Genomic DNA, 113,286 nt, shown 5'->3' with positions numbered 1-113,286 from the left:
GCGCCCCATCATTCCGATCCTCCTCGGCATCGCTGCCGTCGTTGGGCTCGTGTTCCTCGCGCTCTTCCTGCGCGGACGAGCGCGCCGTCAGAAAAAGATGGTGACCCTCCCCGTCGTGGGCAAGGTCGAGGTACCAAGCTTGAGCGATGTCAAGCTCCCGCAGATGCCAAACCTTGCCGACCTGCGCGAACAGGTGCAGGACCTTCGTCTCCCGCCCGTCTCAGAACTGCGCGAGCGGCTGCCCGACCTGCCAGAGGTTCGCCTCCCCGCTGCGCCAGCCCGCCGCGGGTGGTTCCGCCGCTAAGTGTCCCCTTCAGCCTCGGCAGCACCGGTCAGCCAGCGAGGCGGGTCGGGGAACGCCCACGAGGCGATCAAGCGCCGCCCGGCTGGATGGCAGAAGATCCCGTGGTCGCTCGCGGAGATCCGCCGCCTCGGCGATTGGGGCCACGCGAGTAACCACCTTGGCAGCGCGTGGGAACGCTACGCTGCGGCGCGGCTGCTCGACGATCGGCGCCCGTGGCTCCTGCCGGGCGGGGAGCGGTATCGCCCGCTCGCCGTGGTGCCGCTGGGCATTGACGCTGAGTTCGGCCTTCGACTGAGCGTGGCCGGTCAGCGGGCGCCGGATGCCCTCGTCGTCGGACGATCCCACCGCGCTGTCATCATCCAGCCGGTCGATTTCAAATTTTCGCTCGACCACGCCGAGGCAGGACAGATCGGGGTCGAGGTCGCCGTCGCGGCGGGGCAGCTTCTCGGCGAGCGGTTTGCCGCCCGTCTCGAGATGGCCCTTCAGCATCGTCTGCGGGGGGACTGGACCGAGCGCCTGGTGCCCGGCGCGCTCGTCTCTCCCCCCAGCCAGTCAAACCGACGCGCGCGGGTCCCGGGCCGTCCCCTCATCCGCTGGGTGGATGCCGCCATCGAAGAGTTCTTCCCGCCGCTGCCTGCCGCACCGATTGCCGCTTGGCTGACCGAGCTCGATGAAATCGGGCCGATTCACGACGACTTTGACCTCGCCGAAGCCTACTACCGTCTTGGCGCCGCCGTTGCGGGGGCGGTCGGCCGCCTCACGCGGCCGCTCTTCGCCGAACACGCCGCGACGCTGCCGGCCTCGCTCGATGCGGTTGAAGCGTGGTGCCGCCGCCACGCTATTCGCTCCACTGCCGCAGCGATCGAGCGCGCGCGGCCCCTGCTGGATGAGCGACGTGCGCAAGAGGCGCGGCTGCGGCGCCTTCTCCGTCGTCCCGCAAGCCGGGAAGAACTGAATGCCGCGGTCGGACAGCCGCCGGAAACCCCGCTCAGCGCTTGGTCGGCCGCAGCCCTCCAAGCGCTGCGCGAGGCGCAGGAAGAAGATCGTGCGGCAGTGCTGCGCCGAGGCGCGGAACTGCTCGCCAGCGGTAGCAGTGAGGAGGACGCCCTCGCGCTTCTCGAGGCCGACTACCAAGCGCGCGCGCGGCAGTTTCTCGCTCGGCTGCGCGAACTGAGCCGCTAGCGCGGGCTACGGCGCCAGGATCGTCGGGCGGGCTGCTTCGACGCCTTCAGGAACCGGCGCTTTGCTGGGGGCAGCGGGGCGAATCCGCTCGAGGTGGGGAAGCACTTCTTCGCCGAACCGCTGGATTGTCTCGGCAGCCAGTTCCGGCGGCATCGCCCCGAAGTACGCCCAGATCATGACATGACCGAGACCGCGCTCTGCCCAGGGCGCAAGCTTCTCCAGCACCTTCTGCGGCGAGCCGGCGAGCATTGTCCCCCGTCGGTAGTTTGCCTTGCGTCGCTCCCACTCCTCGGGCGGTGCCCAGTCGTAGCCCATGTTCGCCCGCACGCCTTTGTGCAGGTAGTATTTAGAGTATTCCCAGATCTCAGCGACAGGGTCAGCTGCGTCGCTGATATGGGTCTGCTGGGTGAAGCAGCTCCACTCCAGAGCGCGGCGTTTCTGCTCCTCCGGCGCGTCGCTCTCCGCAAGGCCATCGAGATAGGAGTTCCAAAGCAGCTCGCCGGTGCCGGCCGTCAGCGAGAGAAGCAGCGGCTGCGCCATCTTCCCCCACCTGCGGCAGAAGGCGGGCGTGAGCGTCGCGCGCGCAAAAAGGGGATAGGGCTTCTGGACCGGAGCGGGAATGATCCGGCCGTCGACCTTGCCTCTCCACCATGGCGTTTCGTAGACGAACGGCTCCGGCCCACGATGCTGCCACGCCCCGAGGACAATCTCGGCCCAGGCGTCAAAAAGCTGATGCCGGTCCTTAGCGTCAAGCCCGTAGCCGGCATATTCATCCGGGCCGATCCCGCTCCCCACCCCCGCGATCGTCTTGCCATTTGTCAGGTTATCGAGGAGCGCGACTTGAGTCGCGAACCGGATCGGGTGATGCAGCGGGCCGACCGCCACCGAAAAGCCGATATGCAGCCGCGGTGCCACCGCGGCCAAATGGCTTCCGAGCACGATGGGGTCGCTGTAGGCGTTGTACCCCGTGAAGGCGTGCTCCGTCGCCCAGACGGCGCGAAAGCCAACACGCTCAGCCAGCCGAGTGTGATCGATCACTGCTTGAATGATGCCGTGGTCGTCTTCGGGGCCGCGAGTCTGGGGGTTGAGATACAGTCCTGCGTGCATGCGAGAACCCTACTCGCAGTGATCGGCACTGTCAAGTACGCAGCGGAAGCAGCCCCGCTGCGCGGCGGTGCCCGCCGAGGAAGGGGGTGTCCTCGCCTGCGGGACGCTCAGGCGAGGGAGGGGGACTGGGCGATTTCTTCGAGTTTGGCGATATTGGCGCGGTCCTCTGGCTGGTCGCTCGGCGGCGTGCTGAACCATGCGTCAAGGATCTCCTTAGCGACCGGCTCAGCAGTAGCGCGCAGGCTCATCACAAGCACATTGGCGTCATTCCACCGGCGGGCGCCGCGCGCTGTCTCGGGGTCGCCGCAGAGCGCGGCACGCACGCCGGGCACTTTGTTCGCCGCCATGCTGACGCCGGTGCCTGTCCAGCAGAACAGCACGCCTTGCTCCGCCTCGCCGCGCGCTACCTTCCAGCCAACCCACGCCCCCACCTCGGCCCACGGGAGGGTCGCCCCCGGGTCGGGGAGCAGCATTTCGACCTCATGCCCGCGCTCGCGCAATTCGCGCACGACCGCGTCAGTAAGGGGTGTCCGCTCATCGCTTCCGACGACGATCTTCATCGCTCCTCCAGTGCAGCGGGAAAAGTGTAGCGCGAGAGGGGAGAAATGAGCGACGAGCGCCTTGGACCCGCCGATCCCCCTTTGGTACACTCAGGAAGGAGCCGCTCGGACGACCTGTCCGAGCGGTCTTCGCACGAGAGGGGTATCCTTTTAGCTGGAAATTGCCCTCATGGCAAAAGACCTCGTCATTGTCGAGTCGCCCACGAAAGCCAAAACCCTGAGCCGGTTTCTCGGGGCTCGCTACTCGGTTCGAGCGTCACTCGGACACGTCCGCGACCTGCCGAAGAGCCAGCTCGGCGTGGATGTCGAGCACGATTTCGCTCCGAAATATCTCGTTCCGCGCGAGAAAAAGGAGCTGATCAAAGAACTGCGCGAGGCGGTCAAAGAGGCGCCGTCGGTCTGGCTCGCCACCGACCCCGATCGAGAAGGAGAGGCAATCTCGTGGCACCTCGCGGAGGCGACCGGCGTCGACCCGGCCAAGGTACGGCGCGTGGTCTTCCATGAGATCACAAAGGAGGCGGTGACTGAAGCCTTCCGTCACCCGCGCACGATCGACATGGAACTGGTGAACGCCCAGCAGGCGCGCCGGATCCTCGATCGCTTAGTCGGCTATGAGCTCAGCCCGCTCCTGTGGCGGAAAGTGAAAGGGCGGCTCTCCGCCGGCCGTGTCCAATCCGTGGCAGTGCGGCTGATTGTCGACCGAGAGCGGGAGATCGCCGCGTTTGTGCCGACCGAGTATTGGACGATCGACGCCGACCTGACAAAGCAGCAGTCTCGGAGCAAGCGCGATCAATTTCGGGCGAGCCTGATCGGGCAGTGGGGGCAGCGCGAAAAGCTCACGATCCCGAACGAGGAACGGGCCTCGGCGCTTGTTGCTGACCTCCGGCCGGCGACATTCACTGTCGCCGAGGTGCGCCGACGGGAGGTGCAGCGGCAGCCCGCGCCTCCCTTTACGACAAGCACCCTCCAGCAGGAAGCAGCGCGCAAGCTGCGCTTCACCGCCAAACGGACGATGCTCGTCGCCCAGCAGCTGTACGAGGGCATTTACCTGCCTGACGAGGGAGAAAGCGTCGGGCTCATCACCTATATGCGCACGGACTCGACACACGTCGCCGAGTCGGCTCAGCAGGAGGCGCGCCGGTACATCGCGCAGAAGTTCGGCGGCGACTTTGTGCCTGCCGCCCCGCGAGTTTTCACAAAGAAAGCCCGCAACGCGCAAGAGGCGCACGAAGCGATCCGCCCGACGAGTACGTTCCGCGAGCCGGAGCGCATCAAAGCGGCGCTCACCCCGGAGCAGTATCGCCTCTACGAACTCATTTGGAAGCGCTTCGTCGCCAGCCAGATGGAAGCCGCCACCCTCGACACGACGACGGTGGAGATCCGCGCCAGCGACACGCCGAGCGGAACAGACTATCTGCTCCGCGCAAGCGGGTCGGTCATCAAGTTCCCCGGCTTCCTCGAACTGTATCGCGAGAGCACAGATGAGGAGGGGGAAGTCGACGACGAGGGAAAACGCCCGCTGCCGGCGCTCCAAGTCGGCGATCAGCTCGACCTCGTCGCGCTCGTTCCGGAGCAGCACTTCACGCAGCCGCCCCCGCGCTATACCGAAGCCTCGCTCGTCAAGGCGCTAGAGGAGCAGGGGATCGGACGGCCCAGCACCTATGCCCCCATCATCTCGACGATTATCGAACGGGGATATGTCAAGCGCGTTGACCGCCGGCTGGTGCCCACAGAGCTCGGGGTCACCGTCAACGACCTGCTCGTGACCTACTTCCCCAATATCGTCGACGTCGGCTTCACGGCGCAGCTCGAGGAGCAGTTGGACGACATCGCCAATGGAGAGCGCGAATGGGTTCCGGTGCTGCGCGACTTCTACCTCCCCTTCCACCGGGAGGTTGAGCGCGCCGCCGAGGCGATGCCGACGGTGAAGGTGGAAGATGAGCCGTACGGCGAAGACTGTGACAAATGCGGGCGTCCCCTCGTGATCAAACGGGGGCGCTTCGGGCGCTTCATCGCCTGCAGCGGCTTTCCGACCTGCCGGAACGCAAAGCCGCTTCTGGAGAAGGTCGGCGTCCGCTGTCCGGCGTGCGCCGAGGGAGAGCTTGTCGTCCGGTCGAGCAAGAAAGGTCGTACCTTCTACGGCTGCGACCGCTATCCCGCCTGCACTTTCACAGTGTGGGACCGCCCTCTTCCTGAGCCTTGCCCCAACTGCGGCGGCTTCCAGGTGCAGACGGCGAGCGGCGCGCGATGTTTGACGGAAAACCCCGTCATCCGCGAGCCAGCGCCTGCTGCCGCCGCGCAGACGAGCCCAACCGGCTCGGCCGCGAAGCAGGGCGCCGGCAGCACGACCTCGCGCCGAACGTCCCGCACGGCCCGCTCTTCCCGTGGCGACCGGACGCCGGCCGGCGCGCGCCGGTAGACTCTACGCACAACGAGGAAGCGATGAGCGATCGAGTAGAGCGTGTCCGCGCGATCTTGGCAGCGCGCTCCCTGCCAGCCATCCTCATCAGCAGTGCTGAGAACCGGCGCTATCTGAGCGGGTTCACCGGCTCTGCCGGCCATCTCCTGATCACGCCGACCGAGGCCGTGCTCCTCACCGACTTTCGCTATGTCGAACAAGCGGCCGAGGAAGCGCCTCATTTCGTCGTCCGCAAGCTGGAGAACGGCCTCCTCAAAGAACTGCCGGCGCTCAAAAGCGATTTTGGGCTGACGCAGCTGGGGTTTGAGGCCGGCGCACTGACCTACCTCCAATGGGAGCAGTTGCAGGCCGCTGCCGCGGAGGCGGGGATCGAGCTTGTGCCGACCAAAGAGATAGTGGAGCCGGTGCGGATGATCAAGGACCGCGAGGAATTGAATGCGATCGAGCGCGCCGTCGCCATCGCTGACGCCGCTGTCGAGGCGGTTGCCGCTTGGCTTCGTCCGGGGGTCACCGAACTCGAGGTAGCGTGGGAGCTCGAGAAGCGGATGCGCGAGGCGGGCGCAGAAGGCCTCGCCTTCTCCGTGATCGTGGGAAGCGGCGCGCGGGGCGCGCTTCCCCATGCCCAGCCGACAAGGAAGCGGATCGAGGCGGGCGAGCCGATTGTCCTCGATCTCGGCTGCATCGTCGATGGCTATCGCAGCGACCTGACCCGAACGTTCTGCCTCGGAGAGCCGGACCCCTACTACCTTGAGATCTATGACATCGTCCTGCGAGCGCAGCAGGCGGCCGAGGCTGGGATTCGGCCGGGGATGAAAGGGGGCGAGGCAGACAAGATCGCGCGCGATCTGATCGCCGAAGCGGGCTACGGCGACCAGTTCGGGCACAGCCTCGGCCATGGGATCGGACTGCAGACCCATGAGGGACCCCTCGTCCGCCGCGAGAGTGAAGACGTGCTGCAGCCTGGGATGGTCTTTTCGGTCGAGCCCGGCATTTACCTCCCCGGCAAGTTCGGGGTGCGGATCGAAGATCTTGTTGTGCTGGAAGAGGAGGGCGTGCGTGTGCTGAGCAAAGCGCCCAAAGAGCCAGCGATCAGGAGGAGAGGATGATCGGCGTCGGGGATCTCCGCCGCGGCATTGTCATCGAGCTCGACGGCAAGCTCTACAGCGTCGTGGAGTACCAGCACATCAAAATGGGGCGGGGGAGCGCCCAGATCCGGCTCAAGCTGAAGGATGTGAAAGCCGGCCACACCATCGAACGGACTTTCCAAGCGGGAGAAAAGTTCAATCGCGTTCGCCTCGACCGCCGGCCGGTCGAATTCCTCTACCGCGACGGCGACACTTTCCACTTCATGGACCGCGAGACGTTCGAGCAGTTTGAGATGAACGCCGAGCAGGTGGCCGATGCCGCGCCGTTCATGAAAGAGGGGATGACGCTCGACCTGCTCCTCCAGGACGAGATCCCGATCAGCTTGGAGCTGCCGTTCACGGTTGACCTCGCGGTGGTCGACACGCCGCCCGGCTTCAAAGGCGACACTGCCAGCGGGAGCACCAAACCGGCGACGCTGGAGACGGGCGTCGTCGTCAATGTGCCGTTTTTCATCAACGTCGGCGATATTCTCCGCATCGATACGCGGGATGGAAGCTATATCGAGCGGGTGACGAGCTAAGCGCCGTGGCCGACCAGGACCCACCCGACCCCATCGCCTACCTCACCGGAGAGGCAACCGACATTCTCCGGCTTCTTGCCCACTCCGATGTCGAAGAGCTGGAGTTCGAACGCCGAGGGGTGCGGCTGCGCATCCGGCGGAGCATGGCGGCGCCTGCGCCGGCACCGAGTGGAGATGAGGCTGCCCCGCTTGCGCTGCAGGCAGAGGAGGACAGCACCATCGTCACGGCTCCGGTCGTCGGCTGGTTCCGACGCAGCGCGACAGTTGACGGTCCGCCCCTCGTCGACGTCGGCCAAACGGTGGAGGCCGGCCAGCGCCTTGCCGTTATCGAAGCAGTGCAGGTTGTGCATGACGTGATCGCGGAATGCGCCGGGACGATCCTTGAGGTGCTCGTCGCCGATGGCGAAGGGGTCGGCTACGGCCAGCCGCTCTTCCGGATTGGGACGCCGCAGCCATGACGGTTCTCTCGGTGACCGAGCTGGTCGGCTATCTCCGGGAGGTTGTTGAGCGAGAGAGCGCTCTCGCCGACGTTTTCGTGGAGGGAGAGGTCTCGAACTCGTACCGTTCGACGGCTGGCCACCTGTACTTCACGCTGAAGGACACGAACGCGGCGATTAAGTGTGTCTTCTTCCGCCGAGGGAAGTCCGCGCACTCGATCGCCGATGGAGACCACGTCGTCGTCCATGGCCGCCTGTCGGTTTATGAGGCGCGCGGCGAGCTGCAGATTGTCGCCGACCTCATCGAGCCTGCCGGTCTCGGCGCCCTGCAGCTTCAGTTCGAGCTTCTCAAAGCGAGGCTGGAAGCAGAAGGGCTGTTCGACCCCTCCCGCAAGCGTCCGCTCCCTGCTTTCCCCCGCCGAATTGCGCTCGTCACCTCGCCGAGCGGGGCAGTCCTGCACGATATCTACACCATCATCGCCCAGCGCTACCCTTTGGTCGAGCTGGTGCTTGCACCCTGTCAGGTCCAAGGAGATGCGGCGCCCGCCCAGATCGCCGAGGCGATCGCGCGGGTCAACGCGCGCGACGATATCGACCTGATCATCGTCGCGCGCGGCGGCGGGTCAGCGGAAGACCTCTGGTGCTTCAACGATGAACGTGTCGCCCGGGCGATCTTTTCCAGCCGTATCCCTGTCGTCTCGGCGGTCGGCCACGAGACCGACTTCACGATCGCTGACTACGTCGCCGACCTCCGCGCACCGACCCCCTCTGCTGCGGCGATGCTGTGCGTTCCGGACATCACCGAGCTGCAGGCGCAGCTCGAGTCTTGTCGCGCCACGCTGGTCGGCGAGATGACAAACCGGCTCGCCGAGGCTGCAGCCGAGCTCCGCTTCCTCCGCCACCGCCTTGACCGGGCAGCGCCAGACCTTAACCGGCTGCGCCAGCAGGTCGACGATCTCGGCCGCCGTCTCGGCGACAGCGCGCGGGCGATGCTGCAGCTGCACGCCGCCCATCTCGCCGGCATCCGCCAACGCCTCGAAACGCTCAGCCCGGCGCAAACGCTGGCGCGAGGCTACGCCGTTGTTGAAAATGCGACCCGGCACGCCGTCGTTCGGCGCGCAACAGCGATAGAGGCGGGCGATACGCTGCGCATTCTGTTCGTGGATGGGACAGTCCGCGCGACCGCGAACGCCATCGAGTTGAAGAGCGAGGGGTACCATGACGAATGACGTTGCCCCCCTAACCTTCGAGGCTGCCTTTGCCCAGCTGCAGGCGATCGTCCAACGGCTCGAAGAAGGGGGGCTCGAGCTGGAAGAGGCGATGGGGCTTTACGAACAGGGGATGCGCCTCGTCAAGACCTGTGCCACCATTATCGAAACGGCGGAGCTTCGCCTCGTCCAACTCCAAGACGAGACCGACCTTCCGCCGCGCTGAGCCGATCGACGAGAGGCGCGCCAGGTCGCGCAGACCGGCGAGCTCCCGTCCGCCAGCCGCTCTCGGCGTAGACACGATGGAAGCGCTGCTTGCCAATAAATATCTGACCATTCCTTTCTTCGCGTGGCTACTCAGTCAAAGCATTAAGGTGCTCTGGATCCTCATCCGCGAGCATCGCCTCAGCCCCCGGACGTTCACCCGGCCCGGCGGCATGCCGAGCGCTCATTCCGCAGTCGTCATGTCCCTCGCCACGGTTATCGGCAAGCTGGACGGCGTGCATACGCCGCTGTTCGCGCTCAGTCTCGTCTTCGCGGCGATCGTGATGTATGACGCCGCGGGCGTCCGGCGTGCTGTGGGCATTCAGGCCGGCATTTTGAACCGGATGCTCGACGAGTACTTTGTGGAGCATCGATTCTCTGAGAAGCGGCTCTTCGAGCTCATCGGCCACACCCCCATCCAGGTCGTCGCCGGCGCGCTTCTCGGCTTTACGCTCGCCTGGGTATGGGCCTGAGGGCCCGCCTACCGGCGCGGCGCTGGACTGCCGTAGCGGAGCGGGCGGCGCTCCGGCTCGTCGGGGGTCGGCGGACAGAGGAGAAAGAGCGGCGCCTCCGGGTCCACGGCGTCGAGCCGACTGTACCAGACACGGTGCTGGCGGTTATAGCCGCCGAGGTGAAACTCAACGACGGTGTCATCTGCCGTTCGCCAGAAGACCGGGACCGTCTCGGCCTCTTCGACCGCAGTCTGAAGCCGCCGGAGCAGTGCCCGCGCGCTTGGCGCAAGGGTGCGCCAATATTCGCGAAAGCCGCGCTCGGTTTGGCGGAGGATCCCAATCGCCGGCGCGTGCCCCGTGAGGCGAATGACAAGACAGAAGCCAAAGTTGCTGTCTGCCTCAGCGAGCAGATGCTCACGGTCGAAGCGCAGCGGTTCCGCAGTGACGAGAACGTACGGGCGGCCGCGTTCATCTTCGCAGGCTGCAATTGTGCTGCGGCGGAGGTCAGCCGTCAGCCGGACGATCGGCGAGGCGGCGTCGACCGTCGGCTTCGCTTCGACCACAGGCATCCAACACTCCCGATGAGACGACGCTTGGCGTGGTTGTGAAATACCTGACCCGCAAGGGTCGAAACAAGGAGTTGTGTCCCGGTTGCGCCGACTTTCCCGTGCCGAGCCCATGATCGGACTCGGGGAGCCGCGCTAGGCCTGCGGGCCCAGCTGCCGCGGCTGCCTCGCACCCGTCCTAGCGGCGGAGCGTCAGATAGAGCGGGCTCTCTCCCACCACAATGCGCGCCTGATCTTGGACGACTTCATAGGGAAGAGGGTCGCCGGTGCGATTGCGCAGCGCGATCACCCGGGAAGCAGGCACCTCGACAACCCGCGTTGCGGTGGTGGTGAACCGGTCGGGCTGGCGATGGGGACCGGCGTCAACCCAGAGCACCCATTTCTCCCGGTCTCCGGCGGCGAAGACATATTTCTGAAGCGCGTCGCATCGATAGGGGCCGCTGTCGCAGGGCGTCGCCGGGCCGCTGCCGTAGGTCGGCTCGCTCTCATTCCGGGCGAAGCGCAGCCCCGTCATCTCCTTGACCCATGCCTGGAAGACCAAGAACGACTCTTTCGGGTTTCCCGAGGCATCAACCAGCCCCCACCGGTCGTTGGGGTCATCGCTATCCCGAAGCGAGAACCAGATGACCGCCTGCGTCCCGAGGCCGTCAGGGCGGCCCGCGTCGGCCAAGCCGAGCGTAAGCGCCTGAGCGACGTAATTCGCTTGCGCCCTTGCCGCCTCGCTGCCGTCGAGCAGAATGCCTGTTTTGGCGACCAGCACCGGTTTCGAGACCCCGAACTCGGCCATCGTGCGCCGGATGCCTTCCGCTTTCCCAAGCAATGAGGCACCAAACCGCTCCCAGCCGCGGCGGTACACGGGAAAGTAATTGAACGCCGCCACATCGAAGCTTGCGCCCGCGTTTCCCTTCGCCGGGTCGAGGACCTCACGCAAGAACTCGCAGTTGTAGGTCGGCTCGCAGCCATCAGCAGCGAGCGGTCCGAGCACAACGAGCGCCGCAGGGTCCGCGGCCTTGATGACAGGGTAGGTTGCCCGCAGCATCGCGCCGTAGTCGGCTGGATGGCTGCCCCAGCAGCCGCCGCCCGCGCCTCCCCCGAACTTGTCGTTCGGGTTCTGGATGCGGAAATCCGGCTCGTCGTAGAGCGCCCAATAGCGAACGGCGTAGGGAAGCCGCGAGTAGCGTTCGACCGCCGCGCGGACGAACCGCAGCCAGCGGTCCCGCGCCGCCTCAGTCCGGAAGGGACCACAGGTCGGAAATGCTGCCCATGACGGCGGATCAACGATGGTGACGAGAGGCTGAAGCCCGCGCTCGCGCACGAATCGAAGCGCCTGGTCGCTCGCTGCCCAGTCGTACGACGGCGGCGTCGTTTCAACCGGCTCGATACGCTCCCACCTCAGAAAGATGCGCACCCATCCTGCGCCGCTCTCCTCCAGTCGTCCGAGAAAGACATCATCTTCGACCGGCGCGTGCCACAGCCCGGCGAGGGTGGAGCGGCTGGCTGGCGCGCCCGGCGGCAGCCGAGGCTGCTGGTCGGCTGGAACGACAGTGACCGTTGGGGCAGGGAGCGGGGTTGGGGTCGGCGTCGGCTCTGCGCGAGGGGTCGGCGTGGCCGTTGCGGTCGGCTCTGGGGTCGCTTCTGGGGTTGGGGTGGGAGACGGCTGCGCAGCTTCCCGGGGAGCATTCGGCAACGCGGGAGCGAAAGAGGTGAAGGTCGTCGGGGTCGGCGTGGGAGTGCTGGGAGCGCCGGTCTCAGCGGGAGGAGTAGCCAGCAGCGGCGGGATCAAGGCAGGCACCGGGCTCTCGGCGGAAAATGGCACATCGGACACTTGGGCAATTCCGCCGCGTCCTTCACAGGCGCCGACCCGGCTTGTGCCGATGAGCAGCGTGCCGTCGTTACAGCGGAAATAGAGCTGGGAAGCCGGGGGAGGCGGCGCTGTTGCCGTCGGCGAGGGCCGGACTTGCGTCGCCGTCGCGGTTGGGGAGGCAGTCGGCAGAAGCGGGAGTTCGAAGAACCGCTCTTCGAGCGGCGCGCCTCGCCCTTCCGCGATCACGACCGCGGCGACGACCCCAAGCAAAAAAAGGGCGCTTCCCGCCAGCATGAGCATGCTTGCTGCGAGCGCCGTCTTGACCTGCACGTTCCCCTCACTCGCCTCGCTCCGGCCCGCCGTCGCGCACCGCGAGACGGGCAAATTCTGCGCTTGGTTAGGTGCAGAACGCAACCAGGTGCGTGAACCCTGCCTCGGCAGCACCGTGTATGCTGGACCGAGCAACGTTCGGAGGGCGGACGGATGAGCGGCGATGAGCAGGCCTCGTTTCAGGTCATCCACGGCGTGACAGATGCGCTTGCGGCGGAAGGCGTCGAGGTGGTCTTCGGCGTCGTCGGAGCTGTCATCGACCGGATGATGCTCGACTGGGTGACACGCCACCGCCGGCGATACATTGCGGCGCGGCATGAGCAAGGGGCGGTTCACATGGCCGACGGCTACGCGCGCGCGACGGGGCGAGTGGGGGTCGCCGTGGTCGCCCAAGGCCCCGGGCTGACAAATGCGGCCACCGCCCTTACCGCGGCGCGGCTGTCGCGGACGCCTCTCGTCGTCATCGCCGCGGATAAGCCCGCCGGCAGCCGACTCGGGAACATGGACATCGACCAGCCCCCGATCATCCTCGCAACCGCCGGGGCGCTCCAGCCGATCTCAACCCCCGCCACCGCCGCCGAAGAGATTCAGCTCGCCTTCCGCCACGCCCGTCTCGGGCAGGGGCCGATTGTGCTCCAGCTCAGCTATGACGTCGCTGAGCAGCCGCTGCCTGCGGGCTGGCGCTATGAGCCGGCGGAGCGAGTGCTGCCGGAGCGGCAAGCTCCGCTCCCCGACCCTCGGCTCGTTGCCGAGGTGGCCCAGCTGGCGGAACGCAGCGAGCGTCCCGTCATCCTTGCCGGCCGCGGCGCCATCCGCGCCGGCGCTCGCGACGCCTTGATCGCCCTCGCCGACCGGATCGGAGCGGTGCTTTCGACGACGTTATTCGCCCGCGGCTGGTTCGACGGGCATCCCTTTAACGTGGGGCTGGCCGGCGGGTTTGCTCCCGAAGACGCTCGCGCCATTCTCAACGAGTCCGACCTCGTGCTCGCGTTTGGGGCAGCGCTCACGCACTACACGCTCGACGCTGGACGTCTCTTTCCGGAGGCAACGCTTGTCCAGATCGACACCGACCCGGCTGCTATCGGCGCGATAACGCGGGTCGACCGCGCCATCATCGCCGACGCCCGCGCAACGGCGCACGCTCTGGCCGAGGCGCTCGGGCCGGGCGCGCGCCGAGGCTGGCGCAGCGAAGAATTGGCGCTGCGGATCGCGGCAATCGACCCCTGGCGCGAAGGCTCCTTCGCGGGATCGCCCGGCTACCTCGACCGGCGGCTCGTGGTGCAGATCGCCGACGAGCTGCTACCGGCTAATCGGTTGCTCGTCGTCGACATCGGTCACTTCATGGGCCTGCCCGCCGCGCACCTGCGGACGCCCCATCCCGATGACCTGCTCTTCCCGTGGCGACTGGGCGCCATCGGCACAGCGCTTCCGGAGGCGATCGGCGCGGCAGTCGGCCGGCCCGACCGGCTGACTGTCCTCTTCATCGGCGACGGCGGCCTGATGATGACAGTGGCAGAACTCGAAAGCGCCGCCCGACAGCGCATTCCGCTTCTGGTGATCTGCGAAGACGACGGCGGCTACGGCGCGGAGCGCGTTCTCTTCCAGACGCGCGGCGAGCCGACCTTCCTGAGCGACTTCGACAACCCCGACTTTGCGGCAATTGCCGCGGCGATGGGATGCCGTGCCTTCAATGTTGCCAGCGCAGAGGAGTATCGCCGGGTTTTAGCAGGGCTCGGCACGATCGACGGCCCCGTTTTCATCGCCGTCAAAATCGACCCGAACCAACGCGACCCGCGAATGGAGCGCGGGCATCAGGGCGCGGGGGCGAGCATTCGCCGGCGATGACGCTACGATCGTGCGCTCCCGTGCCGCCGAAGAAGAGCGCGCGACGACGTGCGGCTCAGTTGTCCCATCGCGGAAGCGGCCCTTGCCACAGGCGAGACGCAAATGCCATCCGGTCACGGATAGCGGTGAGCAGGAGAGACGGCTCGGCAATTCCAAGCCGGTGGGCAAGATAGGCGAGCTCGCGCGACCGCTCCTCGGGGATGGTCAGGTCCTTGGCATTGCCGCGGACGACACGGAGCGCATCGATCAGGCGCCGCAGGAAGCTGTAGGTCGACTGGAGCTCCTCGACAAGGAGCTCAGGAAGATGGCCGCCGGCGCGCAGCCGCTCTGTGGCGAGCAGGGTGTTCGTGACGCGAACGGAGTGGTCGGTTCGGCCGGCGCCGATCTGCCATGCCTGAACGTAGTACTCAATATCGACCAGCCCGCCGTGACTGTACTTCGCGTTGAGCCGCCCTCGGGGAACCAGCTCGGTGGCTTGACGGTGGCGAAGGTGAAGAATGTTGTCAAAATCAAGCGGGCGGTCGGCATAGACGAAGGCATCCCGAATAGCGAGCATGCGCTCGCCGACCGACCGGTCGCCTGCTACCGGCCGCAAGCGAACGAGCGCGAGCCGCTCGAACTGCTCTGCGCCTCCGCCCGGAGTGTAGTAGGCCGCGTATCCCTCAAGGGAGGAGGCAAGTGCGCCAGCCTCGCCGTGGGGACGGAGGCGGAGGTCGAGCTGAAAGATCCCTTGCTCTCGAGCGCGCACGTGCTCTTTCAACGAGAGAACGAGCTGGGCAAAGAACTGCGAGTTGCGCACCACCTCTGGCCCTGCGGTCTCGCCCTCCTCCTCAAAGACCAGCACAAGCTCAAGGTCGGAGCCAAACCCGAGCTCTTGGCCGCCAAACTTGCCCAGCCCGCCGACCGCCCAGCCGCACCGGCCGCTCCCGCTGCGCGGCTCGCCGTGGCGGAGAACAAGTTCGTCGTAGCTGAGGCGAACAGCGGTGTCGATCACGAGCTCGGCGAGGTCAGTCAACTCGCGGGAAAAGGTCTGAAAGGTGCTGCGGCCGGTGATGTGCCGGAGATCGATCCGGAACATCTCGCGGTCCTTAAAGGCATTCAGAGCGTCGACCCGCTCGGCGCGGCTGGCAAGCGGGGCGAGCACGCTGTTCAGCCGCTGCTCAAGCTGGTCGCGGGTGATGGACCGGCTCAGTCCGCCGAGGTCGAGCAGCACCGGAAAGAGGTTCTCATGCTGGAGCCGGAGAAAGTCCTCCCAGAGAAAGCGGCTGACTCCCATCAGCTCGGCGAGGGTCTCGAGGACAGCCGGCGACTCGAGGTCGGCGAGCTCGTTCGTCCACTGCGGACGCGAGAGCATCTGCTGGATGAGGGCGCTGAACTGGTGAAGCGCCTGCGCCGGGTCCGGCGAGTGCGGAAGCAGGTCGGTGAACTGCTTAATGAGGGCGGTGGCCACCCGCAGTTCACGGAGCTGCTCCGGCGAGGTGATCTGCCGACCGGCAACATCGGTCACCCAGAAGGTGTCGACCGCCTCGCCGGCATCGGTCCGGACCGTCGCGCGTTCGATATTCACGGTGATCCCGGCGAGCGCGTTGGTGAAGGCAAAGAGAAAGCCGAGGTTGTCGGCAGAACGGACCGTCACCCGGGTGAGGGGGACCCCCGGGTCGTTGGCCACGTCGATCTGTACGGGCCGCACCCGCACCGACCCTGGCTCTGCCTCGCGGAAGACCGCGCTCACCCGGTCGATAAGATCGGCCCGCGCATTCTCCCACGCTCCCGCAACCCGGGCAGCGACGAGGCGGCGCAGTTCGGCGGCAAACTCCTCCCACAGCGCGTTGGAGCGAGCCGCGAGGTCGCGCACCTCAAAGATATCGAGCAGTCGGCGCGAGGGCTCAGGAAGTTCACTCGTTCCCCGGCGAAAGAGGGGCCGCTTTCCCGTCTGGCGCACAGGAACCCGAACGGTGTAAATATCCGCGCGAACGATATCTAAGCGGAGCGCGGTAAACAGTCCGGCCAGCACCGAGAGCGCGCCGAGCGCATCTGCCATACAGACTGTCACCCGCCAGCGGTTCTCGCCGAGCGGCGTTACGTCGAGTGCAACGGCATCAGGGCGACGCACCTCGCGCAGCAGTTCAAGGTGACGTCGGCGGTCGGCCTCCGGCAACGTGCAGTACTCTTCTCCAAGCTGGGCGGCGAGATCGTCGAGCGTGAACGCTGCTAGCACTGCGCCCTCGCTGCGCTAGGATTATGTCGCACCTGAGATCTGACCGAGGGGGGAACGCCAAACTGACCGACCAGACTGATGTCCACCGGCTGCTGCGACGATTTGAGGAAGGGTCTCTGCTGCGCCCCAGCGCCGCGTCCCCGAACATCGTTGACCTTTCGCGGGCGCTGGCTCACGTCGCCGGAGCCGACACCGTTGACCTGACCCCGACCGCGCGTAAGCTCGCCGCCCTCATTGGCGACCCGGATCATTTGATTTTCATTCTAGCGGATGGGCTCGGGATGAACCTGGTGGAGCGGCTGCCGCGGGACAACATTCTCGCCGCAGCAGTCGTCGACGAACTGCGGACTGTCTTCCCCTCCACCTCCTCGGTGGCGCTCACCTCGCTTGCGACCGGCACCTGGCCCAACCTCCACGGCGTGACCGGGCAATGGACCCACCTGCCCGAGGCGGAGGCGGCAGCGGGGCTCCTTCAGTTCGCGACCCGCGCGGGCGGCCGCTCCCTCGCCAGTCTCGGGATTACCGTCTCTCAAGCGTTTCCAATTCCATCGGTCTATGCGGCGCTGCGGCGGGACACCATCGCGCTTTTCCCCGACAACTTGGTCAACAGTGTCTCATCTGCCTACTTCACGGGAGAGCGAGTTCGCGGCGGCTATCGGGCGCTGACCGATGCAGTCGATTTTCTGGTCGACCGCATCGCCCGAGCGTGCGAACCAACCTACAGCTATCTCTACGCGCCCCAGATCGATCTCGAAGCGCATTACCACGGGGTCTTTCATCCGATGGTCGGAACCGCCATCGCCGAACTGAGCCGTCAGGTCGAACGGCTCGCACGCAGCCTCAACGGTCGGAGCCGGATCGTGATCACGGCCGACCACGGTCTCCTCGACACGCCGGTGACGGCCCGCCACTATCTGCGGCCGTCCGCCGGCCTTTTCGAAGCTCTGCGCTTTCCTCCCTCAGGCGATAGCCGGGTGCTCTACCTCCATGTCCGCGATGGAGCGGCTGACCGGGTGCGGGCTTGGTTCCATCACCATTACGGCTCGCGATTCTTGGTGATTTCAACTGACGAAGCAGAGCGCCTCGAACTGTTTGGGCCCGGCCCGCTGAGCAGCCACACCCGCGCCCGCCTCGGCGACCTGATCGTCATCTCGACCGGCACCGACGTCATCGAATATGCCCCCGGAAAAGTGGACCGGTTCGCCGCTCTTGTCTCCCATCACTCTGGGCTGACGCCGTCGGAAATGCGGGTACCGTTCATTGTGATCTAAGCGCCCTTGGCCCTCTGCTGACGGCACAACCAGCGGCAGCAAGCATCGGCAGGGCGAGCCAATCCCTGCTGCGGAAGAGGGGGAGGGAGGCACTGCGAGAGGATACCGTCACGGCATGTCGCCGAGCGGCGCGGACCGCCCTGCCGATGATGAGCGCCGACGCTGCAGGAGCTGGCCGGTTGCGCGCCGTTCGGCAGGATCTGCCCCGACTGCGCTGCCCGCAAATAGCGCCAGCGGCAGAGGAGAGGCTCTACACCTTGCCGTGCGCCCCTAGGAACTGGCGGGGAGGGGCTCGATCATGCGGGGGTCGTCGTAGCCGCTGCGGTTAACCATTCGTGAGACAGGATACCAGACGAGCAGCTCCTCGTCGTACGGCCGCAGGAGCGGCAGCACATCAGCCGGCTCGCGGTTGTGCCGGTCGAGCCAAGGATCCTCATCCTCGCGGTGGAGGACCGCCGGCATCCGATCGTGGACCTGGCGGAGGTGCGGAGGCGCTTCCGTAGTGATGATGACGAAGCCCCGCTCCTCAGGCTCCTCAAGCGCTAGGCCCGCAAACCCTACCAACTCGCCGTCCTTGCGGCGGAAGTAGTAGGGCTGCTTCCCCGCGGGGGTCTCTTTCCACTCATACCAGCCGGTGGCAGGGACGATGACACGACGGGCGCGGAGGGCGGGGGCGAACAGCCGAGAGTCGGCGACCGACTCGGCGCGCGCATTGATGAGCAGCCGTCCTCCCGCTCGCTCCTTCGCCCAGCGCGGCTGGATTCCCCACTGCAGTATCTCGAGCTGATTGCGGCCTGCCCGGCTGATGATCGGCGCCGGCTCCGAAGGGGCGATATTGAACCGCTGCGGCAGGTGCGCGGGCATGTCGTCAAGGGAAAAACGGCCCCGCAGTTGCGACACGGCTGTGAGTGTATAGCGACCACACATCGCGCCCTCCCGCTGGCCAGACGCTGCGCACCGCCTCGCCCTCGCGCACCGTCAATCATACCGGAGAGCGGGGCGACACCGGACGGCGGATGTCGCTACACTCTCCGTATGAGCGCGGACCTCTCTCCCGATCGTCAGCCGCCACCCGGCTGGCTGTTCCTCCTGCGCCTCCTCGCCTGGGAGCATGTCATTCTCGGCACACTCTCACTGATTGGCGGAGCGCTCGCTCTCGTCGCTCCGCCAGACGATGCGCCGCCCCCCGCGCTCGCCCCTCTCTACCTTGCTGCCGGCGGCGCGCTTGTCGTTGCCGGCGCCGGCGTGCTTTCCTACCGGCCGTGGGGGAGGACCCTGTCGATCGCGTTGGCGCTGCTCATCGGCGGCCTTTCGACAGTGCCGACCCTTGTCAGCTTCCTGACAGCTGGCGTGCTTGTCCCCCCGGCGCCCATCCCGATGGCGCACGCGCTGCTCTCGATCGGCCTCCTGACGCGCCCGTCTATCCGTCGCGTCTTCGGTCTCGGATTTTGAGACGAAAAGGATGTTCCGATAGAATAGCGCATACCTAATCCGGCGCGCCTCGACGGCACGACCTCCTTCCCCCGCTCATCCTGCCGTCTGGCAATTTTGGCGCGCCGGCAATGCACCTCGCATGGAGGATCGACGGATGAAGAGCTACCGCACTGAGCAGTTGCGGAATGTGGCTCTAGTCGGCCATGGCGGCGCCGGCAAGACGAGCCTCGGTGAGGCGCTGCTGTTCGCGTCCGGCGCAATCACGCGGCTTGGCAAAGTCGAAGAAGGGACGACCGTCTCCGACTTCGAGCCGGATGAACAGCGACGCCGGATCTCGATCAGCCTCTCCGTTCTTCCTTGTGAGTGGCGCGACCACAAGATCAATGTCCTGGATACTCCCGGGTATGCCGACTTCGTCGGCGAGGTCCGAGAAGCCCTCCGCGTCGCGGATACCGCCGTTTTTGTCGTCGACGCTGTCAGCGGCGTTGAGGTGGGCACCGAATTGAATTGGAAAGTCGCGCAGGAGGCACGCCTGCCGCGATTTCTCTTCATCAACAAGATCGATCGCGAGAATGCCGATTTCGCGAAGACGCTCGCCCAGATCCGCGAGCTGTTTGGGGCATCCTGCGTCCCTATCCAAGCGCCGATCGGGGCGCAGGACCGATTCGTCGGCGTCGTCGACCTGATCCGACGGGAAGCGAGAAGCGGGCCCAAGCTGGAGGCCGGCCCGATCCCCAGCGAACTCGCCGATGAGGTCGCCTCCTACCGGGAGATGCTCGTTGAGGCAGTCGCGGAGCAGGACGACGACTTGATGACCAAGTATCTCGAAGGAGAAGAGCTCTCGGTCGAAGAGATCGTCAAGGGACTGCGAGACGGGATTCGCGCCGCCAAGCTGACGCCGGTGCTGGTCGGGTCGGCGCTCGCCAACAAGGCGTGCTCGCTCCTCCTTGACGCGCTCATCGACCTCGCTCCCTCCCCGGCCGACCGCGGTCCCGTTCCCGCGACCGTCAACGGTCAGCCGGTCGACCTTGCTCCGGACCCCGCCGGTCCGCTCGCTGCCCTCGTCTTCAAAACCTCGGCCGACCAGTTTGTGGGCAAGCTGACCTACTTCCGCGTCTACTCGGGGACACTCAAAGCAGACAGCCACGTCTTCAACGCCAATAAAGGCAAAGAAGAGCGGATTGGGACAGTCTACGTCGTCCGCGGAAAGCACCAAGAAGCCGTGCAAGCCCTTGCCGCGGGAGATATCGGCGCAGTAACAAAGCTCACGGAGACCGGCACCGGCGACACGCTGACAACCCGCGAGCGGCCCATCCTGCTGCCGGCGATCGAGTTCCCGAAGCCGGTCTTCTCGGCGGCAGTGCATCCCAAGTCGAAAGCCGATGTCGACAAGATGGGCACCGCCCTCGCGCGGCTCGTCGAAGAAGACCCGACGCTGACTGTGCGCCGCGACCCTGACACCAACGAGACAATCTTGTCCGGTCTCGGCGAGTCGCACATCGATGTCTCGCTCGAGAAGCTGAAGCGCAAGTTCGGGGTCGACCTGACCACGACCCTGCCGCGCGTCCCGTACAAAGAGACGATCACGACCAAAGCGACCGCCGAATACAAGCACAAGAAACAGACCGGCGGGCATGGTCAGTACGGTCATGTGATGATCGAGCTCGAGCCAAAGCCGCGCGGCGAGGGATTTGAGTTTGCCGAGCGTGTCGTCGGGGGCACAGTCCCGAAGAACTTCTTCCCCGCGGTGCAGAAGGGGATCGAAGAGGGGCTTCAGGAAGGGGTGCTCGCGCACTATCCCATCGTCGACCTGCGCGTTGTCCTCTATGACGGGAGCTATCACCCGGTTGACTCTTCGGAAATCGCCTTCAAAATCGCCGCTGCCCAAGCGCTGAAAAAGGGCGTCATGCAGGCAAACCCCGTCCTCATTGAGCCGATCATGAATGTCGAGATCACGGTGCCGGAGCAGTTCCTCGGCGATATCCTCAGCGACCTGAACACCAAGCGCGGCCGTGTCCAAGGGATGACAACGAGCGGCGGCGTGAGCGTCATCACGGCGCAGGCGCCGCTCGCCGAGATGCGCCGCTACGCCACCGACCTCCGGTCGATTACCCAAGGGCGCGGCTCCTTCACCATGTCGTTCAGTCACTATGAGGAAGTGCCTCCCCACCTCGCCCAAGGGATCATTGCGGAGGCGAAGAAAGCGGCCGAGAACGTCTCATGAGCGACCAATCGCGAGGGCAGCGGGTGCAGCCGGGAGCGGATCAGCCGCGGGCCGTTGCCGAAGCGCTCGTCCGGGCGATAGAACGGGAGGTCGAGGCGCGCCAGCTGCGCGGCCGCTGGGAGATGATCTTCCCTGCCGGCAGCAGCGACTTCGAGCTGCGGGGAGAGGGGCTGCGGGTTATCGTTGAGGTCAACCGAGGGTTCGAGCGGACAGGGCTCGCCCGTCGTCTCGCCCGTCTGTTCCGGCGGGGACCAATTCAAGCCCGGCTGCGCGCCTGGTTCCTCAACGAGTTTGTTGAGCGGCTCTTCCCGCAGCCTGCCGACGCCATCCCGGTCATCTTCTCGCTCCTCGAGGCACACCGTCCCGCCGGGCTCGGCCTCCCTTCCGCGGTGAGCGGCGCCCCCGAGCGCGACTCTCCCGACCGCCCCAGCATCGGAGCCGATGATTGAGCGAACAGCGAACGGGCCTCGCCCGGCGTCATCCTCGTCCGGCGTCGGGAGGGGAGCGCCCGCTGCCCAGCCATTCGTGAAATGGGCAGGCGGCAAAACCAGCCTGCTCCCTGAGCTGATGCGGCGGGTTCCCCCCCGCTTCGGCGTTTACTTCGAGCCGTTTCTCGGCGGCGGCGCGCTCTTTTTCGCGCTCCGGCCCCCGCGGGCAGTGCTCGGCGATATCAACGAAGATCTGATCAGCGCCTACCTCGAGGTGCGCGACGACCCCGTCGGGCTGATGCGGGCACTCGACCGCTACGAGTATGACCGCGACGTCTACTACCGTGTCCGCGCGCTTCCGGCAGCAGCACTAGACCGCCAGACGCGCGCAGCGCGCTTCCTCTACCTCAACCGGACGTGCTACAACGGCTTGTATCGGGTCAACCGACGAGGCGAGTTCAACGTTCCGATGGGGCGCTACCGGCGCCCGCTTCGCCTCTACGATCCCAACGTGCTGCTTGCCGCAAGCGCAGCCCTAGCGCATGCCGAGATCATGCTGGCAAGTTTCGACCGCAGCGTCCAGACTGCCCAAGCCGGCGATTTCGTCTACCTTGACCCGCCCTACTGGCCGACAGCGCACACCGCCTCCTTTACTCGCTATAACGCCCACGGCTTCAGCGAGAACGACCAGAAATGGCTGAAAGCCCTTGTCGACCGCCTGACCGAACGCGGCGTCTACGTGCTGCTCTCCAACAGCGACACGCCCTTCACGCGCTGGCTCTACGCCGACTATCGCATCGAGACGGTGAGCGCTCCCCGGGCGATCAACTCCGACCCCGAGCGCCGCGGCCTCGTGAGCGAACTGCTCGTTACCAACTGGCGCTAACAGAGCGTCACCCGCGCTTCCTCTGCCGCTGCGCCCGTTCTCAGCGGTGCGCCGAGCGGAACTGCTCGCGCTGAGCAGAGGAGCAGCGCCGCCCGAAAGGCGCTACAGCAGCAAGCGACCGATCGCGCTCCCGAGCACGACGGCGGCCAATCCCAGCGCGAGCTGACCGCCCAGATTGACCACCGCCGCGACAAACCGGCCCGCTTGGAAGAGCGCGAGCGTTTCGTAGGACCACGTCGAGAACGTGGTGTATGCGCCGAAGAACCCAACAACGAGGAACGCTCGCAGTTCGCTCGCCTCCGAGACGCGGGGCACGATGACTGCAAGGAGCATGCCGACAGCAAAGCTCCCCGAGACGTTGACTGCAAACGTCCCGAAGGGAAAGTGCGGCCCCAGCCAGAGCGCGAGCACATTTGCAATGAAGAAGCGGGCGAGCGCACCGAGAGCGCCGCCAAGCCCAATCAGCAGGAGGTGAGCAAGCGACAGAAGCCCCCCACGGTCGCGGCGTCGTTTCCAGTCTAGCCGACTGGGCCGTTCATCTTCGCGGGAGACGCGGGGAGGGGAAGACTGAGCAGTCGACCGGAGGACCGGCAAGGAGCCGCCATCCACTGCGGCCGCGCCCGGCGATGACGCAGGCGTCGAGCGGGCGCACCGCAGTCAGCCCGATGATCGTGGCGAAGCGCGCGCTCCGCTTTGCGGCGCGGTAGGGCGGGTCAGCAAGGATGCCGGGATAGCGCTCGAACAGCTCGGTCACGCGGTCCGGCGTCAAGTTCGCGACCTCCTCTACCCACGCCGCGGTCGCGACCCCGACGAGCGGTCCTCCGCTCTGCTTCAGCCAGAGGAGATCGCCCGGGGCGACCCGCCCGTATGGAGGGCGGCGGTCGCGCGCGAAGCGGCTCTCAATCGTTTTGCGCCCGGCGAGAATGTCGGCAAGCGGCTGCGGGGCGAAGACCGCAAGATGGTGACGCATCGGTTTTATCGTACCCTGGGCGGAGGAAGGAGGGAGAGCGTGGTGGAGATACGCGATTTCACGCCATTTTTGACCGAGACCGAGCTCGGAGAAAGCCGCGGGCTGCGCGTCAACGCGATCCAAATCCGGCGCTCGTTTGCCGAACGGTTCTCGCCCGAGGAGCTGGCAGCTCGCTTCAACGGCAGACCGATCATTCTCGATGAGCCGGTCAGCGTGATGGCAATGGAGTTTGACCCCTACGGGGAGACGGGCGAGCGGCGATCGCGCTTCCCGATCATTTTCGTGGTGACCCACGGCTCCGGTTTCGTGCGGATTGGGGGCGAGAGCGGCGACCGGAGAGCGATCGCGGCAGGACAGGCAGTGCTCTGGCCATCCGGCGAGCTGTTTAAGGCGTGGGCCGGCGCCGCCGGCATGAAGGCGATTGGGGTCGAGTGTTTGAGCACCGTTCCCTGACAGCTGCGCGCACGCGCCCCTCCCCGGCAATCGGGCGTCGGCGCCCGCGAAGTCGGCCGCGAGCGGGGAGGCGAGCGCCTGCTCTTCACGCCGCATCCCAACGGCAGCATCCGCTTTCGCGATTAGCCGGGCGCCGATGCAGAAGCGCAATGAGGATCTGGACGATGGCAGTACGACGATGTCGTCGGTGCCCGCTTCAGCGGAGCGCGCCCGCCGGACCGCTGAGGGTCACGGAGAACGCCCCGGTTAGTCGAGGCGAGCACTGCGCCCAGCGGCAGACCCTTGAGTTGGGCGGTCCTCATGATCTCAGTCGCGGCGATCGCTGCCCCCGGCGATGACGAGCAGCGTGCCATGCCCTCGCCTAAGCAGAGGAACGCACTACTCTTGGCACAGCTCATCCAGCGGGAGCTTGACCGAGTCAAGGAAGAGGACGAGAGCGAGGCCGAACGCTGCCACGACCTCGAGCAGCTGGTCGTGGGGACCCGCCTCAAGCCGGCTCAGGCTGAGCAGAAATCCGTGACCGAGAAGAAGCAGCAGAAAGGAGAGCAGCGCTCGGTCGACACCCCCGACGCGAGAGCAACACCAGTCAAGATGAGGGCAGCGACGCCCGACGACACTCTCGGACGCGAGCTGCCCTCGCTGAGACCGGCGATTGTCGGGAAAAGCGGCGGAGGCGTCAACAGCGCCTCTATAAATCTTGACTCGAGATTTATACTAGTGACGATCCTGTTCCGTGGGAGGTTCAAATGCGATTTTCGTTCTCGCGTCGCGGCGTGGTCAGCGCTGCGCTTGCGGCGCTCATCGGAAGCCTAGCGCTGATGCCAGCAAGCGCAGGCGCTCAGGCGGCAACCGCGAATGTCCGCGCCTGGCATGCGTCGCCGGATGCACCGCCGGTCGATATCTATATCGATGGTCAGCGCGCCATTGCAAACCTCGCCTTCGGCGAAGTTTCGGCCTATGCCGCGGTGCCAGCGGGCGAGCGCCGAATTCAGGTGTTCGCGGCCGGCGCGAACCCGGCGGCCGCAACCCCGGTGATCGACGCCCGCGTCTCTCCGGTGGCGGGACGGAACTTCACCGTGATTGCGACAGGTCCCCTCGCCCAGATCGCGCCGGTCGTCGTTGAGGACGCCATCATCGCGCCAGCGCAGGGGAAAACGAGGATCCGAGTTCTTCACCTCTCTCCCGATGCGCCAGCGGTTGACATCGCCGTCGCCGGCGGACCGGTGCTCGTGCGCAACCTCGCCTTCCGTGAGGTAACCCCCTATCTCGAGGTGGACGCCGGGACCTACAATCTCGAAGTCCGCGTTGCCGGGACGACCACCGTCGCTCTCGCGCTGCCGAATACGCAGCTGCAGGCGGGTGATGTTCTGAGCGTTGCCGCCATCGGCTTCCTGACGCGCACCCCCATTCGCGCGCAAGTCGCGGCAGATGCCCGCTTCCCGCAAACGGCAACCGACATCCAGAGCGTGATCGCCCGCATCATCGCCTTCGCCGCGCGACCGCGCTAAGGCATCCCCCAGCTTCGGCGGCTTCTGCCCGCGAGGCAGAGGCCGCTCTTTTCTTTATCGGAGGAACAGCCGCAGCTGTTTTCTCAAGCGGTCAGTTCCCCTCCTCAGGAGCGGCTGTTCGGCCCCGGATCACGAGCGACGCTGCCGCAGCAGCGCGCCACTCGCGCAGCGGCATGCCGCTCATCCCCTCGAACGCGGCGCTCGCTTGCGCATTAGCGAGGGCCGCTCGGCGCTTACCCCCGAGAAGATGCCAGAGCGCCTGCCGAGGAGAGCGCGTGCCGGGAAGCGTTGCCGCCAAGCAGCGCTGCCCCGCTGGTGAGCGCGCCGCGGCAGCGGAGTGCCGCGCCCGCCTTCAGGACAGCAAATGACCGGCGATAGATAGCCTGAACGGGGGAGCCCAAAAAGGCATACATGCAATACTTGACATGGAAAACAGTAGATTGCCTAATGAAGACGACAATGAGGCAGAGCCGTCACCCACCCCGCAAAGGGAGCGGAGATCGCCGGGAAAGGAGCCTTATGCGATCGTGGAACCGTTCGCGCGCCTTCGCCGGTCTTGCCGGCATCGCGATCATCCTCTCCGCCTGCGCCCCCGCGGTTGAGCCGGGCGGCGTCATGGGGCCAGAGGGACAAAGACCGCCGAGCGGGCCGCAGCGGCTCGTCATCGGCCAAGCGTCAATCACGCCCCAGATGCATCCCTACATCTCGATCTGCTGCACGCAGCGGCGCTATGACGTCTTCGACCCGGTTCTTCATCAGAAGGATGACGGCAGCGTCGAGCCCGGCGCCGCGATCGCCTGGCGGTCGGTCGACCCCACGACATGGGAGTTCACGATCCGTCAGGACATGAAGTTCCACGACGGGACGCCGATGCGCGCCGAAGATGTCGTCTTCAGCATCAAGCGCGCGTCCGACATCTCGTTCAAGTACGCAATCACGAGCCGCCTCGAAACGATCGCCGACGCCGTTAAGGTGAACGACACCACGGTCCGCGTCATCACCAAGCAGCCCGACGGGCTCCTGCTGAAACGGATGGCGATGGTCTCGGTGCTGCCGCAAGAGTATCTCGAGCGCGTGGGCGACGCCGAGTTCGGCAACAAGGCGATCGGCACGGGGCCCTTCCGGCTCGTCGAGTTTATCCCCGACAGCAAGGTGGTCGTCCGGGCTGTGCCGGAGCATCCGTTCCGCAAGGCGACCGGCGTCACTGAAGTCGAGATCCGCAACATCCCGGAGGCCGCAGCGCGCGTCGCCGGCTTGAAGTCGGGCGAGCTTGATATGGCCGACAACATCCCGATCGATCAAGCCGATAGCCTCAAGGCCGCCGGATTCAACGTCATCGTTGTCGACTCCGGCAGCTCGACCGGCTACTGGATTGACACGGTCGTCGGCCGCGAGCCGAAGACTGGTCCCGTTGCTGACCGCCGCGTTCGCCTTGCGCTGAACTACGCGATCGACAAGGAGCTTGTCGCCCGGAACATCTACAAGGGCTACACCAAGCCGGAGCAGGGCCAGTTCGTCCAGCCGGAGACCTTCGGGTTCAATCCGAACCTGAAGATGTACCCCTACGACCCGAACCGGGCGCGGCAGCTGCTCGCCGAAGCAGGCTACGCCAACGGCTTCCGGCTGACGCTCGCCATGCTGACCATCAACGCGGAGGCGAACGCGCAGGCCCTGCTGGTGCAGGATCAGCTGCGCCAGATCGGGGTCCAGCTTGAGATCCAGCCGATCGGCGAATACGCCGTCTTCCGCGACTACTTCTACGGCGTTCGCCAGCGCACGGACCTGTTTGCGCCCGGTCTGATCAACACGCCCGCGCTTGATGCAGACTTCGCCCTCGTCTGGTTCTGCACCTGCCAAGCTGACCCGGGGCGATGGCACTATAACAATCCCGAGTTCGACCGGGTCTACATGGCATCCGTCGTTGAGGTGAACGAGAACCGCCGTCGGGAGCTCCTCCAGCGCGCGCTCGAGATCATCCACAACGACCCGCCGTATCTGTTCATGGTTCAGGGCACGCGCCTAATCTTCGCCAACAAGAAGGTGCAGGGGCTCGCCCGCCGCGCCGCCGACATCGAGCAGCGCTACGAGCGGCTGTCGATCCGTTAAGCCCCCTCGCCGTTTCTCCCGGAACCGGCCTGACTGCGCAGGCCGGTTCGTTGTTCTTTCAGCAAGCCAGAGCGGGCGGTCGAGGCGGCGAGGCGGATCCCCGGTCGGGCAGCGCCGACCCCCCTGCCAGCGGATACAAGCGCAGTTCTCCTCCCTCGCCAAACCCCTTCCGCTCGGGAGTGCCCTGCCGCTCGCCGTCAGCGCTGCCGCGCCCACCGGAACCACTCAGCATGAGCGCCCCCCGCAGGCCGCGGGCAGTGGGCAGCCGCTCCGCTCACCACCCCTGCCCCCCAACCGATGGTGTCGGAGGACACGGCGGCCTCGGTCGGGCGCAGCCCGGTCGCACGCCTCGTCGCCGCATCCCCGCGAGAGCGGCGGCGCGGCAGGACAGCGCTGGGACAGGCAAGCCCTCGAATGCCGGAGAGCGCTCACGCCCGCAGCATCCCAGCGAGCGCCTTTCCTCGCATTGCCAGATCGGGGAGGACGCCTGATCCCTGCCCAGTCCTGCGGCTCCCCGCGGCTGGTTCGCGGGCTCACGCCGGGCGGCGAGCGCCCCCTCCGCGAGACGGTATACGATCATCTTGTGTATCATGCGGCCAGCGCGCCTGCGCTCCGCTCGCCCGTTGCGAGCGCGCCGACAGCGGGAGCGCAGGCGTGGGGCGGCGTGACCGCGATGAGATCGCCGCCGTGCTGCCGCCCCCTCGGCGCGCCGAGGGGAACGCTCGCGCTCATGCACGTCATTTCCTGCGTGGCAGCGCCACGTCTCGTGCTCAGAGGAGGAGCCGCATGATCCCAACCCCCGCGATGCGCCAGCAGCCGAGCGCAAGTTACAGCCTCACGATCCGGATCGAGTCGCCCAATCTGCCGGGCATGCTCGGCCGCATCACGACCGCGATCGGCGAGGAGCATGGCGACATTGGCGCGATCGACATTGTCAGCGTCCACGGCGGGATCATGACCCGCGATATCACCGTTGCCTGCCGCGACGAAGCGCACGGCCAGGCGATCGTCAAGCGGCTTCAAGAACTGGACGGGGTGCACGTGCGGAATGTCTCCGACCGCACCTTCCTCGTTCACCTGGGCGGCAAGATCGAGATCGTCGGCAAAGTGCAGGTGAAGACGCGCGACGACCTGAGCATGGTCTACACCCCTGGCGTTGCGCGGGTCTGCAACGCCATCAAGGACGACCCGTCGAAGGTGTGGTCGCTCACCATCAAGCGCAACACCGTCGCTGTCGTCACTGACGGCTCGGCGGTGCTTGGCCTCGGCAATATCGGCCCGGCAGCGGCGACGCCGGTGATGGAAGGCAAAGCGATGATCTTCAAGGCGTTTGCCGGCGTCGATGCGTTTCCGATCTGCCTCGACACCCAAGACCCGGAGGAGATCATCGAGACCGTCGTCCGAATTGCTCCGGTCTTCGGCGGGATCAATCTCGAGGATATCGCCGCGCCGAAATGTTTCTACATCGAAGAGGAGCTTCGGAAACGGCTCGATATCCCCGTGATGCATGACGACCAACACGGCACGGCAGTGGTTGCGCTCGCCGCCCTGAAGAACGCGCTCAAGCTGGTCGGCAAGGAGCTCGCCTCGGTCAAGATTGTCATCAACGGCAGCGGCGCGTCCGGGGTTGCGGTGGCGAAGATGTTCGCTCTTGCCGGCGCCACCAACCTCATCCTCTGCGACACAGCCGGCGCGATCTACCGCGGGCGGGAAGTGAACATGAATGCGGTTAAGGAAGAGATCGCCCGCACCATGAACCCCGAGAACGAGCGGGGGAGCGTGCGCGAGGTGCTTCGAGGGGCAGATGTCTTCGTCGGCCTCTCGGGGCCGGGCGTTGTCGGACCGGACGATATCCGCGCCATGGCAAACGACCCGATCGTCTTCGCGATGGCGAACCCAATTCCTGAAGTGATGCCGGAGATGATCCAAGGCATCGCCCGCGTCATTGCCACTGGCCGAAGCGACTATCCCAACCAGATCAACAACTCCCTCGGTTTTCCGGGGATCTTCCGCGGCGCGCTCGATGTCCAAGCGCGGGATATCAACGACGAGATGAAATTGGCGGCGGCCAACGCCATTGCGCGCCTCGTGGGGGATGACGAACTGACCGAGGACTACATCATCCCCACGATGTTTGACAAACGGGTGGTCGAGGCCGTCGCCGAAGCGACGCGCGCGGCCGCGATGCGGACGGGCGTCGCGCGTCGGATGGTCAACTAAAGGACACGATGACCCGTGCCTGCTCGGAGAGGCTGAGACTGCTGCGCCGCACGGCGCGACGTTCTTGAGCAGGCGAGCCCTGCCAGCCTCCTAGGGCGATGATGCGCGGCGAGCGCGGGTATGTCCTGCCGCTCTGGAACGGGATGATTGCGCAGGACGGGACTGGACTCCTCATCCCCGACCCCTATGGCGGAAGCAACGGCACACTCCTCGATGCCTGCATCCTCTTCGAGGAGGTCAGGTGTGCTCTCGGCCTGCGCCGCTCTTCACCTGACCGTTCTGAGCGCCCTGCTCCTCCGCTTTGCGGCGAGCGAGGCGTTTCTTCCCGCCATCGCCGCAGGCCGGTCCATCGTTGTCCCCGTCACACCGAGTATCCCGACGAAATCGCGGCCGCGCTTCCTCACGCTGCGGTCGGGCGCGTCGCAGCGGGAACGGTGCTGCACGCCTTCGACGCCGACCAGCTGATCGAGCGGCTTGTCGCTTTTTTGACACGAGAAGCGCCGCCCTAACGGCGGCTGTGCGCAGGGAGCGGCAACACCTGCCCGAGGAGAGTCGCTTGGCGAGGGAAAGGAGAGAGACGAACCGTTTCGCCGCAACCGCTCGCGCCGCCGGCGCTCCCCCTTACGACAAGGAGATGCGCCCGCCTGCGGCCGGCTGCCGAGTGTCACCCCGCGAGGTGCTGGCGGAAGAAACGCAGGGTCCATTTCCAGGCGTCCTGCGCCGCTTCCGCGTTATAGACAGCGGGCCGCGTGTCGTTGAAGAAGGCGTGCTTCGTCCCGGGATAGATGTGATACGTGAATTGCTTGCCCGCCGCTGCCATTGCGGCTGAGACCGCCGGGACATTGGGGGTGATGTTGGGGTCATCCTCGGCGTACAGCCCCAGCACGGGACAGCCTACCTTCGCCAGGTCCTGCTCTGCAGGAGCGCGGCCGTAGAACACCACCGCCGCACTCAGATCGGGGATCCGTGCGGCGGCAAGAAACGAGAGCCAGCCGCCCATGCAGAACCCCACAATGCCGACCCCGCGGACGTCGCTGCGCCCCTTGAGGTACGCGACCGCGGCGCGCATTTCGGCGACCGCTGTCTCCTCGTTCAGCTGCATTCGCAGCTTCATCGCCTCGTTCGGCTCGTCGGCAATCTGGCCGTGATAGTGATCCGGCGCGACAGCGACAAATCCTTCCGCTGCGAAACGCCGCGCCACGTCCTTGATGTGTTCTTCGAGCCCCCACCACTCCTGAACCACTACCACCCCGCGATGCGGTCCCGTCGTTGCCGGCTCGGCGACAAACGCATCGACCGTCCCGCCGTTCGCTGGAAGCGTCACCATTCTGCCCGTTTCAGCCATGCAGCCCCATCCTGATTAGTGTACTGCCGCATCATACGCTCCGCCTCCTCCCAACGGCGAGGGGGCGCTCCTGGCGCGCGGAACGGCTTGCCAGGTTTGGCGCGGCCGCAAGCGCAGGCCGCTGCGGAGCGCAGAAGAGCACGCAGGCAAGGCAAATGCGCTGCCGCTCCTCGGCGCGCTGGCCGCGGCGCGACTATAATGCCCGCCGGCAGGGGGGAGCAGGAAATGGCAGACGACCCGGTACGCGCGCTGTACGAGCAGATCCGCTGGCCGTTCGGCGAGGAATTCCTCGGAGGGCGGCACTTTCTTGCGCGGATGGAGAAGCGCCCGTTCGCCATCCTCGACACCCCTGCAGGGTCGTACCAGTTTTTCGGGCACACCGACCGCTGGGATCCTCGCGAAATCTGGACGCTCGTGCTGTTCCAGCCCAAAGGCGCGCGATCGCTCGACCTGCCCGTGATCTTCCACCGGCGAGAAAGCAGCATCGGCCACGGCCTTGAGACGCTCGACATCGCGCTCGAAGCGATCGCCGCCCACCTTGCGGCAGGACAGCCGCTTGAGTGGGAGAGCGCCGATATCGAAGAAGAGGATGAGAGCGCCGACGAGGATTGACGAGGATTAAGGGTGCGCGAACGAGAAGAAGGAATGAGGTACCGCGACGCCGGCGTCGACGTCGCGACGGAGGAGCAGGCGCTCATCGGCGTCCGGCGGTGGGTTGAAGCGACGTTCGCCTTTCGCCCCGACCGCGGCCGCGTGCTGCTGCCGATTGGCTATTTCGCCAATGTCCTCGACCTCGGCAATGGGATCGGGCTCGCCATCTCAACCGACTCCGCCGGCACGAAAGTGCTGGTCGCCGAATTGCTGGACCGCTACGACACGATCGCCATCGACTGCATAGCGATGAATGTCAACGACCTTCTCTGCGTCGGTGCCGAGCCGATCGCCCTCGTCGACTGTCTCTCGGTGCAACGGGCGGACCCCGCATTCCTCGAAGAACTCGCGCGGGGACTGCACCGCGGCGCGGCGCTGGCGAACATCACGATCCCGGGCGGCGAGATTGCGCAAGTGCGCGAGCTGATCCATGGGGTGCGGCCGGACCGCGGCTTCGACATCGTCGGCACGGCGGTCGGCCTTGTTCCCACCGACCGGATCATCATCGGTCAGCGGGTTGCCCCGGGTGACTGCGTCATCGGGGTCGCCTCCTCGGGCATTCACAGCAGCGGGCTGACCCTCGCAAGGCGCGTCCTGCTCGACCAAGCCGGGCTAGGCGTTCACGATCCCTTGCCGGGGGGGACAGGAACAGTCGGCGATGCCCTTCTCGAGCCGACAGCAATTTACGTCAAGCCAGTGGTCGAACTGTTCCGGAGCGGGGTGGAGATCCACGCCCTCGCCCACATCACTGGCGAAGGGCTGCTGAACCTCGCCCGGATCGAGGCCCCCTGCGGCTTTGCGATCGACTGGCTTCCGGAGCCGCCCCCGATTTTCCGCGCTATCGCCGCCATCGGCAAGGTTCCGCCAGCCGAGATGTACACCGTCTTCAACATGGGGATCGGCTTTTGTCTCGTCGTCCCCCCGGATGCGGTCAGCCCCGTGATCGCGACATTCCAGCGCCACGGCTTCACCGCTTGGCAGATCGGGCACGCCGTCGCCGACCCGGAGCGTCAGGTGACGCTGCGCCCCCTCGGGCTCCGGGGCAAAGGGAGCGCCTTCGCCCCGGTCGCCTAGCGGGTGCTGGGCGCGCCGCCCCCTGAACCTGAAAGGGAGACCGCTCCCGAGCGATAGGGGCGGCCGGAGAAGCGGCGCGCCTAGCTCGGCTTCTCGTAGGAGACGCTCCGCTTCTCGGCGAAAGCGCGCATCCCCTCGAGAAGGTCCTTATCCTGCTCGAGCGCAGCGCGGAGCGCTTCGATCCGGCCGCGCCGCCGTTCGCCGCCGTCGGGGGGCGCGATGTTGCCGCTCGCGATCTGGCGCTCGATCGATCCCTTCTTCAAGTGGCGCAGCGAGTCCGGTCCGCTGGTTTTCACCATCTCTGCCAGTTCGAACGCCATATCCATCAGCTTCTCTTTGGGGCCAATCCGGTTGACAAACCCGAAGTGGAGGCACTCCTGCGCCGTCAGCCGTCCGTTGGCCATTGTCAGGTAGTTTGCAATCGGCCAGGGGAGCTCATAGGCGAGCGAGTTCATTCCGCCGACGTTCACCTTCGCGTGCAGATCGGCGATGTAGGTATCCTCCGCCATCACCCGGAGGTCGCACATCAGGACGATCTCAAGCCCGCCGCCGACGCAGATGCCGTTGATCGCGGCGATGAGCGGCTTGGTGACGATGTAGTGATTGCACAGCTTTCCGAACATCGGGTGATTGGGGTCATCGATCGGCCGGAGCTTCTTCTCGCCTTCCTTGCCGTAGTATTCGAGATACTCTTTGACATCGCGCCCCGCGCAGAAAAACCTCCCGCGGCCGGTGACAATCGCGACGCGGATATCGGGGTTGTTGTTGATCTCATCCCACGCCCAGACAACATCCATGTGCATCTGGGTGTTGAGCGAGTTCGCGTTCTGCGGCCGATTGAGCGTGACAATGGCGATATCGCCGGCGCGCTCAAAGATGGCCGCCTCCATCTCCTTCCGGAAGTCGACATTGTCTGGGTAACCCATATGCTCCTCCCTTCTCGTCCGACGCGACTGTATACCGTGCGGCGCGGCACGTCAAGCGACCGTTCACGGAACGTCGCGGCATGAGGATAGCCGAGCGACGAAGAAAAGCGGGGAATGCCGTCTCCTCTTGGCGAGACGGCAGGATGAGAACAGTTCCCAAGCCGGCGGCCGGATGGGGTCAGGGCTGTGGGGTCTCGCCCTCTCCGGCAAGGACAACGCGGTTGCGCCCGAGCGCTTTGGCACGATAGAGCGCGCGGTCGGCAGCCGACAGACACTCTTCGATCGTCGCCGCGTGGTCCGGAAAGACAGCGACGCCGATCGAGCAGGTCAGGGCGCCGAGCGGCTGCCCGCGAAACGTCAAGCGCATTGCGGCGACGGCCGCCCGGAGATGCTCGGCGCGCGTTCGGGCATCGCGCGCGCTGATCTCCGGGAGAATGAGGGTGAACTCTTCTCCGCCGAAACGACAGGCGATGTCTCCCCCGCGGATCTGCGAACGCAGCAGCTTCCCAAACTCCCGGAGTACGAGGTCGCCGGCATCATGACCAAATTGGTCATTGAACGATTTGAAATGGTCAATATCGAGCATCATGAGGGCAAGCCCGCGCGCTGAGCGGGCGGCGCGCCGCTCTTCGAGGCGAAGCGCTTCTTCGAGGTAGCGCCGATTGAACAGGTCCGTCAGCGGGTCGCGCACGGACTGATGGCGGAGACGCTCGCGAAGCCGAAGGTTGGCGAGGGCGAGCGCGATATGCTCGGCAACGGTGACGGCGAGCTGCTGCTGTCCTTCGCCGAGCGTGCCTGTCTCCTGAGCGAGATGAAAGATCCCCAACACTTCGTCTTGCGCGATCAGCGGGATGCAGAGATACGACGCGGGCAGACGGTCGCGAAGATGCGGGCAAATCAGCCCCACGCGGCTGTCGCGAACGATGTGCGGACGCCCCCGCCGAAGCGCCCAGCAGTCGCCGCGCGCAAACGGCTGCCCGACCGTCTGATCACCCCACGCGCTGAGCAGCTCCGCCTGGGCGCTGTCCTCGAGCAGCGCGACCTTCCCCCGCGAACCCGGAAAGAGCGTTCCGGCCAGCTCGGCAATGATGACGTAGGCATCCTCGGTCGTTTGGCACGACGCAAGCAGTTCGCCCATCTCTGCCAAGAGCGAGATCTCGCGGGTACGCTGCTCAAGCGCCGCAACCTGCCGGGTCAGTTCCTCGTTCGTCGCGCGCAGTTCCGCAGCCGCCCGCCGGCTTTCGGTGATGTCGCGCAGCGAGACGACAACGAGGTGCGGACGACGCTCGCCCGGCCGAAAGAGCGGCTGGGCATTGACCTCGCACCACGTCGTCTCGCCGCTCGGACGGACAAAGCCCGCCACCACATTGCATTGCGGGAGGCCCGTTTCGAGCGCGCGCGGACCGGGCTGCTCCTCAAGCGGGAAGAGCGTCCCGTCCTCGCGGATGACGCGCCAGCCCGGGGGAACAGGCGAGCGGCGCGCAAGCTGAGCCGCCGTCAGACCGGTAATCCGTTCCGCGCTGGCGTTGCAGACGCGGAACGCGCCGGTGGCATCGCCGACGATAATCCCTTCGTCTAAGTTCTCGACGATGGAGCGCTGCAACGCCTCGCTCTCCCGCAGCGCTTGCTCCGCCAGCCGCATCTCCGTGACATCCATCATCGTTCCGCGCACGCGGACAGGCCGTCCTTCGCCGTCCACCACCGGGCGCAAGACAATCCGAAGGTAGCGCACGTAGCGGCGGGGGATTGCAATCCGCTGGTCGAAGGTCACCGCCTCGCCGCTCGCGAGGGCGCGCTCGACAGCGTCGCGAAACGCAGCGTGGTCGAGCCGTCTCGATGCTTCGCGCGAGCGGTCCGCCTCGGGGAGATCATCAACGCCGAGCAGCCGCCAGACCTCGGCCGTGCCGTTCAGGATGTGCGTCCGGAGGTCGTACTCCCAGCTTCCGATATGCGCGATCGCCTGCGCCTCCGCGAGCAGCGCTTCGCTCTCCCGCAGCTGCCGCTCCACTTCGACCCGGTCAGTGATGTCATGGAGGATGGCGACGACATGGCGGACCTGGCCGCGCTCGTCGCGGATCGGCGAGAGCGTCAGGTCGTTCCAGGCGATGGCCCCGTCCCGCCGCTGGTGGCGGAGGAGAAGTCGCGCGTCCCGGCCTTCGCGGACCGCTTCCCAGACCGACTGGGGGATGTCTGCGTCTGGCGTCTCGCCGTGGAGCAGCGCGACAGAGCGTCCGACCAGCTCCTCTGGGGAAAAGCCGGTGATCCGGCAAGCAGCGGGGTTCGCTGACAGCACCGGCAGCTCTGGGCGCGTCGCGTCGAGAATGAGCACGCCGTCAGCGGTCGAATCGATGGCGCGGGCGAAGAGCTGAAGCGTCTGCTCGGCGCGCCGCCGCTCCAGCACTTGGCGCAGAAGATGGCCGAAATCAAGGACCATCGTCCGGAAGGCGGGATCGGGCGCCTCGCCGGCCCCATGGGCCACAAGCACAGCGAAGGGGCGCTCTCCCTCGAAAAGGGGAAGCACGACCCAGCCGGAGCGCTCCTCCTCCGCCAAAGCGACGCCAGCTTCCTCGGAGGAGTGGAAAGCGGCGGCGACGACCTCGGTCGGCGTGGGAGCGGTCTCCGTTTCTGGGGAAGCAGCCCAGACGACGCGGCATGCCGGTCCCCGCTCTCCTTGTTCCCAGAGCTCGCAGCGGCGCCATCCCGCCACGCCGGCGATCTGCCCGAACGCGACATGAAGCGCCGTGTCGAGGTCGTTCATGGTCTCGAGCGCGCGCGTTGCTGCTTGGAAGGCAGCGACGCGCAACGCCGCTTCTTTTCGCGCCGTGATATCGATCACTTGGGCGATGCAATAGCCCGGCTCTCCCTGCTCTGGTCGGACCAGCGCGATTTCAAGCTGGACCCAGATGGTGCGGCCGTCCTTGCGGCGATAGCGCTTCTCGATGCTGAAGGACTGCAGTTCGCCCGCTTCGAGTTGCTGGATCCCGGCGCTCTCCGCCCGCCGATCGTCGGGATGCGACAGGTCTTGGACGCTCATCCCGCGGAGCTCATCCTCGCGGTAGCCGGTGATCTCGCAGAAGGTCGGGTTCGCCTCGAGAATGCGGCCGTCGCGGCTGACGAAAACAACCCCAGACGCCGCAGCGCGGAAGGCGCGCTGATATTCTGAGGGAGCTTCTGGCGCGAGCGGCTCGACGAGGATCATCTGCAAGCACTCATGCTCAACCGGACGTGCCCAGACCCGCACCGGCAGGATTGCGCCCGTCGCCGAGACCGCGACATAGCGGCCGCTGATCACCTCGTCGCCAAGCCGCAGCCCGGACGGGAAAAGGTGGCGGAGCGGTTGGCCAAGCAGCGCACCTTCTTCGTACTCGAACAGCGCCGCTGCCGCCCGGTTGGCGAGCAGAATGTCGCCAACGTCGTTAACAACGAGCGCCGCCACTGGCAACGACGCTAAAAGCTGGTCGGAGGCGAGAGAGAGTGACCGCGCCGACAACTAGCTCCTCCGAAGCCGCGGCCCGCCCGAGCGCAGGCGGCAGGGCGTGCTCAGGATCGGGTGCGATCTGCTCCAATTTTCGACGGCGAGCGGGAGATTGGGGAGCCGCAAAGAAGTCCTATCCATTCCGCCTCCATCTCCGCCCCCATGCGGAACTACGATTTTCATCGGAGGAACAACGGGCTATCCGACACTGCGCTCGCCCCCGCGCTCCGACTGATCGGTCCGCATCCGCCACAGGCGCCAATTCGGCGCGGCGAGCAGGAAGACGGCGGCGATCACGCCGCTAACGATGACCGCGGCCCAGTAGATCCAGGCTGCGATGCGGACCCCGGCAGGGTCGGCAAGAAGGCGAGGAAGGAACTGGGGAAAGACGATCAGGCGCGCCACATCGTAGGCAAGGAAGGCTACGAGCACCACGCGCGCGTTCGACCACGTCGGCCGCGCAAGCGCCCAGAGGAATAGGGCGCCTGCTCCAACGTAGATCGCGCCGTAGAGGCGAAGCGTTTCGACGGGCAGCGGGGTCGGCAGAAAGTCGACGCCGAGCAGCGCCGCGACGCCGGGAATGATTAGGAGGATGGCCGAGACCACGAACATCCAGAGCACGACCGCGGGAGGAGTGCGCTTGTCGTGATCGTCGAAGCGCTGCGCCCAGCGAAACATGCCGACATTGCCGACGACCGCGATCGCCGAAACGAGCAGAAACGGCAGAAACGCGCCTGCCCCCGCCAGCAGCGGCGGGATCGAGGCAAGCACGAAGCCGCCGTAGATCGCGCCGAGCGATACGGCCCCCGCGCGCACGCCGCTGAGGTCTCCCGTCCAGGCGATGAACAGCACGGGCACGGCGATGCTCGCGACAACCGCAGCCAGAAACGAGCCGTTACTCAATGGAGTTGGCCAAATACTGCTACTTAGTGGTAAACGAAACCAAAAGACCAGCGCAAGTCCGCTGAGAAGCACGCCGAGGACGACGAGCACTGCCCGCGCGGCACCATGCTGCTGCGGCGCGAGGACAGCCCGCTTTCCCCAGCTGTTCCAAGAACGCGGCTGATGCAGTACTCTCTCCATCATCGCCTCCTCCTGAAGATCGAATCGGCGGGATACCGCAAATCCCGCAGGTCAGGGAAGAACCGATGACGGACGACCCAATCAGCCGCGTTGACACCTTTCTTCGGCTCCTCGCTGAGCGCAACCTTGCCGAGGCTGAGCGCTACCTTGCGCCCACCATCCGAATGACATTTCCGCCCGGCATCACTTTCCGCACCCTCGATGAACTTGTCGCCAACGCGCGCAAGCGCTATGCCTGGTGCGATAAGGTGCGCGAGCGCTACGAGGCGTTCCAGCGGGACGACGGCACGACGGTTGTCTACAGTGCCGGCACCCTGTTCGGCGAAAACCTGCACGGCGTGCCGTTTTCGGGCGTGCGCTATCTCGATCGGTTCGTCCTCCGCAACGGCCTGATCGAGGAGCAAGAGGTGTGGAACGATCTCGCAGAAAGCGGGGTGCTCGACCGCACTGCCCCTCAGGAGAATTGATGAGTGCAGTTGGCGTGCAGCATATCGTCGTCGGCGCGCGTGACTTTGAGAGCGCGCTTCGCCTCTACCGCGACCATCTCGGCTTGGGCGTTCGCCACGGCCCCGCGCCGGTCTCGGCTGCCGAGCTTACCCTCTGGGGGCTTCAGCCAGAGCACTTTGCCGCCACGGCGGTGACGCTCGGCGCCCCCGACCAGCAGTATGGCCTGCTGCGCCTCGTCTCATTCGGCGAGCGGACGGGCGAGCCGGTGCGCAAGGACGCTCGGCCCTACGACTATTCGCCGAAGAACCTCGATATCCAAACCGTCGATATCGACCGCGCCTACACGACCCTCTCGGCGCTGGGCTACCCCTTCCGCTCTGAGCCCGTCACCTACCCGCATGACGGCCACCTCATCAAAGAGGTGCAGATGCGCGGGCCTGACGAAGTGAACATCGTCCTTCTTGAGACCGAGGCCGGCCGCGCCTTCTCCTTTTCGCCTCAAGGTTTTGCCGGCGTCACCCAGTGGGTGCTGACCGTCGGCGACCTTTCGCGCGCGGTCGCGCTGTTCTCCGAAGGACTGGGGATCCCGGTCGCGATGCACAATCGGCTTGCGGGACCAGAGATTGAGCGGATGATCGGGCTTCCGCCAGGCGCCAGCTTGAATATTGCCATTCTCGCCGGCGATACCCTGTTCGGCCGCATCGAACTCGTTCACTATGAGGGGGTCGATTCCCGCGACCTCACGCCGCGCGCGCGTCCGCCCGCGGCCGGAATGCTGCAGGTCGGCTTCGCGGTGGATGACCTTGAGGCGAGCGCCGCCAAGCTTGCAGCGTTCGGCGTCCGCCCGCTGAGCGCGCCTCGTGATGTTCCCGACCCTTTCGGTCACCCTCGGCGCGCCGTCTCCCTGATCGACACAACCGGCCTCATGCTGGAGCTCTGGCAGCGCTAGCGGCGCGCCACGAGGGGGCCATGCAGTTCGGCACGGCGATTGAAGATGGCGTCGGTCTTCGGCACCATCAGTTTGTTGCGGCTGGCCACGGGGTCGACGGTCTGCCGAACGAACGTCTCGATCCCCGGAGACGACTCGGTCAGGTCGACGGGGTTGAGCCGGCCGCGCCAAGGGGTCGGAAACCGTGGAACGGTGGCGATGATGGCGCCGCGCGCGACAGGCGAGTCAGCGCGGTTCGCCGCCACGATCGTCAGGTGGTTCTCCGCCGCGCGCTCACGCAGCGCCAACCGCGGCTCCCACTCGATGCGCCAGCAGGTTGAGTAGGCGATCATGTCCGCCCCCATGCAGGCAAGGACCCGCGCCGACTCGACGAACAGCCCGTCATAGCCGGCGAGGAGCCCAATCCGGCCGAGGGCGGTGTCGGCAGTGACGAAGCGGTCGCCCGGCGTCGCCCAGACCCGGTCCGGCTCGCGGACATGAACTTGGCGATAGCGGGTCACCTCGCCGGCCGGTGACCAGAGGAAGGTCGTGTGATAGAAGCGGCCATCCGCTTCCTCGACGAGCGAGGCGACGAGATGGAGATCGCGCTTCGCCGCGAGCGCCGCCAGCCGGGCTGCAGCTTCCCGGCTGGCGAGGGCAGCCGCTCGAGGGTTGGCCGCGACCGTCCCCTCTTGGAACGGATACAGCTCCGGCAGGACAATCAGCCGCGCGCCGCGGTCGGCGGCCTCCTCAGCCACGTCGAGCCCGCGGAGAATGGCGTACTCGACTGTCGGGTCGCTCTCCGTCTGGATGGCGGCGGCAGTGAACGGCTCAACCTCGACGACGCTCGGGCTGAGGACGAGCGGCAGCTGCTCGTTCGGCAGCGCCAGCACCCCATACAGCTCTGGGCGACGGTCTGCGAGCAGGTCCCCAAGGCCGGGCAGCCGTTTCTCGTCCGCCTCCGTAGGGTCAATGGCGGCATAGACGATCTCGTCGGTGCGCCAGCCGCCCTTCGCGAGGACACGGCCGCGCGGGTCGACAATCTGGCTCTCGCCAGGAGCGTGGATCAGATGCTCCTCCATCGGGACGCGGTTGCGAAAGCCGTCGAACAGTTCCAGCGGGATAAGCGGCCCCGATTTGCAGCTTGACACCATAAAAACGCCGTTCTCCGCCGCGCGCACCGGCACATGCAGCGCTCCTTCATCGCGCGCGTTCGAGTTGAGCGAGTCGAGGATGATCTGGGCGCCTTTGAGGGCGACAGTGCGCGCCGTCTCGGGCAGCACGCCGTCCATGCAGGTGGTGAAGCCGATCCTGCCGAGTTCGGTATCGAACACCTCCGGCTCGATCTGGTCTTTGGTCATGAAGTCGTTTTCGCCCCCGATCAGCACCTTTTTGCGCACGGTGGCGACAATCCGGCCGTCGCGGTCGATCAGGTAGTTCTGGTCGTATACCGTCGGCCGCGGCCCGCGGGTCGAGGCATTAAACGCAACCCAGATGCGACGCGCCCTCGCGCGCTCGCGGATCGCGCCGACCCATGGCCCTTCCTCGTCAACCGCGACTTCCCAGCAGTGCTCCTGATCGCGGTAGAGCGAGACGTGGTTGCAAAACTCGGGAAAGAGAACGAGGTCCGCGCCGTGATCGGCTGCCTCGTCAATCCGCTGCAGGATCGCCAGCAAATTCGCTTCGCGGTCGGTCCCCACCGTGTATTGGGTGGTGGCGATAGTGATGCGGCGGCTCATCGCTCCTCCTTCGCAAGACATCGTAGCAGTCTCTGGGCAAAGCGGAAGCGGACAGCGCGGGGACCCACTGCCTTCGTCGGCGGGGGGCGCCTCGTCCGCGGCCGACATTCCGAAAGAGTGAAAGGCGCGCCGCCCAGCAGTATGATGCATTCGGTGTTCAAGAAGGAGGAGGAGTGATGGGCCGGCTCGTTGCGCAAGGGATGATCGCTGTCGCGCTGCTGCTTGCTGGGTGCGCGCCAAGCGCTCCCGCCTCGCCAGCCGGAAGAGCGCCGGATGCCGCTTCTGCCGTTGATCAGACGCTCGTCGTCGCCACCAGCACGCTCAGCGGCCCGCTCGACCCGAATGCCAATCTTCCCGTCAACCGGATGTACGACATGTTCGACAACGTCGTCATGCTCGACGTGAGGACGGGTGATCCCCTTCCTGCCATCGCGACGAGCTGGCGGGTCCTCAATCCGACGACGTGGCAGCTCGTCATTCGTCCTGACCTGACCTTCCACGACGGGACAAGACTGACGGCCCGAGACGTGAAGTTCACCTTCGACCGCAGCATGGACCCGTCGCTCCGGCTCGCCCTCGGCACGCGCCTGACCACCGTCGACCGCGTTGAGCTGGTGGACGACCTGACGCTCAACGTCATCACCAAAGCGCCGGACCCGATCCTGCTTCGTCGGCTGACCACGATGTCGGTGGTGCCGGAGCATTACATCAGCCGGGTCGGCAACGAGCAGTTCGCGCTCAGCCCGGTCGGCAGCGGTCCCTTCCGGTTCAAGGAGTTCGTCCCGAACGACCGGTTAGTGCTGACAGGCTACCCCGACCACCCGTTCCGCAAGCCGAAGCTCCGTGAACTGACGATCCGCGCTATCCCCGAGGCATCGGCGCGGGTGAACGGGCTCCTGACGGGAGAGGTGCACCTCGCCTACTTCATCCCGATCGACCAGTACGACCGGATCCGCGAACGAGGGATGGCCGCTCAAGTCACCAACTTCGGCACCTCGCTCGGATTTTGGATGGACACTGTCAGCGGCGACCGGCCCGTTGATTCTCCGCTTGCGGACAAGCGGGTGCGCCAAGCGATCAACTACGCGGTGGACAAGGAGAGCATCGCGAAGCAGATTTTCCGCGGGCTGACCCAACCGGAAGCGCAGCTCGCCCAACCGGTGACCTTCGGGTATGACCCCACGCTCAAGCCATATCCGTACGACCCCGCGAAAGCGCGCGCCCTCCTTGCCGAGGCAGGCTACGCCAACGGGTTCAAACTCAGGGCAGAGACAACCGTTGCCATCGCCGAGTTTGTGCCGATTGGGCTGCTGATCCAGCAGAACCTTCGTGATATCGGCATCGACCTTGAGTTCATCCCGATGACGGACCAAGCAGCGTGGACCGACAAAGTGTATGGCCGCCAGCCTCGCGCCGATCTCTTCGGGATCCCGCTCCAAAACAGCCCGGCGATGGACCTCGATTTCTCCATCAGCTGGTTCTGGAGCAAGCAGCCGCCGGCGACGCGCCACTACAACAACCCGGAATTCGACCGCTACTACGAGCCGTCCCGCACGGAGATGGACCCCGAGAAGCGGCGTCAGCTCCTTCAGAGAGCCTCCGCCGTCCTGCTCGAAGACCCGGCGTGGCTCTTCCTTGTGCCCAGCGCGACCGTCCGCGGCTACGACCCAAAGAAGGTCGACCTCGGGACGCTCGGCGGCGATGGCGGGATCCGTTTTGACCAGGTTTCGCGCATCGGGTGACGAAAGCGGCGAGGCCATCCTGCTGGAGAGCCCTGTGCTACTCTTGCGTGCAAACGCGCTCGCAGGAGCTGTCGATGATCCGCAAGGTCCTAATTGCCAATCGCGGTGAGATCGCTGTTCGCGTCATCCGCGCCTGCCGCGAACTGGGCATCGCCACTGTGGCAGTCTACTCCGACCCTGACCGCGAGGCGCTCCACGTTCGAATGGCCGACGAGGCGTACCATATCGGTCCCGCTCCCGCTCGTGAAAGCTATCTTCGCGTCGACAAACTGATCGATGTCGCTAAACGGTCGGGCGCGGATGCGATTCACCCCGGCTACGGCTTTCTCTCGGAAAAAGAAGTGCTGCCTCGGGCCTGCGCCGAGGCAGGGATTACCTTCATCGGCCCCTCTGCGGAGGCGATGGCGGCGATGGGCGAGAAGACAGCAGCGCGCCGCCGCATGCACGCTGCCGGCGTGCCGATCGTGCCGGGGGCGCTGGAAGGGGTGACTGCAGAGGAGGCGGCGCGGATTGCGAAGGAGATCGGCTTTCCGGTCATCTTGAAAGCGGCGGCCGGCGGCGGCGGCAAAGGCGTCCGCGTCGTCGAACGGGCGGAGGACCTCCCCAGCGCCTTGCGCGCTGCCGCTTCGGAAGCAGAGTCGTCGTTCGGCGACCCGACCGTGTATGTCGAGCGGTATGTTTCCCCTGCTCGGCATATCGAGATTCAGATCATCGCCGATACCCACGGCAACTGTGTCTACCTCGGCGAGCGCGAATGCTCGATCCAGCGCCGGCTGCAGAAGCTGGTCGAGGAATCGCCGTCCGTGATCATGGACCCGGACCTGCGCCGGCGCATGGGCGAGGCCGCCGTGGCCGCAGCGCGGGCAGTCGGCTATGTCAACGCGGGCACCATCGAATTTCTCGTCGATGCGGACCGCAACTTCTATTTCATGGAGATGAACACCCGCCTTCAGGTTGAACATCCCGTGACGGAACTGGTCACCGGGATCGACCTTGTCCACGAGCAGATCCGCGTCGCCTCTGGGCTTCCTCTCTCCTTTTCCCAAGAGGACATTCGGCCGCGCGGGCATGCCATCGAATGCCGCATCTCGGCCGAGGACCCGTTCAACAACTTCCTCCCTGCAATCGGAACGATCGAGGCGCTGCGGGAGCCGCTTGGGCCCGGCGTCCGGGTCGACAGCGCGCTCTACGAAGGGCTGCATGTCACTGTCGACTACGACCCCCTCCTTTCCAAGCTGATCGTTTGGGCGCCCACCCGCGAGGAGGCAATCCGGCGGATGCGGCGCGCGCTCGAGGAGTACCACATTGTCGGAGTGCGGACCACCATCCCCTTCCATCAGATCCTGATGGAGAGCGCCGACTTCGCCGAGGGACGCTTTGACACCGCGTTCATCAGCCGGCGGTGGCCTGCCCTTGCGAGCGAAATTCCCGCTCGGGCCGAGGAGGCCGCTCTCCTCGCTATGGCCGTCGCTCACGCGCACGGACATCAAGCCAAGAAGCCGGCGCCACCATCAAACGGCAGGATCAGCCCGTGGAAACTGCTGGCGCGGCGGGACGGGCTGCGCCGGCTGTAGCGCGGCGGCGCGCGAAAACGGGGAGACCCGCCTCTTAAACGCTCTCGGGAAGCGGCGATGCGCTTGCCTCTCGCAGCGCGCCGTTCGGCGCCTCGGGCAACGGCGGCGCGCCGGCAAGAGCGCGGAGGACCTGCAGATTGGCGCGGTCCGGACCGCGGTTATCCAGCCCCGGCACCTCGAGGATGAGCGGCAAGGCAGCGAACGCCGGATGGCGCAGCACGCGCCGAAAGCCCTCCTCGCCGATGTGGCCGCGGCCGATATTTTCGTGACGATCGCGGTTGCAGCCGAGCGGCCCTTTCGAGTCGTTGACGTGGAGCGCGCGAACGCGCTCGCGTCCCACATACCGGTCGAGGTCGGCCATCATCTCGGCGAACCCGTTCTCGCTCGCAATGTCATAGCCGGCAGCAAAGACGTGGCAGGTATCGAGGCAGACGCCTGCCCGCTCATCATTCAGGCGCTCAAGGAGATAGCCGAGTTCCTCAAACCGCCGCCCGACCGTATTGCCCTGCCCAGCACATGTTTCAAGCAAAAGCGACGCAGAACCAGCATACTGCCTCAGCACCCGGCCGAGTGCATCGGCGCAGCGGGCTACTCCCACTTCGAGCGGATCCGCTCCGCTCGAACCGAGATGAATGACGACCGCGCACGCTCCAAGCCGGTCGGCCCATTCGAGGTCATCGACAATCGAGAGGATCGACTTCTCCACGAGCGCCGGGTCCGCAGAGGCCGGATTGAGCAGGTAGATCCCGTGGATGATGACGGGGTGAATACTCCGGGCCGCGATCGCCTCGCGAAAGGCGGCAACGGCGCGCGCATCGTGGCGGGGGGGACGCCAGTTCTGCGGCGCCGACGTGAAGATCTGAACACATTCCGCGCCAAGCGCCGCTGCTGCGTCCGGTATCCGGGCGAGCCCGCCGCCGACATGCGCGCCAAAGCGTTGCACTGTTCCTCCTCCAGCGCAGGGATAGTACAAAGAGTACGGCACAGCACCCCTTCTCGGGCGACCGACCGGCAACGAGCCGCGCCTGACACCCTGCCGCCACACCGGTCGGCCCCCGCAGGGCAGCGAAGCGCCTTACGCCAGCGAGAGCGTCGTCGCGCGAGGAGGAGGGCGATACGGCGGCACGTCGGAGGGAGCGATGCGGTACATCATCTTTGGAGCGGGAGCAGTCGGCGGCGCAATCGGCGCCCGGCTCGCCGACGCCGGTCACACGGTGATCCTTGTCTGCCGCGGCGATCACCTCGCCGCTATCCGACGGGATGGATTGCTGCTGCGAACGCCAGATCGCGCCATTCGAGTTCGGGTGCCGGCAGTGAGCGCGCCTGCCGAGATCGATTTCGATGACGATGACGTCGTCTTTCTGACGATGAAATCGCACGACACCACCCCGGCGCTCGAAGCGCTGGAACGGGCTGCGGGCGATGTGCCGGTGATCTGCGCTCAGAACGGCGTTGCCAACGAGCGCATGGCAGCGCGCCGGTTCAGCCGCGTCTACGCGATGAACGTCCATCTGCCCGCAACCTTTTTCGACCCCGGGGTTGTCGACGCCTATGGGGTTCCGGTCACGGGCGTTCTCGATTGCGGGCGCTTCCCGCGCGGCGTCGACCCGCTCATCCAGCGGGTCGCGGCTGATCTCGCTTCGAGCGGGTTTCTCTCGCGGGCCGTTGAAGACATCATGCGGCTGAAATACGCGAAGCTGCTCATTAACCTCACAAACGGGCTTGAGGCGATCGTCGGCGAGATCCCACCGGGCGGCGGCAGCGTCGGCGCCGCACTGCGCGACGAAGCGGCGGCAGTGTTCCGCGCTGCGGGGATCGACTGGGCGAGCGAAGAAGAGATGCGGGAGCGTATCCTGAGGCACTATCGGTACGGGGAAATTCCTGGCGCTCCGCGCCGTCACGGCAGCTCAACCTGGCAGAGCCTCGCCAAAGGGCGCTCTCGCCTCGAAGTCGACTATCTCAACGGCGAGATCTGCCTGCTTGGCATGCTCCACGGCATCCCGACGCCGCGCAACGCCGCCATCCGCCAGCTCGCTCAGCAGATGGCAAGCCAAGGCAAACCGCCCGGCGCCTCCACGCTCCCCGAGCTTGAGGCGATGCTGGCGAACTGGCCCCACCTCCACGGGCCGGAGCCGACGGACGAGGGAGCGATGCGAGTTCGGTAGGATTCAGCGATGCCGGCGATTGTTTCCCCACCGCAAGGTCCTATTCTCGTGGTTGCTGCCCACCCCGACGACATTGAGCGGTGGTGCGCGGGGACGATTGCCTTGGCGGCTGCGGCAGGCGCGACAGTGACAATCGCCCTCGTGACGTCGGGCGAACATGGAACGTCGGACCCGACGGAATCCCCGCAGCGCGTTGCCGCCCGCCGAGAACAGGAGGCCCGGATAGCAGCGGCGATCCTCGGCGCTGCCGAGATTGTCTTCCTCCGCCATCCCGATGGTCATGTCGAAAACAGCGCCGCCCTTGCAGAAACGCTGGTCGCCTTGATCCGGCGCGTGCGGCCCTTTGCGGTCTTCACCCATGACCCCGAGCATCCGCTGCCGCCCTACCTCGCTCACCGCGATCATCGCCGCACCGGCCGCGCAGTACTCGACGCCATCTACCCCCTCGCTCGAGACCCGCTCAGCTATCCCGACCAGGTGAGCGCTGGGCTTGCGCCCCACGCTGTCCGCGAGGTGTGGCTGTTTGCCTCCGCAGCCGCCGACTGTTTCGTTGATATCGCGCCAGCGCTCGAGCGCAAGATCGCCGCCCGGCTCGCCCACGCGAGCCAAACCCCTCGTCCTGAAGACCTGCCCGAGCGGTGGCGTCTTTTCGCAGCGCGGGATGGCGCGCCGGCAGCTCTCCTCGCTGGAGAAGCGTTTACCCGCCTTGTCATCGACTAAGCCGGCGGGGCTTTGGACGGTTGCTCCGCGCCGCGGCGATCTGGCACCCTATCGGGGAACGGCGTGGCGCCGAGGGCGGTCACGCTGAATGCGCCGATGAGCAGCACAACGTGATCGGTCGTCGCTACTTCCTCTTCGCGGCTGCCGCTGCAGCACTCGCTGCCTGCCAGCGGGGACCCCAATTCTCTGGGGAAGCGATCGTCTTCGTTGTTGGGCCGCTCTCGGGGGAACAGGCGGAGGGGGGGCAGTCGATGCTCGGGGGCGCCCGCCTGAAAGCAGAGGAGGTCAACCAAGCGGGAGGGGTGCTCGGCGGGCGGCGCGTCGCTGTCCGGCCGCTCAACGACGAGGCGGACGAGGCGGCGGCAGTCGAGGCGGCAAAGCAGGTCGCGGCCGCCGTGCAGGCAGGGCAGACGGTGCTCGGGGTGATCGGCCACTACAACAGCGGTCCAACCGCCGCTGCGCTGCCGATCTACCGCGACCTCGGGCTCGTCGTCGTCACGCCGAGCGCGAGCAACCCCGCCTTGTCGCGCGCCGGAGTAGAAACCTTCTTCCGTGTCTGCGCCACGGATGCCACCCAAGGGCCGCGCGCCGCGCGCTATCTTGTGGAGCGGGGCTGGCGGCGAGTGGCGCTCGTCTATACTACGAACACCTACGGCCAAGGGCTCGCCGCCGAATTTGCCTCGGGGCTGCAGCAAGCAGGTGGGCAGCTTGCTGCGGCGATTGCGCTCCGTCCCGACGCGCCGAGCTTTGCCGAGCAGCTGCCCGCGCTCCGCGGCGCTGCTGCGCAAGCGATCTTTTTCGCTGGGGACTTTCCCGACGGGATCACCTTTGTCCGGGAGGCGCGCCGCGCCGGGATCACGACCCCGATCCTCGCCTCGGACGCGAACTTCGTCGACCAATTTATCGATGAGCTTGGGGCTCTGGCAGAAGGCATCCTGATCTCGACGATCACGCCTGACCCGCGCGTTGTCGCTTCTCCTGCTTGGTTTGCCGCATTTCGGCAGCTTGAGCAGCGGAATCCCGGCATCGACGCCACGACCGGATATAGCGCGATGGAGGTGCTGCTGACGGGGGTGCAGCGCGCCAATCGGGCGGACGGCCGCGCGATCGCGAGCGCCATCCGGTCGCTCGACATCCAGTCGCTCGTCGGCCGGATCCAGTACGACGCCAACGGCGACCTTCTGGAACAGCGCGTCTTTTTCTACATCGTCGAGGGAGGCCGCTTCCGCCAGCTCACCTCCTGACTCGCAGCGCTGGCTGGCGGAGCACCCCATTGTTCGAGCTGGGCGGGCAGTTCTGCGAGGGTCGCGATCCGGGCGTCGGGCGCAACGGCGGCGGGCAGCGTCCCGAGGAGGATCGCGCGCATGCCGGCAGCTTTCGCCCCCGCCACATCGGCGACGGGGTTGTCGCCGACGTGAACGACCGCCTCATTCGGAACCCCCAAACGGCTGGCCGCGCGGTCGAACAGTTCGCGCCGCGGCTTCAGCAGTCCCTCTTCATTCGAGAAGATGGTCACATCGAACCGGTCGAGGAGGCCGTAGTCGGCGAGGACCTGCCGCATCGCCGTGCCCGGCGTTCGACCGGTGTTGCTGATGAGGCCGAGCCGATAGCCGCGCTCGCGCAGCCAGTCGAGAACAGGCAGCGCATGGGGACTGAGCGTGGGCGGCCGCTCATGGATCGGGTCGACATAGGCGCGTTCTACTGCTTCCCAGCCAGCCTCATCGAGCGCAGCGGCGATCTGCTCGCCGATCAGGCCGGCGAGGATTTCCAGCTGCTGCCGGGTCGACAAATCGCGATAATCGCGCCAGACGGCGTCGTACTCGGCCATCGAAGCGTCGTAGGCGCGTTGGACGTCCGCGACGTCGATCGCCTGCTCAAGAGCGCGCAGGGCCTCGGTGAGGCGGACTACTCGCAGCTGAGAACGCTCATTACCCAGCGCTGGCGAATCGTGGATGAGGGTTTCCCACAGGTCGAAGGTCACCGCGCGGATGGCGCTCATAGCATCAGACAATACCAAATTGGGCAGCACCGCCAAAATGCGGCACAATAAATCAGAACCCGACCGATAGCTGGCGCGCTGGAGTGCGAGGAGGGGCGATCGCTGATGCGCCCAGACGAGCGGCTCGGCTATGTTGTTGACAGTTCGGGAGTGCGTCCGCGGCCTGAGGTCGTGCGGGGCTACACGCGCCAGATCGTCGCGCCTGAAGGAAAGGTCAACGTTACCCTCAACAGCGACGAGTACGGACTGTACGAAGTCTTCATCAACGTGGGGAAGGCGGGCAGCGATATCGCTGCCCTTGCCGAAGCGCTTGGCCGCCTCGTCAGCTTAAACCTGCGGATGGCGAGCCCGCTGCCGCCGAACGAGCGGGCGCGCGAAATGGCGCGCCAGTTACGGGGCATTGGAGGCAGCCGCTCGGTGGGCGTCGGCCCTGCCCAAGTGCGCTCCCTCCCTGACGCCGTTGCGCTCGCGCTCGAGGAATATCTCGACCAGTACGCAGGCGGCGCCCATGACTAGTGAGCCCGACCCGTCACTGCGTCCTGACCGCTATGTTGAGCCGGTCTCGGCTGAGCAGCGACGGTGGTACGCTCATACCCTCATTGAGCGCCGCCTGATCGACGCCGGGGTGCCGCATGAGGAGGCGCACCGGCAGACGCTGCTCCGGCAAGGGGTTCCTCTCGATGACTACGCGCCTGTCCGCCTCCGGGAGCGCGCTTGGATTGCCCGCGAGTGGTTTCGCTTCACCGAGCGCCAACGACTGTTTGCTGGCGTGCGCCCGCCGCTCCCCTCCCCGCCGTTCCCGACCCCGCCAGCCGCCACTTCGCCGGTCTTCTGCCTGCGCTGCGGGCAGCCGCTTCGAGGAGCAGAGAGCGCAGGACGGCCGATTTGGGTCTGCGACGCGGGGAGAATGGAATACTCGATCTTCGCAACTGCCGAACTGAACCGTCTCCTCGCCCGGACACGCCCGCTCGCCGCTCCGCTCGTTCGCCCGCGGGGAACAGCCGCGTGGTACTGCCCGCGCTGCGGGATCCCGCTCCTGCCGCCGCCCCTCGCGCGCGAGCCGTGCTGGTGCGAGCGCTGCGGCTTTGAACTGACGACCATTCTCAAGGAAGACCTGATCGAACTGAACTGGCACGAGCCCTAAGAGCAGGGCGGCGCCGGAACGGGAGCGCCCAGCGTCACCCTCGCGCGGCACTTCCCGGCTGCCGGGCGGCGCCGCTCGTTTCCATGCCCGCCGGCCACTCCTCCGCGCGGCGAGCGCGCAAGCTCGCGGCACCGCTCCCATTGCTTCGGGATGGCACGCAATAAACGTTGACACCGAGCGACGGGGACGTACAATGCAGAGGACTGTCTACGATATCCCTATTTCGGAGGGCATATGCGCGCAACGGCCGCTCGGCTTTTCGCGTTCATCATGCTTCTGAGCGTCGCGTGCGCGCCCGCGGCGCCGACAACGCCCACGGGCGGCGTAGCGCCGGCAGAGCAGCGGGACGAGCAGCAGATCCTGCGGGTGGCGGTCGGCGTGATGATCGGCAACCCGACGCCGCAAGCGTCGCGGGCCAACCTGTTCCAATACTGGCCGCTGTACGACAATCTGACGACGTTCGGCCCGAAGTACGAGGTGCGTCCTTGGGTCGCCGAGCGGTGGAGTGTCTCGCCCGACGGGCTGACGTGGACGTTCACGATCCGCTCCGACATGAAGTTCGCCAACGGCGACCCCCTCACTTCCGAAGACGTCGTCTTCAGCATCCAAGAGATCCTCGACCGCCGATGGCCCCAAACGTCTTACCTGCTGAATGTCACCTCGGTCACCAATCCGACCCCGACCACCGTTGAACTGAAGCTGTCTGCGCCGAACGCGGCGATCCCGAACGGAGGGCCCTTCATCTGGATATTGCCGAAGAAGTATTACCAGTCGATCGGGTTTGAGGCTTTTGTTCAGAAGCCGATGGGCAGCGGGCCGTATGAGCTTGTCTCTTTCCAGCAAGCGAACCAGATCATTTACCGCAAGCGCGCGGAGCCGCACGCGTTCCGCAAGCCGATCGCCAATGAGATCCATTTCCGGCTGATCCCCGAAGCCGTTCAGGTGATCAACGGGCTCACCCAAGGCGAGCTCGACATGGCGATGTTCAGTTTCTCCGGCGATCAGGCGAACCAGCTGAAGCAGCGCGGCATCGTCGTCACCGCCCAGCTCAACTCCTCGGCGCAGATTGCGATGCCGCAGGGCTCATGGGAACTGCGGGACACGCCGCTGAAAGAGAAGCGCGTGCGTCTTGCGCTTAACTACGCGGTGAACAAAGAGGCGATCGCGAGCGGGCTGTACGGCGGCTACGCTCAGCCGACGGGTCAAGTCGCCGTGCCTGACACCGACTATTTCGACCCCACGGTGCAGCCGATCCCCTACGACGTGGCGATGGCGCGGCGCCTGCTCGCGGAGGCCGGCTATCCGAATGGCTTCCGGCTGCCCGGCGGGCTTGACTACTCGACGGGCCGGGGCGAGCAGAACATGCTCGTCGCCATTCAGGCCGACTTGCGGGCGGTCGGCGTCGAGGTGGAGTTGATCCCGAACGAGGAGAGTGTCTTTGTTGACAAGGCGTACGGCCGGCGGGACCTCCCGAAGGGCGATTTGTGGAGCGGCAGCAACGGCGAAGACAACGGCTTCTTCACCGGGCTTCGCACCTTCTACGGCTGCGACAAGCCGGTCGGCGCGCCCCGCCGTGCGATGCTCTACTGCAACCCCGAATGGGACCGGCTGATGGACCTCGCCTATGCCGAAGCGGATGTCGCCAAACGGCGCCAGCTGTTCCTCCAAGCGAACCGCGTCTTCCGGGAGGACGTGCCGGTCATCTACACCGTCAGCCGCTCGCAATTCGTCGTCTTCACCCCGAAAGTGAAAGGGGTCGAACTGCCCACGCCGAACGTCTACAACCTCGATACCGTCTACAAGATTAAGTAAAGCAGGAGGCTGTTGCGCTGGGCAGTCCTCGCGCGGCACCCTCTCGACCCCCGGCTCTAGCGCCAGCGAGCGCGGTAGTACTCGATCGGCGGCCGGCCCGACGCCGCGATCGCTCGGGCATCGGCCGGACCAACGTAGCGGTAGTGCCAAGGTTCGTAGGCATAGCCGGTGATTGCCTCTGCCCCAGCCGGATAGCTGAGCACAAATCCGTACCGATCGGCGTGGGCAAGGAGCCATCTGCCCTCGCGGGTGGCAGCAAAGCGCTCATCTAGCTCGTAGCCATTCTCCGCGCTCGCAAAGTCGATCGCCGTTCCAAGCTGATGCTCGCTATGGCCCGGCTTCGCGCTCACTCGGTCTGCTTGGACTTGGCCGAGCGTCCGCACCCAGTAGGCGTAGGTCGCCTCCTGCATCGCGTAGGAGCGATAGGCAGAGGCGACGACGGGGTTCAGCCCCGCGGCCTGCATGTCGCGAACGAGGCGGCGGAGATCCTCGACGACTACCCGACGGATCAGATGGGGGCCGCGCACCGTCGGGACGATCCCCTCGATCGGCACGAGGTCAGGCGGCACATAGCTCGGCGGCAAGGCGAGGTCTCGCGAGATGGGGAAGAGCAGGTCATTCGGCGCGGGAGTGGCGACGATCGGCTGTTGAGCAGCGCTTGGGAGCGGCGGCGGCGTGCCGGGAGCACTCGTCACGGTCGGCGGGGTCCTCGTCGCCGTCATCGAGCCAGGGGTCCCCATCGGCGATGGCGAAGGCGTCGCGGCAACGCTCGGCACCGTCGGGGTCGGCATGCTCGCGCTGGCCGGCACTGTCGCCGAGAAGGTCGCCACCGGCACTGGGGTTGTCTGCTCCTTCCCTGCCGGGGCACTGCCCGACGGAGCAGGAGCAGCGAGCGGCGGCACCGGGTTCGGTACGCAGGCAGGCAGCGCGAGGAGGACAACAACAAGCGGCCAGAGGACGCCGCGACGAACCCGAGGCAGAGATTCATTCACGCAGCCAGGAAGTATAGCGTCACGGGTCAGCGGGCAGAGGCGGGCGGCACTGCAGCAGGCATGCTCTCCGCGACTGGACCGCCCCCACGGGCGCATCCCCGCTACGGGGCCGGCTCCTGCCTCTCGTCGCTCTGGTCGAGCCGGCGCACAATCCGCGCCGGGTTCCCCGCCACAACAACATTCGCCGGCACGTCCGACGCGACGACCGCTCGGAACGCTACTACCGAGTTCTCGCCAATGGTCACGCCTTTGAGGACGGCGCTTTGGCCTCCAAGCCAGACATTATCCCCGATCGTGATCGGCGCTGAGGCGACGGGCGCCGTTGGGTCATGTCGGCGGGCGGGGTCAAGCGGGTGATGATCGGTGTCGAGGAGCAGGGTCGAGCCGAGAATGCAGCGCTCGCCGATCGTGATCTGGGTCCGCGCTTGGATGCCGGCGCCATTGAGGCGGGTGCCCGAGCCGATACGGATGCGCGACTCCGGAGCGAAGGTGATGAGCACGTTCTTTTCCGCGTGCGCCCAAGCATTGACATCGTCACCAATCTCCACCCGGCCCGGCCCTCGGATCACCAGCCGCCCGTTCGTGCGAAAATTCCGCCCTATCCGGACGCGTCGGCCGTAGCGCACGCGGATGACAAGCCGCCAATAGGCGCTTACCAGCCGAACCGCCAGCTCTCTCAAGCGTCTCCGTCCTCGCAGCGCGCTCACTACCGCTCTTCCTCCAGTAGCCACTAAGTATGACGGGGAGCGCAGCCGTCCGCGATCGGTGCGTGACGCTCCTGCTATAACCCCACTGGGAGGACGAGATGCAGTTCGGCCGTCTCATCGGGCGCGCAGTGGCAGCGATCGCTGTCGGCATGCTCGTCTTCAGCGCGCGGGAAGGCGGAAGTGGCGCAGCGCAAAGCCTCGGCCCCCACCTCCGACTGGAGCGCGAACGTTTCGACCCGCTCGCTGCTCGACCTTCCCCGAGCGAAGAAGGGACGACAACCTGGCTTGTCCAATTCACGGGGCCGGTGCGGGAGGAGTGGAAGGAGGCGGCGCGCGCTGCCGGCGCCCACCTCGCCTTCTATCTCCCTGATCACGCCTTTCTCACGCAGATGGACGCCGCAACTGCCGAGCGGGTGCGCGCGCTCCCGCATGTCCGCTGGGTCGGCCCTTGGCACCCGCGTTTCCGGCTTGCAAAGAGCGTGAGCGAGACGGCAGCCACGCTTTATGACGTCCAGACCTTCTCCGGGATCGACCTCAGTGCCCTCAGCGCAGCGGTCGCCCAGCTCGGCGGACTCGTCCTCGCTGCCGTCGACAACGGCTTCGCCGGCTACCTTCGCGTTCAGATCGCGCCGGGGACGGTCGCGGCGCTTGCTGCTCTCGACGGCGTTGTCTGGGTCGAGCCGCACGAGGTTCCCCACGTCCTGAACGATCGGGCAGCAGCCGTCCTGCGCGCTCCGGAGGTCTGGCATGAGCTCGGGCTGACTGGGGAGGGGCAGCTGATCGCGATCGCGGATACCGGGCTCGATACCGGTGACCTCGCCTCGATCCATCCGGACTTTGCGGGCCGGGTCGTCAAGACTTACTGCCTGTCGCGCCCCGACCCGTGCAATTGGGGCGATGAGCATGGTCATGGCACCCATGTCGCCGGCTCAGCGCTGGGCAGTGGCGTCGCCTCGGGGGCTCGTCCCGCGGAGGGGCGCTACGCCGGCTCCGCGGCCGGGATCGCGCCGCGCGCCGGCATCGTCGTTCAGGCGATTGGAGGTGTCGGCAATACCCTCTCCGCGCCGGCAGACGTGGGCGACCTCGTCCGGCTTGCCGCCCGAGATGGCGCCTTCATCCACTCGAATTCGTGGGGCGGCGGGTCGGATAGTGCCTACCGCGTGAATGCGCAACAGATCGACTACGCGCTGTGGCAAGAGCGCGCCGCTCTCGCGCTCTTCGCTGCCGGCAACAGCGGTCGCGACCGTGACCGCTCCGGCCGCATCGATCTGCGCTCGCTCGCCTCGCCCGGCACAGCGAAGAACGTTCTCACTGTCGGCGCGTCCGAGAACAACCGGCCAGAGACCCGGCTCACCTACGGCCTGCTGAACCCCCTTCTCTGGCCGGTCCCGCCGATCGCCACTGACCCGATTGCCAATCGGATCGACGGGATCGCCGCCTTCTCCAGCCGCGGGCCAACCGCCGACGGGCGGCTGAAGCCTGATGTTGTCGCCCCCGGCACTCAGGTCTTCTCCACCTTCTCGCGTCTCTCTCCGCTCCGCGGCGCAACCTCCGCTACCTCCTATGCGTTCTCTAGCGGCACGAGCATGGCCACGCCACTCGTTGCGGGCGCGGCCGCTCTCGTGCGCGAATGGCTGCACGTCCAGCGGCGCATCGATCTGCCTTCGGGAGCGCTGCTGAAAGCCCTCGTGATCAACGGCGCCGAGGATATCGCCCCCGGACAGTACGGGACCGACCCGGCAGTGCAGGAAATCCCTTTCCTCCGCCCCAACCCGGTGGCAGGGTTCGGCCGCGTCAATGTGCGCTCTAGCCTCGCGCCGACTGGGCTCGACCTCTGGCTTGCTGATGAGACGCACGGGCTCGCCACGGGCGAGACATGGGAAGCGACGATCTTCACGACCGGCCCCGGACCCCTCCGGGTCACCTTAGCGTGGAGCGACTTTCCCGGCCAGCCGGGCGCCGCAACCGTTCTCGTCAATGATCTGGACCTCGAGGTGCGCGGTCCGGACGCGCTCCTCCATCTCGGAAATGCCGGCGCCTACCCTCCAGGCGACCCCTGCCTCCGCGGCCGCGCGGACGCCTGCAATACCGTCGAGAGCGTCTTCCTTCCCCAAGCGCCGCCAGGGCGCTACCACCTGAGTGTTCGGGCCTACACCGTTCCCCAAGGAGCGCGTCAGCCGTTTGCGCTCGTTGTCGCGGGCGTGGGGGTGGGCGCAGGGCCAGGGCAGCGGACACCGCTTCAGCCTCCTCCGCCTCCAGCGAGAGGGCAGGACTGCGGCGGCCAGCAGGGAAGCGGGGTCTACCTGTACGACCAGCCGGCGTTTGCGGGGAAGTGCGCCTTCTTCACCGCCGACGCTCCTGATGCCGACCACTGGCACATCGGCAACGATGCCGCGCAATCCCTCCGGATCGTGGGGAACCTGAGCGTGATCCTGTGGAGCGACAGAGCGTTTCAAGGGCGAGCGATGCCCCTGACAGGACCGATCGCTGTCCCCGACCTTGCGACGCTCCCCTGCGCGGTCCACTGCATCGGGCCGAAAGAGGTGTCCTCTCTCCAAGTGCGGTCGAACGGGGTGCCGCTTGAACCGCCCGTTTCCGGGAGCGGAGACCCCCGCCTGCCATCAGGACTACTCGTCCCCGGGAATTGCGATGGCAATGCCGGTCTCTATCTCTACAGCGAGCCCAATTTCGGCGGGAAATGCACGCGGATTATGCTGGGCGACCCGCCCTGGTATAGCGGCAATGCCAACGCTTGGCACATCGGCAACGACGCCGCACAATCGCTCCGTCTGGTGCCGCGGGGCCGAACACTCGACGACGGGCGTTTCGAGCCTGCGAGCGGGCTGCGGGCAACCCTCTATCGGGACCTGTTCTTCGGCGGGGCATGGACCCAGATCACCAGCACCTTGCTCGAGCTGCCCGACCTCGCTGTGCCTCCGCCGGGCTATTCCGGGCCGTGGATCGGAGCAAAAACCGTCTCTTCAGCGCGGCTCGAGATCGTTCAACTGCCCGCTGCGGGCAGCCTCTCCACGAGTGTCGTTGGCGGGGAAAGCGTGACGACGTGGCTGCCGCTCGTTGCCAGCCGCAGCTTCGGCCCCTAGCGCCCCTCCTCCTGACGCGGGGGGTCAGCCGGCATCGGAGGCGCAGCCGAGGCAGCTCCCGCCGGCCACGGCACAATCACTTCGCGGAGCGGCCGACGATGAGTGCGCCGGCGCTCCAATCGCCCGTACCCGAGACGGAACGGCAGGAGGGGAATTTTCCCGTTCGAGCGCGACCGGATGATGTCGCGCGCCTCGTCGATCAGCAGCAGTTCGCTTAGGGGATGGAGATGAAGCCCAAAGGCGGTCGCCGTCAGCCAGAGCCGCTCGAAGGCCCGCCCGCCCCGAAGCCAGGTGAGGCGCTCGTCAGCGCTCGCCACAAGCGCGCCGAAGAGCGGTGCGCTGAGGGCAAGGTCAGCAGGAAAGGCGGCGGGGTGCCCCGGCGAGGGACGCAGCAGGGCGGCGAGCCGGGCGAGGATCGCGTCGAGCGAGGGGACAGCAGCAAGGATCTCCTCGAGAAGCCGCCGGACTTCGCTGGCATCGACGAGCACAAGCGCCACGTCGGGCTCAGCAACCGCCGCCTGCAGGAGCTGACGAAGACGGTGCGGCACTGGGGTCGGCAGAAACGGCCCCGTATCCGTATGGCGCGCCGGGATCGCCTCGAACAGGGCCACCACCTCCGGGGAGGGTCGGCGCCCGTTTGCGGCTAGCAAGACCTCGGCAACCCAGCGCGGCTCATCCGGGTCAGGGAGCAGGAAGACCGACTCCAGCATGCCGAACGCCTCGGCGGCAATCGTGAGGTTCTCGATTGCGCAGCCGAGGCTCAGGTCACGCTCGCGCGGCGGGATCGCAGCGGCAAACCGCGGGTCGCCCGTGTCGGCGTAGACGCGGATCGCGTGGTCGCCAACCGCAAACCGCCACGGCTGGCTGTTGCGAAAGGAGGGCGCGAGCACAGTATACCGGAGCAAGGTGAGCAAGCGTTCGGTGGGCGATGGCGGAGGCTGCATAGGCGCGAGCATACCTCACCTCACTGGTCCAGCGCGACTATACGCGCAGACCGAGAAGCATAGCGGCGGAGAGAATGGCGCCGCATCGGCCGTTCGGCAGGAAAATCGCGGCCATTGGTTGCGCCTGCGGGGCATCCCCGCGCGCTCGTTCCGTCCCGCGCCGCGAGCGGAAGACGTCCCCAGCCAGCACCCCACGCCGCAGGCAGGACGGGAAGCGGATACTGACACCGACGGGGGGCTCGGGCTCCGTTCCGCCCGTCCGCCGCCGCTTCGAGGCGCTCCGCCTGACGGGGACAGGAGTGACGAGGGCGGGGCAGCAGGTGCGTCCCGAGCGGCGGCCGCGCCCTAGAAGGGGAGCCCTTTCAATCCTTGGAGGCCACGAAGGACGGCGACTTCACCAAGATGCGAAATCGCGTGAAAGGGCATCATCCGCCCGATCACCTCCGCAACGGTGATCGGACCGCGATAGCCTTGCACTTCGCGCGCCAACTCTGCCGCATCAACCCGTTCGAGATACGTCATTGTTTCAGCGAAGACGCGCTCCGCATAGGCACGGAAGGAACTCGGATCGAGGCGCATCTGAGCGGCGGCCTCGCGGCTCATCCGCATGGTCTCCGGCAGACCGAGCCGCTCGCCCCATCCCTCACGCTCCCAGATGGTCGGCTGGCCCAGAATGAACGTATTCAGATAGCGGTCTTGAATGTTGACGATATGGGCGTAGGTGTGGCCGATCGTGTTCGCCGTGCCCGGAGGAAGCCAGTTGACTTGGTCGACGGTGAGGTCGCTCGTTGCGTCGATCAGCATGCGGCTCGTCGTTTGGAGCAGTTCCCGAACGACAGGCACCAAGTCACTCATCGGCTTCCTCCCGCACATCTCCGCCATCGCTGCCGCCCGCTTCACTCAGCTGCGCAGCTGCTCGACTTGCGCTTCGAGGCGTTCGACGCGCGCTTGAAGCGAGCGGACAAGCGAGGCAAGTTCTTCTATATCATAGACAGGCCGCGGCGCGATAACGGCGCTCCGCGAACCGGTGACGGGGCGAAGGCGAAGGACCTCAACGAGCCGCTCCAGTTCGCGCGCGGTGAACGGCTTGCCCTTCTTCGGCCGCCAGATTTCAAGATGGCGCCGCCAGTCGTCCACGTTGCTCCACCACGCGCCGAAGCGTGAGGGCGGGCGAAGCGGCAGGTGGTGCACAGTGCCGGGCGGGCCGAGGAGCAGGAGATCGGGCCAGACCGCGAATTCCTGCTCGCTGGCGATCGTTGCCGTCTCTGCATAGAGCGGCTGGTTGTTCCAAAGCCAGTGCTTGATCGCGTTCGCGGTGTTGACGACCTGCCAGTAGGGATTGATATCCCGTTCATTGGCGGGACGAAACTCTTGCCACGTTCCATCCTCGCCGAGGATCTCCCACGGCTCATCCGTGGAACGTCCGCGCAGAGGACGGGGAAGGCGCTTCAGCTCGGTGACGATCAGCGTTGAGGGCGCGGCGCCGACCGCCTCCGGCGCTTCCCGGATGATCAGCCAATCCACATTTCGGCCAACCGTGTTGAATTCTGCGAAGACCCAAAAGTCGTCGGGCAGCAGGTGAACGGTGTGAAGGACCTCCGGGTCAAGGCGAGAAGCTTCGCCGGCAAAGACATTGGCCATAAATTACTCCAAAAGATCCACCCCCCGGCACAGCGCCGGCTTGAAAAAGAGTGGGCGCAAATTGTGAGAAGACCATGTTTTTGAGAGGATTATCTCGCCGGTCGGCAGGGGACGCAAGACGAACAGCCGGCCGTCCGGGAGATACACCAGCGGCGGGCGCTGCGCCCGCCGCTCGCCGTCTCTGGTGCGCGCAGAATGCGGATGCCGAGCGCGCCGCGGGACGGCACCGCGCCGTCATCGCCGCGGCGCGCTCACCGCTTAGCGTCGACCAAACTGAGCGCGGAGGAAGTCGAACAAGCTGGCGCGCGCCTGCTGCGGCGGCTCGGTGTGTCCCTGCCAGCCGCTCGAGCTGGCCCCGGTTTCGGCTTTCTGATCACCCCGAGGAGCGTATTTTGTCCAGTCATACTGGCGAAACTCTTCCGGCTCCTCCTCGCCGGGGTCAGGCGCGCCGAGACGGAGTTCGTGTTCGCGGAAGGCGTTCCAGTCGTAGGCGTCCTCGTTGTTCTGGGTGCGGGCAATCTGCCAGTCGCGGAGATGCTCGCCAATATTCGGGTTCATCTCCGCAAGCCGGTCCATCGTCGCGCTCATGCTCTCCTCCTGAGGCCGCATCAGTTCGGCCTAGGAGCATCGTACGCCAGCACGCCGTCGAGATGCGACACCGCAGGGCGGGGCTTCGGGGGTATACTGGCAACGATGACCAGCGAGCCGTTCGTCCGCTGGCTGCGGGAGCAGGTCGCGAGTGCCGGCCTCTCTCAGCGCGAGGCGTCGCGCCGCGCAGGGCTGAGCGCATCGGCGGTCAGCGACTACCTGAACGGACGGCGAACGCCGCTTCCGCACGCCTGCCGCAAGTTGGCGCGTGCGTTCGGCGTCGCCGAGGACGTCGTTCTCGCGCTTGCTGGTCACCGCACTCTTCCGCCCGCAGAGCACGCCGAGTTCTTGCTCTTTCTCCGCGAGCAACCACCCGAGCTGCTTGCCGAGATCGAACGGTGGGTCCGGCCGTATGTTCGCGCCTACTGGGAGCAGCGTCGCGAAGAACGACCGCGCTCTTCAGCGCGCCCGGACCTCGCCATTCAGTTGCGTTGGGAGACACTCGACGAGGAGATGAGGTGACCGCCCTCTGCTCCTGGGCCGCCGAGGTTCAGCGCGGCACCGATTGGGTTACCAGTCCTGACCATCGCTCCGGGAAGGCTGCTCTCCGCGGAGCTGGGAGGAGCCTGCCGCTGCGCTTGGCGAAGGAGCGCTTCATGCCGTCGCCGAGGCCCCGCTCGGCCGCCGTGGCGGCATCGTCGGGTCAGCGCGGGGCTATCCCGAACTGACTCGCGACTTGCTCGGAACGGGCGGAGACGAACGTCTCTCTGAGTCGCGAGCCCGGCCCGACGAACCCCTACGCCGCGCTCAAGCAGGCGTGCGACAACCGCCCGTACCTCGTTTCGCGGCCTGGGGCATTCGAGCGCTGGAAAGAGGAGACGGGAATGCGGATCTGGCAGGGCTATGGAGCCTCAGCTCTTGTCTCGCCCGACGACACCGTTCCGGCGCGCTGCGACGCCGGGGAGACCGTCGCCACCTTGACGACCGACCGGAACGCGTTCGAGGCGCGGCGCGCCGACCTGCGCCGCGAGACCACGCCAGCGCGGGCGGCCGACGTGCCCCGCTCCCGCTCTTCGCTTCCAGACGACGCGGCCGCTACACTGATGAGGACCGCTCCCCGCAGCGGAGCGGGGGAGAGCATCCATGCCCAGCGACGTGCGTTCTCCAGCTCACAGCACCGCTCGCGCTGCTGCAGCGGGCAGCGGGGTCTTCGTCGTCCTAGGCCATCTCGGCAGCGCGTCCGCGGCCCGCTCCTCCCCCTCAGCGCGGTGAGACAACATTGGGCGAGGTCGGCAGGGGCCTCGCCAGAAAGGACCGGTCGGGCGGGGTGCTCGCTGTCTCGATCGTCGGCATGCCCCCGCGCGGGGGCGCACTCCATCTCGCTGCCGGCGGCGATGGAATAGTGCCGCTCGTCGCCACAGCACGGGACGGGACGACCGCGCTGCGTCGGCTCCTCGGGGCAAGCGCAGGGAACGGCGGGTACCGCAGGCGGGGCATCCTTGAGAACGCTGCGGGAGCGGCGTCGCTCCAGAGCTGTCCCTGGACGCTCTGCCCGACCGGCGTCCTGCAGCACGGCGCCGCCGTCGCGCACCTTCGGGGGGGCGCTGGGCTCGTCCCGTTGACCGTTTGCGGCAGCGGCTGCGCAGCAAACTCTTCCCTTCAGACGACGGAGGAGAGGCTCCGCGGCCGACGCGCCCCGCGGTTCCCTGCAGCGGGTGATGGCGCTGCCCTGCAGCCGCTCACTCCGCAGACGGCGGGGACGAATGCCGTCGCGCTCGTGGGGCCGCCGCACCGCCGAGGAGAGGAGAGCGCAGAGGATAACGGCGCTCTCTCCTCGGGCCGGACGCTCTCTCTGCGCTGCGCTTGCGCCCGCCGTGTCCGAGGAGGCGGCTGCATCCGCTCGGATCAGGCACGCTGCTTTCTCGGTCTCGCCGCGGCCTCTCCTCCCCTGGCCCGTGCTGACGGCGAGTTCGCCGGGATGCCGCCGGCCGCGCTCCGACCCGGCCCGCGCGGGGTGGCGCTGCCTGCCGCCGCACCGCCGACGAGGTGGAAGGAATGCATGTCGGCGTGATCGGAGCAGGCGCGCTCGGCCTGATGGCAGCGTGGCAGCTTGCCCGGGCGGGAGTGCGGGTCACGGTCATCGAACGCGAGCAAGCGGTCGGAGGGCTGGCCGTCAACTTCATGCTGGGAGGCGCGCCCCTCGAGCGCTTTTACCATCACCTCTTTCGCACTGACACGCGAATGGTTCGGCTGATCGAGGAATTGGGCCTGAGAGGGAAGCTGCGGTGGGGGAAGCCGCCCACCGCGCTCCGGCTGCATGAGCAGACCCACCGCTTCGACGGCCCGGTTGCGGTGCTTCGCTTTCCCTTCCTCCCCCTCGTCGACCGACTGCGGCTCGGGCTTGTTGTCGCCTATCTCAAGATGGTGCGCGACCCCGCTCGCTTCGAGGGAACGACCGCGGCCGAATGGCTCCGCCGAACCATGGGAACGCGGGCGTACGAGACGGTCTGGGCGCCCCAGCTCCGCGGCAAGATGGGGGAGTACGCCGACCAGGTGAGCATGGCCTGGTTCTGGGCGCGGGTGCATGACCGGACGCCTTCGCTCGGCTACCTTCGCGGCGGGTTCGGACAAGTGTACGAGCGGCTCGCGGCCGAGGTGCGGCGCCTGGGAGGAGCGGTCCGAACAGGCGAAGCGGTGGAGTGGATTGGACAACGCGAGGGCGCGGTGGCGGTCCGGACCGAGCACGGCAATGAGCAGTTCGATGCGCTCATCGTCACCTTGCCGACCGCTCTCTTCCTCCGCCTTGCTCCCGACCTCCCGGCGGATTACCGCGCCCGCTACCAGCAGGCAGCGCCGCATCTCGGAGCGCACAACGTCGTGCTCGGGCTCACCCGCAGCGTTCAGAGGGCGTATTGGCTCTCCATCCTCGACCCAAGCTATCCCTTCCTCGTTCTTGTCGAGCACACGAACTTCCTGCCGCCCTCCGACTATGGCGGGCTGCACGTCCTCTATCTCGGCAATTACCTTCCGCACGACCATCGCCTCTTCCGCCTGAGCGACGATGAGACCCTCGGCGAACTGGTGCCGGCGCTCCGTCGCCTCAATCCGCAGTTCGAGGAGCGCTGGCTGCGCGAGGCAGTGGTCAACCGAGCGCTTTTCGCTCAGCCGATCGTGACGCCCGGCTATCGCGAGCGGCAGCCTCCGTTTGAAACGCCCTGGCCGAATGTGTGGCTCGCGAACATGGGCCAGGTCTATCCGCACGACCGCGGCCAGAACTACAGCCTTCTGCTCGGCGAAGCGGTGGCGGCACGAGTGCTCGCCTCGCTGCCCGCGCTCGCCGAAGCACGCGCCGCCGCGCAGTGATATGCCTGTCGTAGAGGAGAAGCGGTTCTTAGGCGAGGCGCGTGTCCCACCATGCTTGCAGGCCGTCCGCAAGTAAGTTCGCACCAAGGACGGTCAGCAGCAGCGCAATGCCGGGGAAGACAGACATCCACCAGGCGAGCCGGAGGAAGTTTTGGGCGTTATTGAGCATGTAGCCCCAGGTCACCACGCTCCGGTCGCCGAGGCCGAGGAACGACAACCCCGCTTCGACCAAGATTGCCGCGCCAATCTGGAGCGCTGCTGCGACGACAATCACCGTGATCGAATTCGGCAAGACATGGCGGACAATGACCCGCCAGTTTGAGGCGCCAATCGCTCGCGCGGCGTGGACGTACTCTCGCTCGCGCACGGTGAGCACTTGAGAGCGCATCAGCCGCGCCGTTCCCGGCCAGAATGTCAGCCCGAGCAGCAGTGTCAGGAAGAGCAGGCTGGGCCCGAAGAGCGCAGCCGCAAGCACGGCGAGGAAATAGCGCGGCAAGACATCGACTAGTTCGGTAAAGCGCATCAGAGCGTCATCGGCCCAGCCGCCGAAGAACCCGCCGACGAGCCCCACCGTCGCGCCGACAAGCGAGGAGAGCAGCGCTACTGCCAGCCCAACGACGAGCGAGACGCGGGCGCCGTGGACAACGCCGGAGAGAACGTCACGGCCGAGGTCGTCGGCGCCGAAGGGGGTTGCCGCAGAGGGAGGGTGAAAGGGCGGCGCGACCGGCTCGAACGGACTGACCGGCACCATGATCGGGCCGACCAGCGCCACCGCCCCAACGAAGCCGACCAACGCCAGCCCGACCAGCCCCGACTTCTGCCGCCAGAAGCCGCTGCGCCGACGCCGGCGAGTAGGCGGGAGGGAGATCGGGGCGACCTGCTCAATCGCCGGAGCAGACGCCGTCATCGCAGCCGCACCCGCGGGTCGAGCACCGCATAGGTCAGGTCGGTGACCAAGTTGGCGAGGATGACCCCAAGCGCGGCGACAAAGAACAGCCCGGTCAGCAAGGGATAGTCTCGGGCCGTAGTCGCGTCATAAATCAGGCGGCCGATCCCCGGCCACGCAAAAATGATTTCGATCAGCACTGCTCCGGTGAGAATGTTCCCGAACTGCCCCCCGATCACCGTGACGACAGGGAGGAGAGCATTGGGCAGGGCGTGACGCAGCACCACATCATTCTCAGTCAGCCCTTTCGCTCGCGCGGTCCGCACATACTCGTCGGCGAGCGCCTCCCGCAGGCTGGCGCGAGTCAGCCGAGTGATAAGCGCAAGCTGCAGCAGCCCGAGGCAGGCGGCTGGCAGGGCCAGATGCCATGCGACATCGAGCACATAGGCGAGCCCGGTGTAGTTCGCCCGCGCCGTCGTCATCCCCTGCACGGGAAACCAGCCGAGCCGCGCGGCAAAGACAAGAACCACGATCTGCGCCAGCCAAAAGGAGGGCAACGCCTGACCGAGGAGGCTACCGGTTGTCAGGACAAGGTCGCGATAGCTGTTGGCCCGCCGCGCTGCCTCGATGCCGAGGAGCAGTCCCAGCACGGTCGAGACCGCTAGGGCTGTGCCCATCAGCAGCAAGGTCGCCGGCAGGCGCGAGACGATGACCTCGGCAACGGGACGGTTGTAGCGAAAAGAATCCCCAAAATCGCCCCGGAGCGCATTGCTGAGATAGGCGAGGAGCTGCTCGCCGATCGGCCGGTCGAGGCCGTACTTCGCCCGCATCGCTGCAAGGTAAGCGGCGTCCCCATCCGCCTCGGCGAGGTACGTGATGGGGTCGCCGGGCGCGAGGCGGATGAGAACGAAGACCAGACAAACGATCACCACCGCGAATGGGACGACTTGGATGAGGCGGCGGATCGCGTAGCGCGTCATCCGGGAACGGCAGCCAGGGGCCGGCTAGCGCTTCTCAAGGTAGGCGGTCTCCGCGAACAAGCCGCTCCAATATTGGAACCCCTTGAAGCTGCTTCGCCAGGCGCGGTAGCCCTCACTCTCGACCAAGCCGAGATAGGGAAGGTCGCGGCCAAGGATAACCTGCATCTCCTGATAGAGCCGGCCGCGCTCGGCACGGTCAGTGAGGGCCGCGGCACGGTTGAGCAGGTCATCGACCTGGGGATTGCGGTAGGCCGCCCCATTCGAGAACAGCACCGGCCCGATGTTCGTCGAGTCGATCATCCGCCGCACTCCGATCTCCGGGTCGGGGCCATTGCAGTAGGAGGCCCAGCCGATATCGAAGTCACGCCGGATGAAGACCTGCTCGTTCGCGGCATTCACCTCGAGCGCCTTCAGAACCAAGTTGATGCCGATCGGCTGGAGCTGCTGCCGCAGCAGCTCGCCGAGCCGCGATTGGGCGCTGGGATGGACGAAATCAAGGCTGAGGCGGACACCATCGGCGCCGCGCGGATATCCGGCGCGGTCGAGCAGCTGGCCGGCAAGCTCGCGGTTGAGCGGATATTTCGGCGCGTTGGGGTTCGTCGCCCACGTCAGCCCGCTGTTGATAAACGCCTCGCTGACCTTGCCCTGCCCGAAGTTGACCTGCTCCAAGATCTGGGCGCGGTCGATCGCATAGGCAAGCGCCTGACGCACTTCGACCTTGCCGGTGGCTGGACGCTCGAGGTTGAAAATCAGCGTGCTGGTGCAGAACGAGCCGCCCGAGCCCATGGCCGATTTCTCGATCGTGATGTCCCGGTTTGCACGCAGCCGTGCCAAATCGGGTCCGGGAACGCTGTTCAGGTAATCTACCTCGCCATTCTCCAACGCCAGCACCTGCGTATTTGCCTGGGGAATGACGCGGAAGATCACCTCATCGAGGTAGGGCAAGTTCGGCTTGAAATAGTCGGGGTTCCGCACAAAGCGCGTTCGGTCGTCGCGGACATACTCAGCGAACTTGAACGGACCGGTGCCGACAGGCTGCGTGTTTGCCGGATTCCGTGTCGGGTCAGTCCCCTCATAAATGTGCTTGGGGATGATCGGGGCTTCGATCACGTCGAGCCGCTGGAGGAGGGGACCATACGGCTGCTTGAACCGGAAGACGACGGTGAAGGGGTCTGGCGTCTCAATCCCGTCGAGGACGGTGCGCATCGTCGCCGTGCGGCCGTGATAGCGCAGCAGCACTTCTTCGAAGCTGAACTTCACGTCCGCCGAGGTGAAGGGCTTGCCGTCATGCCACTTGACATTTTGGCGCAGAGTGAACGTGTAGCTCCTGCCGTCAGGCGAGATAGTCCACTTCTCGGCCAAGTCTGGCTTCGGGTTGGCTTCCTGATCGAGGAAGATCAGCCCGTTGTAGAGCAGCGCGGCAACGAAATGGGTTCCGCCTGCGGTGGTGATCGCGGTGTTCAGTTGCCCCGGGTCGCTGCTTGCGGCGACCACAAGTGTTCCTCCCCGAGCAGGGCTAGGCGTCGCCGCCGGTGCCGCTGCGCCGCCGGTAGTGGGGGCTTGTGGAGCACAGGCCGTCACCATCAAGGCCGTCGCGGCGAGCAGCGTCGTCACCCGACGAACTGACCTCATCAAAACCTCCGTTTGCCGAACCTTCGTGCGATATCGCGGGAGAGCTTCCACCCACATTCCAACTTGTCAATGATACTGGCACTCGCGACTGGTCGCGTATTTCCGCGCCGGCCGGTCCGAAATCGGCGGTCTGACCAGCGAGGCGGCTGCCGCTATTCAGCAGCCGCGCCGTCAGCCTCGGGCGCACCATCGGTGCGTTCGGTCGGGGTATGGTAGTAGCCTACCCAGAGGAAGCGGAGAACCTCGGCGCCCGTATTCACCCAGCAGTTCTGTGCGCCTGGAGCGATGTGAATGAAATCTCCGGCGCCGATTGGTGCGCGGTGTTCGCCGGCATCATCGGTCCATCCGATCTCTCCTCGCCCGCGCTCGACATAGATGAGGATGTCGTAGTACGACAGATGGCGGTGCCAGCGCTCGCCGCCGCGCGGTCCCACTTCCACAATGCCGAACTGCACCCCCTCCGTGACGAGCAGCGAGCGGCGCGCCCCCTCATCTGCGTCCGGAGAGCGGATGGGAACACCGCGGTCAACCGTCAGTGCAACGGCGATGGCGTAAGGCGGGGCAATGTAATCGACCGGGCTGGGGAGCGGCCGCGGCTGCACCGCCGCAGCGGGCACGATGCGAACTGGCTTCGGGGACATCAGGCGCTCCTCGGTCTCCAATGTTACGAACGCCCTCCGAGCGCGAGACCGCCCTCGTCAGCGGAAGGCGCAGTGGGCAGCGCAGCAATGCGTACCTGCCTGCTAGGCGAAGCGAAGCACGGGCTTGATCGCGCGGCCGTGCTCGGAGTCGCGCGCCGCTTCGTTGATCTGGTCAAAGGAGTAATAGGTCACCAGCCGGTCGAACGGAAAGCGTCCTTGCGCCCACAGGTCGACCAGCGTCGGGATGAACTGGCTCGGCACGCTGTCGCCTTCAATGATGGTCCGGATCGAGCGGCCGCGCCGCAGCGTTTCGAAGGGAAGGTCGAGCCGACCGCCGCGGACGCCGCCGACAAGCCCCAGAACACCGAGCTCGTCGAGCGAGCGCGCCGCCGCCTCGAGCGCGACGCCGGTCGTGTCGAAGGCAAAGTCGACCCCGCGGCCGGTGGTGGCGATGATCTTCTCCACGAGGTCGGGGTCGCGGCCGTCGAAAACGTGGGTCGCCCCCAGTGCGCGCGCCACCTCCAGCCGCTCGGGGAGGATATCGACGCCGACGATCACGGTGCAGCCGGCGAGAACGCCGGCGATCACCGCACTCAAGCCGACCGAGCCCGTCCCGAAGACGGCTAAGGCCGAGCCGGGCCGCGCTCGAAAGGTATTGAGCACCGCACCCGCCCCCGTCTGGACGCCGCAGCCGAGCGGGCCGAGCGCCTCAAGCGGCACATCGCGCCGCACCTTGATCGCATTGGTCTCCCGAGCGAGCGCATAGGTTGCGAACGATGACTGGCCGAAATAGTGGCCGAAGACACGCTCTCCCCCGCGAGAGAGCGCACTCGACCCGTCGGGGCGGCTCCCGCTGAAATTGCGCAGCGTGAACTCGCGGCAGTAACACGGCGCGCCGGCCCGGCAGCGGTCGCAGACGCCGCAATAGTCGAACGACAGCACGACATGGTCCCCCGGGACGAGCGAACGGACCCCTGCCCCAACACGCTCGACAATCCCTGCCCCTTCGTGCCCAAGAACGATCGGGTAGCGCGAGCGCACCCCTCCTGCCATGGCGCTCAGGTCGGTGTGACAGATGCCGCTGCTGACGATGCGGACGACCACTTCGTCATCGCGCGGCTCGTCAAGGTCGATCGCTTCGAGGTTGAGCGGGGCGCCCGGCGCCCGCAGGACGGCAGCGGTAATTTGCATGGTCAGCTCCTTCGCTTGTCCCTCACCCCATTGAACGGCGCTATCGTACCAAGCGCTCTTTGAGGACGCAGCAGAGAGGCAGCTCGTGGCGGTCGACAGACGAGCAGGCAGTCAGGAGGGAGAAGCGAGCGGCCAGCTCCGCAGTTCGATGTGGCGCGGCCCTTCGGGAAGGAGAATGCTGCGGTAGAGCACGACCCGCTCAAGGGTGAACTGCGTCCGCGTGACGCGGACGTTCGGCGCGGTCGAGACCAGTTTCTCGACGAGCAGCGGGTCGGCTTTTGGGCGAAGCCGGCCGATAGTCAGGTGCGGGTGAAACGGTCTCGGGTCAGCGGCAAAGCCGAAAGTGCGGAGCGCACTCGCGACCCGGTTGCGCAGCGCCTGCAACTGCCGGACGTCGCCTTCGAGGCCAACCCAGAGGACAGTGGGGCGGCGCCAATTGGGAAACGCGCCGATCGAGGCGGTGGCGAGAGTGGGCGCGACCGCCTGAGCGAGCGCCTCATCGAGAACCGGCGGAATATCCTCGAGCACCCAGCGAGGAACTTCCCCCAAAAACTCCAGCGTCAAGTGCATTGTCTCCGGCGCAACCCACTTGACGACGCGGCCGCTCGTCTTCGCGATCGTCCGCTGAATCGCCGTCAGCTGCTCTTGGACTGCTGCCGGCACGGGCACGCCGACAAACGCCCGAATTGGTCCCTCTTCGTTCGGGTCGAGAAGGCTCATGGCAGCGCTCCAAGCAGGGTGGCGAGGTTGCCGCCGCCGATCGCGGCGCGTTCCTCTTCCGTCAGCGGCGCCGCAGCGAAGTGCGCAAGCGGGCGTCGCAGCCCGATGAGCGGCGCATCACTGGCGAACAGCACGCGGTCGAGGCCGACCAGATCGACCAGCCGGCGATAAAGCACAGGGCGATAGAGGAGCGGTGCCGCCGCCGTATCGTACCACACATTGCGCGTCGCCTCGGCGACCTCGGGCATCAGGTGATAGAACGGCAGGCCGCCTCCCGCGTGCGCGAGGATGAAGCGGGCGCGCGGATGGCGCTCGATGAGCGGGAGCACTCGCTCGGGCGTGCATGTTCCCTTCCCGGGATAGCGATGTCCCACCGGCTCGCTGGCATGGATCAAGACCGGCAGGCCGAGGCGGGCAGCGACAGCGACGACTGCGTCCATGGCGGCATCATCCGGCCGCACGCCTTGCCCGTCGGGCATCAACTCTCCGATGCCGCGGGCGCCCCCCGCCGCTGCCCGCTCGATCTCACGCAGCGCCGCCTCGCCAGCGAGGGGCGGCACCGTCACAAACGGAATAAAGCGGCGTGGCTGCCGCGCCGCCTCTTCGAGGAGGTAGTCGTTCCCCCGCCGACACTGCTCGAGGTCGCGCCAGCCCCAGCCGACAATAACCGCCTGCGCGACCTCGGCCTGATCCATCAGGCGCAGGAGCGCCGGTCCGTCGGCAAGCCGGGGCCGGGGCGCGGCATAGAGTTCACGGAAGTACGGGTCATCCACCGCGTCCGGCGCGGCGACAATCGCGGGAGGAAAGATGTGGGTGTGGGCGTCGCAGAGCACCGGCGGTCACAAGCAGCATTCACAGAGAGCGGAGCGAAGCGGCATCAGCTCGTCCCCGCCCCGCGCGGGAGACGGTCAGTCCGCGAGCACGACCGTCGCCCTGCCGGGGGTCGTCTTTTCTCCGCGCTGGTTCTCGGTCCAGATCTCAAGGTCGACCAACCGCTCCCCATTCTCTTCGTACTTGCGCACGACCACGCCGCGCACCGTCAGCACATCGCCGGGAAAGTCCATTCCGCGATACTGGCACCCAAGCTTGCGGATCATTCCGTTCGGGCCGATCCAATCGGTGAGGAACTGGCCTAAGAAGGCCATCTTCAGCAGGCCGTGGGCGATAACGTTTGGCAGACCGTTCGCTAACGCGAAGTCCTTGTCGTAGTGGATCTGGTAAAAGTCGTACGACGCGCCGGCGAACATGACGAGTTGCTGGGTGGTCAGAGCGGGTTTGACAAGAGGCGGAAGCTCCTCTCCCTCAACGAGGTCTTCCCAGCGTGGCCCAGTCGCCATCGTTCACCTCACCGCAGCAGGTCTACGCTATCATCTCAGCGCCTCGGTCGATGCGCCGCACAGTATAGGACACGACACCGGGGAGGAGTGATGGGCTCAGGTGAGACCGGAAGCCAGGGTGCCGTCTGGACAGCGCGCGGAATTGCGTTCGTCGCCTTCCTCGACCTGTTCAGTCAGTTTCCCGTCGTTGCGCCTTATGCTCGCCAACTCGGCGCAAGCCCGGCGCTGGTCGGTGCGACGGTCGGCGCCTACTCCTTCGCCAACCTCTTCGGCAATGTCGCGGCTGGCCCTCTGCTCGACCGCTGGGGCCGCAAGCCGGCGCTGCTTCTCAGTCTCGTTGCGGCGGCAGGCGCCCTCATTCTCTACACGCTCGTCCAAACCGCCGAGCAATTGGTCGCGGTGCGCGTGATCCACGGTCTTGCCGCCGCGGTGCTCTCCCCCGGCGCGTTCGCCCTCCTCGGCGATAATGCGCGCCCAGAAGCGCGCGCCCGCACCTTCGGTTCGGCCGCCGCGCTGATCGCGGTCGCCGCCGTGATCGGACCCGCGCTCGCCGGCATCGCGCGGGAACGGTTCGGCGCGCCTGCCGTCTTCCTCAGCGTCGCCGCCCTTCTGCTCACAACGGCGGTCGTTGTCGCTCTCGTCGTGCGCGAACGTCCCTTGACCGCCCCGGAAGAGGGCCCGCTCCGCTCCCTGGCCGGTCTGCTGCGCCGGCGGCCACTCGCGATCGCGTTTACCGCTGTCTTCGCGCTAACCGTCGCGCTTGGGATGATCGTCACCCTGCTGCCGATCGTGCTCGATGCCCGCGGCGAGCCCGCCCGCGCAAGCGGCACCGCCTTCAGCGTCTATGCGCTGGTCGCGCTTCTCGGCCTTGCCGGACCGGCAGCGCGGCTGGCCGATCGCGCGGGACGCGGCCGCCCGATCGCGGCCGGCCTGTTCGGCGTCGCGGCAGCGATGGCCCTGCTCGCCGCCGTCGACTCGCTCCCCGGCGTCTATGTCGGGATGGCAGTCTTCGGGCTCGGATTCTCTCTGCTCTTCCCCGCTGCAGCTGCCCTCGTCGCTGATGGCGCCCGCTCAGCGGAGCGCGGCGCCGCCTTCGGCATCTTCTACGCCGTGTACTCGGCAGGCGCTGTCGTCGGGGCAGCAAGCGCCGGGCTGCTGAGCGAGCGCGCTGGCGTTCTCTCTCCCGTTCCCTTTGCAACGGGCGCTCTCATTGCGCTCCTTGCCGTCCCAGTCGCCCTGCTCGAGCGCTCGAGAGGAGAGCGTCCATGGCCGATCTCGCGCTGACCGCCCAGCTTGTCGGCTCCTACGCCAAGCCACAGTGGCTGGCCGACCATGAACGAGCCTACGCGCTTGATGAGCCGTGGTGGCGCGTTCCGGAGGAGTTTCTCGACCAGGCGAAGACGGATGCTGCGCTCTTGGCGATCCGCGACCAGGAGCGCGCCGGGCTCGCCGTGATCACGGACGGCGAACAGCGTCGCCAGTCGTTCACGGCCTACTTCTTCCGGCTGCACGGCATCGATACTACGCGCTGGGGTCCTCGTACCTCAGGAGCAGCAAGCGATATCGCCGGCTTTGTCGAGCGTCGCGCCCCAACGGCGCGCACCGCGCTCTTTCCCAGCTTGGGACCAACGGTCGTCGGCCCTATTGCGTGGGCAGGACCGATATCCGTCGATGACCTGCGGTTTCTTCGCCGTTCGACCCGGCGGCTGACGAAAGCAACCATCGCCGGCCCCGCCACCCTCGCCCTGCGCCTCTCCGACCAGTGGTACGGCGACCTCACGCGGCTGATCTTGGCGCTCGCCGATGCGCTGAACCGCGAGATCAAGGCGCTCGAGGCCGCCGGCGCCGACATCATTCAGCTCGACGAACCCGAGGTGCACTTCAGTCTCTCGCTCGTCCGCGACGCCGCTACCGAAGCGATCGATCGCGCCCTCCACGGCGTGACCGCCCGCACGGCGGTCCATCTCTGTTACGGCTACGCCCGCACCACGACGGCAAAACGGGTCAATCCGAGGTACGCCGAGGCGATTGCGCTGATTGCCGCCTCGCGGGCCGATGAGATCAGCCTTGAATATGAGCAGCCGGGCCATCAGCCGGACGTCCTCGTCCATTGCGGCCGCAAGGCCGTCATCCTCGGTCTCCTCAACAATGCTCCCGATGCCCCCGTCGAAACGGTCGACCACATCCTCGCACGCGCCCGCGCCGCGCTTGAGGTCGTCCCCCCTGAGCGGCTGCGGCTTGCGCCGGACTGCGGCATGTGGTTTCTTCCGCGCGCGCAGGCATTCCGGAAGATCTCGGCCCTTGCGCTGGCAGCGCGGGCGCTGCGGAACGAGTTCGCTACAGCGTGACCCTGGGGTTCGGAGCGCGTTCCCAGCCAAGCCCGGCACGGTGCGCCGAAGGGGAGGCCCGGCACCTCGCCAGCCGACGAGAACGCGCGACGGGCTGGCGCCAAGGCGAGAGGAGCACGTGAAAACCGCTCCGCGCTGACCTTCTCTTTCCCCGCTTGCGTTCGGCCGCGGAGCCGCCCGTTGCGCCTGGAATTAGGTCCGCGCTCTGGTCCCGAACTGAGCGGCTGCTCCAGCCTCACCTCGCATCGCGGACCTCAGCGCGGTCGAGCAGCCACTGCTTGGCCGCCGGGCTCCAGATGAGCGCCCAGACGACAGTCGACTGGCGAGTCCGCGGCTCGGCGGGATCACTCTCGGTCATTTCCACGGCCACCCGGCCGTCAGGCTCGTCACGCGCCGTAATCGAAACGATGTCTTGACGTCGGACCGCCTCTTCCCACGCCGCGCGCGGCTGCCGCTCGCGAAAACCGGGCGAGAGCAGCTGGTAGGCGTCATCCAGCTTGCGCTCGCCGACGAGCTGGTAATAGCGCAGCACGGTGGGGAGGCGCGCCTGGTCGCGCGGGGTGACGGTCTCGCTCAGCAGCTTCAGTCCGCCATTCTCGACTCGGTACACCCGCTCGAGCTGCCCGCTCGGACAGCAGGGATGCTCCCAGCCGACGCGTGCAGCGGAAGCGACCCAGAGCGCGCCATCGCGCACCTCGTAGCGCATTGCGATACCGCCAATCCCGCCGACGAAAATCGGGCCACGGTCGCTCGGCCGGTAGACCAAGATCCCCGTCACCCCGACCGGTCCTTCTCGGACAACGGGGAGGAACGCTTCTTCTCGGCCATCGCCGGAGATATCGCCGTAGGTGACATAGCGCGTCTGGACAAACCCCTGCACGGCGCCGTCTTTGGTCTCGATGAAGCGGCCGCTGATCCCGCTGAAATTCGGCATCGGAGCCGAGATCAAATTCGGATCGCCATTGAGCGCCCGCTCCCAGTCGACTGTTCGCAGGTTCGTGCCGAAGAGACGCACGGGCCAATCGGCGCAGCCGGAACTTGTGAGCGCCATAAGGAGAAGCAGAAACGCAAGCGGCCTCATCGCAAGCTCATCACCGGAGAAAGTATTCCACAACGCAACGCGGGAGAAGGGGCACCACGGCTACCGGACCAGCCGGAACGCCATCGCAGCCCGTTCCCGCAACTCATAGAGCCGGGTGATCGCTTCGAGGGGCGTCATCGAGTCGACATCGAGCATCGCCAGCTCCTCGAGCAGCGACCCTCCGACCGGGAGGAGGGGAAGCTGGCCATTGCCTTTCGGCCGACGTGCAGACGGCACGCTCGCCGCCTTCTGCTCGAGCTCGCGCAGGATCTCTTCCGCGCGCTGGATAACCGCACGGGGGACGCCGGCTATCTTCGCGACGTAGAGCCCATACGAGCGGTCCGCCCCGCCCGGCACGACGCGGTGAAGGAAGACCACTCGGTCGCCCTCTTCGAGCACGTCCATCCGGTAGTTGCGCACGCGCGGGAGATACCGTTCGAGGGCCGTCAGTTCATGATAGTGGGTGGCGAAGAGAGTCTTTGCCCCCAGGCGAGGATGGTCGTGCAGGTACTCGACAATCGCGCGCGCGATGGCCATTCCGTCATAGGTCGAGGTGCCGCGCCCGACCTCATCGAGAATGATGAGCGAGCGGCGGGTAGCGTGATGGAGAATGTTCGCCGTCTCGGCCATTTCGACCATAAAGGTGCTCTGGCCGGCCGCCGGATCGTCCTGCGCGCCGACCCGCGTGAAAATCCGGTCGACCATCCCAATCCGCGCCTCAGCCGCAGGAACAAACGACCCGATCTGGGCGAGCAGCACGATCAGCGCGACTTGGCGGAGGAAGACCGATTTTCCGGCCATATTCGGCCCAGTCAGGATGATAATCTGCGCATCCTCGCAGGAAAGGGTCACGTCATTCGGAACAAAGCGCCCCTCGCCGATCGTCGTCTCGACGACAGGGTGCCGCCCGGCGCGGATCTCAATCCGGTCGCTCTCATCGAGAACCGGCCGGCAGTAGCCCTGCCGCACTGCCACCTCGGCGAGCGCGGCGAAGACATCGAGTTCCGCAACGGCAGCAGCAGTCGCGCGCACCTCGTCGATGCGCTCGCTGATGAAGCGGCACAGTTCCCGATAGAGCTGGGTCTCAAGGGCGATGATCTTCTCTTGCGCGTGCAGCACCCGCGCTTCGACTTCTTTCATCTCCGGGGTGATATACCGCTCGGCGCCGACTAACGTCTGCTTGCGAATGTAGTCCGGAGGGACACGACTGGCATTCGCGTGGCTCACTTCGAGGTAGTAGCCAAACACCTTATTGAAGCCGACCTTGAGCGAGGCTATGCCCGTGCGCTCCCGTTCGCGACGCTCTAGGGTCGCGATATACGCCTTGCCATCCCGACTCGCCTCCACGAGCTCGTCGAGTTCGGCGGAGTAGCCCGGCCGAATCACCCCGCCCTCGTCAAGCTGAGCGGGAGGGTCGTCGCGGAGGGCGAGCGCAATCCGCTCGCGGATCGCATCGCAGGGGTCGAGGCGAGCCGCCAGCACCGCAAGGCGCGGGTCGCCGGCGAGCGCCGCGGCAAGCGCGGGCACGGCGTCCAGCGAACGGCGCAGCGCAACGACCTCCCGCGGCCCCGCATGCCCGCTCGCGATCCGCTGGGCGAGGCGCTCAAGATCGGCAACGGGCGCAAGGGCGGCAATGACGTCGGCGCGCCGCAGCGCATTCTCGTAGAGGGCGGCGACGATCTCTTGCCGCGCGTGGACGGCGGCCCGGTCGAGCAAAGGGGCAAGAAGCCAGCGGCGGAGAAGGCGGCCACCCATCGCCGTCCGCGTCAGGTCGAGCACGCTCACGAGCGAGCCGACGCCAGAGCGGCCACCCTGCGCCAGTTCAAGATTGCGCCGCGTCGGCGCGTCGAGCACCATGGTCCGCTCGGGGTTGACGGTGACCAGTCTGGTCAGCTGGCCGAGACTGCTGCCTCCCATCTCGGCGAGATAGGCGAGCAGGGCGCCTGCCGCCCGCGCCGCGAGAGGACGATCGGCGCAGCCGAACGGCTCGAGCGTCGCGACGTCGAAGTGACGGAACAGCGTCTCGCGAGCGACCGCGAAATCGAACTGCCACGGATCGCGCTCGGTGATCGCTGCCCGGGTCTGCGGAGCAGGGGTCTGGCGCGGCAGGATGATCTCGGCAGGCGAGAGGCGCTCCAGCTCGGCGGCTGCCAGCTCCTCCGCTACCTGGAGGCAGAAAAACTCTCCGGTGGAAACGTCCGCAGCCGCGATCCCGGTCCAGCCTCCTTCAGACAGCAAGGCGACGAGGTAGTTATTCGCCTTGGCATCAAGCATCACTGGGTCGAGCGCCGTGCCCGGGGTGACAACGCGAGAGACATACCGTTCGAACAGCGCTTTGTGGCCTTTGGGCGCCGGCCCCGCCCCGGCCCGGGCTGCGGCAGCTTGAGCGTTCCGGAGCGTCGTCCCGGGCCCGCCGGTCCGCTCTACCTGGTCGACGACAACGACTTTCTTGCCCGCCGCGATCAGCTTTGCGATATACACCTCTGCCGACCGCACTGGCACCCCAGCAAGAGGGCGCCGCTCGCTCGGCCCAAACCCGCGCGAGGTCAACACGATATCGCAGACCGAGGCGACGACCTTGGCATCATCGTCGAAGGTCTCGTAAAAGTCGCCCAGCTGGAAAAACAGGATGCAGTCGGGATACTGCCGCTTGAACGCAAGGTACTGGCGGTACGCCGGGGTCATCGAACGGTTAATGTAGGCAGTCCCTCCCCCGGGATCAACGCCCACCATGCTCGGCGTCACGAAGTTTCAGTCGCCCTCTGTCGCGGCCGAGCGCGCGATAGCGGTCTTCACCTGCGCTCAGGCGCTGCCGGTCGCTCACCGGAACTGAAGCGTGTAAATCTTCTCGAGGCTTGCGCGAACGCGGTCCTTTTCTTCGGTGTCGAGACGTGCCAGCAGTTCATCGATCGCCGGGAGGTAGAGCGTGATCGCTCGGTCGAGCACGTCGTACCCATAGTCGGTCAGCCGAACGAGGCAGGAGCGGCGGTCAGAGGGATGACGTTCGCGGCGAATGAGGTCATCCCGCTCCATGCGGTCCATGATCGCCGTCAGATTCACCCGCTCCAGAGCGAGCTGGCGTCCGATCTGAGTGGGGGTAGCGATTTGCCCCTCAGTCTGCCCGAGGGTTAGCAGGATGTAAAACTTTGCGGTAGACAACCCGAGGGGAGCGAGCGCCTTTTCGATGGAGCGCTGAAGATGCAGCTGCGTCCAGACGATCTGGCGATGCAAGCGCACCGCGGGTGACTTGAGCCGGGCGCGGATGGCGGCGGCAACGGGTTCGGTCACCTCGACAACCTCGGTATCTGCAAGTGGTAGCGGGATTATTGAGGAACTGCCTCCTTCTCGTCAGGAGCGCGGCGGCACAGCCCCGGGCCGCTGCCGGCGATGACGCGCAGGCTTCTCGGAAGGATGCCGATCTCCCAGCGCTCGGCAGCGGGAAAAAGACGCAGGTCGGCGGTGGCCGGCCGAGGGCGCGCCGGATGCACCACGACATGCCGCGCCCGGTGTCGCCCGATCAGGGGAGGAGGAAACTGCCGACCGAGCACCGCCGCGGCGAAATAGCCGGCGAGGGCAAGCTTTGTCATCCCCGGAAACAGCGCGATATCCAAGAGGCCGTCATCAAGGACTGCCCCCGGAGCGACCACCGCCCGCGGTCCGACGAGCGGCGCGTTCGACGCTGTCACCAAATGCGTCTCGGCAAAGAGCGGGGTGCCCTGGTCGAGCTCCACCTGCATTCGCGTGCCGTGGGCGCGCACAATCTCCCGCAGCCACCCAAGAGCGCGGTGCCACCGTCCCCGGTTGACGGCCTCGCCGAATGGCGCCGCAAGCGCCGTGATCCCGACCCCGGCCGTTTCGAGAAAGTAGCGTTCGCGCGGGTCCGCATCCGATCGGATCGTGCCGACGTCGATAGCACAGACCGCGCCCGACGCGATCAGCGCGACCGCGCCTTCAGGGTCGGTCGGAATGCCGAGACTGTAGGCAAGGTTGTTCATCGTCCCTCGGGGAACGATCCCGAGGACAACTGGCTTGCCGACGAGTGCGGCGGCGACTGCCGCCACTGTCCCGTCTCCGCCGACGGCGACAATCATCCTCACCCCGCGCCGCGAGGCAGCCGTTGCCGCCGCTCTCGCGGCGCGCGTTGAAGAGACAACTGTGAACTCGGCCGCGACGCCATGCGCCGCAAACAGGGCCGACAACTCAATCCCCGCCGCCGCGCCGCGCTGCGGCGCGCCGGCGCGCCGATTGATGATGACCTGGGTCTCCGGACGAGAGAGACCGGGCATCGGAGGAAGACCCGACTTACTCTTCCTGCCAAAGCTCAAGCAGGAGATGGTCCGGCGTGCTCGCTGTCGCCACTCGAGCGCGGCCGTGGACTGCGTCGCGCACCAGCCGCGGGGGACTGTCGACCCGACCGCCTGCCGCTTCGATGGCCGCAAGGTCGGCAGTGAGGTCGGTGGACCGGAACCCCCACGCAAGAAGCCCGATGGTCCCTGCGCGATTGGCGGTCCGGTCTACCCCGCGGGGGCGGTCTGGCGGGAAGGCAATCAGTTCAATACGGGCGGTTTCGCCTCCCTTCGCGAGCAACGCCATGCGGAAGCCCTCTGTCGGCGGGATGCCGAGGAGCGGCTCAAGCGCAGGATGCTGGAGGTGGAAATCGAGCAGAACCTGATAGCCGAGGCCGTCCCGCCAAAAGCGAAGCGCGACATCGAGGTCGGGAACTACCGCGACGGCGGAACTAGCCTCGGAGTAACGCCGGTTCGGGTCAGCAGCATAGGCGGCGGCGCCGCGCGGCTGCGCGGTGCCGATAAAGACCAGATTGACATCGTCTGGGGCGAGCAGCAGCGCTTCGGTCAGCGTGAGCGGCGGCGAGTCGAGCGACCAGGTCGCAGGAGGCGTTCGGAAATGGTAGCCGTTGCGGACGAGCTGCGCATAGGTCGCGTCGCAGTCGCGCGAGTAGATATCGAAGTCGAAAAAGCCGAGGTCCCGAATGTCGGGACGCCCAGCCGTCCGCCCCTCCGGATAGTGGATCAGCCGGATGCGGCCGGTCTCGGCCCCCGGCGGGGCGAGGACTATCGCGCCGCTGCTCCCTTCCCCCAACGGGCCGTCGTCGCGGCCCTCAGCGCGAACGTCGAACTGAAGCTGATCGCGAGCGAGCGCGACCCAGTTCGCCGGGTCTCGGACGCCGATGACGATATCGGCTATCCCTGCAATCACAGCATGCCTCCTGCTCGGTAGCCTTCCGCGGTTGCCGCCATCAGGCGCCGCGGCGCCAGTGCATCGCCAATAACGTGCAGTTCAGGAACCCGGCCTGCCAGCTCATGCGCCAGTTCGTCCCGCGCGGCAGAGCCTGTCGCGAGAACGACAGCATCCCACGGACCATCGGCAAAGTCCTGCCCGCTGACCAGGTCGAGCAGCTGAACGGCTCGGTGATCCAGATCGATGCCGATGAGGAGGGTCTGCGGGCGCCAGCGAACGCCGAGACGGGCGAGACGGCGCTGAACGATGCCAAGGTCAAGAGTGTGGAGCAGCTCGGGGTAGCCGAAGGCGATCGCCGAGGTGACGATCTCTACCGTCTTGCCGAGCTCGGCGAGCCGCTCCGCAACCCCGGCCGCCGGATAGCTGAGCCCATCCTCGTCAACCACCAGGACCCGGGAACCGGGCACGCACTCCGGCTGCCGAAGCGCCACCCGCTCCGGGATGACGGCGGGGTGGTCGGCCCCGCTCACGGGAACATTGTTCGGAAGCAGACGGGCCAGCCCCACCGGCGACGGCTCGCTGCCCGTCGCCACGACGACGGCATCCCAACCGCCCCGGACGATCTCGTCAGCAGTCGCCGGATGCGCGAGGCGGATCGTCACGCCGAGCCGCTGCACTTCCCGCACCAGCCACTCGAGATACTGCCAGCTTTCTTCCCGGCCTGGGATGAGCGCCATAAGGGCGAGCATCCCGCCGAGGGCATCGGTCGCCTCATCGAGTGTCACCTCATGGCCGCGCTCTGCCGCCCGGCGCGCCGCCTCGAGCCCGGCAGGGCCCCCGCCGACGACGAGCACGCGCTTGCGCCGCTCAGCGGGACGACGCGACTGCTCGAGCGGGGGAAGTGCCCATTCTGCTCCTGCGCGCGCGTTGACGACGCATCCTCCGGAGCGGCCTTTGGCAACCATGCCCCAACAGCCTTGGTTACAGGAGATACACGGCCGAATCCGTTCTGTTTCGCCGGCTGCCGCCTTCGCCGGAAAGAACGGGTCAGCGATCAGGGTCCGCGCCGTGGCGACAAGGTCGGCTGCGCCCCGCTCGAGCACTGCTTCCATTTCAGCTGGGGTACGCAGCCGGCCCGCAACGATCACGGGGAGCTTGATGGCGCGCTTGATCGCCGCTGCCAGTTCGACCGCATTGCCGCGCGGGGTGTAACTCGTCGGCAAGAGGGCAGCCATGCTGTAGTAGCTGCCCGCAACGACGCTTACGTAATCGATCAGCCCCGACGCCTCGATCAGCCGGAGGATCTCGATCACTTCGGGCAGGTCGAGCCCTCCCGGCACAAGGTGATCGCCGCTTGTCCGGATGCCGACTACCCGGTCGCGGCCCATCGCCGCGCGCACCGTCTCGAGCACCTCAAGCACAATCCGCACGCGGTTCTCGCGGCTTCCTCCATAGGCATCCGCACGGCGGTTGAGCTGGGGCGACAGAAACGCGCCCAGAAGATAGTCCGCCGCGGTCTGCACCTCGACGCCGTCCAGTCCCGCCGTGCGGCAGCGGCGCGCCGCCGCGCCGTAGCTTGCCACCAGCTCTCGGATTTCGGCGGCAGTCATGACATGCGGAATTTCCCCCGCCACGCTCGGCAGCGCCGAGGGCGCCCACGCCGGCAGCTCGCTCAGATAGGAGGGGACATTGTGCCCGGCGTGCCAGAGAATCTGGAAAAGCGGGACATCGTACGCGTGCACCGCGTCAGCGAGGCGACGCAGCGCAGGGATGACGCGGTCATCAAACAGATGGATCTGGTGCGGGTTCAGCCGCCCGCTCCGGTGAACCGGCCCCGACTCGAGGATGATCAGGCCAACCCCTCCTTGCGCCCGTTCCACTTGATAGGCGAACAGCCGGTCGCCAGGCAGGCCGTCATCCGCAAGCCGCATCCCGTGGCCCGAGAGCACGATCCGGTTTTTCAGCCGCGCTGTCCCCAACTGAAAAGGGCGGAATAACAGCGGAGTGGTCATGCGGCTTCCCCCTGCTTCTCCAGCGCCGCCGCAGCAAGTGTGAAAGCGCCGCCGCTCGCAGAGAACGAGACGACGGCGCCCAGAGCGGGAGAGGCGGTAACGCGCAAGCCGAGGCGTCTGCTAGCTGCCCTTCTCCTGCTTGCGCTTCTCCCACTCCTCACGCGGAATATGCTGGCCGTAGCCGTTCCAGGCGCCAGCGCGCTTCGAGCGGACCAGTTTCTCCGTATCGACCGGAACCGGCTCGCGCTCGGTGCCGTATTCCCAGTTGCCCGGCTCGCCGTCAAGCGAGGTGTAGATGTTCTCGAGCTCGCCGTCCGACCGGATGATCCAGATACAGCCATCCGGATAGGCGAGAAAGTCGCCGTGCTTAATCCGCGGCGGCCGATAGAAGTAGGTGTCGACCTCCAGCGTGCCGTAGTTGTACGTCATGTGGCCCGCGACGGTGTACGCCTCTTCGACAACCGGGTGATGGGCGAAGCGGTGGTCGTACCACCCTTTCTCAGCAAGGACCAGCCGCGTGTACGCCTTTGTCCGCGGGTCCATATGCAACAGCTTGATCTTCAGCCGCGCCCCAGTCTCGGTGATGTTTGGCCCCGGGACAAACGAGTCTTCCCACGGCATGATGTTGGTGTTGTGCCACGTAATTCCCTCGGTTAGGGAAGGACCAGGCGTGGGGACCGGCGTCCACGCCATCGGGTCGCCCTCCGTGAAATAGACGATCCGGGCCCCATGCACCGTGGAGAAGGGACCCGCCGCCGTTCCGATTTCCGTGCGGAAGTAGTGATGCGGCAGCAGCTGCAAATCATCGCCGACAAGAAGGTCGCCCGCGAGAAGATAGTGCTCAACGAACGTGTCCGGGTTCGCGCCGCGCTCACGCCGCCAGCCGGGAGGAAGGTCGAGAATAGCCGAGATCGCTTTGTTCACGGGGCTCTCGCTCAAAACGATCAGCCGGGCCGGCATATTTGCCCCGGGAAGCAGTACCTCTCGCGCCGGCATGTCGAGGACGTGGACCAATTCAACGTGTGGCCGAGGAGCAAATGCCATCGACGTCACTCCTTTCTCTCAAAGATGGAACACATGCATGGTGCAGTTCATGCATATAGTACGTTCTCGGAAGCGCGCGCGTAAATGGCGCCTTCCTGCGGAGGGCGCAAGGAGGGGTCGGCTGCGGCGGCGCCCAGCTGACCGCTGCTCAGCGAGGACGGCGCCGAGCGCGCTCTCGCCGCTTTCCGAGCGACCCTCGCGATCTGCCCGACGGCCGCCTGACACCCGACGGCGCTGCCCCTCCAGATGACGCAGCCGAGACCGGCTCAGCCGGGCGAGGGAGCGGTCTCCTGTCTGCTGTTCTGTCCTGTCTCCGGCTGCTGCAGCAACGACGTTTCTCCGTCAGCGGCACCCTGCAGGGCGGCAGCCCCGTGCGACAGAAGCGGCGGCAAGATGCAGCCCCTCTCCTAGGGGAAGGCGCGCCTTTCTCCCTCGAGCTTGACATCGGCGCCGAGGCGGTCTAAGGTCTGCAGAGAAACGTCCCGCGCGGAAAGGAGCGCCATGCCGACCGTCAAGCTCCCTGAGACCCCGCTTCCGCAAGCCGAGCGTGCGATCACCGAGTTCCTCAAAGCGCTGAAGGCGTCCGAGCGCACCGTGCGCTTGCCGGTCATCCGAGAGGAATACCAGCAGCTCGCGGAGCAATGGCAGGAAGAGCACGGTCGCGCGCCGCGCAGCCTCGAGGAGATCGACGAGGTGATGCGGCCGAGCGTTGCCTATAAGTTCGACCGGGCCCTCTCTCGCTTCAGTCAAGAGCTGATGTACGCCCGTGTTCATGAACTGCTGCAGCCGCGGCGCGCGGAACTGGAAGCGTTTCTCGATGCGCCGGTCGAGCAGCCGCTCGGGTCGCTTCGACTGAACCCCTCGCTTCCCATCCCGCCCTACTACGAGGCGGACTACCACGTTCAGCCCGGCGGAATGCACCGGGAGCCGCTCATCGGGTTCGTCACCGCCATCACCAACAAGGTGTACTTCGGCGGCTCGAACGACTCCGAAGAGCAGCAGCGGCTCTCCGCCGCCGCCTGCCCGGATGGCCCATGGGAGCGGATCCTTGACCTCGGCTGCGGATGCAAGAGCGCCTACTATTACAAGCTCCGGTGGCCAAACGCCGAAGTGCATGGGATCGATCTCTCGGCACCGCTGCTGAAGTATGCCCACAAGCGCGCCGAGGCGATGGGGCTGGCGATCCATTTCAGTCAGCAGAACTGCGAGCGGACCGATTTTCCCGATAACTACTTTGACCTCGTCTCGTCGTGCATCCTCTTCCACGAGATCCCTGACGAGGCAGCGTGGAACACCATTCAGGAGGGGTTCCGCATCCTGAAGCCGGGCGGCTGGTTCGTTATCAACGATGCGCCGCCCTACCGCGCCCTCGATCCTTTCGGCGCCTACTTCTCCGATTGGCAGACGGCCAACAACGTCGAGCCGTACTGGAGCGAGGCCGGCCATCGGAACTATCCCGAGTGGTTGGAGAGAGCAGGGTTCCGGAACATCTCCGACCCCTTCATCCGGGGCGAGGTGAAGGGCAACGTGCGGATCTTTCCCTGGACAACGATGGGCCAGAAGCCGTAGCTGCGGAGAGGAGCGACCGATGACAACCCAGATGCGGCACATCCCGCTGGCTCGAGAAGATCGGCCCCAGTACTTCGATGACCCAGCGGTCGACCGCCTCCTCCAGATGGTCCTGGAGCTTGCTGCTGAGCTCTGGGCGGTGAAAGACTGGCAATTTGTTGTTAACCGCCTACTCGAGCAACGCGGGGTGCTGACCCTCGAAGAGGTGCGCTCCTACCAACCCACCGCCGAAGACCAGCAGCTCCTCGCTGCCGAGCGCGAGAAATTCGTCCGCCGCTTCGTCAACCATATCTCGCCGACAATGGAGCCGCTGAAGTACGAGTAGGCCGGATTCGGCGCGCCGGCACACTCCTGCAAGGCGTGGCGCTGCGTCCCGTGAGCGTCCTCAGAGCGTCGCCGGGCCGGTCCCGCGGAGAATGTCTTCGACCTCGGCGCGAGCGCGTCGGAGCGCCTCGACAAGGCGGCGCAGCGTGTCCGGGTCAGCCGCCGCCTGCGGACCGTAGCGGCCGACCACGCGGCCGAACTCGGCCAGTTCTTCCCGCAACGCCGCCCAGGCAGCAGCCTGCTCGGCACGGCCCGCGCCTCCCCACAAACCGCGCACGCGGGCGACGATCTCCTCGAGCACGGCCTCGCGGTCGCGCAGGAACGCCCGGCCTGCATCGGTGATAGCGTAGACCTTCTTGCCGTCCTGCTGCGTGACCGTGACGTACCCCAGGTCCTCAAGCAGCTGCAGCGTCGGATAGACCGCACCGGGACTAGGGGTATACCAGCCGGCAAATCGATCCTCGAGGGCGCGAATGATGTCGTAGCCGTGGCGCGGTTTCTCGCTGAGAAGGTCGAGAATGACGTACTTCAAGTCGCCCTTTTCGAAGAAGCGGCCCGGCCGCCGACCGCCCCACCCCCGGCTGAATGCGCCCCTTCCTGCCGAGTGATCCCAGAACCCGAAGACACGACCAACTGGCATGCCCGCTCCTCTGACGCGCTGTCGCACAAAAGCTCGTCGTCCATGTATTTCCGTGCTGTCACGATATATCTTAATCCTCGGCAAGCGGATGGTACAATGCCAGCGCGGCGGGAAAGACCGTCGCCACCCCGCAAGCAGCGACGAGGAGCGAGATGCGCGACCAAGCTTCCTCCCCTGTCGGCGTGATTGCTGCTACTTTCGGCGCCCTCCTCGGCGGACTCCTCTGCGGCGCGCTCGGCCTTGCCCTCTCGAGCGCGGCCGCTCCCAGCGCGGCAGCGGGGATTTATCTCGGCCTCTGGGTTGCTCCCGTCTTCCTCGGGGTTGGCGCGCTCATTGGCGGCGTGCTCGGCGTCATCGGCGGGCTGGCGCTGCTCCGGCGGCGGCGCTGACGCCTGCCCCTGGCATCACTGGCGGTCCGCGGGCGCCGCTTCGTCTGTTCTGGCGCCACCGCCGGCGCTCTGCGGAAGGCGGCGGGCGGGAACGGCCGCCGAGCCGATACGGCAGTTTGCCCGGTACCCGTCCGCAGAGCGTCGACACTGCTCGGCCGCGGGGACGCTCCCTCGCCAGCACGCGCTGCGGCACGGCGCGTTGGAGCGCTCTGACGCACCGCGCGCTCGGCCTGCCGCCGTTCGATATAGGCGCTTTCTTCCCGCCATGCGCGGCGAACGTTCCGGTCCGTGCCATTCTGCGAAGGAGCCGGCGGCGGGGCGGCAAACGGCCGCGCTGGCCGCCATGCCCTCCGGCCTCTTGCTGAGCAGGGACGCTGGACAACGCGGGCTGTCTGACCGTCCCTCGGCCTGCGCTCAGCCTCCGGCCCGGTGTTAGCGAGACGCGGCGTGCGGCGGCTGCCAGCGGATGGGCGCTGCCGGATCGAAGTGGTTTGAGTAGCCCCCGAGCCAGTAGAGCAAGGTCGGCCGGCCCGTTGAGGCGACGGGCAACCGGGAAGCAAGAATAGCCGTCGCTAGTCCATGGTCTTCGGTGATGTTCGCTTCCCAGTCGGCCTCGGTATACACCGTTTGGAAGGGATGAGCGAGCAGAAAGCGGCGGGGGAGCACCCACGCGCCGAGGTCGACGCAGGAGTGCGGCATCGGCAGGCGGTCGCGCCAGATGTTGCTCCCGGGAGTGACGATCCCGAGGCAGCGGTAGCGCTCCCAAATCTGCCGGCGCGCTGCGGGGTCGCGCGCCCAGGGAAACTCTTCCCGCAGATACGGCCGCCCATCCGGCTCGAAGAGCGCCCGCTCGGAGTGGACGAAAGAAGCGTTGGTCGCCGCTCGCGTTGCAAAGAGCGAGGCAAGGTGGTCGGGCTCCCAGCGGTTGTCATCGTCGAGAAAAACGATGTCGTCTGTTGCGGCAAGCTGCACAGCGAGATTGCGCAGCGCCCCAAGGCGCGATGGGCCGTCGCACTCTGTTGGGCTGCGCGGGCAGAGCACGAGGATATCGCGATGACGCGAGCCGCTTGGCCGCTCAAGCCGACCGACCCCATCCCCAAGAATGAGGTGCTGGAGCGGAACCGCCTCGCCTTGGCGGTCGATTGTCTCACAGCACGCCGGGAGATACTGCGGCCGACGGGTCACGGTGATGACAGTGAGCAGCGCGGCCATCGAGACGTCGTGCGGCTAGAAGACGTGCGGGGTGCCGTGGGGAGCGCTGGGGGTTGCGCGGGCGTTGGAATTGCCGGCCAAGCCCCAATCGTCGAGCGGGACGATCTCAATCGGCTCGATCGGCCGAATGGCGAGGTCGAGCGCAAGCCAGAACGCTTTCGAAAACGGATAGAAGAAGAGAGGAAAAGCGACCATCAAGAGAAGGGCGCCCCACCGCAGGAGATCCCACGGCGGGTTTGGCCAGGTGGCGACGACGAGGCCGACGAGGACGGCGACGAAGACAAGTTCCGAGGCGACGAGATTGAGCGCCATGCCGCCGGTGTGAAATCCTTCTTCGCGCTCGAAGCGCAGCCCGCAGCCAGTGCAGTGGTCGCGCGCGCCGAACCAGCTTCGAAACAGGGGCGCGCGCCCGCAATTCGGGCAGCGTAGCAGAGCAGCCCGCCCAAACAGCTGCAGCAGCCGTCTCATCGTCGCCCTCGCAGCAAACTATACCCCGCGTTCCCTTTCCGGAATCAAGCGGGGTTACGCCGGCCGCGCTGTCAGCAGAACGGAGAAGCGCGTTTGACCACGATCCGGCGGAGATACGGGAGTTTCTCCCTTCTCCGTCCTATACTCCGAGGCCACGAGGACGCGCCTGAGGGAAACCGAAGGAACGAGGGATGGACCAGCTCGTTCTTGCTGACAATTCGACGTTTATTGTCACGAATTGGATGGGCGATGCGACGCCCGATGAGGGGCTCGGGCTCTACCGGAATGACACGCGGCATCTTAGCCGGTATGAGCTCGTGCCTGTCGGCTGGAAGCCAGAACGGATGGGCGCCTCGGTCACGCGGAACACGGTCGCCAGTCTGCAGCTTGCCAACCCGGCATTTGTCCTCGAGGACGGCCGAACCATCTTGCCACACACGATCAGCCTGCGGCGCAACCGCGCCCTCTCCGGAGCCTTCATCGAGCGGATCGGCCTTCAGAGCTACCACACCGAGCCGGTTCCTCTCCTCATCGACCTGCTGATCGCCGCAGATTTCCGCGACATGTTCGATATCCGCGGTTTTGTTCGCGGGAGACGCGGCACCCTCCTCGAGCCAATCATTCGCGACCGCGAGATCATCTTTTGCTACCGCGGCGCCGATGGGATCGAGCGGCGGACCCGCCTCCAGTTCGACCGGCGCCCCCTCGATATTCGGGTCGAGACCCCGCCCGCCAACACGCTCGCGCCCGCGGTGCGCTACCCCGACCAGTCGCAGCCGGCGCCGCCGGTGACAGAAGTGACGCCGTTCGTCCGGGTCCGTTTCGCCTTCGACCTTCAGCCCGAAGGAGCGCAGTGGGTCACGGTGTCGGTCTGTCCTGAGCAGGGGGAAGAGACCATCGACCCGCCATCGATCGAGGAAGCGGCGCGCCGGCAAGGGGCCCGCTACTCTGCGTGGGAAGCAAACGCCACGCTTGTCCGGACGGATAACGACATGTTCGACCGGCTGATCGAGCGCAGCTTGCTCGACCTCCGCTCCCTCACTCACGACACGCCCGAGGGGCCGTTTCCGCACGCCGGCATCCCGTGGTTCGCCGCACCGTTCGGCCGCGACAGCATCATCACCTCGTTCCAAGCGCTCGCCTTTGTCCCCGAGCTGGCCAAGGGAACGCTGCGCTATCTTGCGCGCCGCCAAGGCCGCCGCGTCGACCGCTGGCGGGACGAAGAGCCGGGGAAGATCCTCCATGAATTGCGTTTCGGGGAGATGGCGAACCTGGGGGAGACGCCGCACACCCCCTATTACGGCAGCATCGACAGCACGCCGCTCTTTCTCATTCTCTTCGCCGAGACGATCGCATGGACCGGAGACGAGGCGCTTGCCGAAGACCTGCTGCCGAATGTTGAGCGGGCGCTCGACTGGATCGATCGGTACGGCGACCGCGACGGCGACGGCTACGTGGAATATGCCGCGTCCGCCACGGCCGGCGGGCTGCGCAACCAGGGCTGGAAAGATAGCGAAGACTCGATCGCCCATGAGGACGGCACCCTCGCCGAGGGACCAATTGCCCTCATTGAGGTGCAGGCCTATGTCGTCGAGGCGAAGCGGCGGCTGGCCGAGTTCTTTTGCCGGCGGGGAGAGCACCGGCGCGGCGAGGCCCTCGCGCGGCAAGCCGAGGAACTGGCGGAGCGGATTCGGCGCGACTTCGCCCTCGGCGACGGCGCCTATGCTATCGCGCTGGACGGGCAAAAACGGCCTGTCCGCGCAGTCGCCTCGAACATGGGCCATCTGCTCTTTGCCGGCGTCCTCCCCCCCGACGAGGCAGCGCGCTGCGTCGAGCGGCTGCTCCAGCGCGACCTCGACACGGGATGGGGGATCCGCACGCTGTCGAAACAGCACCCGCGCTACAACCCAATGAGCTACCATAACGGCTCGGTCTGGCCTCACGACAACTCACTGATCGCCTACGGCATGAAACGCTACGGCTTTGATGAGTCCGCGAACCGCGTGATCTGGGGATTTGTCGAGGCCGGGCTCTCGATGCCGGACCAGCGGCTGCCCGAACTGTACTGCGGCTTCCAGCGGGAGCCGCTCTACTTCTCGCTACCCGCTCAGTACCCCGTCAGTTGCGCTCCCCAAGCGTGGGCGGCAGGAAGCGCGCTGCTCGCGCTCCGCACGATCCTCGGGCTCATGCCCACTCCAACAGGGCTGCGGCTCCGTCCTCGGCTGCCGCTCTGGCTCCGCGAAGTGCATGTCTCTCGCCTCCGCGTCGGCGGCGCCTCAATCGACCTTGCGGTCAATGAACGGAATGAGGTAACGATTAAATCGCTACGCGGCGGGCTCGCCATCTCGATTGAGTAGCCCCGTCGCGAAAAGCGACGGTCACGTTCCATACTGCAGCACAACGGCGTGCCCCTTCCTCTCTCGCTGGCCGTCGCGCAATCCTGTGAGACAGCGAGGAGACATGCGCATTGCACAACTTGCACCGCCGTATGTTGCCCTCCCGCCGAAGAAATATGGAGGAACCGAGCGCGTCATCGCCGCCCTGACCGAGGAACTGGTCGCCCGTGGTCATACGGTCACGCTGTTCGCCAGCGGCGACTCCCAGACCTCGGCGCGGCTTGTCCCGACAGTTCCCCGCGCCTTGTGGAGCGAGAACGGCTGGGACCCCGAGGCAACCCTGCACGCTGTCATCGCGACCTGCTACGAGATGGCCGATGAGTTTGACATCATCCACAACCATCTCGATCACTTCGTCTTTTCTCGGGCCCGCTGCTGCCGAACACCGACTGTAACGACAATGCATGGGCGGCAGGACCTGCCCGAGCTCACGGCGATCTACGCCGAATATCGCGAGCAGCCGCTCGTGTCGATCAGCAACAGCCAGCGCCGGCCGGTCCGCTGGGCGAACTGGGTCGCGACGGTCTACAACGGCGTTGACCTGCGCGAACTGCCCTATTCGCCAAAGGGAGGCGACTATCTCGCCTTTGTCGGCCGGATCAGCCCCGAGAAGGGGGTCGACGCTGCTATCCGGATTGCCCGGCGGGCGGGGGTCCCCCTCGTTATCGCGGCGCGAGAACCGCTGCCCTTTGTCCACGACCCGGTAGTGCGACGCGACTGGGATTACTGGGAGTCGGTCGTTCGGCCGCTTCTTCGGGAGCCCGGGATCGAATTCATCGGCGAGGTCGACACCGCCAAGCGTGCCCAGCTTCTCGGCGGCGCGGCAGCCTTGCTCAATCCCATTCAGTGGGAAGAGCCGTTTGGCCTCGTGATGGCAGAAGCGATGGCCTGCGGCACCCCGGTAATCGCCACCCGCCGCGGCGCCGCGACCGAGATCGTGGAGCCGGGCGTGACGGGGCTGCTCGGCACGACCGAGGACGACCTCGTCGCCGCGATCGCTGACCTCGACACGCTCAGCCGCGAAACGTGCCGGCTCGTGGTCGAAGCGCGCTTCTCGGCGCGCGCCATGGCGTCGAACTACGAGCGGGTCTACGAGGCAATCCTCGACAGCGAAGCAGCGGGCCGAATGCCTCTTGTCGCCGGGAAGGCTTAGTTCCCTGCTGGCGGCGGCGACGAGCGCGCCTTCCCCTGGGCCGCTACCGCCGCCATTTTCGCAGCCACGGCCTCCTGGTCCCCAAGGTAGTAGTGGCGAAGCGGCCGGAGTGCATCATCAAGCTCGTAGACGAGAGGCACCCCGGTCGGAATGTTCAGTTCGGGGATCAGGTCATCAGGCACCTGATCCAGATGCTTGACCAGCGCACGCAGGCTATTGCCGTGCGCGGCGATCAAGACGCGCTTGCCCGCCCGGATCGCCGGGGCGATCCGATCAAACCAGTAGGGGAGAAAGCGCGCTTCAGTATCCTTGAGCGACTCGGTGAGCGGCCGTTCGTGCGGCGCGAGGTCGGCATAGCGCCGGTCGTTTACCGGGTTGCGCGGATCGTCAGGCGCGAAGGGGGGCGGCGGCACATCGTACGACCGTCGCCAGAGATGGACCTGCTCCTCCCCGAATTGGGCGGCGGTTTCGGCTTTATTCAGCCCGGTTAGCCGGCCGTAATGCCGTTCGTTCAGCCGCCAGCTCCGCTCGACCGGCAGCCAGAGGAGGTCGAGCGCGTCTTGGACGATCCAAGCGGTGCGGATCGCCCGTTTCAGCAGCGACGTGAAGACGAGGTCGAACGAGAACCCGGCCTCCTCGAGCAGGCGTGCCGCCGCGCGCGCTTCTTCAATTCCTGCTGGCGACAGGTCAACGTCGACCCAGCCGGTGAAGCGGTTCTCGCGGTTCCACTCGCTTTCCCCATGGCGAAGCAGAACGAGCGTGTACATGCGAGTTCTTTCCTCCTGACCCCCTCTCGCGCCCAGCGAGGAGGAGAAGACCTACCGTCCTTCGAGCAGCTCCTTCGGCACTCGCAGGTCGGCGGTGGTGCGGCAGATAGCGACAAAATCAGCGGCGCGCAGGGACGCGCCCCCCACAAGCGCGCCGTCGATCTCGGGCTGAGCGACAAACTCCGCGATATTGTCAGGCGTGACCGACCCGCCGTAGAGGATCCGGGTCTCCTCGGCCGCCGCTGGACCAAACCGGTCGCGCAGCAGATGCCGGATCCAGCCGATGGTCGCATTCGCTTGGGGCCCATGCGCCGCGCGTCCTGTACCGATCGCCCAGACTGGTTCGTAGGCGATGACGATGCGCCGCAGGTCAGTGACGCCGGCAAGGGCAGCCCGCACTTGCCGCTCGACTACCGCCGCGGTCGCTCCCGCCTCGTTCTCCTCGAGCTGCTCGCCGACGCACACGATCGGGTGCAGCCCGGCAGCAAGCGCCGCCTTCACCTTCCAGTTGACCACCTGATCGCTCTCCCCAAAGTACCGCCGCCGCTCGCTATGCCCGAGGATGACCATGGAGCAGATCGGCGCCACCATCCGCGCCGCGATCTCGCCGGTTACCGCGCCAAAGTCGCGGTAGTCGATGTTCTGCGCCCCCAGCCGGAGGGGCCCCCCGCGCAGCAGTTCATAGAGGGGATAGAGCGAGACGAACGGCGGGCAGAGGACGATTTCGACGCCGCGCACCGCTTCGAGGTCGTCTCGCATCGCCACGACAAGCTGCACCGCCTCAGCAATGGTAGTGTGCATCTTCCAGTTGCCGGCAATCAGTGGGACGCGCATCGTGGCTAGCGCTCCGGCATCTTATCGTGCAGACAGGCGACCCCCGGCAGGTCGCGCCCTTCGAGAAATTCCAGGGTCGCGCCCCCGCCCGTGGAAAGATGGGTGATGCGGTCGGCATAGCCGAGCTGCTCCACCGCCGCAACCGACTCGCCGCCGCCGACAATCGTGACCGCATCGAGTTCTGCCAGCGCTGCCGCGATCGCCCGCGTTCCTTCGGCAAAGGCCGGGATCTCGAAGATGCCCATCGGCCCGTTCCAGAGCACCGTTTTCGCCGGCTGAAGCGCCTCGCGGTAGCGGGCGATCGTGGCGGGGCCGATATCGACAATGCTCCACCCTTCAGGCACCCCCTCGGCGACTGCGATCGTGCGTGTCGCTGCCGCAGCATCGACCCGGTCGGCGATGAGCACATCGCTCGGCAGCAGCACCTCGATCCCCGCGGCGCGCGCCTGATCAAGCAGGTCGCGAGCGAGATCGACTTTGTCGGGTTCAGCGAGCGAGGCGCCGATCGGCACTCCCTGCGCGAGGAAGAACGTGTTGGCCATCCCCCCGCCGATGAGGAGAAGGTCGGCCTTTCCCAGCAGCGCACGCAGAACGCCGATCTTCGTGCCCACCTTCGCGCCGCCGATGATGGCAGCGAACGGGCGGGCAGGCGCGGCGAGGGCATCGCCAAGGAACTTCAGTTCCTTCTCCATGAGGAATCCGGCAACGGCCGGCAGGTAGTCGGCGACGCCGGCCGTCGAAGCGTGGGCGCGGTGGGCCGTCGCGAAGGCGTCATTGACAAAGACATTTGCGAGCGTGGCGAGGTCGCGGCAGAAGGCCGGGTCATTCGCCTCCTCCTCGGGATGGAAACGAACGTTCTCGAGGAGCACGACTTCGCCCGGCTTCATCGCCCGCACCGTCTCCTCAACCTCGGGACCGACGCAGTCGTCGAGCTTGCGGACCGGCTGGCCAAGGAGCTCCGACAGCCGACGCGCGACCGGGTCGAGGCGCAGCGACTCGACGACCTTGCCGTCTGGGCGGCCAAGGTGGGAGATCAAGATCACCTTCGCCCCACGGTCGATCAGATAGCGGATGGTCGGCAGGGTGGCGCGGATGCGCGTGTCGTCGGCGACTTCCCCCGTTGTCTTGTCCAGCGGCACGTTGTAGTCGACGCGCACGAGCACGCGCTTGTTCTCGACCGCGAAATCGCGGATCGTCTGCTTGGCCATAGTCGCTCCTTCGGCAGGACGCGGCGCTCTAGCGGTCCCGCCCGACGAGATAGCGCGCGAGGGTCGCGAGGTCGGCGAGAGGGTCGAGGGCGCCTGGCGCGCTGTCAAGTGCTGCCAGCGCCCGGTCAATCGTTTCGGTCGCGAGCTGTTCCGTGTAGGCGCGGGCGCCGACGCGTTCGAAGACGTCGAGCACTGCCGCGAGCGGCGCCGGCTCCGCAGCCCCGGGACGATAGGCGTCGATGAGCACGCGCAAGTCCTCGCCGACTGCATGCTCGAAGGCGTAGGCAGCGGGCAGCGTTTTCTTCCGATTGGCGATATCTTCGCCGACTGGTTTTCCTGTCAAGGTTGGGTCGCCCCATATACCGAGATAGTCGTCCCAAATCTGGAAGGCGAGCCCGATCTGCTCGCCGATCTGACGGTAAGTCATCCAGACCTCGCGGTCGTCAGTCGCGGCCATCGCTCCCAGTTCGAGCGCCAATCCGATCAGCGAGGCGGTCTTGCCGGCGATCATGGTGAGATAGTCGTCCAGGCGGATACGCGGGCGCTGCTCGTAGGAGAGGTCAAGATACTGGCCGTCACAGAGCCGAAGCGAGGTGTCATACAGCCGCTGGAGGGCAGCCCAGCCGACTGGCGGCCGCCGGTCGGCAAGCGCCGCTAGGGAGCGATGAGCGAGCACATGCAGGACGTTGCCGGCGTTGATCGCCTGTGCCTCTCCCCAAACGGTCCAAACCGTCGGGCGCCCGTGGCGCTCAGGGCTTCGGTCCTGAATATCATCGTGAATGAGCGAAAAGTTATGAAGCAGCTCGACGGCAACCGCCGCGGGCAGGGCATCGTCGATCTCCCCCTGCATTGCCTGGGCGGCGAGGAGCACGAGGGCAGGACGGATCCGTTTCCCCGTCCGATTTTTCGCCGGGTTGCCGTCGCTATCGCACCAGCCGAGGTGGTAGCGCACCATCACCGCAAGCCCTCCCTCGTGGGGAACGGCAGCCTCCAGCGCGCGCTCGATCGCAGGGAGCAAGCGCCCGAGGATTTCGGCAGCCTCACGAGCAGCGGTCATGACTGGCATCCCACGGTGGTCTCTCGCTCGTATCTTACGGACGCCACGAAATCTTGGTCAACGCGCCTGCCTGCCGAGAGGAGAGGAATGCCCCCGCGCGGAGAGCAGGATCCAGATGGGCTAGCCCATTCGCGTCTCTTGCGCGTGGCACGAGCGCATGCTAGCCTGTCCGCTGGGAGCGGCGGGATGGCTGCCTCCCACGGCCGCTCGAGCCGCCTGCCATGTGCGCAGTGCGTCTGAGGAAGGTACTTCGATGAGAACACGAATTCTGATTGACCGAGGAGCGCGGTCTATCCTCAGCGGGGTGCTTGGCGCGGCGCTCCTCATCGGCGTTCTTCTCCCCACGCAGCCGGCAGCAGCGCAGGACCTGTTCTGCGAGTACGACCCGTCGATCTTGGTTCAGACTGATGCTGGCCCTGTGCTCCTCCATCTGTTCTTCCGGACGAGCCGCGTGATCGACCCCCGCGTGGTGGAAGGACTGAACGGCGACGCGCGGCCGCTCGCCGGGCTGACGGCGCAGGGGATCCGCGAGCGCGGCGTTGCCGTGGCCGACCGCGACGCGCTGCTCCGCTACCTCGAAGCGCATACGTGGTTTCGGGTCGCCCGGGTCGAGCGCCGAGGCAGCAACTACGACATCGAGATCCAGTCGTACGTCGCGGGACCGCTCCGGCTCGAACTGACAGCATATCTCGCCTTTGACCGCGAGGACCCGACGCCGACGACAGGATTGAAACCGATCTCCGCCCCCTCGCCCTTCCTGCAGCAGAACCCGTGGATCCAGCCGGCGCCAGGATTTCGTCCCGATGTCTTCAGCAACTTTGACACGAAGCGCGCGCCGTCGCTGATGACGACGACAATCCGGCTGAGCGAGCGCGATATCCGCGCCCAGCAGAAAAGTATCCAGGCGCTGGCCAAACGATGACCTCCAAAGCTGCGCTGCGGACCTGGTACCTGACGATCATCGCGGCGGCAAGCGTTGCCGCCGCGATTGTGCTCTCAACTTCTTCCCCGCTTGAGCTTGCGGAGAGCGACCTCTTCTCGCTCGGCGTGCTCGTGCTTCTGACCGCCGCTGGGATTGCGTTCCCGGTTGAAGTGGCGCCCAAAGTGAAGATGGGGGTCGGCATCACCGCCATCTTCGCTGCCCTCCTCCTCTTCGGTACCGCCGCTGCGCTCCTCGTCACGGTGATGGGGATGCTGCTGGCGTACGTCATTCGCCCCGGCCACAACAGCATGCTGGCGCGGGCGTTCAACGTTGCGGTCCTTTCGCTCGCTGGCATCCTCGCGGGAGCGGCGGGCGGCGCAGTGGCTGGCCGCTCGCTCATCGTCGATCTCAACGACGGACGCGAGATCGCCGCAATCATTACCGCGGGCGTCGTTCTGGTCGCGGTGAACTCGATCCTTGTCGCTGTCGCCGCCGACCTCGCGCTCGGCCAGCCGCTTCTTCGCTATTACCTCCTCGACCAGCGCGACAAACTGCCGCAAAATGTGGCGCTGCTCCTGCTCGGCGCGCTCGCGGCACTGGTCGGCACCGGCCGGCCGTGGGCGATCGCGCTCGTGGCTATCCCCATGGCGATCGTCGCCCTCTCACTCCATCAGACAGCCCAGATCCGCCGTCAAACGCGGGAGGCGATCGAGCAGCTGGCTGATATCGTCGATCTCCGCGACCGCTACACCGCAGAGCATTCGCGGCGGGTTGCCGGCTACGCGGCGGAACTGTGCCGCGAACTGGGGCTGAGCCGCGCAGAAACCGACGTGATTGTGCGAGCAGCGCGCGTCCACGACATCGGCAAGCTCGGCATGTCGAGCGCGATCCTCTCCGAAGCGCGCCCGCTGACCCCCGAGGAGGTTGCAGAGATCCAGCGCCATCCGGCAATCGGCGCCGAGATCGTCGCCCGCTTCGCCGATTTTCGGGCCGGGGCGTCGATCGTGCTCCACCATCACGAGCGATGGGACGGAACCGGCTATCCGGGCAAACTGGCAGGGGAGAAGATCCCCTACGGCGCCCGGATTGTCGCCGTCTGCGATACGTTTGACGCCATGACGACCGACCGTCCCTACCGCTTGGCGCTTCCGGTTTCGACTGCGCTCGCCGAGATCGCGCGCTGTGCTGGAACGCAGTTCGATCCCCAGATCGCGGCGGCCTTTCTCCGCCTTCACGGCTACGCCCCTCCGCAGCCAGCACGCGATCTCCAGACCCAACTAGGCTAGCGCGACTATCCTAGAAGTTCCTCTTCATCGGCATCCTCTGCACGTCGAAATCATCCTCGAAGAACGCGGCCGCGCAGGGCGCTTCGTCGCCATGCTCCTCACCCTCGCGCGGTCTCCGAAGGGGAAGCGAACGTGCGGGCATCGTTTCACCTTGGCCGATCTCGGCTACTTTTGATTGCGGCGGCGGTCCTTGTTCTCTGCGGCTCGCACCTGACAGCGGCGCCGCCCGCCGCAGCCGACCCCCCTGCCTCCTCACGCAATATCTTCGGGGTATGGGATGCCAATCTCGCCCCCGGCTCAGCGACGTGGCAGTTTATGACGCAGTCCGGTGCCCGCTTCGTCCGCACGCCGTTCGAGTGGAATGCGATCGAGAAAGCGCCCGGTCACTATGACTGGTCGCGCTACGACGGAGTGTTTGCTGCGCTGAAGGCCGCGGGGATGACGCCGCTGCCGATCGTGGTGAACGCCCCTGCGGGCTTCGGCTACACCCCGGGCGCTGCGATCTGCGGTCCTCTCACCCCGGCTGGCCTGGATGCCTTCGAGCGGTTCTTGACCGCAGCGATGGAGCGCTACGGCAGCCGCTCCCCCATCAGCGCGACCCGCGGCGCTGTTACGTACTGGCAGATCCACAACGAGGCAGACTTTTACCTCAAACATCTCGATGCGCCCAATGGCGATCTCGGTGCCCTCGGCGGAGGATGCCTCGGCAATACCACCAACCCGTACAACCCGAGCGAGGGAGAGACAAATTGGGGTCCACGGCAGTACGTTGAGATCCTGAAACGCGCAACGAACGCGAAGCGCGCAGCCGACCCGGCAGCGAAGATCGTCTTCGCGGCGCTCGCGGCCGACGGCTGCTACGACCCTGCCCGCCTCGACGCGCACGGCCGGCCGGCCGCCGTTGACGACATCTCGCGCTACGCCTTCAACTGCCGGTTTTTCTCGCAGGTGCTCGCTGCCGGCGGGGCACCGTATTTTGACCTGGTCTCGTTCAACTCGTACCTGTTCTATCGCCGAAACCATGAGACCCCGACCGCGCGCGGGTTTCTCGGCAAGATCGAGCGCTTCCGTGACGCGCTGCGCGACGCCGCCGCCAGCTCGCCGCACCCGGAGCTGTTCCACAAACCGATCGTGATTGCGGAGACGGGGCTCGCCTACGGCCGCGATACGCGGCCCTGCACCGTGCCGAACAACAGCGCCTGCGTCGACTTCACGCCAGACACCCCGGCGCTGCTCGTAGCGCCGCTGCTTGCGCAGAGCCTACAAGCGCACACGGCGCCGAGCAGGGGCATCAACGCGCCGGTCGATATCTTCATCTGGTTCGCCCTGGCGACAGACCGGCCGAGCGAGGCGGGAGACTGGGGACTTATCTACCGCGGTCAGCCGACCCAAGCCTATCTCGCCTATCAGTACGGCGTGCGCCAGCTGCTTGGCTTTGTCTTCGCGGAAGACCGCGGCGAGGCGACCATGGTCGGGGGAAGCCGGCCGATCGGCGGCAGCGAGCCCTGTTTCGGCGACGCGACCAAAAGCCGCCGCTGCAACTCGCTGCAGTGGCTGGTCTTCACCCGACCGGATGGGCTGCAGCGCCATGTCCTCTGGGTCGACTCCGGCTACCCCCACGAACCGCACGCGTGGAGGATCACGCCGAGCAACGGCGGCTACGTCGCGACGCCCGTTGAGCGCGAAGTCGGCTTCCCGATCGTCCCTGGCGAGATCCTCACCGTCACCAGCGACATCGGCGTCGTTCTGACGCCTCACCGGCAGGAGAACGGCTATGCCTACTTCACCGTGACCCACCGGGCGATCTATGCCACTGTACAGCCCGCGAGGGCTCCCGTGAACGAGCGCGGCGGCACGGTCCGCTATACGCCGCCGCCTCCGCCGAACACCACCCCCAAGGCGCCGCCCCCGCCGCCTCCCTTCGAGAGCTTCTTTCCGCCAGGGAGCGTGCCTGCTGGCGCAACCATCTTTGTCCAGAACCACGGCCGTCCGAGCGAGACGCCCGGCAACGCCCCGAGCCTCGGCTCGTCATTCACCCTCGGCTGCACGACGCCCAGCGGCCAGCCGTGCCAGCTCGCTCACCAGACGACGATCACGTTCGACCTGCGCCAGTTCGCGGACAGGTCCGTCATGCGCTCCTTGGGGCTATACCAATTGACGAGCGCGGCCGGCCGCTCGGCCCTCGCCGCCGAGCGGTGGGTAAAAGTCGACACGCTCGCCTGCGACGCGGCGGCTCTGCGCTGCACAGCCGCCATCACCAGCTTCGGCACGTTTGCCGTCCTCGACGAGCGGTCGTCGACCTTTGTTCCGCTCGCGATGGAGCGCATCCGGCCCTAGGCTCCGCCGCCTACCTTCGGCAGCGCGTTCCAGCAGCAGGGGTCTCCTTCCTGCAAAGCGGCAGCGTGAGCACAGCGGACCGGGTGGAGGAGCGGAGCAGAAATCGGGGAAGCGCGAGAGGAGCCGCTGCGGACGGGTCAATCGTCCCGCAGCAACGCGACCGTGCAGGAGCAGGCTGCCCTCCCGCTCAGCCCGGGAAGGGGGATGCCCGAGTTCCGCCAGGAGGGCGATTGCCACCGTGACGAACGCAGCAGCATCCTCTACAATGCGGCCAGCCAGTGCTGCTTCGCAGCGTGCTGAGGAACCAGCCGGTGCGCGTCGTTGCGATGCTTCCAACCTATAACGAGGCGGGGTCGATCCGCGCCTGCATCGAGCAGATCCTCGCCTTGCCAGTCGAGGCAGGTGTTGTGGTTGCAGACGACCAGTCACCGGACGGAACCGGCCAGATCGCCGACCAGCTCGCCGCCGAGCATCCCGGGCGCGTCTTTGTTCTCCACCGCACTGGCCCGCGAGGCCGCGGGGTCGCGGGGATCGACGGGTTTCAGTTCTGCGTCCAGCTTCCGGTCGACTATGTCGTTGAGATGGACGCCGACCTGCAGCACGACCCGGCGGACATTCCGCGTCTTGTCGCGGCCGCCGACCGGACCGGCGCCGAGATCGTTGTCGGCTCTCGCTATGTTCCCGGCGGAGGCGAGGTGAACCGCGGTCTCACCCGCCGGATCGTTTCGCGGCTTGCGAACACCTATCTTCGGCTGACGCTCGGCCTGTCGCTCCGCGACTGCTCCTCCGGCTACCGCCTGTTCCGGCGCGATGCCTTAGCCGCGCTCGACCTCGCGACGATGTCGGCCAGCGGTCCTTGGATCCTGCAGGAAGTGCTGTGGCGTGCCAAGCAACGAAACTATCGGATCGTCGAGATCCCAATCCGGTTTCAGGAGCGGACTGCCGGCGAATCGAAATTGAACCTTGCGATCTTGCTTCGGAGCTTGATCACCCCCTTTGTGCTGCGTCGGTCCGCTCCGCTCGGTGAGCGCGCTTGAACAATCGGCTTCGGATCGCGGGCGGGTTCGCCGTCACCGCGGTGCTCCTCTGGCTGGCGGTCCGCGATGTCGACTTCGCCCAGGTGGGGCAGATCTTCGCCCACGCGCAGCTTGGCTGGGTTGTTCCGGCAGTTTGCTGCGTCTCCCTCGGCTACCTCGTCCGGACCCGCCGCTGGGGATCGCTTCTTGCCCCGATTAAGCGCGTGCCGTTCCCAGTCCTCTTCAGCGCGCTCATCCTGGGCTTCGCGGCAAACAATGTCCTGCCGGCGCGCATGGGGGAATTCGTGCGGGCGCACCTCATCGGCACTAAGGCCGGGCTCAGCCGTTCGACCGCATTTTCCACCATCGTTGTCGAGCGCGTGTTCGACGGGCTGACGCTGCTGGCCTTCATGGGGATACTCCTGCTGCTGTTCCCGCTGCGGGGCGAACTGCCGGAGATCCGGCTCGTGATGATCGCCAGTTCGGTCATCTTTCTTTCGGTCGGAGCCGCGATCGTCCTGCTCCTGCTGAACGAGCGCCTTGCGCTCGCGCTTGCGCGCGCGGTGCTGCGGCGTTTTCCTGCGTCCCTTGCCAGCCGCGCCGACCGTCTTCTCACCAATCTGCTCAACGGGCTTCAGGCGCTGCGCGTGCGACGCCATCTCGGCGCGATCATCATCCTCTCGGTGATCGTCTGGTCGCTCGAGGCATCAGGCTATTTCTTCGTCCTCGAAGCGCTCGCCGTGCCCCTTTCGATCGAGCAGCAGGCGTTGGCGGCGCTCTTTCTGCTGGTCTTTGTCAATCTCGGGATCATGATCCCCTCGGCACCCGGCTACATCGGCACCTTCCAGCTATTCGCCAAGATCGCGCTCTCTGCCTTCGGCGTCGGCGCAACCCTGGGCTTCTCGGTGGCGATCTTGGCGCATGCGATCCAATATTTCCTCGTGACAGGGGCTGGGCTCGCCGTCTTTGTCCGAGAGCATCTCACGCTCAGCACGATCGTCCCGCCTGCTGCGCTGGAGCCACCGCTTGGCGAGCCGACCAGCGAGTGAGGCGCAGGGCAGCGTCGCGCTGTCGGAGCATGCATTCTGGCGCCACCTCGCTCAGCAGTCGTCGCGCCGTGCCCTTATCCCCCTCATTATCAGCATCGCCTTTCTGCTTGCGCTCTTCCTGAACCCCTCCCTGAACCTCGCCCAGCTGGGCGAGGCGTTCGCCAAGGCGAACTACCTGTGGCTTGGGCCGGCGGTCGCGGTTTTTTTTGTCGGTGTCTGGGTCCGCGCTGTCCGGTGGAGCTTCTTACTGCGGCCGATTGCCGTCATCCCTCCTCAGCGGCTGGTCGCGGTCCTCGTGCTCGGCTTTGCGGCAAACAATGTCTTGCCGGCGCGCGCAGGTGAACTGGTACGCGCTCACGAACTCCACCGCCGCGAAGGGGTCAGCCGCGCCGCTGTTCTGGCGACCATTGTCGTCGAGCGGGTGTTCGACGGGCTGACACTCCTCTTTCTTCTCGGCGTCGTCTCCTTCCTCACCCCTCTCGCCGACTGGTTCGGATACCTCCTGCGCGCGGGCGCGCTCCTCTTTCTTGGACTGCTCGCCGCCCTCCTTCTCCTCGCCGCCGGCGGCCGCCGCAGCCTCACCGCAGTCCATTGGCTGGCAGCGCGATTGCCGCGGCAGCTCGGCGCGCGCCTCGAAACTGCGATCCAGCTGTTCCTGGACGGCCTCGCCGGCGTGCGCCGTCCGGACCTGCTGGGGCCGATTGCGCTGACCTCGCTCGCTGCTTGGAGCATCGAATCGATGGTCTATCTCCTCGTGTTCGGCGCCTTCGGCATCACCGTGCCTGCCTACGTTGCCCTGCTCGTGACGGCGACCGCTAACTTGGCGATCACGCTCCCTTCCTCGCAAGGAGGGATCGGACCTTTCGAGTTCTTCGCCGCCCAAACTTTGCTGGCGTTCGGCGTGCCCGACGACACGGCCACCGCCTACGCGTTTGTCGCCCACGCCACGGTGCTCTTCCCTGTTCTTCCCCTCGGGATAGCAATTTTGTGGCGCGGAATGCGCAACCCCGAGGCGACCAAGCCCTAGTCCGCCTATAATCGAAGGCAGCATGAATGTCATGCGGTACACCGTGGTCGACCAGAGCGGCCGGGTCAGCTTTATCGGCCCGTGTGCTGCCCTCATCCCCCTCGTCGCCGCCTGCTCGCGCAACCCGACGACTTTGAGCGAGCTGCTCGCCATTGCCGACCAATATGGGGCGAATATCGGAAGCTATGTAGAAGCGGGGCTCGCGGTCTTCGACGAGCACAACCTGCCGGGCAATTACAGCCGCATTCACGCCGCTCTCGATTTCCTGCGCGACCATGAGGTCCCCGTCTTTCGGGTGGTAGACGACCGGACGCGGGATGCCAGTCTGAAGCCGGTAGCAGCGGGGGCGGTCATCTTCAATCTCACCGCGAAGCGCATCGTCCAGATCCAGAACACGTATCAGGACATCCAGCGGGTCGGCATCGTGCGCGAATTGGATGCCTCCGGCAAGACAACGCGCATTCACCGCTACCGCCTCCCCGCAGAGTGGGTCCTCGCCCCCTGAGCGGCTCCGGCGGGGCGCGCCTGCGCCGCGCTCGGCAGTGACCGCCGTTCGCGAGCGGTCGCCCGCCTGGCTACCGGAAGCGCAGGCGCGCCGACCTAGACGGCACCCGAAGAGAAGCAGGCGCAAAGCGCGGACCACTGACCGCTCCCGGCCCCCCAGCACCCCCAGCCGAGCCGTTTCCACGCGCACTCGAAGGCGGCCGCCGATCGACCGCCCTCATCCGACTGATCTCCGCGCGGGGCAGCTTCTTTGTGGCAATGGGGCTATCGCGCACAGCTGGGCAGAGAGAAGCGCCAGCCGACTGGTCAGGAGCGGCGGTCGTCGGTCGGGCTCGCCGCAGAGGAGGCGGGCTGGTCGGAGCCTCGCTCCTTCTTTCCGCGCCGAGAACGCTCCCGAGCGATGAGGGGCGGGCGCGACGCTTCCTGCTGCGCGAAAAGGTAGAGCCAATCTGAAAGACGGTTCAGGTAGCGGAGCGACTGCGGATTGGCGAGCAGCCCCGCCCGGTCAAGGGTGACCACCCGCCGCTCGGCGCGCCGCACCAGCGCCCGGCCGAGATGCAGGGCGCCGTCGAAGGGCGAGTCGCCCGGGATGATGAACTGGCTCGGCGCAGCTTCTCGCCACGCAAGAATGTCGCGCTCCAGCGCTTCGACCTGCTCGACGGTCGTCCACAAGTCATACTCGCGCGCGATCTGATCGCCATTCGGCTGACCGCTCGTGGAGAGCTCGCCCATCAGCCGATAGAGCGCGCGCTGGATGGCAAGCAGACGCTCGGCTGCTGCCGGCCGAGCGAAAGCGCGCGCAAAGCCGAGCGCCGACTGGGCCTCATCGAGGGCGCCGAGCGCTTCGATGCGCGGATCATCCTTGGAGACACGCTCCGGACCGAGCAGGCCGGTCGTTCCGTCATCGCCGGTATGGGTCGTGATCGTCGCCATGTTCCCGTCCCCAGGGGGCTGCTCAATAGTAGGCGATGATCCCGTGATCTGCCATCTGCTTCCGGCCCGCCCGCTTGCTCGCTATACTGGCAGCCATGCAGGTGAGTTGGCAGAACATCGCTCGGCACGCCGCGCTGCCGCTTGCGACGGTCGCGGCCGGCAGCGGCGCGACAGCGATCGTCTTCTGGCTCCAGCCTGATGATTACGTCAATCTCGTGCTGTTCATCACCGTGCTGGCAGTGGCGGCGTGGCTGCTCGTGGCCTCGGCGTTCGAGTTGATCTCGCTTGCCCGCCACCAGCCGCTCGGCATCGCCCGCTCCGCCATCTTGGCGATCCCAGCCGGCCTGTACGTGGCGGGGCTTGCCGGGCTTCAAAGCATGCGGCTGGTCGGCCCGCTGACGCTTGTCACCGGGCTGTGCATCGTCATCCTGGCCGAGTACGTGTTGTGGCCGCGGAACGAGCTATGAGCGCCGACCCGTACGCCGACCTCGTCGAGATGTATGACCTTGAGCACGAGGGGTTCGAAGACGATATCGACCTCTACGAAGCGTTGGCGCGCCGAACCGGCGGACCGGTGCTCGAGGTTGGCTGCGGCACTGGCCGGGTCGCCGACGCCTTGGCGCGCCGCGGCTTCTCGGTGATTGGGGTTGACCCGTCTCCTGCCATGCTCGCCGCGGCCCGCCGACGGAGCGCTGCCCTCCCGACAGTGCGCTACCTCGCGGGAGATGCTGCGCATCTGCCTTTCGCCGAGCCGGTGGGGCTCGCGATCTTTGCGCTCGACACGTTCGCTCATCTCCTCACCGTCGAGGAGCAGCTCACCGCGCTCCGCCAGGTGCGCCGGCTTCTGACACGACGCGGCAGGCTGGTGATCGACCTCGCCGCAGCCGACCCGGGAACGTGGGTGCGGGAGGAGAGCCTCGTTCTCCATGCGTGGACGCGTTCGATCGGGAGCGACTACGTTCAAAAGCTCGTCGCGCGAACAGTGGACGAAATCGCTCAGGTCCAGACGCTCCGTCTCACCTACGACCGCTGGTCGGCCGAGCAGCCCGTCCGGCGGGTTGGAGGCGAACTCCGCCTGCGCTACTTCTTCCGCAACGAGGTCGACCTCCTGCTTCGGCTGAGCGGCTTCACGCCGGAAGGGTGGTACGGCGACTACGATCTCTCTCCGCTCGAGAGCGACAGTCCGCGCCTGATCGTCATCGCGCGTCGGGGGCGAGCGCGGTGACCCTCCCGAATCTCCGAGCGCTCGTCGATGGCGGAAAGCTCCTCGCGCGGCTCGGCGCGCGCGTTGAAGCCGAGGCGGTGCTGCGCCTTGCCCTCTCCCTCGACAGCGAGTCGCGAGATGCCCTGCTGTGGCTGGGAGCGATCGTCGCCGACCCGGTCGAGTCGCTCGCCCTGATTGGCCGCGCGCATGCCCTCGACCCGACCGATCCGCGAGCCACGGCTGGCCTCGCCTGGGCGCGCGCCCGCTGCGGCCGCCTCGAAGAGCGCGCCGGCAGCGAGCCCGCCGCCGACCTCCGCCTCCCGAAGGAGACGAGGAGGCCGCCCGACCCCCCGCCTGCTCCACCGCCGACCGACGCGGCATCCCAAGCGCCCCGGAAAGACCAGCGTGTCGATGCGCTGCTTGAGCAAGCGCGCCGCTCTCTCGCGGCGGGCGACCTCGTTGAAACCATCCTCGCGGCAAACGAAGCTGCCCAGCTCGACCCGTCCTCACTGGAGGCACTTGCGCTGCTCGGGGTCGCCTACTATCGCGACGAGCGGCCGCACGATGCCGAACGGGTCTACCGCCGGATGCTGCTCCTCCAGCCCGACCACGCCGAAGCGCACGCGAATCTCGGCGTACTCGCCGCCGAAGCCGGCCGCCTTGACGAGGCCGAACGCGCCTATCGCCGCGCCCTCGAGAGCGATCCGACCCTCGATGAAGTGCGGCTTGCTCTCGCCGACCTCCTTCTCGACCAGGGCCATGTGGATGCTGCCGTGCGAGAGTGGCGGGTTGTCGCCGACCGCAATCCGACCGTGATTGAATTCCAAGTTAAGCTTGCCGAGGCATACGAGTCGGCACAGCGGTTCGACGAGGCTGCGGCGGCGTATTTACGAGCGATTGAGCGCCAAGGCGACGACCCGACGCTCCGCCTCCGGCTCGGACGCGTGCTTCACGCCTGCGGACGGACCGGCGCGGCCGTCGAGCAGTTTCGCGAGGCGTGCCGCAGCCCCCACGCCACCGCCGAATGCTTCACCGCGCTCGCGGCGGCTCTGCTTGACCTCGGTCGGCGAGAGGAGGCGGCCCAGGCGCTCGACCGCGCCCTCACCCTCGCACCCGACGACGAAGCCGCTCACGACTTACTCAGCCGCCTTCATCCCTCGTCACGCCGTCCCTCTTCTCTTCCCGAGGTCGTCGGTCCGTCTCGGGGTATCCTTGAGCGGTTACGCCTGCGCTAGGCAGAGAAAGACCGAGGGGGAGAGCGGTGGAGATCGTCGTCGACGCGATGGGCGGAGATCATGCGCCGTCGGAGATTGTCAAAGGCGCCCAGCTTGCGGTGCGCGAGCTGGGCGTCGCGGTGACGCTTGTGGGACCGCAGGCGCTCATCGAGCGCGAGCTCGCTGGCGCCTCCGACGGGATCACTGTGCTGGATGCAGCGAGCGTGATTGGGATGGACGAACATCCAGCGCGGGCCGTGCGCAGCAAGCGCGACTCGTCCATCGTCGTCGGCATCGAGCGCGTTAAGGAGCGGGGCGGCGCCTTCGTGTCGGCGGGGAACAGCGGCGCGACGATGGCGGCGGCGCTCCTCACGCTGGGCCGGCTCCCTGGCGTTGATCGGCCGGCACTTGCCACCGTTTTCCCGACGCGGACGGGGCGGGTCGTGCTGATCGATGTCGGCGCGAACGCCGACGTTCGGCCAGACTGGCTGCGTCAGTTCGCCGTGATGGGCAGCCTCTATGCCGAAATCGTGCTCGGCATCAGCCGACCGCGGGTGGGCCTGCTCTCGAACGGCGAGGAGGAGACGAAAGGAAACCAGCTGGTCCAGGAGGCCTTTCCGCTGCTCAAGGAAGCCGGGCTGAACTTCATCGGCAATGTCGAAGGGCGCGACATTCCGGCCGGCACCGCCGACGTGATCGTGACCGACGGCTTTACCGGCAACGTCGTGATCAAGCTGGCCGAAGGCGTGAGCGAGACCCTCTTTGCGATCCTGCGCGACGAACTGACCGCCAGCATCGTGACGAAGGTAGCGGCTGGCTTCCTCCGGCCGGCTTTCCGCCGCATCGCCAAGAAGCTCGACTACGCTGAGTACGGCGGCGCGCCGCTCCTCGGCGTCCGCGGGCTGGCGATCGTGGCCCATGGCCGGTCCGACGCCCGCGCCATCAAGGCGGCGATCCGGGTCGCCAAAAACGCCATCGACCAGCGGCTCGTCGAGGCGATCGCGGCCGGGCTGGGCACGCCGTCCTCTTCGGGGGATCACCCATGACCACTGCTGCTGAGCGCCTGGCTGCCCTCGAATCCGAGATGAAAGCCTGCCGCCGCTGTCCTCTTGCCGAAGCGCGGACGCGCGTCGTTCCGGGGGAAGGCCCGGTGAACGCGGAGGTGCTCTTCATCGGCGAAGCGCCCGGCTTCAACGAAGACCGTCAGGGCCGCCCCTTCGTGGGGCAAGCCGGCCAGCTCTTGACCGAACTGCTCCAGTCGATCGGCCTCCGGCGCGAGGACGTCTACATCACGAACGTCGTCAAGTGCCGGCCGCCGAACAATCGCGACCCGCTGCCGAACGAGATCGCGGCCTGTCGTCCCTGGCTCGAGGCGCAGCTGCAGGTCCTCGCGCCGCTCGTCATCTGCACGCTCGGGCGGCATTCGATGGCGCGTTATTTCAAGGCGAGTATCTCGCGCATCCACGGCCAGCCGGCGAAGATCGGCGAGGTCTGGGTGATGCCGTTCTTCCACCCGGCAGCGGCGCTCCACAATCAGGCGCTCCGGCCTGCGCTGTTCGAGGATTTTCAGAAGCTGCCGGCGCTTCTCGAGCGCGCCCGCGCAGAGCGGCGCGCCAAAGCGACCGCCGCGCCCGAGCCGCCGCCTGAGCCGAAACAGCTCTCCCTCTTCTAACCCGCTCGCCCCCCGATAGCCGCGCTTCCTCGATTCCCCTATCCTCCGGGCGATGGGCCGGCGCCTCGCTCTGGTGCTCACTCTGCTGCTCCCGCTGCTGCCGGCCGGCGACGGGGCGCCCCGCTGGCAGGCGCTCGTCCTGCCGGAGGAGACGCTCGCGGAGCGGAACGGCAGCCCTGAGGCGCTTGTTTTGCGGACCCTCCGGCTGACATTGCCGACCGGCGCCCGACGGGTGCAGTTCTCTGACGAGGATGAGCCCGCCCTTGTCGGCCCCGGAGAGACGCTGGCGATGCGGTTCACGGCCGCCGAGCCGTTTCGGCGCGCTGGGCTGCTCGTGGCGACCGACGGCGGGGCGGCTGGAGTGCGGCTGCGGCTGGTCGACCACGCCAGCGGTCGCACTGTCGCCGAGCAGACCTTCGACGAAATCGAGGACCGCCGCTGGCTCGATCTCGACACGCCGACGGGCGACCGAGGCACGTACCGGCTGGAACTGCGGGTCGAGCGCGGCCGCGCCGGCTGGTGGAGCCAGCGGCTAGCCGCTCCCAACGGCGCCCCCGCCGGCTTCCGCATCGGCCACGTGCCGCTCATCCACAACAGCGAGCGCGCGCTTCCCCTCAATGTCGCCGCAGACCGGATCGCTCTCCTCGGCGGGCTGAGCAGCTATGACCACGGCATCGGCTGGTGGCGGGACTACGAAGTGCAGGGCGACACCGGCGACCGGCAGTTTGTCGGCGAAGAGGCAGGGGCGATCGAAATCCGCTACGCCAGCGGCATTGTCGACCGCGTGCCGCTCATCTTCGGCTGGACCCTCTGGTGGCGGACGCATCTCTCGTCCGAGCGCTGGGGCGGGCCGTTCCCGCAGCCGTTCGACGACCCGGCGGCGCGGGCAGCGCGCGACGCGGCGCTGCGCCTCGTCCTAGCCGACCATCCGACAGCACTCTTCTCGTGGGAGATCGTTCCCCGGCCCGAGCCGATCGCGGCGCTCGTCCTCATCGACAGCCCGGCGAAGCAGGGCGTGCCGATCATCGCCGCCATCTCCGTCCGCTCGCGCGACCGCATCGCCGGCGCGCTGCCACTGGAGCGTGGACCGGCGCCAGCCCCCCGCCCGGTGACGCCCCGCGACCTTGCCGACCGCCGCTGGATGGACGAGGTGGCACCGCTGGCCGCGACCCTCGCCCCCAGCGAGCGCCCGCGAAGCCCGGCTCCGCTCCCCGAGCCGAGCCGACCGGACCTGCGCCTCGGCGGATCGGGCGCGCTGCTGACCGGGGTCTGGCGCGCTAACCGCGCCGATTTGGCGGGCAAGTTCGCCACCGACCGCCCCTTCCGCACCTCGACGCCGCGGGCGCCGAACTACGGCAGCTACCAGGGCGTCGGCGCCTGGCGCGACGGCGCCGGCTCCTTCGCCGACCAGGTCTGGGCGCGCGACCTCGGACGCGCGGCGCTCGAACTGCTGCGCTGGGGCGAGGCAGAGGCGGTCGAGCGGGCGCTGGTCTTCGCCGGCGACCGCCTGTACGACCTGCCGAACGGCTATCCGCGCTACGCCCGCGACGGCGAGCGGCTGCCCCCGCGCTGGACCACTGTGCTCGGCGAACCGCTCTACATCGACGCCGACCATCGCGGCGACGGCAACTGGGAGAACGACTCGCAGGGGCTGCTCCTCCTCGCCTATGCCGCGGCCTGGGACGCGCGCAGCCGCGACCACGCGTGGCTGGCGCGTCATGCGGGCACGGTCCGCGACGCCGCTGAATGGTTCCTCCTCCAGCTTGAGCAGCCGGAGCGCTGGCGCAGCCGCGATGGGCTGCTCTACGGCGAAGGGGAGGCCGCAAACGACGGCGGCTACGATGTGCTGTCGAACACCCTCGCTTGGCGCAGCCTGCTCGCCGCTGCACGGCTGATGGAGGCGATCGGCGAGCCCGACCGGGCGCGGCGGTTCGAGGCGGCTGCGGAGCGGATCCGCGCAGCGGTCAATCGCCAGCTTCTCGACCCCGACGGCTGGCGATCGGTCGCTTGGAACTGGGGTTACGGTCATGAAGCGCTCGCCCCCGTCTTCACCGCCGCCGACATTGGGGACTACGACCTCTCCTCACTGACCGCTGAGGAGCGCGCCATCGCCGAGCTCACCTATCGACGTCAGCTCGGGCGGTGTCCCAACTTCGCCTGCGTCCGAGCCGTCGGCTATGGACAAGCATTTCTCGCGCAGAGTGCGCTCTTGCTCGACGATCTCGAGACGGCCGCGACGCTGCTCGAGACGCTGGCCGCTCTCGGCTATGATGCGCGCCGCTCGCCGTACCTCGTGCCCGAGGGGATCGCCGTCTCGGCTGACGGCCGGCGCTGGTACCGAACGGGAGACCTCGGCAACGCCGTCCACCAAGCCGAAGTGCTGAAGGCGCTCGCGCTGGTTGCCGGCATCGAGCGCAGCCCAAGCGGCGTTCGCCTCCTACCCCGCCTGCCCGCCGCATGGGAAAGTCTCGAGGTGACCGCTTGGCCGGTGCCGGGCGGCGCGGTCGACCTCCGCGCAACGCGCCGGGGCGACCTCCTGCGGTACGAGCTGAGCACGCCGCTCGCAACGGCACTGCGCGTCGGGCCGCTCCCCGCGGGCGAGCGCGTCCTCGTGAACGGGGCAGTCTACGACGGCCCCACCGTCGTCTCGGGCGGGAAGCGCTGGATGTGGGTGGCGCCGCTCGGCCCCGGCCAGCACACCGTCGAGGTGACAGCAAGGTGACTGCGGCGAGACGGCTCGCTCCGTGGCTGGTGCTAGCGCTGTTCGTCGCGATCGCCGCCTGGCTGCGCTTCTGGAACGCCGCCGGCTGGCCCTACGGTCTCGAGTATGACGAAGGGCTGGCCGGAACCGACGCGCTGCGGGTGCTGGCGGGCGAGTTCCAGATCTACTTCCGCGAAGCGTATCGCGAACCGCTCTATGTCTATCTGATCGCCCCCTTCGTCGCCTGGCTCGGCCGCGAGCCGCTGGCGCTGCGGCTGCCGATGATGCTGCTCGGCATCATCATGGTGCCTCTCACTTTCATGCTCGCGCGCGACCTCTTCGACAGTCTCGGTCGCCAGCGCGCGACCCTGATCGCGCTGCTCGCCGCAGGACTCGTCGGCACAACGTTTTGGCCGCTTGTCATCAGCCGGACGGCCATTCCGAACGCTGCGCTTCCCCCCTTTGCTGCGCTTACGGTCTGGCTGTTCTGGCGGGCCTGGAGCGCCGCGCCGCCAGCGTGGGGCCGATTTTTCGCCGCCGGGGCTGCTCTCGGCGTCACGCTGTATTGCTATCTTCCTGCTCGGCTGCTCCCCGTCGTCCTCGTCGGCTTCCTCGCAGCGCACGCGGTACTCGCCGGGAACGAGCCAATCTTGCGCCGTCATTGGCGCGGGATGGCGGTCGCAGGCGCGGTGAGCGCGCTGATCTGGCTGCCGCTCGGACTGTACTACCTGCAGGACCCAGGAGCATTCACCGGACGAGCGAGCCATGTTTCGGTCTTCCGGCCGGGCATCCCGGAGGGGAGCGTGCCGCTTGCTCTGCTGCGGACGACGCGCGAGGCGGTCGGGGCCTTTCTCTGGCAGGGCGACCCGAACTGGTATCACAACCTTCCGGGCCGGCCGATCTTCGACCCGCCGGTGGCCGCACTTGCAGTCATTGGCGCCGTGGCGCTGCTGGCGCGGGCGCGCCGGCCGGAGTCGCTCCTCGTGCTGGTCTGGGCGGGAGGAATGCTGCTGCCAGGCATCCTTTCCGACGACAACAACCCGAATACGGCGCGATTGGTCTCGATGATTCCGGTCGCCTTTCTCTTCCCAGCAATCGGGTTCGAGGCGCTGCTGCGCCTCGTCACTGCTCGTGCGCCTCGTCTCTGGCCGGCCGGAGCGGCCGTGGGCGTGGGGCTGGTGTTACTCGTCGCTGTCGGCACCGCGAGTACGTTCGCGTTCTGGGCGGAGCACCCGGAGGCACAGGCGGCGCGCAGCGGCGAGGCCTTCGACGCGGTGGCGGCGATGAATGCCCGCGCTCACGAACCCGGCGTGTTCTTCCTGCTGCCGATCAGCAACGCCTGGCCGCCAAGCCGCAACTACCAGCACCGGTCGATCCAGTTTCTCTACCGCGGGCCGGCGCCGTACGTCTTTCTCCGGATTGACGACAACGAGACGCCGGACGCCCTGACCCAACTGTGCCGTGCCTGTCGGCGGATCTACACGTTCGTCTGGGAGAAGGGACCCCATATCGACGCCGACCCGAAAGGGCTTGTGCCGTTCCTCCTCAACCGCGCCGGGCTGGATGTGGTCGGCGAAGAGCGGCGCGGCTTCGACTTTCTCGGCTTCGACCTCCCGCCGGCAGCGGATTTCCGGCTGCCGCCGCTCGCGCCGACGCAGTGTATCCTCGGCGGCCGGCTCGAGGCAGTCGCGTTCGATGTCGCCCCCACTTGGAGCGGACGCGATCTCGCCGTGATCGTGCGCTGGCGGCTGCTGGCAGCAGGCAGGAACGACGAACGGCTCTCCTACCGCGCCTTCGACAGTGCCGGTCGGCTCGTCGGCCAAGTCGATCGTCCGCTGCTTGCCAATGACCACTGGGGAACAAGCCGCTGGAAGGCCGGCGACGAAGCGCTCGACGCCGTTATCCTGCCCGTGCGCCCGGGAACTCTTCCCGGACCGCTCCGGATCGAGGTCGTTGCCTATCACGCCGGCCCGCCGGCAGCCGGCACCCTGACAACCGTCGACTTTCCCCCGCCGCGCATCCCCTATCGGCCAGAGGATCTCGAACTCGACGTCACCGCAGCCTATGAGGCCGGGGGGGCGCGGCTCATCGGCTACCTGATCGCCAGCAGGAGCGCGCCTCCCGGCGGGACCGTCGACGTTACGCTGATCTGGCAGCTGCTTGCGCCGGAGCCAACGCTTCCCCCGGTTGAGGTGATCGCGGTCCGAAGCGACGACCGCGGCCAGACCCTGCTCGGCCAGTCAGGCGAGAGCAGGATGACCCTCCCGGGCCGCCTCCCTGTCGGCCAGCTCGTCGCCGACTACCGCACAGT

Annotated in this window: 102 protein-coding genes (1 of these 102 running past the window's edge); 56 read left to right on the top strand and 46 right to left on the bottom strand. The window is 66.8% G+C overall.

The annotated features are described in order from the left end of the window. Positions 1-304 precede the first annotated feature (304 nt). Positions 305-1,486, top strand: a complete 1,182-nt coding sequence (locus NZ773_01000; protein ID MCS6800512.1) for a hypothetical protein — start codon at positions 305-307, stop codon at positions 1,484-1,486. A gap of 6 nt (positions 1,487-1,492) precedes the next feature. Here NZ773_01000 and NZ773_00995 read toward each other — a convergent pair whose 3' ends face one another. Continuing rightward, entirely contained in the window at positions 1,493-2,593 is a 1,101-nt protein-coding gene (locus NZ773_00995; GenBank protein MCS6800511.1) for an LLM class flavin-dependent oxidoreductase, read from the bottom strand. 107 nt (positions 2,594-2,700) lie between these two features. Continuing rightward, on the bottom strand, positions 2,701-3,153 hold the full coding sequence (locus NZ773_00990; protein ID MCS6800510.1) for an RpiB/LacA/LacB family sugar-phosphate isomerase: 453 nt from the start codon (positions 3,151-3,153) through the stop codon (positions 2,701-2,703). Between the two features lie 169 nt (positions 3,154-3,322). On the opposite strand from NZ773_00990, the gene topA reads away from it, so the two are divergent. The 7 genes from topA (at position 3,323) to NZ773_00955 (ending at position 9,620) form a co-directional block, all read left to right on the top strand. After that, complete coding sequence (gene topA, locus NZ773_00985; GenBank protein ID MCS6800509.1) at positions 3,323-5,572, top strand: type I DNA topoisomerase; 2,250 nt, start codon at positions 3,323-3,325, stop codon at positions 5,570-5,572. Positions 5,573-5,595: 23 nt separating this feature from the next. Beyond that, the gene (locus tag NZ773_00980) at positions 5,596-6,678 is read left to right on the top strand and encodes an aminopeptidase P family protein (protein ID MCS6800508.1); all 1,083 of its coding nucleotides are present in this window, start codon (positions 5,596-5,598) and stop codon (positions 6,676-6,678) included. Next, complete coding sequence (gene efp, locus NZ773_00975; GenBank protein MCS6800507.1) at positions 6,675-7,238, top strand: elongation factor P; 564 nt, start codon at positions 6,675-6,677, stop codon at positions 7,236-7,238. The genes NZ773_00980 and efp overlap by 4 nt, the downstream gene beginning before the upstream one ends. Positions 7,239-7,243: 5 nt before the next feature. Then, complete coding sequence (locus NZ773_00970) at positions 7,244-7,696, top strand: acetyl-CoA carboxylase biotin carboxyl carrier protein (protein ID MCS6800506.1); 453 nt, start codon at positions 7,244-7,246, stop codon at positions 7,694-7,696. Further along, a complete protein-coding gene (gene xseA / locus NZ773_00965; protein MCS6800505.1) occupies positions 7,693-8,904 on the top strand; it encodes an exodeoxyribonuclease VII large subunit in 1,212 nt (403 codons plus the stop codon). Before NZ773_00970 ends, xseA begins: the two co-directional genes overlap by 4 nt. Further along, positions 8,894-9,109 (top strand): exodeoxyribonuclease VII small subunit, encoded by a 216-nt coding sequence (xseB, locus tag NZ773_00960; GenBank protein ID MCS6800504.1) that lies wholly within the window; start codon positions 8,894-8,896, stop codon positions 9,107-9,109. The genes xseA and xseB overlap by 11 nt, the downstream gene beginning before the upstream one ends. Positions 9,110-9,185: 76 nt before the next feature. Continuing rightward, positions 9,186-9,620, top strand: coding sequence for a divergent PAP2 family protein (locus tag NZ773_00955; protein ID MCS6800503.1), 435 nt, complete (start codon positions 9,186-9,188; stop codon positions 9,618-9,620). A gap of 8 nt (positions 9,621-9,628) precedes the next feature. Here the strand turns inward: NZ773_00955 and NZ773_00950 are convergent, their stop codons facing one another. After that, positions 9,629-10,168, bottom strand: coding sequence for a hypothetical protein (locus NZ773_00950; GenBank protein ID MCS6800502.1), 540 nt, complete (start codon positions 10,166-10,168; stop codon positions 9,629-9,631). A gap of 175 nt (positions 10,169-10,343) precedes the next feature. After that, entirely contained in the window at positions 10,344-12,299 is a 1,956-nt protein-coding gene (locus tag NZ773_00945) for a hypothetical protein (GenBank protein ID MCS6800501.1), read from the bottom strand. Between the two features lie 153 nt (positions 12,300-12,452). Here NZ773_00945 and NZ773_00940 point away from each other — a divergent pair, with 153 nt between their 5' ends. Continuing rightward, complete coding sequence (locus tag NZ773_00940; GenBank protein ID MCS6800500.1) at positions 12,453-14,144, top strand: thiamine pyrophosphate-binding protein; 1,692 nt, start codon at positions 12,453-12,455, stop codon at positions 14,142-14,144. 55 nt (positions 14,145-14,199) lie between these two features. Here NZ773_00940 and NZ773_00935 read toward each other — a convergent pair whose 3' ends face one another. Next, positions 14,200-16,362 carry a hypothetical protein gene (locus tag NZ773_00935; GenBank protein MCS6800499.1) on the bottom strand — a complete coding sequence of 721 codons (2,163 nt, stop codon included), beginning with the start codon at positions 16,360-16,362 and terminating at the stop codon, positions 14,200-14,202. 23 nt (positions 16,363-16,385) lie between these two features. Between NZ773_00935 and NZ773_00930 the strand changes: the two genes are divergently transcribed. Further along, complete coding sequence (locus NZ773_00930) at positions 16,386-17,633, top strand: alkaline phosphatase family protein (protein ID MCS6800498.1); 1,248 nt, start codon at positions 16,386-16,388, stop codon at positions 17,631-17,633. Positions 17,634-17,903: 270 nt separating this feature from the next. On the opposite strand, the gene NZ773_00925 is transcribed toward NZ773_00930, so the two are convergent. Further along, positions 17,904-18,560 carry an SOS response-associated peptidase gene (locus NZ773_00925; GenBank protein MCS6800497.1) on the bottom strand — a complete coding sequence of 219 codons (657 nt, stop codon included), beginning with the start codon at positions 18,558-18,560 and terminating at the stop codon, positions 17,904-17,906. Positions 18,561-18,668: 108 nt separating this feature from the next. Between NZ773_00925 and NZ773_00920 the strand changes: the two genes are divergently transcribed. The 4 genes from NZ773_00920 to NZ773_00905 all read left to right on the top strand — a co-directional run bounded on the left by NZ773_00920 (position 18,669) and on the right by NZ773_00905 (position 22,605). Continuing rightward, positions 18,669-19,085, top strand: a complete 417-nt coding sequence (locus NZ773_00920) for a hypothetical protein (protein ID MCS6800496.1) — start codon at positions 18,669-18,671, stop codon at positions 19,083-19,085. Between the two features lie 136 nt (positions 19,086-19,221). Beyond that, positions 19,222-21,291, top strand: coding sequence for an elongation factor G (gene fusA, locus NZ773_00915; GenBank protein MCS6800495.1), 2,070 nt, complete (start codon positions 19,222-19,224; stop codon positions 21,289-21,291). After that, a complete protein-coding gene (locus tag NZ773_00910) occupies positions 21,288-21,740 on the top strand; it encodes a hypothetical protein (protein ID MCS6800494.1) in 453 nt (150 codons plus the stop codon). Before fusA ends, NZ773_00910 begins: the two co-directional genes overlap by 4 nt. 76 nt (positions 21,741-21,816) lie before the next feature. Next, positions 21,817-22,605 carry a DNA adenine methylase gene (locus NZ773_00905; GenBank protein ID MCS6800493.1) on the top strand — a complete coding sequence of 263 codons (789 nt, stop codon included), beginning with the start codon at positions 21,817-21,819 and terminating at the stop codon, positions 22,603-22,605. A 102-nt stretch (positions 22,606-22,707) separates the two neighbouring features. Here the strand turns inward: NZ773_00905 and crcB are convergent, their stop codons facing one another. Together crcB and NZ773_00895 are read right to left on the bottom strand one after the other, a co-directional pair. After that, positions 22,708-23,199, bottom strand: a complete 492-nt coding sequence (crcB, locus tag NZ773_00900; GenBank protein ID MCS6800492.1) for a fluoride efflux transporter CrcB — start codon at positions 23,197-23,199, stop codon at positions 22,708-22,710. Beyond that, on the bottom strand, positions 23,141-23,575 hold the full coding sequence (locus NZ773_00895; GenBank protein ID MCS6800491.1) for an ASCH domain-containing protein: 435 nt from the start codon (positions 23,573-23,575) through the stop codon (positions 23,141-23,143). Before NZ773_00895 ends, crcB begins: the two co-directional genes overlap by 59 nt. 39 nt (positions 23,576-23,614) lie before the next feature. On the opposite strand from NZ773_00895, the gene NZ773_00890 reads away from it, so the two are divergent. The 3 genes from NZ773_00890 to NZ773_00880 all read left to right on the top strand — a co-directional run bounded on the left by NZ773_00890 (position 23,615) and on the right by NZ773_00880 (position 25,536). Beyond that, on the top strand, positions 23,615-24,028 hold the full coding sequence (locus NZ773_00890; protein MCS6800490.1) for a cupin domain-containing protein: 414 nt from the start codon (positions 23,615-23,617) through the stop codon (positions 24,026-24,028). A gap of 300 nt (positions 24,029-24,328) precedes the next feature. Beyond that, positions 24,329-24,841: a hypothetical protein gene (locus NZ773_00885; protein ID MCS6800489.1), complete on the top strand. Its 513-nt coding sequence runs from the start codon at positions 24,329-24,331 to the stop codon at positions 24,839-24,841. Beyond that, positions 24,775-25,536 carry a DUF4397 domain-containing protein gene (locus NZ773_00880; protein MCS6800488.1) on the top strand — a complete coding sequence of 254 codons (762 nt, stop codon included), beginning with the start codon at positions 24,775-24,777 and terminating at the stop codon, positions 25,534-25,536. Before NZ773_00885 ends, NZ773_00880 begins: the two co-directional genes overlap by 67 nt. Positions 25,537-25,627: 91 nt before the next feature. Here the strand turns inward: NZ773_00880 and NZ773_00875 are convergent, their stop codons facing one another. Beyond that, on the bottom strand, positions 25,628-25,834 hold the full coding sequence (locus tag NZ773_00875; GenBank protein MCS6800487.1) for a hypothetical protein: 207 nt from the start codon (positions 25,832-25,834) through the stop codon (positions 25,628-25,630). Between the two features lie 221 nt (positions 25,835-26,055). Here NZ773_00875 and NZ773_00870 point away from each other — a divergent pair, with 221 nt between their 5' ends. Continuing rightward, positions 26,056-27,642, top strand: coding sequence for an ABC transporter substrate-binding protein (locus NZ773_00870; GenBank protein MCS6800486.1), 1,587 nt, complete (start codon positions 26,056-26,058; stop codon positions 27,640-27,642). 588 nt (positions 27,643-28,230) lie between these two features. Here NZ773_00870 and NZ773_00865 read toward each other — a convergent pair. Next, complete coding sequence (locus NZ773_00865; GenBank protein MCS6800485.1) at positions 28,231-28,374, bottom strand: hypothetical protein; 144 nt, start codon at positions 28,372-28,374, stop codon at positions 28,231-28,233. A 54-nt stretch (positions 28,375-28,428) separates the two neighbouring features. Here NZ773_00865 and NZ773_00860 point away from each other — a divergent pair, with 54 nt between their 5' ends. Together NZ773_00860 and NZ773_00855 are read left to right on the top strand one after the other, a co-directional pair. Then, positions 28,429-29,862: an ACT domain-containing protein gene (locus NZ773_00860; GenBank protein ID MCS6800484.1), complete on the top strand. Its 1,434-nt coding sequence runs from the start codon at positions 28,429-28,431 to the stop codon at positions 29,860-29,862. A 98-nt stretch (positions 29,863-29,960) separates the two neighbouring features. After that, entirely contained in the window at positions 29,961-30,371 is a 411-nt protein-coding gene (locus tag NZ773_00855; protein ID MCS6800483.1) for a hypothetical protein, read from the top strand. Positions 30,372-30,526: 155 nt separating this feature from the next. Here the strand turns inward: NZ773_00855 and NZ773_00850 are convergent, their stop codons facing one another. Further along, a complete protein-coding gene (locus NZ773_00850; GenBank protein ID MCS6800482.1) occupies positions 30,527-31,207 on the bottom strand; it encodes a dienelactone hydrolase family protein in 681 nt (226 codons plus the stop codon). Between the two features lie 225 nt (positions 31,208-31,432). Here NZ773_00850 and NZ773_00845 point away from each other — a divergent pair, with 225 nt between their 5' ends. Together NZ773_00845 and purM are read left to right on the top strand one after the other, a co-directional pair. Next, positions 31,433-31,819: a hypothetical protein gene (locus NZ773_00845; protein MCS6800481.1), complete on the top strand. Its 387-nt coding sequence runs from the start codon at positions 31,433-31,435 to the stop codon at positions 31,817-31,819. Positions 31,820-31,852: 33 nt separating this feature from the next. Beyond that, positions 31,853-32,932, top strand: a complete 1,080-nt coding sequence (purM, locus tag NZ773_00840) for a phosphoribosylformylglycinamidine cyclo-ligase (protein ID MCS6800480.1) — start codon at positions 31,853-31,855, stop codon at positions 32,930-32,932. Between the two features lie 80 nt (positions 32,933-33,012). Here purM and NZ773_00835 read toward each other — a convergent pair whose 3' ends face one another. The 3 genes from NZ773_00835 to NZ773_00825 all read right to left on the bottom strand — a co-directional run bounded on the left by NZ773_00835 (position 33,013) and on the right by NZ773_00825 (position 38,419). Then, positions 33,013-33,858 (bottom strand): enoyl-CoA hydratase/isomerase family protein, encoded by an 846-nt coding sequence (locus NZ773_00835; protein MCS6800479.1) that lies wholly within the window; start codon positions 33,856-33,858, stop codon positions 33,013-33,015. Between the two features lie 178 nt (positions 33,859-34,036). After that, entirely contained in the window at positions 34,037-37,348 is a 3,312-nt protein-coding gene (locus NZ773_00830; protein ID MCS6800478.1) for a PAS domain S-box protein, read from the bottom strand. Positions 37,349-37,531: 183 nt separating this feature from the next. Continuing rightward, a complete protein-coding gene (locus tag NZ773_00825; GenBank protein MCS6800477.1) occupies positions 37,532-38,419 on the bottom strand; it encodes a hypothetical protein in 888 nt (295 codons plus the stop codon). Between the two features lie 62 nt (positions 38,420-38,481). Between NZ773_00825 and NZ773_00820 the strand changes: the two genes are divergently transcribed. Together NZ773_00820 and NZ773_00815 are read left to right on the top strand one after the other, a co-directional pair. Then, positions 38,482-38,883: a hypothetical protein gene (locus tag NZ773_00820; protein ID MCS6800476.1), complete on the top strand. Its 402-nt coding sequence runs from the start codon at positions 38,482-38,484 to the stop codon at positions 38,881-38,883. Further along, entirely contained in the window at positions 38,883-39,812 is a 930-nt protein-coding gene (locus NZ773_00815) for a hypothetical protein (protein MCS6800475.1), read from the top strand. Before NZ773_00820 ends, NZ773_00815 begins: the two co-directional genes overlap by 1 nt. Here NZ773_00815 and NZ773_00810 read toward each other — a convergent pair. Then, complete coding sequence (locus NZ773_00810; GenBank protein MCS6800474.1) at positions 39,809-41,530, bottom strand: carbon-nitrogen hydrolase family protein; 1,722 nt, start codon at positions 41,528-41,530, stop codon at positions 39,809-39,811. The genes NZ773_00815 and NZ773_00810 overlap by 4 nt on opposite strands. Before the next feature lie 176 nt (positions 41,531-41,706). Here NZ773_00810 and NZ773_00805 point away from each other — a divergent pair, with 176 nt between their 5' ends. After that, positions 41,707-43,272 (top strand): ABC transporter substrate-binding protein, encoded by a 1,566-nt coding sequence (locus NZ773_00805; GenBank protein ID MCS6800473.1) that lies wholly within the window; start codon positions 41,707-41,709, stop codon positions 43,270-43,272. A 74-nt stretch (positions 43,273-43,346) separates the two neighbouring features. Beyond that, entirely contained in the window at positions 43,347-44,846 is a 1,500-nt protein-coding gene (accC, locus tag NZ773_00800; protein MCS6800472.1) for an acetyl-CoA carboxylase biotin carboxylase subunit, read from the top strand. Between the two features lie 34 nt (positions 44,847-44,880). Here accC and NZ773_00795 read toward each other — a convergent pair whose 3' ends face one another. Next, positions 44,881-45,789: a deoxyribonuclease IV gene (locus tag NZ773_00795; GenBank protein ID MCS6800471.1), complete on the bottom strand. Its 909-nt coding sequence runs from the start codon at positions 45,787-45,789 to the stop codon at positions 44,881-44,883. Between the two features lie 196 nt (positions 45,790-45,985). On the opposite strand from NZ773_00795, the gene NZ773_00790 reads away from it, so the two are divergent. The 3 genes from NZ773_00790 (at position 45,986) to NZ773_00780 (ending at position 48,975) form a co-directional block, all read left to right on the top strand. Next, the gene (locus NZ773_00790) at positions 45,986-47,011 is read left to right on the top strand and encodes a 2-dehydropantoate 2-reductase (GenBank protein MCS6800470.1); all 1,026 of its coding nucleotides are present in this window, start codon (positions 45,986-45,988) and stop codon (positions 47,009-47,011) included. Between the two features lie 9 nt (positions 47,012-47,020). Further along, positions 47,021-47,731 carry a PIG-L family deacetylase gene (locus NZ773_00785; protein MCS6800469.1) on the top strand — a complete coding sequence of 237 codons (711 nt, stop codon included), beginning with the start codon at positions 47,021-47,023 and terminating at the stop codon, positions 47,729-47,731. 110 nt (positions 47,732-47,841) lie between these two features. Continuing rightward, positions 47,842-48,975 (top strand): branched-chain amino acid ABC transporter substrate-binding protein, encoded by a 1,134-nt coding sequence (locus NZ773_00780; protein ID MCS6800468.1) that lies wholly within the window; start codon positions 47,842-47,844, stop codon positions 48,973-48,975. Here NZ773_00780 and NZ773_00775 read toward each other — a convergent pair. Continuing rightward, positions 48,933-49,730: an HAD family hydrolase gene (locus NZ773_00775; protein MCS6800467.1), complete on the bottom strand. Its 798-nt coding sequence runs from the start codon at positions 49,728-49,730 to the stop codon at positions 48,933-48,935. The genes NZ773_00780 and NZ773_00775 overlap by 43 nt on opposite strands. Positions 49,731-49,835: 105 nt before the next feature. Between NZ773_00775 and NZ773_00770 the strand changes: the two genes are divergently transcribed. The 3 genes from NZ773_00770 (at position 49,836) to NZ773_00760 (ending at position 52,686) form a co-directional block, all read left to right on the top strand. Beyond that, positions 49,836-50,246, top strand: a complete 411-nt coding sequence (locus tag NZ773_00770; protein ID MCS6800466.1) for a hypothetical protein — start codon at positions 49,836-49,838, stop codon at positions 50,244-50,246. Next, positions 50,239-50,874, top strand: a complete 636-nt coding sequence (locus tag NZ773_00765; protein MCS6800465.1) for a hypothetical protein — start codon at positions 50,239-50,241, stop codon at positions 50,872-50,874. The genes NZ773_00770 and NZ773_00765 overlap by 8 nt, the downstream gene beginning before the upstream one ends. 234 nt (positions 50,875-51,108) lie before the next feature. Beyond that, positions 51,109-52,686, top strand: a complete 1,578-nt coding sequence (locus NZ773_00760) for an ABC transporter substrate-binding protein (protein MCS6800464.1) — start codon at positions 51,109-51,111, stop codon at positions 52,684-52,686. A 56-nt stretch (positions 52,687-52,742) separates the two neighbouring features. On the opposite strand, the gene NZ773_00755 is transcribed toward NZ773_00760, so the two are convergent. Beyond that, positions 52,743-53,678, bottom strand: coding sequence for a D-alanyl-D-alanine carboxypeptidase family protein (locus tag NZ773_00755; GenBank protein ID MCS6800463.1), 936 nt, complete (start codon positions 53,676-53,678; stop codon positions 52,743-52,745). 101 nt (positions 53,679-53,779) lie between these two features. Continuing rightward, on the bottom strand, positions 53,780-54,358 hold the full coding sequence (locus NZ773_00750) for an acyltransferase (protein MCS6800462.1): 579 nt from the start codon (positions 54,356-54,358) through the stop codon (positions 53,780-53,782). 125 nt (positions 54,359-54,483) lie between these two features. On the opposite strand from NZ773_00750, the gene NZ773_00745 reads away from it, so the two are divergent. Further along, positions 54,484-57,486 carry a S8 family serine peptidase gene (locus NZ773_00745; GenBank protein ID MCS6800461.1) on the top strand — a complete coding sequence of 1,001 codons (3,003 nt, stop codon included), beginning with the start codon at positions 54,484-54,486 and terminating at the stop codon, positions 57,484-57,486. Here the strand turns inward: NZ773_00745 and NZ773_00740 are convergent. The 4 genes from NZ773_00740 to NZ773_00725 form a co-directional block, all read right to left on the bottom strand. After that, positions 57,483-58,430 (bottom strand): hypothetical protein, encoded by a 948-nt coding sequence (locus tag NZ773_00740; protein ID MCS6800460.1) that lies wholly within the window; start codon positions 58,428-58,430, stop codon positions 57,483-57,485. The two genes, NZ773_00745 and NZ773_00740, sit on opposite strands and share 4 nt — an antisense overlap. Before the next feature lie 345 nt (positions 58,431-58,775). After that, positions 58,776-59,285: a DinB family protein gene (locus NZ773_00735; protein ID MCS6800459.1), complete on the bottom strand. Its 510-nt coding sequence runs from the start codon at positions 59,283-59,285 to the stop codon at positions 58,776-58,778. A 45-nt stretch (positions 59,286-59,330) separates the two neighbouring features. Then, a complete protein-coding gene (locus NZ773_00730; GenBank protein ID MCS6800458.1) occupies positions 59,331-60,071 on the bottom strand; it encodes a hypothetical protein in 741 nt (246 codons plus the stop codon). Positions 60,072-60,329: 258 nt separating this feature from the next. Continuing rightward, positions 60,330-60,659 carry a hypothetical protein gene (locus NZ773_00725; GenBank protein ID MCS6800457.1) on the bottom strand — a complete coding sequence of 110 codons (330 nt, stop codon included), beginning with the start codon at positions 60,657-60,659 and terminating at the stop codon, positions 60,330-60,332. Between the two features lie 105 nt (positions 60,660-60,764). Between NZ773_00725 and NZ773_00720 the strand changes: the two genes are divergently transcribed. Next, entirely contained in the window at positions 60,765-61,181 is a 417-nt protein-coding gene (locus NZ773_00720) for a helix-turn-helix transcriptional regulator (GenBank protein MCS6800456.1), read from the top strand. A 1,533-nt stretch (positions 61,182-62,714) separates the two neighbouring features. Further along, positions 62,715-64,022, top strand: coding sequence for an NAD(P)/FAD-dependent oxidoreductase (locus NZ773_00715; GenBank protein ID MCS6800455.1), 1,308 nt, complete (start codon positions 62,715-62,717; stop codon positions 64,020-64,022). A gap of 28 nt (positions 64,023-64,050) precedes the next feature. Here the strand turns inward: NZ773_00715 and NZ773_00710 are convergent, their stop codons facing one another. From NZ773_00710 to NZ773_00675, 8 genes are all read right to left on the bottom strand, one after another. Continuing rightward, complete coding sequence (locus tag NZ773_00710; GenBank protein MCS6800454.1) at positions 64,051-64,929, bottom strand: ABC transporter permease; 879 nt, start codon at positions 64,927-64,929, stop codon at positions 64,051-64,053. Continuing rightward, entirely contained in the window at positions 64,926-65,888 is a 963-nt protein-coding gene (locus NZ773_00705; protein ID MCS6800453.1) for an ABC transporter permease, read from the bottom strand. The genes NZ773_00710 and NZ773_00705 overlap by 4 nt, the downstream gene beginning before the upstream one ends. A 24-nt stretch (positions 65,889-65,912) precedes the next feature. Beyond that, entirely contained in the window at positions 65,913-67,520 is a 1,608-nt protein-coding gene (locus NZ773_00700; protein ID MCS6800452.1) for an ABC transporter substrate-binding protein, read from the bottom strand. Positions 67,521-67,672: 152 nt separating this feature from the next. After that, positions 67,673-68,161: a cupin domain-containing protein gene (locus NZ773_00695; GenBank protein MCS6800451.1), complete on the bottom strand. Its 489-nt coding sequence runs from the start codon at positions 68,159-68,161 to the stop codon at positions 67,673-67,675. A 102-nt stretch (positions 68,162-68,263) separates the two neighbouring features. Next, positions 68,264-69,352, bottom strand: a complete 1,089-nt coding sequence (locus NZ773_00690; GenBank protein MCS6800450.1) for an NAD(P)-dependent alcohol dehydrogenase — start codon at positions 69,350-69,352, stop codon at positions 68,264-68,266. Between the two features lie 111 nt (positions 69,353-69,463). Next, positions 69,464-70,072 (bottom strand): RNA 2',3'-cyclic phosphodiesterase, encoded by a 609-nt coding sequence (gene thpR, locus NZ773_00685; protein MCS6800449.1) that lies wholly within the window; start codon positions 70,070-70,072, stop codon positions 69,464-69,466. Further along, a complete protein-coding gene (locus NZ773_00680) occupies positions 70,069-70,905 on the bottom strand; it encodes an amidohydrolase family protein (GenBank protein ID MCS6800448.1) in 837 nt (278 codons plus the stop codon). The genes thpR and NZ773_00680 overlap by 4 nt, the downstream gene beginning before the upstream one ends. Before the next feature lie 75 nt (positions 70,906-70,980). Continuing rightward, on the bottom strand, positions 70,981-71,409 hold the full coding sequence (locus NZ773_00675) for a MaoC/PaaZ C-terminal domain-containing protein (protein ID MCS6800447.1): 429 nt from the start codon (positions 71,407-71,409) through the stop codon (positions 70,981-70,983). Positions 71,410-71,499: 90 nt separating this feature from the next. Between NZ773_00675 and NZ773_00670 the strand changes: the two genes are divergently transcribed. Both NZ773_00670 and NZ773_00665 read left to right on the top strand, forming a co-directional pair. Then, on the top strand, positions 71,500-72,693 hold the full coding sequence (locus NZ773_00670) for an MFS transporter (GenBank protein MCS6800446.1): 1,194 nt from the start codon (positions 71,500-71,502) through the stop codon (positions 72,691-72,693). Beyond that, a complete protein-coding gene (locus tag NZ773_00665) occupies positions 72,675-73,757 on the top strand; it encodes a cobalamin-independent methionine synthase II family protein (protein ID MCS6800445.1) in 1,083 nt (360 codons plus the stop codon). Before NZ773_00670 ends, NZ773_00665 begins: the two co-directional genes overlap by 19 nt. A gap of 235 nt (positions 73,758-73,992) precedes the next feature. On the opposite strand, the gene NZ773_00660 is transcribed toward NZ773_00665, so the two are convergent. The 7 genes from NZ773_00660 to NZ773_00630 all read right to left on the bottom strand — a co-directional run bounded on the left by NZ773_00660 (position 73,993) and on the right by NZ773_00630 (position 83,093). Then, positions 73,993-74,838, bottom strand: coding sequence for a hypothetical protein (locus tag NZ773_00660; protein MCS6800444.1), 846 nt, complete (start codon positions 74,836-74,838; stop codon positions 73,993-73,995). Positions 74,839-74,898: 60 nt separating this feature from the next. Further along, a complete protein-coding gene (mutS, locus tag NZ773_00655) occupies positions 74,899-77,571 on the bottom strand; it encodes a DNA mismatch repair protein MutS (GenBank protein ID MCS6800443.1) in 2,673 nt (890 codons plus the stop codon). 87 nt (positions 77,572-77,658) lie between these two features. Then, the gene (locus tag NZ773_00650; protein MCS6800442.1) at positions 77,659-78,126 is read right to left on the bottom strand and encodes a MarR family transcriptional regulator; all 468 of its coding nucleotides are present in this window, start codon (positions 78,124-78,126) and stop codon (positions 77,659-77,661) included. A gap of 35 nt (positions 78,127-78,161) precedes the next feature. Next, positions 78,162-79,124, bottom strand: coding sequence for a hypothetical protein (locus tag NZ773_00645; protein ID MCS6800441.1), 963 nt, complete (start codon positions 79,122-79,124; stop codon positions 78,162-78,164). Between the two features lie 16 nt (positions 79,125-79,140). Then, positions 79,141-80,055, bottom strand: a complete 915-nt coding sequence (locus tag NZ773_00640) for a VOC family protein (GenBank protein ID MCS6800440.1) — start codon at positions 80,053-80,055, stop codon at positions 79,141-79,143. Then, on the bottom strand, positions 80,052-82,049 hold the full coding sequence (locus NZ773_00635; GenBank protein MCS6800439.1) for an FAD-dependent oxidoreductase: 1,998 nt from the start codon (positions 82,047-82,049) through the stop codon (positions 80,052-80,054). The genes NZ773_00640 and NZ773_00635 overlap by 4 nt, the downstream gene beginning before the upstream one ends. A 120-nt stretch (positions 82,050-82,169) precedes the next feature. Next, positions 82,170-83,093: a DUF4437 domain-containing protein gene (locus NZ773_00630; protein MCS6800438.1), complete on the bottom strand. Its 924-nt coding sequence runs from the start codon at positions 83,091-83,093 to the stop codon at positions 82,170-82,172. A 501-nt stretch (positions 83,094-83,594) separates the two neighbouring features. Here NZ773_00630 and NZ773_00625 point away from each other — a divergent pair. Next, the gene (locus tag NZ773_00625; GenBank protein ID MCS6800437.1) at positions 83,595-84,662 is read left to right on the top strand and encodes a class I SAM-dependent methyltransferase; all 1,068 of its coding nucleotides are present in this window, start codon (positions 83,595-83,597) and stop codon (positions 84,660-84,662) included. A 19-nt stretch (positions 84,663-84,681) separates the two neighbouring features. Then, on the top strand, positions 84,682-84,987 hold the full coding sequence (locus NZ773_00620; GenBank protein MCS6800436.1) for a hypothetical protein: 306 nt from the start codon (positions 84,682-84,684) through the stop codon (positions 84,985-84,987). A gap of 60 nt (positions 84,988-85,047) precedes the next feature. Here the strand turns inward: NZ773_00620 and NZ773_00615 are convergent, their stop codons facing one another. Further along, positions 85,048-85,626 carry a PadR family transcriptional regulator gene (locus tag NZ773_00615; protein MCS6800435.1) on the bottom strand — a complete coding sequence of 193 codons (579 nt, stop codon included), beginning with the start codon at positions 85,624-85,626 and terminating at the stop codon, positions 85,048-85,050. Between the two features lie 152 nt (positions 85,627-85,778). Here NZ773_00615 and NZ773_00610 point away from each other — a divergent pair, with 152 nt between their 5' ends. Then, positions 85,779-86,015, top strand: coding sequence for a hypothetical protein (locus NZ773_00610; GenBank protein MCS6800434.1), 237 nt, complete (start codon positions 85,779-85,781; stop codon positions 86,013-86,015). A gap of 432 nt (positions 86,016-86,447) precedes the next feature. Here the strand turns inward: NZ773_00610 and NZ773_00605 are convergent, their stop codons facing one another. Further along, entirely contained in the window at positions 86,448-87,227 is a 780-nt protein-coding gene (locus tag NZ773_00605; GenBank protein MCS6800433.1) for a hypothetical protein, read from the bottom strand. A gap of 15 nt (positions 87,228-87,242) precedes the next feature. Next, positions 87,243-87,695 carry a DUF983 domain-containing protein gene (locus NZ773_00600; protein ID MCS6800432.1) on the bottom strand — a complete coding sequence of 151 codons (453 nt, stop codon included), beginning with the start codon at positions 87,693-87,695 and terminating at the stop codon, positions 87,243-87,245. Between the two features lie 191 nt (positions 87,696-87,886). On the opposite strand from NZ773_00600, the gene NZ773_00595 reads away from it, so the two are divergent. Both NZ773_00595 and NZ773_00590 read left to right on the top strand, forming a co-directional pair. Continuing rightward, complete coding sequence (locus tag NZ773_00595) at positions 87,887-90,052, top strand: amylo-alpha-1,6-glucosidase (protein ID MCS6800431.1); 2,166 nt, start codon at positions 87,887-87,889, stop codon at positions 90,050-90,052. Between the two features lie 103 nt (positions 90,053-90,155). Further along, a complete protein-coding gene (locus NZ773_00590) occupies positions 90,156-91,244 on the top strand; it encodes a glycosyltransferase family 4 protein (protein ID MCS6800430.1) in 1,089 nt (362 codons plus the stop codon). Here NZ773_00590 and gpmA read toward each other — a convergent pair. From gpmA to NZ773_00570, 4 genes are read right to left on the bottom strand one after another with little or no spacing between them, the layout of a single operon-like run. Next, positions 91,241-92,011: a 2,3-diphosphoglycerate-dependent phosphoglycerate mutase gene (gpmA, locus tag NZ773_00585; GenBank protein ID MCS6800429.1), complete on the bottom strand. Its 771-nt coding sequence runs from the start codon at positions 92,009-92,011 to the stop codon at positions 91,241-91,243. The genes NZ773_00590 and gpmA overlap by 4 nt on opposite strands. 51 nt (positions 92,012-92,062) lie before the next feature. After that, on the bottom strand, positions 92,063-92,845 hold the full coding sequence (tpiA, locus tag NZ773_00580; protein MCS6800428.1) for a triose-phosphate isomerase: 783 nt from the start codon (positions 92,843-92,845) through the stop codon (positions 92,063-92,065). 5 nt (positions 92,846-92,850) lie between these two features. Then, on the bottom strand, positions 92,851-94,053 hold the full coding sequence (locus tag NZ773_00575; GenBank protein MCS6800427.1) for a phosphoglycerate kinase: 1,203 nt from the start codon (positions 94,051-94,053) through the stop codon (positions 92,851-92,853). 28 nt (positions 94,054-94,081) lie between these two features. Beyond that, complete coding sequence (locus tag NZ773_00570) at positions 94,082-95,110, bottom strand: polyprenyl synthetase family protein (protein MCS6800426.1); 1,029 nt, start codon at positions 95,108-95,110, stop codon at positions 94,082-94,084. Between the two features lie 253 nt (positions 95,111-95,363). On the opposite strand from NZ773_00570, the gene NZ773_00565 reads away from it, so the two are divergent. The 7 genes from NZ773_00565 (at position 95,364) to NZ773_00535 (ending at position 103,252) form a co-directional block, all read left to right on the top strand. Next, positions 95,364-96,032, top strand: coding sequence for a hypothetical protein (locus NZ773_00565; protein ID MCS6800425.1), 669 nt, complete (start codon positions 95,364-95,366; stop codon positions 96,030-96,032). Further along, positions 96,029-97,318 (top strand): HD-GYP domain-containing protein, encoded by a 1,290-nt coding sequence (locus tag NZ773_00560; protein ID MCS6800424.1) that lies wholly within the window; start codon positions 96,029-96,031, stop codon positions 97,316-97,318. Before NZ773_00565 ends, NZ773_00560 begins: the two co-directional genes overlap by 4 nt. A 132-nt stretch (positions 97,319-97,450) precedes the next feature. Next, the gene (locus NZ773_00555) at positions 97,451-99,655 is read left to right on the top strand and encodes a hypothetical protein (GenBank protein ID MCS6800423.1); all 2,205 of its coding nucleotides are present in this window, start codon (positions 97,451-97,453) and stop codon (positions 99,653-99,655) included. Between the two features lie 311 nt (positions 99,656-99,966). After that, on the top strand, positions 99,967-100,692 hold the full coding sequence (locus NZ773_00550; protein MCS6800422.1) for a polyprenol monophosphomannose synthase: 726 nt from the start codon (positions 99,967-99,969) through the stop codon (positions 100,690-100,692). After that, a complete protein-coding gene (locus NZ773_00545) occupies positions 100,689-101,720 on the top strand; it encodes a flippase-like domain-containing protein (GenBank protein ID MCS6800421.1) in 1,032 nt (343 codons plus the stop codon). Before NZ773_00550 ends, NZ773_00545 begins: the two co-directional genes overlap by 4 nt. Further along, positions 101,698-102,747, top strand: a complete 1,050-nt coding sequence (locus tag NZ773_00540; GenBank protein MCS6800420.1) for a flippase-like domain-containing protein — start codon at positions 101,698-101,700, stop codon at positions 102,745-102,747. The genes NZ773_00545 and NZ773_00540 overlap by 23 nt, the downstream gene beginning before the upstream one ends. A 22-nt stretch (positions 102,748-102,769) precedes the next feature. Continuing rightward, entirely contained in the window at positions 102,770-103,252 is a 483-nt protein-coding gene (locus tag NZ773_00535; protein ID MCS6800419.1) for a hypothetical protein, read from the top strand. 305 nt (positions 103,253-103,557) lie between these two features. Here NZ773_00535 and NZ773_00530 read toward each other — a convergent pair whose 3' ends face one another. Then, positions 103,558-104,184, bottom strand: coding sequence for a cob(I)yrinic acid a,c-diamide adenosyltransferase (locus NZ773_00530; GenBank protein ID MCS6800418.1), 627 nt, complete (start codon positions 104,182-104,184; stop codon positions 103,558-103,560). A gap of 95 nt (positions 104,185-104,279) precedes the next feature. Here NZ773_00530 and NZ773_00525 point away from each other — a divergent pair, with 95 nt between their 5' ends. The 7 genes in view from NZ773_00525 to NZ773_00495 are tightly spaced (at most 52 nt apart) and all read left to right on the top strand, a layout consistent with a single transcriptional unit that may run on beyond the window. Beyond that, on the top strand, positions 104,280-104,651 hold the full coding sequence (locus NZ773_00525; protein ID MCS6800417.1) for a hypothetical protein: 372 nt from the start codon (positions 104,280-104,282) through the stop codon (positions 104,649-104,651). Continuing rightward, complete coding sequence (locus tag NZ773_00520; GenBank protein ID MCS6800416.1) at positions 104,648-105,409, top strand: class I SAM-dependent methyltransferase; 762 nt, start codon at positions 104,648-104,650, stop codon at positions 105,407-105,409. Before NZ773_00525 ends, NZ773_00520 begins: the two co-directional genes overlap by 4 nt. Continuing rightward, entirely contained in the window at positions 105,406-106,623 is a 1,218-nt protein-coding gene (locus NZ773_00515; GenBank protein MCS6800415.1) for a tetratricopeptide repeat protein, read from the top strand. Before NZ773_00520 ends, NZ773_00515 begins: the two co-directional genes overlap by 4 nt. A gap of 26 nt (positions 106,624-106,649) precedes the next feature. Further along, positions 106,650-107,648, top strand: coding sequence for a phosphate acyltransferase PlsX (gene plsX / locus NZ773_00510; GenBank protein MCS6800414.1), 999 nt, complete (start codon positions 106,650-106,652; stop codon positions 107,646-107,648). Beyond that, positions 107,645-108,274 carry a uracil-DNA glycosylase gene (locus NZ773_00505; protein ID MCS6800413.1) on the top strand — a complete coding sequence of 210 codons (630 nt, stop codon included), beginning with the start codon at positions 107,645-107,647 and terminating at the stop codon, positions 108,272-108,274. The genes plsX and NZ773_00505 overlap by 4 nt, the downstream gene beginning before the upstream one ends. A 52-nt stretch (positions 108,275-108,326) precedes the next feature. Continuing rightward, the gene (locus NZ773_00500) at positions 108,327-110,996 is read left to right on the top strand and encodes a hypothetical protein (GenBank protein MCS6800412.1); all 2,670 of its coding nucleotides are present in this window, start codon (positions 108,327-108,329) and stop codon (positions 110,994-110,996) included. Next, on the top strand, positions 110,993-113,286 hold the 5' portion of the coding sequence (locus NZ773_00495; GenBank protein ID MCS6800411.1) for a glycosyltransferase family 39 protein. 103 nt of this gene lie beyond the right edge of the window; only the first 2,294 of its 2,397 coding nucleotides appear in the window; the start codon lies at positions 110,993-110,995; its stop codon lies off the right edge, out of view. Before NZ773_00500 ends, NZ773_00495 begins: the two co-directional genes overlap by 4 nt.

This window comes from Dehalococcoidia bacterium (assembly GCA_025054935.1).
In the GTDB taxonomy this organism is placed as follows: Bacteria; Chloroflexota; Dehalococcoidia; order SpSt-223; family SpSt-223; genus JANWZD01.
Note: the sequence above shows the minus strand (reverse complement) of the source record. Positions and strands in the feature narration are given on the sequence as shown.

What these genes read in the sequence shown, in the direction of transcription:
- NZ773_00995 (MCS6800511.1), bottom strand. Translation starts at nt 2,593, where the DNA reads ATGCACGCAGGACTGTATCTCAACCCCCAGACTCGCGGCCCCGAAGAC.
- NZ773_00990 (MCS6800510.1), bottom strand. Translation starts at nt 3,153, where the DNA reads ATGAAGATCGTCGTCGGAAGCGATGAGCGGACACCCCTTACTGACGCG.
- topA (MCS6800509.1), top strand. Translation starts at nt 3,323, where the DNA reads ATGGCAAAAGACCTCGTCATTGTCGAGTCGCCCACGAAAGCCAAAACC.
- NZ773_00980 (MCS6800508.1), top strand. Translation starts at nt 5,596, where the DNA reads ATGAGCGATCGAGTAGAGCGTGTCCGCGCGATCTTGGCAGCGCGCTCC.
- efp (MCS6800507.1), top strand. Translation starts at nt 6,675, where the DNA reads ATGATCGGCGTCGGGGATCTCCGCCGCGGCATTGTCATCGAGCTCGAC.
- xseA (MCS6800505.1), top strand. Translation starts at nt 7,693, where the DNA reads ATGACGGTTCTCTCGGTGACCGAGCTGGTCGGCTATCTCCGGGAGGTT.
- xseB (MCS6800504.1), top strand. Translation starts at nt 8,894, where the DNA reads ATGACGAATGACGTTGCCCCCCTAACCTTCGAGGCTGCCTTTGCCCAG.
- NZ773_00955 (MCS6800503.1), top strand. Translation starts at nt 9,186, where the DNA reads ATGGAAGCGCTGCTTGCCAATAAATATCTGACCATTCCTTTCTTCGCG.
- NZ773_00950 (MCS6800502.1), bottom strand. Translation starts at nt 10,168, where the DNA reads ATGCCTGTGGTCGAAGCGAAGCCGACGGTCGACGCCGCCTCGCCGATC.
- NZ773_00940 (MCS6800500.1), top strand. Translation starts at nt 12,453, where the DNA reads ATGAGCGGCGATGAGCAGGCCTCGTTTCAGGTCATCCACGGCGTGACA.
- NZ773_00930 (MCS6800498.1), top strand. Translation starts at nt 16,386, where the DNA reads ATGTCGCACCTGAGATCTGACCGAGGGGGGAACGCCAAACTGACCGAC.
- NZ773_00925 (MCS6800497.1), bottom strand. Translation starts at nt 18,560, where the DNA reads ATGTGTGGTCGCTATACACTCACAGCCGTGTCGCAACTGCGGGGCCGT.
- NZ773_00920 (MCS6800496.1), top strand. Translation starts at nt 18,669, where the DNA reads ATGAGCGCGGACCTCTCTCCCGATCGTCAGCCGCCACCCGGCTGGCTG.
- fusA (MCS6800495.1), top strand. Translation starts at nt 19,222, where the DNA reads ATGAAGAGCTACCGCACTGAGCAGTTGCGGAATGTGGCTCTAGTCGGC.
- NZ773_00910 (MCS6800494.1), top strand. Translation starts at nt 21,288, where the DNA reads ATGAGCGACCAATCGCGAGGGCAGCGGGTGCAGCCGGGAGCGGATCAG.
- NZ773_00895 (MCS6800491.1), bottom strand. Translation starts at nt 23,575, where the DNA reads ATGCGTCACCATCTTGCGGTCTTCGCCCCGCAGCCGCTTGCCGACATT.
- NZ773_00885 (MCS6800489.1), top strand. Translation starts at nt 24,329, where the DNA reads ATGATCTCAGTCGCGGCGATCGCTGCCCCCGGCGATGACGAGCAGCGT.
- NZ773_00880 (MCS6800488.1), top strand. Translation starts at nt 24,775, where the DNA reads ATGCGATTTTCGTTCTCGCGTCGCGGCGTGGTCAGCGCTGCGCTTGCG.
- NZ773_00870 (MCS6800486.1), top strand. Translation starts at nt 26,056, where the DNA reads ATGCGATCGTGGAACCGTTCGCGCGCCTTCGCCGGTCTTGCCGGCATC.
- NZ773_00865 (MCS6800485.1), bottom strand. Translation starts at nt 28,374, where the DNA reads ATGAGCGCGAGCGTTCCCCTCGGCGCGCCGAGGGGGCGGCAGCACGGC.
- NZ773_00860 (MCS6800484.1), top strand. Translation starts at nt 28,429, where the DNA reads ATGATCCCAACCCCCGCGATGCGCCAGCAGCCGAGCGCAAGTTACAGC.
- NZ773_00855 (MCS6800483.1), top strand. Translation starts at nt 29,961, where the DNA reads ATGATGCGCGGCGAGCGCGGGTATGTCCTGCCGCTCTGGAACGGGATG.
- NZ773_00850 (MCS6800482.1), bottom strand. Translation starts at nt 31,207, where the DNA reads ATGGCTGAAACGGGCAGAATGGTGACGCTTCCAGCGAACGGCGGGACG.
- NZ773_00845 (MCS6800481.1), top strand. Translation starts at nt 31,433, where the DNA reads ATGGCAGACGACCCGGTACGCGCGCTGTACGAGCAGATCCGCTGGCCG.
- purM (MCS6800480.1), top strand. Translation starts at nt 31,853, where the DNA reads ATGAGGTACCGCGACGCCGGCGTCGACGTCGCGACGGAGGAGCAGGCG.
- NZ773_00835 (MCS6800479.1), bottom strand. Translation starts at nt 33,858, where the DNA reads ATGGGTTACCCAGACAATGTCGACTTCCGGAAGGAGATGGAGGCGGCC.
- NZ773_00825 (MCS6800477.1), bottom strand. Translation starts at nt 38,419, where the DNA reads ATGATGGAGAGAGTACTGCATCAGCCGCGTTCTTGGAACAGCTGGGGA.
- NZ773_00820 (MCS6800476.1), top strand. Translation starts at nt 38,482, where the DNA reads ATGACGGACGACCCAATCAGCCGCGTTGACACCTTTCTTCGGCTCCTC.
- NZ773_00815 (MCS6800475.1), top strand. Translation starts at nt 38,883, where the DNA reads ATGAGTGCAGTTGGCGTGCAGCATATCGTCGTCGGCGCGCGTGACTTT.
- NZ773_00810 (MCS6800474.1), bottom strand. Translation starts at nt 41,530, where the DNA reads ATGAGCCGCCGCATCACTATCGCCACCACCCAATACACGGTGGGGACC.
- NZ773_00805 (MCS6800473.1), top strand. Translation starts at nt 41,707, where the DNA reads ATGGGCCGGCTCGTTGCGCAAGGGATGATCGCTGTCGCGCTGCTGCTT.
- accC (MCS6800472.1), top strand. Translation starts at nt 43,347, where the DNA reads ATGATCCGCAAGGTCCTAATTGCCAATCGCGGTGAGATCGCTGTTCGC.
- NZ773_00790 (MCS6800470.1), top strand. Translation starts at nt 45,986, where the DNA reads ATGCGGTACATCATCTTTGGAGCGGGAGCAGTCGGCGGCGCAATCGGC.
- NZ773_00785 (MCS6800469.1), top strand. Translation starts at nt 47,021, where the DNA reads ATGCCGGCGATTGTTTCCCCACCGCAAGGTCCTATTCTCGTGGTTGCT.
- NZ773_00775 (MCS6800467.1), bottom strand. Translation starts at nt 49,730, where the DNA reads ATGAGCGCCATCCGCGCGGTGACCTTCGACCTGTGGGAAACCCTCATC.
- NZ773_00770 (MCS6800466.1), top strand. Translation starts at nt 49,836, where the DNA reads ATGCGCCCAGACGAGCGGCTCGGCTATGTTGTTGACAGTTCGGGAGTG.
- NZ773_00765 (MCS6800465.1), top strand. Translation starts at nt 50,239, where the DNA reads ATGACTAGTGAGCCCGACCCGTCACTGCGTCCTGACCGCTATGTTGAG.
- NZ773_00760 (MCS6800464.1), top strand. Translation starts at nt 51,109, where the DNA reads ATGCGCGCAACGGCCGCTCGGCTTTTCGCGTTCATCATGCTTCTGAGC.
- NZ773_00745 (MCS6800461.1), top strand. Translation starts at nt 54,484, where the DNA reads ATGCAGTTCGGCCGTCTCATCGGGCGCGCAGTGGCAGCGATCGCTGTC.
- NZ773_00740 (MCS6800460.1), bottom strand. Translation starts at nt 58,430, where the DNA reads ATGCAGCCTCCGCCATCGCCCACCGAACGCTTGCTCACCTTGCTCCGG.
- NZ773_00735 (MCS6800459.1), bottom strand. Translation starts at nt 59,285, where the DNA reads ATGAGTGACTTGGTGCCTGTCGTTCGGGAACTGCTCCAAACGACGAGC.
- NZ773_00730 (MCS6800458.1), bottom strand. Translation starts at nt 60,071, where the DNA reads ATGGCCAATGTCTTTGCCGGCGAAGCTTCTCGCCTTGACCCGGAGGTC.
- NZ773_00725 (MCS6800457.1), bottom strand. Translation starts at nt 60,659, where the DNA reads ATGAGCGCGACGATGGACCGGCTTGCGGAGATGAACCCGAATATTGGC.
- NZ773_00720 (MCS6800456.1), top strand. Translation starts at nt 60,765, where the DNA reads ATGACCAGCGAGCCGTTCGTCCGCTGGCTGCGGGAGCAGGTCGCGAGT.
- NZ773_00715 (MCS6800455.1), top strand. Translation starts at nt 62,715, where the DNA reads ATGCATGTCGGCGTGATCGGAGCAGGCGCGCTCGGCCTGATGGCAGCG.
- NZ773_00710 (MCS6800454.1), bottom strand. Translation starts at nt 64,929, where the DNA reads ATGACGGCGTCTGCTCCGGCGATTGAGCAGGTCGCCCCGATCTCCCTC.
- NZ773_00705 (MCS6800453.1), bottom strand. Translation starts at nt 65,888, where the DNA reads ATGACGCGCTACGCGATCCGCCGCCTCATCCAAGTCGTCCCATTCGCG.
- NZ773_00700 (MCS6800452.1), bottom strand. Translation starts at nt 67,520, where the DNA reads ATGAGGTCAGTTCGTCGGGTGACGACGCTGCTCGCCGCGACGGCCTTG.
- NZ773_00695 (MCS6800451.1), bottom strand. Translation starts at nt 68,161, where the DNA reads ATGTCCCCGAAGCCAGTTCGCATCGTGCCCGCTGCGGCGGTGCAGCCG.
- NZ773_00690 (MCS6800450.1), bottom strand. Translation starts at nt 69,352, where the DNA reads ATGCAAATTACCGCTGCCGTCCTGCGGGCGCCGGGCGCCCCGCTCAAC.
- thpR (MCS6800449.1), bottom strand. Translation starts at nt 70,072, where the DNA reads ATGAGCCTTCTCGACCCGAACGAAGAGGGACCAATTCGGGCGTTTGTC.
- NZ773_00675 (MCS6800447.1), bottom strand. Translation starts at nt 71,409, where the DNA reads ATGGCGACTGGGCCACGCTGGGAAGACCTCGTTGAGGGAGAGGAGCTT.
- NZ773_00670 (MCS6800446.1), top strand. Translation starts at nt 71,500, where the DNA reads ATGGGCTCAGGTGAGACCGGAAGCCAGGGTGCCGTCTGGACAGCGCGC.
- NZ773_00665 (MCS6800445.1), top strand. Translation starts at nt 72,675, where the DNA reads ATGGCCGATCTCGCGCTGACCGCCCAGCTTGTCGGCTCCTACGCCAAG.
- NZ773_00660 (MCS6800444.1), bottom strand. Translation starts at nt 74,838, where the DNA reads ATGAGGCCGCTTGCGTTTCTGCTTCTCCTTATGGCGCTCACAAGTTCC.
- mutS (MCS6800443.1), bottom strand. Translation starts at nt 77,571, where the DNA reads ATGGTGGGCGTTGATCCCGGGGGAGGGACTGCCTACATTAACCGTTCG.
- NZ773_00645 (MCS6800441.1), bottom strand. Translation starts at nt 79,124, where the DNA reads ATGCCCGGTCTCTCTCGTCCGGAGACCCAGGTCATCATCAATCGGCGC.
- NZ773_00635 (MCS6800439.1), bottom strand. Translation starts at nt 82,049, where the DNA reads ATGACCACTCCGCTGTTATTCCGCCCTTTTCAGTTGGGGACAGCGCGG.
- NZ773_00630 (MCS6800438.1), bottom strand. Translation starts at nt 83,093, where the DNA reads ATGGCATTTGCTCCTCGGCCACACGTTGAATTGGTCCACGTCCTCGAC.
- NZ773_00625 (MCS6800437.1), top strand. Translation starts at nt 83,595, where the DNA reads ATGCCGACCGTCAAGCTCCCTGAGACCCCGCTTCCGCAAGCCGAGCGT.
- NZ773_00620 (MCS6800436.1), top strand. Translation starts at nt 84,682, where the DNA reads ATGACAACCCAGATGCGGCACATCCCGCTGGCTCGAGAAGATCGGCCC.
- NZ773_00615 (MCS6800435.1), bottom strand. Translation starts at nt 85,626, where the DNA reads ATGCCAGTTGGTCGTGTCTTCGGGTTCTGGGATCACTCGGCAGGAAGG.
- NZ773_00610 (MCS6800434.1), top strand. Translation starts at nt 85,779, where the DNA reads ATGCGCGACCAAGCTTCCTCCCCTGTCGGCGTGATTGCTGCTACTTTC.
- NZ773_00605 (MCS6800433.1), bottom strand. Translation starts at nt 87,227, where the DNA reads ATGGCCGCGCTGCTCACTGTCATCACCGTGACCCGTCGGCCGCAGTAT.
- NZ773_00600 (MCS6800432.1), bottom strand. Translation starts at nt 87,695, where the DNA reads ATGAGACGGCTGCTGCAGCTGTTTGGGCGGGCTGCTCTGCTACGCTGC.
- NZ773_00595 (MCS6800431.1), top strand. Translation starts at nt 87,887, where the DNA reads ATGGACCAGCTCGTTCTTGCTGACAATTCGACGTTTATTGTCACGAAT.
- NZ773_00590 (MCS6800430.1), top strand. Translation starts at nt 90,156, where the DNA reads ATGCGCATTGCACAACTTGCACCGCCGTATGTTGCCCTCCCGCCGAAG.
- gpmA (MCS6800429.1), bottom strand. Translation starts at nt 92,011, where the DNA reads ATGTACACGCTCGTTCTGCTTCGCCATGGGGAAAGCGAGTGGAACCGC.
- tpiA (MCS6800428.1), bottom strand. Translation starts at nt 92,845, where the DNA reads ATGCGCGTCCCACTGATTGCCGGCAACTGGAAGATGCACACTACCATT.
- NZ773_00575 (MCS6800427.1), bottom strand. Translation starts at nt 94,053, where the DNA reads ATGGCCAAGCAGACGATCCGCGATTTCGCGGTCGAGAACAAGCGCGTG.
- NZ773_00570 (MCS6800426.1), bottom strand. Translation starts at nt 95,110, where the DNA reads ATGACCGCTGCTCGTGAGGCTGCCGAAATCCTCGGGCGCTTGCTCCCT.
- NZ773_00565 (MCS6800425.1), top strand. Translation starts at nt 95,364, where the DNA reads ATGAGAACACGAATTCTGATTGACCGAGGAGCGCGGTCTATCCTCAGC.
- NZ773_00560 (MCS6800424.1), top strand. Translation starts at nt 96,029, where the DNA reads ATGACCTCCAAAGCTGCGCTGCGGACCTGGTACCTGACGATCATCGCG.
- NZ773_00535 (MCS6800419.1), top strand. Translation starts at nt 102,770, where the DNA reads ATGAATGTCATGCGGTACACCGTGGTCGACCAGAGCGGCCGGGTCAGC.
- NZ773_00530 (MCS6800418.1), bottom strand. Translation starts at nt 104,184, where the DNA reads ATGGCGACGATCACGACCCATACCGGCGATGACGGAACGACCGGCCTG.
- NZ773_00525 (MCS6800417.1), top strand. Translation starts at nt 104,280, where the DNA reads ATGCAGGTGAGTTGGCAGAACATCGCTCGGCACGCCGCGCTGCCGCTT.
- NZ773_00520 (MCS6800416.1), top strand. Translation starts at nt 104,648, where the DNA reads ATGAGCGCCGACCCGTACGCCGACCTCGTCGAGATGTATGACCTTGAG.
- NZ773_00505 (MCS6800413.1), top strand. Translation starts at nt 107,645, where the DNA reads ATGACCACTGCTGCTGAGCGCCTGGCTGCCCTCGAATCCGAGATGAAA.
- NZ773_00500 (MCS6800412.1), top strand. Translation starts at nt 108,327, where the DNA reads ATGGGCCGGCGCCTCGCTCTGGTGCTCACTCTGCTGCTCCCGCTGCTG.